Genomic DNA, 92,940 nt, shown 5'->3' with positions numbered 1-92,940 from the left:
CGATCTCATCCCAGAGATCATCGGGGAGAAGCGGTCTGGCCATGCCAAACCAACGCTCAACATCCGACTCGGTGCCGTTCTGTTAGGCGCTCTAAGTCCGCTCGGTATCGACCACGACGCGAGCCAGAAGATGATAGCAACACCGTGGTAGCTATGTGGTTGCTAGCCGTTCTTCGACAGCGAGCAACCAGCAGCTAAGTGTTTAAAAATGTTGGTGAGCGCGCTGGGACTCGAACCCAGGACCTACAGATTAAAAGTCCGTTGCTCTACCAGCTGAGCTACGCGCTCGCTTGCTCAGAAGGGCCGGGCTCGATGGGCGATCGGGCCGGCTGTCGTGAGAAGCGTGGCTCGCAATAGGGGGTTGGGTCGAAGGGGTCAACCGGCCAGATTCGTGCTGGCGCGCTCGGCCTCTGCGCGAGCCCAGGCCTCGCGAGTCTCGCCGGCGAAATCCGCAAGGCGGCCCGCCGCGATCGCCCCCCGCATTCCGGCCATCAGATCCTGGTAATAGGACAGATTGTTCCAAGTCAGCAGCATCATGCCCAGGATCTCGTCGGTGCGCACGAGATGGTGGAGGTAGGCGCGGGAATAGTCGCGCGCCGCCGGACAGGCGGAGGTCTCGTCGAGGGGGCGGGTATCCTCGGCGAACCGGGCATTGCGCAGGTTGATCCGTCCAAAGCGGGTATAGGCGAGGCCGTGGCGGCCGGCCCGGGTCGGCATCACGCAGTCGAACATGTCGATGCCGCGTGCCACCGATCGCATGAGATCGTCGGGCGTGCCGACGCCCATGAGGTAGCGCGGCTTGTCCCTGGGCAGATGCGGCTCCACCGTCTCGATCATCGCCAGCATCACCGCCTGTGGCTCGCCCACGGCGAGGCCACCGATGGCGTAGCCCTTGAGGTCGAGATCGACGAGGCCCCTGGCGCTCTCGACGCGCAGGTCCGCCAAATCGCCGCCCTGGACGATGCCGAACATCGCCTTGCCCGGCTGCTCGCCGAACTGAAGCCGGCAGCGCTCGGCCCAGCGCAGGGACAACCGCATCGCGCTCTCGATGGCCGGCCGCTCGGCGGGGAGCCGCACGCATTCATCGAGCTGCATCTGGATGTCGGAGCCGAGGAGCCCCTGGATCTCGATGCTGCGCTCCGGGCTCATGTGGTGGGCCGAGCCGTCCACATGCGAGCGGAAAGTGACGCCCTGCTCGTCGAGTTTCCTCAAGGCGGAAAGAGACATCACCTGGAAACCGCCGGAATCGGTGAGGATCGGGTGCGGCCAGTTCATGAAATGGTGGAGGCCGCCGAGTCGCTCCATGCGCTCGGGGCCGGGACGCAGCATCAGGTGGTAGGTGTTGCCGAGCACCACGTCGGCGCCGAGGTCGCGAACCTGGCCCGGATACATCGCCTTGACGGTGGCGGCCGTCCCCACCGGCATGAAGGCCGGTGTACGGATCGTCCCGCGCGGCATCGAGATCGCCCCGGTGCGGGCCTGCCCGTCGGTGGCGTCGACGCGGAATGTGAAATGCTCGGAAGCGTTGCTGCGAAGGGAGGGAGTCTCGGACATGGGCATGGTGTTTAGAGCATCGGCCGGAAAAGTGGATGCCGGTTCTCGGCAAAAGCCGATGCGGGAGGACGTGCGCTCGTGACCGGAAGTATCGGCGCCAGACGCGGCGACCCGTGCCGGGGCGGTGGTCGTCGATCCGGGCACTGGCCCACAGCGCATTCAAGGAGTATCGGAGATCCGCCAACCACCCGGACATTCCGACTAGGTTTCCTCAAAACGAGGACTCCTCCACACGAGGACTCTTCCAGAAGAGGGCTCTTCCGCGCGGCCGGCTCACCATATGATCGCGAGGTCTATCGATGCTCCTAGGACTCTGGCTCGATCAGCCGATCTGGCTGATGATCGTCATTCTCGCCTCACTATTTGCGACAGTCTCGATCGTCCTGGTCGTCCTGACGAACGTCCCCTACACCCGAACCCATCTGCTCAACAACGTCGGCGGCATCGTCGCGTCGTTCTTCAGCTCGATCGGAATTCTCCTCGCCCTGCTGACCGGTTTCGTGGCGAACGATGCCTGGGAGCGGCAGGGCAAGGCGTCGCGCATCGTTCAGACGGAGCGGGCCAACCTGATCGCCGCCTACGATCTCAGCGAGGCCACGGTCTCGGACATGTCCGACATTCAGAAGGCGCTGCTCGCCTATGCGGATGCGGTCATCGCCGACGAGTTCCCCAAGATGGGAACGAAGACGCCCTATTCCAGCGAGGCGGGGGCGGCGCTCAGCAGGCTCATGAAGATGGTGGCCGACCCGGTTCAGACCAGCGCATCCGGTGTCGTCGCTCATACCGCCCTGATGACCACGGTCATGAACCTGCGGGAGGCGCGCGGCGAGCGGCTGGCCCTGAGCGCGAGCGAGAGCGACGATTCGAAATGGATGACGTTGCTGTTTCTCTGCACCCTGACGCTGATCTCGATCGGTATCGTCCACGTCGACAAGCCGCGCGCTCAGGTCATCACGCTCGTCATCTTCTCCACGGCGATGGTCGGGACGCTGTCGGTCATCGCGCTCCACGAGCGCCCCTTCGACGGTCCCTTCGCCCTCGGTCCCGCGGCCTTCGAGCGCGCCAAGAGCATGATGACGACCCATCTGGAATGACCCTCCGATTGGAGAGGGCGGGTCGCGGTGGCGCCACCGGCGTTCAATTGGACGGCGCGGGAAACAGCAGGCTCGAATCCCCATATGAGTAGAACCGATAGCCGCCCTCGACGGCATACGCATAGGCCGCCCGCATCGTCTCCAAGCCCGAGAACGCCGAGACCAGCATGAACAGGGTCGAGCGCGGCAGGTGGAAGTTGGTCATCAGCGCGTCCACGGCGCGGATTCGGGTGCCCGGCGTGATGAAGATGTCGGTTGGGCCGGCGAAGGCGTGGAGCCGGCCGTCTCCATCCGCAGCACTCTCGAGCAGGCGCAGGGCCGTGGTCCCGACCGCGACGATGCGACCGCCCGCGGCTCGCACGGCATTGAGCGCTTCGGCCGTCGCCTGATCGAGGTAGCCGATCTCGGCATGCATGCGGTGGTCGTCGGTGTCGTCGGCCTTGACGGGGAGGAAGGTGCCCGCGCCCACATGCAGGGTCACGCTGTGACGCGCGATCCCGGCGGCGTCGATGCGGGCGAGGAGGTCGTCGGTAAAGTGCAGGCCCGCGGTGGGGGCGGCCACGGCCCCGGCCTCGCGGGCGTAGACCGTCTGGTAATCCACCGTGTCCCGCGCGTCGGTGCTACGCTTGCCCGCGATGTAGGGTGGCAGCGGCAGCTCGCCGGCGAGCGCGATCGCCTCGTCGAGGGCGGGACCGGAGAGGTCGAAGCGCAGCACGATCTCGCCCCCCGCCCCCTTCTCCACGATGGTGGCGTCGAGGAGCCCGAGGGCGCAGGCGTCGCCTTCGCCATTCCGTCCGAATCGAACCCTGTCGCCGACGGCGAGGCGCTTGCCCGGCCGGGCGAAGGCGCGCCAGCATTCGGGTGCTTCGCGCAGGTGGAGCATCGCCTCCATGCGCAGGCCCGGCGAGCCGGGGCGATGGCGGATACCGCGAAGCCGGGCCGGGATCACGCGGGTGTCGTTGAAGACGAGGGCATCGCCCGGTCTCAACAGATCGGCGAGGTCGCGCACGGCGCGGTCCTCCAGCGCCTCGCCGGGACGCACCACGAGCAGTCGCCCGGCATCGCGAGGCTGCGGCGGCCTGAGGGCGATGCTCGCTTCGGGCAGATCGAAATCGAAGAGGTCGACGCGCATCGCGCGCCAACAGCACGGTTCCTGCCCCGGGATCAATGGCCGATGACAGGCTTCCAGCCCGATGACGGTTCGAGGGAATGTTATTGCGCGGGCGGAAGCCGCACGACGGAGAGAGGCCGACAATGCGTGGCCTGCATGGCTCGCGCCTCTTCGCGTGCCGATAACCTTCACACGCGTCGCATTGTTACAGATCTACGTTGAAAACAACCTTGACCGCCCCGAAGCAAATCGGCGTGGTCTCCAAGCAATCTTGCTCCAAAGCGATTCGTCTGATGATTGAAAACTTCAAGAATGGCGCGACCAACATCAAGGTTCCGCATCGTCGGATCACGTTGGACTCGCAGTTGATGTCCTATTGGGAGCGCGAAGCCCGGCGTCTCGACGTGATGGCGGCCAATGCCCGCTGGGGGTGGATGGCCCGGACTTATGCGCGCAAGGCCGACCGGGCACGAGCCCAGGGGGCACGCAGCGCCGCGCGCGAAGCGGAGCGTCGGGCGGGCGCAGTGCCCGGTCCGCAGGAGGGTGAGCCCCAGACATAGCCGCGACTAAACCCTTCACCGGTGGGTTCAACCTTTGCCGTGGCCTTCCCGGCAGGGATGATCGTATGGGCGGGGCCGCCTAGCGCCACGCCCTGCTCCTTTACCCGGCGGGCCCGTCACGGATCGGCACCGGAAATGGACCGCACCCAGAAAGCCGCCCTCGCAAGCGCCGGAATCGGCGCTTTCGTGATGGCGCTCAAATTCGCCGCCTATTGGCTCACCGGCAGTCTCGCGCTCTATTCCGACGCGCTGGAGAGCATCATCAACGTGGCGGCAGCGGCCTTCGCCTTCGTCGCCCTCCGTGTGGCCGCCGCACCGGCCGACGACGACCACCCCTACGGCCATCACAAGGCCGAGTACTTTTCGGCCGTGATCGAGGGCGCCCTCATCATCGTGGCGGCGATTCTCATCCTGCGTGAATCCTATTACGGCCTCCTCGACCCGAAGCCCCTCGATGCGCCGATTCTGGGGCTCGCCGTGAACGGTCTCGCCACGGCCATCAACGGGGCCTGGGCCGTCGCGCTCCTAAGCCGCGGCAGGGCGTGGCGGTCGCCGGCCCTGGTGGCCGATGCGCGTCATGTGATGTCGGACGTGGTCACCTCGGGCGGGGTGCTGATCGGCGTCGCCCTGGTGACCGTCACCGGAACCCTGATCCTCGACCCGCTCATCGCCGGCCTCGTCGCCCTGAACATCCTGTGGTCGGGCTGGACCATGGTGCGCGATTCCGTGAGCGGCCTCCTCGACAAAGCGGCGCCCGCCGAGATGGTGACCCAGATCCGCACGTTGATCTCGGATCACGGGGAGGGCGCCCTGGAGGCACATGACGTGCGCACGCGCCATGCCGGGCAGGCGACCTTCATCGACTTCCACCTCGTGGTGCCAGGCGAGATGACCGTGAAGGACTCGCACGACATCTGCGACCGTCTGGAAAGCGCCATCGAGAGCGCCATCGAGGGGGCCGTCGTCGTCATCCACGTGGAGCCGGCCGAGCATGCCAAGGGACGCGGCGTGCCGGTGGTGTAGGGGCGAGCGCCCCCGAAATCCGGCAAAATCCACCGCCACGCGCACCGTCGTTCGAGCGTCATCCGACCCCCCTAATGTCCGCCACGCCCGGTGATTTGACGTCCGCCCGTCCGCGGACGCGTCCGGTCGAGGATGAGACCGCATGACCGCCTATTCTGTCGCGAACGGCACCACGCAGACCGCTCGCTTCACCCTGGCCGGCGCGGACACCCTGCAGGTGGACGGAACCCTTTCTGTCTCCGCAAACGCTCAGTCCGTGCGCTTCACCTCCGCCCCCGACGGCGCCGAGATCCACAATGACGGCCTGATCGAGAACACCACCGACGGCGGCCGGGCGATCCGCTTCGAGAGCGGAATCGGCGCGACCCTGACCGCGACGATCGACAATGGCGGCACCATCCGCTCCATCGACGACGCCGTGCAGATCCAAGCAGGCTCCGTCGCCGCCGGCACGCTCACCATCACCACGGAGATCGGCTCGACCATCGTCTCCGACGAAGGCCAGGCCCTCGACCTCGCCTCGACCTCGGGCGCGTTCCTCGCCGAGATCGACAATGCGGGATCGCTGCTGGCGCTGGCAGCCGACGGCGTAAAGATCGGCGCGACCCTCGATCTCGTCAACGGCGGCACCATCCAGGGCGGCTCCGCCACCGGCTACGTTCAGGGCGCCGACGGCATCCAGTTCGAGGACGGGGCGAGCGGGACGATCCGCAACGCGGCCGGCGGCGCCATCCTCGGCGACCGCCACGGCATCAATATGGGCGAGGACAGCCTCGTCACGGTGACCAACGAGGCCGGTGCCCGCATCCTCGGCGGCAACGGCTCCGGAATCGGATCCGACGGCACGGCCACCGTGATCAATCACGGGATCATCACGGGTTCCTTCGCCGATGCGACCGGCTCCGACGTCAACGGCGCGACGCCCGGTGCGGAGGACGGCGGCGGCCCGGACGGCATCAACGATGGCGACGGCGACGGGATCGACATTGATTTCCGTGCGACGATCGAGAACCACGGAACCATTCGCGGCCTCGGCGCCGGCGGCACGGGCTCCGACGGCCTGCCCAACACGGCGGAAGGCATCGCGGCGGGCGGCGGCGACATCGTCAACCTGGCCGGCGCGCGGATCTACGGCGCCGGCCTCGGCATCCTGATCGACGACTCGTCGCAGGGGGACGCGCCCTTCGTGACGAGCATCGACAATGCGGGGCTCATCCAGGGCGGCTCGGGCATCGCGATCAGAATCGTCAGCGCGCTCGACGACGTGGTCGTCAATGCGGGCCGCATCCTCGGCGGGGGCGGCACCGCGATCCAGTTCGGCTCCGGCGACAACACCCTGGCCATCGAGACGGGCTCGGCCATCCGCGGCCTGAGCCTGGGCGGCGACGGCACCGACACCCTCGACTATTCGGAGTTCGGCGCGTCGGCGCGCGCGCTGTTCGAGAGCGGCCGGGCCACGGGCACCGGCGGCGTCTCCGGCTTCGAGATCGTGAAAGGCTCGGCCTTCGCCGATTCCATGAGGGGCGATGCCGGGGCCAACCAATTCCTCGGCGGCGCGGGCGACGACCGCCTGTTCGGCGGCGACGGGGCCGACATCCTCACCGGCGGCGCGGGGACGGATGTCCTGCGCGGCGATGCCGGGGCCGACGCCTTCGTGTTCGATGTCGTGCCGCCGGCCGGCGAAAAGGACCGGATCGTCGATTTCAGCCATGGCGAGGACAGGCTCGTCCTCGATGCGGACGTCTTCACAGCCCTCACCGCCGGCCAGCTGCCGGACGAGGCCTTCGCCCTCGGCGCCGCGACCACGGAAGACCACCGCATCGTCTACGACGCGGCCAAGGGCCATCTCTACTATGACGCCGACGGCTCCGGCGGCGCCCAGGATGCCATCCTGCTGGCGACCCTCCTCGACAAGCCGGCGCTCACCGCCTCGGACGTGCTGGTGGTTTGACAGGGGCAGCGGGCGCGGGCTTTCAAGGGGCCTCCCCCCGGAGGGGACCGTGGTCACGGGCCCGTCGGCCTCTCCGCCCGGCGCGAGCCTGCCGCTCCACCGGGCGGGGGGATCGGCGATCGCGCCGAACGGCCTTCCCGAACGCGCAGCCGGGACGCGGCACCAGGTGAATGAGTGCAGCAATCGTTGCCATGAGATACGGAACGCCGCAGCTTTGACGGTGGCGATCCTCGCGCCGAGCCATTTCGCCAGAGCAGCCATCAAGGGACGTGCCGCTGATGCGAGGATTCACGCCGACAATTCCGGCGACAAAGCCATGGAACTCAGCCCCTCGATCGACACCAACCTCGTCAAGACCTCGGTGTCCTACTCCCTGGCAGGCACCTACGTGGAGAACCTGACGCTCACCGGCACCGGCAACCTCAATGCCACCGGGAACTCGCTCGCCAACGTCCTCAAAAGCAATACGAACGCCAACTTTCTCGACGGCGGTCTCGCCGCCGACACGCTGACGGGGCTCGCCGGCAAGGATACGTTCGTGTTCAGCACGAAGCTCGGCTTCTCCAACATCGACCACGTCACCGATTTCTCGGCCCTGGACGACACGATCCAGCTTTCCAAGAGTGTCTTCGCGGCCCTCTCGGCCGGTCCGCTCGCCGTTTCTGCATTCAAGGACCTGGGCGTGACTGGTGCAAAGCTCGATCCCAACGACCGCACTCGGTACGATGACGAGACAGGCACTCTGTCTTACGATGCCGATGGCAGCGGCACCGCCGCAAAGGCCGTCACGTTCGCCGTGATCGACAACCACGACAAGGTGACGCTGACGCACACCGATTTGCTGGTGGCGTAAGCGTCCCGACACGCCCTGGCCGAGTGAGGATCATTCGACCAGGGCTGCTCAGACGGTCATGGAGCCGCGTCTGCGCCACAGGCCGCAAAATTTTCCTTGGAGCATTCCCGGACAGCGTTGTTGCAGGTCACACCTTGGGGTGGGTCGGCTGCACCGCCTATGTCGGGGAAAGCGGAGGGTGTCTCATCGCCAGGACAGTCAAGACGACGAGCACGATGAACGGCAGCGCGATGCAGCCGAAAGCGAGATGGGCGATCCCGAAGGCGCCGCACAGGGCGCCCACGGCGAAGGCCACGATGGCCGGCAGCACGCGCAGCAGGCGCGCGCGCGTCTGAGCGGGGTTCCCGGCCGTTCCGAGAACGAGATCGGTCGCGTCGATGACGGCCTGGCTCACACTCACGGTCATCACCGTGGTCGGGGCGAGATGACCGAGCGAGAGACGGCCGATCGCGTTCTGCACGCCCATGGCCGCGACGGCGAGCATGCCGACCACCAAGGCCGGGGCACCGTCCGGCGCATCGAGGGGCGACGACACGGTCCCGCACAGGCCGAAGCCCGCGAGGAGGGCCGCCTCGACGGCGAGGAGCCAGGGCAATGGATCGGCATCCCGTCGCTCCAGGAGCAGCCCGAGGATGCGGGCGCCCGCCACCGCCCCCATGAAGACGGGCAGCGCCAGGAGTTTCGCCAGGACGCCGAACGAACTCGCGACCAGTTCGGCGCCGATCAGGACGAAGTTTCCGGTGACGTGAGCCGTGAACAGGCCGGTCAGCGCGATGAAGGCGGCCGCGTCGACGAAGCCGGCGACGAAGGCGAGGGCGGTTCCGGCGGACGTGCCGCCACCGGTGATCTGCGGCTTCACGAGACTGTCCCTGATTTAGAGGCAATGACGGCGCTGCGGCGCACTCATCGCCGAACGGCGCAGCGGGAGGTCCGTGAGAGACATTTAGAGCGCCGAACTCCAGGGCGGTCGGAATATCGGCTATCATGAACCGTGATGAGCAACCTCAACGTCGACCACATTCGCTCCTTCCTGGCCGTGATCGAGAACGGCAGCTTCACGGCGGCGGCGCAGGCGCTCGGCGTGCGGCAATCCACGGTCAGCGGGCATATCGCGCGGCTGGAAAAGGCGCTGGATCACTCTCTTCTCATCCGCGACACGCATCGGGTCGCCCCGACGCCGGACGGCCAGGCCCTGATCGGCTTCGCGCGCGAAGTGCTGGAGGCCCACGACCGGCTTCGCGCCTTCTTCTCACCGGGCGGCCTGCGCGGCCGTATCCGCCTCGGCGTCTCCGAAGACTACACCTTGTCGGCCCTGGCCCAGGTTCTGGCGCGCTTCGCCGACCGCCACCCCTCCGTCGATCTGCAGCTGACGGTCGGGCTGAGTCGAGCCCTCTATCAGGGCTACGATGCGGGCGAGCTGGATGTGATCTTCTGCAAGCGCCGACGCGGTGACCCGCGCGGCGAACTGGCCTGGGCAGAGGAACTGATCTGGGCGGGCAGACCGGGCTTCGTTCCCAATCCCGCGCTGCCGTTGCCCCTGGTCCTCTATCCGCCGCCTTCGATGACACGCACCCTGGCGCTCAATGCCCTCGACGCGGCGGGCCGTTCCTGGCGGATCGCCTGTACCAGCGGCAGCCTGATGGGGGTGCGCGCCGCCGTCGAAGCGGGCCTGGGCATCGCGCCGCACTCGGCCAGGGTCATGCCGCCGGGGCTTGCCCCGATCCCGACACTGGCCGGTTTGCCACCGATCGGCGACGTCGAGTTCGTGGTCCTCGGCCCGGGCCGCCAGCATGCCGTCGCGACGGCGTTGCAGGAGACGATCCTGGCAAGTTCGGCGGAGCTACAGGCCGTCCCTGAGGTCTGATGCCGGACCTCGGAGACCTCGACCCATGGGTCCGGGTCACCGAGACGCCGTCAGAGGGGACGCACTTATCCGAGCGCTTCCTCCACCGCCTTGCCGCAGGTTTCGGTATCGGCGTTGCCGCCGAGGTCGCGGGTGCGCAGGGTGCGCTCGGAGAGGACGCGCTCGATGCCGGTGACGATCTCCCGCGCCGCCTCGTGCTCGCCGAGGTGTTCCAGCATCATCGAGCCGGACCAGATCTGGCCGATGGGGTTGGCGATGCCCTGGCCGGCGATGTCGGGGGCCGACCCGTGCACCGGTTCGAACACCGAGGGGAAGAGCCGCTCCGGGTTGATGTTGCCGGAGGGCGCGATGCCGATCGTGCCGGTGCAGGCGGGGCCGAGATCGGAGAGGATGTCGCCGAACAGGTTCGAGGCCACGACGACGTCGAACCGGTCCGGGTTCAGCACGAAATGCGCCGTCAGGATGTCGATATGGTACTGGTCCCAGGCCACGTCCGGGTAGGCCTTGGCCATCTCCTTCACCCGCTCGTCCCAATAGGGCATCGTGATCGAGATGCCGTTGGACTTGGTGGCCGAGGTCAGGTGCTTCTTCGGGCGGCTCTGCGCCAGTTCGAAGGCGAATTTCAGGATACGGTCGACGCCGTGGCGCGTCATGATCGTCTCCTGCAGGGCGAATTCGCGGTCGGTGCCGGCGAACATGCGCCCGCCCGCATTCGAGTATTCCCCTTCCGTGTTCTCGCGGACCACCCAGAAGTCGATGTCGCCGGGCTTGCGGTCGGCGAGCGGGCTCTTCACCCCCGGCATCAGGCGCACGGGGCGCAGGTTGGCGTATTGGTCGAATTCCCGCCGGAACAGGATCAGCGAGCCCCAGAGCGAGACGTGATCGGGCACCCTGTCCGGCATGCCGACGGCGCCGAAGAAGATCGCGTCATGGCCCCCGATCTGCGCCTTCCAGTCTTCCGGCATCATCCGGTCGTGCCGCTCGTAATAGTCGCAGCTGGCGAAGTCGAACCAATCGAAGTCGAGGCTGAAGCCGTGGCGCTTGGCGGCCTTTTCGAGGACGCGCACCCCCTCCGGCACGACCTCCTTGCCGATCCCGTCGCCCGGAATGACGGCGATGCGATAGCTGCGTGATGTCATGGGATCGGCTCTCCGCGGATGGGACGGCTGGGTTCGGGAGTTCAGGCGGCGCTCGGCGGCCAGGGCGTCTCGGCGACGGGGGTCACCGGCCCCCGACCCTCGAACCAGGAAACGAGGTTGTCCACGAGGAGGTTGCCCATGGCGCGGCGGGTGTGATGGGTGGCCGAGCCCACATGCGGCAGCAGGACGACGTTGTCCAAGGCAATGAGGGCCTCGGGAACCCGAGGTTCGTCGGCGAACACGTCGAGGCCGGCCGAGTGGATCGCGCCCTGCTGCAGGGCCGCGATCAGGGCGTCCTCGTCGACGAGGCTGCCGCGGGCCACGTTGATGAGGATGCCCTCCGGGCCGAGGGCGCCCAGCACCTCCGCGGTGACGAGGGGCCCGGCTCCGCCGCCGGGCGCCACGACCACGAGGACGTCGCAGGCTTGGGCCAGCTCGACCGCGCTCGCGTGGTAGTCATAGGCCACCTCGGGTTGCCGGCGGCGGCCGTGATAGGCGATGGCGCAGCCGAATCCAACGAGCCGCGTGGCGATGGCGTGCCCGATCCGCCCGAGGCCGAGGATGCCGATGCGGCGTCCCCGCAGGGAGGGCGAGAGGGGAAACGGGGCTTTCGGCCAGGCGCCCGCGCGGAGATAGCGGTCGGCCTGGGGAATGCGGCGGACGGTGGCGAGGAGCAGGCCGAGGGCGAGGTCGGCGACCTCCTCGGTGAGCACGTCCGGGGTGTTGGTGACGACGGCGCCCCGCCCCTTGGCGGCCGCGACGTCGATCGTGTCGTAGCCGACGCCGAAATTGGCGACGATTTCCAGGGCGGGGAGGCGCGCGAAGAGATCGGCTCCCGCCGGCGCCTGTCCTCCCACCACCACGCCGCGGATGGCCGGGCCGACCTGCGCCAGGAACGCGTCCCGGTCCGTGGCCCGATCCAGGCGGTGGAGGACGAAGTGCTCGTCCAGGGCTTGGATCGTATCCGGAAGGATCGCCTTCAGCAGCAGGATCTCCGCCTTCGCATGCGCTGTCATGGGGCCTCTTCGCAATTGCGTGTTCCGTGGAGGTGGCGCTCCCGCTCCGGGGCGAAGCCACCTTGTGCTTTCCGCCAACGGAGGGTGGACCGCAACCCGGAGCCGGCCCGCTCGGCAAGACCCCGTTGCGCCAATCCCATACAGGCCGCGAGGACTGTCTCGTTCCTCTGGCCGCGCGGAAGGCCGGACCTGACCTTGACCACCGTGGCGCTGACGAAATCTTCGGTCAAAGCGGACAGAACGGCTCGCTCCTCATCACTGAGCGGTCGCATCGTACGGATTTCCTCGGCACGCCGGTTCCCGGAAGACGGCCGCCGCCCGGAGCCGGGCGCCGGCGGTGGAGGCCGTGCGGGGCCGGATTGCGCCCCGCACGGATCGGACGCGGCTTACTCGGCGAGTTCGCGCATGACCTTGATCAGGTCCGACTTGCCCTCGAAGCCGATGCCCGGCAGTTCGGGCATGACGATGTGGCCGTCCTCGACCTTCACCCCGTCCGGGAAGCCGCCATAGGGCTGGAACAGGTCCGGGTAGCTCTCGTTGCCGCCCAGCCCGAGGCCGGCCGCGATGTTGAGCGACATCTGGTGACCGCCATGCGGGATGCAGCGCTTGGGCGACCAGCCGAATTGCTCCAGCACGTCGAGGGTGCGGAGATACTCGACGAGGCCATAGGACAGGGCACAGTCGAACTGCAGGTAGTCGCGGTCGGGCCGCATGCCGCCGTAGCGCAGGAGGTTGCGGGCATCCTGGTGCGAGAACAGGTTCTCGCCGGTCGCCATCGGGCCGGGATAGAACTCGGAGATCGCGGCCTGCAGGGCGTAGTCGAGGGGATCGCCGATCTCCTCGTACCAGAACAGCGGGTACTGGCGCAGCATCTTGGCGTAGGCGATGCCCTGTTCGAGGTTGAAGCGGCCGTTCACGTCGACGGCGAGCTGCGCCTGGGAGCCGATCTCCTTCAGCACGGCCTCGATGCGGCGCTGGTCCTCCTCGATCGGCACGCCGCCGATCTTCATCTTCACGACGTTGTAGCCGCGGTCGAGGTAGCCGCGCATCTCGGCGCGCAGCTGGGTGTCGTCCTTGCCGGGATAGTAATAGCCGCCGGCCGCGTAGACGAAGACGCGCGGATTGGCCTCGACGCCCTTCTGCTCGGCCAGCATCCGGAACAGCGGCTTGCCGGCGATCTTGGCGGTGGCATCCCAGATCGCCATGTCGAGGGTGCCCACCGCCACCGAGCGTTCGCCGTGGCCGCCGGGCTTCTCGTTGGTCATCATCGCTGCCCACAGCTTGTGCGGGTCGAGGTTGTCGCCGGCCTCGTTGAGCACGCTCTTGGGGTCGGCTTCGAGGATGCGATTCTTGAAGCGCTCGCGGATCAGGCCGCCCTGGCCGTAGCGACCGTTGGAGTTGAAGCCGTAGCCCACCACCCGGCGGCCGTCGCGCTCCACGTCGGTGACGACGGCCACGAGGCTGGCGGTCATCTTCGAGAAGTCGATATAGGCGTTGCGGATGGGCGAGGAGATCGGCTTGGTGACCTCGCAGACGTCGACGATACGCATGTTGGCTCTCCTTGAGATGCGAAGGGATTTACGCAGGGGGGAAGGGATGGAAGCGGACGAAAGCGGTCGAGAGGTCTAGTGGGCGATCGCCACGGGGCGGGGCAGGGCGTGCCCGGCTTCCGTGTCGGGAACGACGGCCTCGGAGGCCACGGCGGCCCGGTTGCGGTAGGCCTCCTCCGCCTTGGCGAGGTCGAAGGCGCCTTCCCACTTGGCGACCGCGATGGTGGCGACCGCGTTGCCGATGAGGTTCGTGACCGCCCGCGCCTCGTTCATGAAGCGATCGACACCCAGCAGAAGGACGAGACCGGCGACCGGGACGGTGTGGATGCTCGACAGGGTGGCGGCGAGGGTGACGAACCCGGCCCCGGCGACACCCGCCGACCCTTTCGAGGTCAGGAGCAGCACGCCCAGGACGACGAGTTGGTCGCCGATGCCCAGCGGCGTGTTGGTGGCCTGGGCGACGAAGATCGCCGCCATGGTAAGGTAAATGCAGGTGCCGTCGGCGTTGAAGGTGTAGCCCGTGGGCAGCACGAGCCCGACCACCGACTTCTCGCAGCCCACCCGCTCCAGCTTGGCCATCATCCGGGGCATCACGGCCTCGGTGGAGCAGGTGCCGAAGGTGATGAGGATCTCGTCCTTGAAGAAGCCGAGAACCTTGACGAGCGAGAACCCGGTCCAGGCGCAGACGGAGCCGAGCACCAGCACGACGAACAGGATCGACGTGACGTAGACACCCAGCATGAGGTAGGCGAGGGACCAGACGGTGCCGAAGCCGTACTTGCCGATGGTGAAGGCGACACCGGCACCCGCACCGATGGGGGCCAGGCGCATCACCATGGCGACGATGCGGAACAGCGCGTCGAGGAGGCTGTCGATGACGACGACCACCGGCTTGCCGCGTTCGCCCGCCTGGACCAGGGCGAGGCCGAAGAGCAGCGAGATCAGGATGATCTGCAGCATGGCGCCCTTGGCGAAGGCATCCACCATCGTCGAGGGGATGATGTCCATCAGGAAGCCGACGATGCCGGGCTGCGCTTCCGCCCGCTTGGCGTAGGAGGCGATGGCGCTGCCATCGATATGCGTGGCGTCGATGTTCATGCCGACGCCCGGCTGCATCACGTTGACCACCACGAGGCCGATGACGAGGGCCAGCGTCGAGACGACCTCGAAGTAGATCAGCGCGCGTACACCGATGCGGCCGACCTCCTTCATGTTACCCATCTTGGCGATGCCGACCACGATGGTACCGAAGATGACCGGCGCAAGCAGCATCTTGATCAGCTTGATGAAGCCGTCCGCCAGGGGCTGCAGCGTGACGGCGACGTCGGGCAGGAAATACCCGACGAACCCGCCGATGACGATTGCTATGAAGACTTGAACATAGAGTCGGCTTAGCCATGACCTCATGATCTGTTTCCTCCTGATCTGCCACTTAGCGGGCAGCTTGATTAGTGATCCCTCTTGCGGGGCTTGATGTCGTCCTTACGCCTGGACACCGTCGCTCGGCCAATGCCATGTTCGGTGCGCGCTATGCGCGGTCGGCATCGGGCTGGACGGGCTGACGGACACTGGCTGATCGATGGATCTGGACTGGCTGAAGGACTTCCTCGCGCTGGCGGAGCAGAAGACGTTCTCACGCGCGGCCGAGGCGCGGAGCGTGACGCAGCCGGCCTTCAGCCGGCGCATCCGTGCCCTCGAGGATTGGGTCGGCACGCCCCTGTTCGCCCGTGGTCCGCAGGGGGCGGTGCTCACGCCGGCCGGGCTCGCTTTCCAGCCGGCGGCCCAGGACATGATGCGCAGCCTGGAGCGGGCACGACGCGACGCGCGGGAGGTGGGTGCCCGGGATACGGCGACGCTCTCCATCGCGGCGACCCACGCCCTGTCGTTCACGTTCTTTCCGAACTGGATCCGCGGCCTGATGCACCATCAGACGCTGGGCACCCTCAACCTGATCTCCGACAGCATGGAGGCCTGCGAAGCCATCATGCTCGCCGGCGAGGTCCACTTCCTGCTGTGCCACCATCACCCGGATGCGCGGACGCGCTTCGAATCGGAACGGTTTCCGAGCCTGTCCCTGGGCGACGACCTGCTGGTTCCCCTCTGCGCCCCCACCTCGGACGGAGGGCCGACATGGTCGCTGCCGGGAACGCCGGAGGCGCCTCTGCCCTATCTGAGATACAGCCAGGCCTCGGGGCTCGGGCGCATCATCGCGGCCTTCCCGGATCGCGAGCCGGCCCATTCGGCCACAGCGCTCACCTCACACCTCGCGGCGACGCTCATGACGATGGCGCGGAACGGACACGGCATCGCCTGGCTGCCGCAGACGCTGGCGGCCGAAGATCAGGCGCGCGGCAGGCTGGTGCGCGCCGGTCCGGACCGGTTCGACATCCCCATCGACATCAGGCTGTTCCGCTCCCTCGACTGCCGCAACGATGCGGCCGACCGGCTCTGGGACGACCTCACCGAAGCCCGTGCGTGACCGGCGCCGGGGCCGGTCTCCGTTCGCGGTAGGGTCTGCGCGACCGCGCGCCTTTGGAAGCGGGACCGCCAGTCGGACCCAGACGATCCGAGACCGTCGGGTCCGTCCGGTGTCGACCCTGGGAACGTCCGCTCTCGGGCTTTTGATGATACAGTGCCAGACGAAGGGCTTCGGTAGATTTTCGCCAAGCCGCATGACGACGGAGGCTTATCGAAAGCAGACGCGGCACAACCGGAGACGGGGAGGATGGCAGGACGTTTCCGCGTTTAATTATGTCTCCGCCCATGCTGCCCGGACTGGACCTGTTGCAGTGTCCGGCTTCGCATCCCCAATGAAAATGACGACGGGGCCGTGATCGGACCGGCGCGGATCGTAGAAATCGAGAAGATTCGGGTAACGGCACTGGAGGAAGTCGAGATGCAGGCCCTCCCGACGCACGAGGTGGTCGATGACGACCTGATCGCCATGCACGGCGTTCGGGACTGAACCGCAGGAGCCCGGCGTCATCCACCGCGCGGGCTCGGCCGCGAAGGTCGTGTAGAGAAAACCCAGCTCATCGCCGTCCCAGCGTAGCAGGGCACTGGAGAGCCGTCCCTTGTGGAAGTAATCCTCCATCGCGGCGAGGCCCGGCTCGGCCAAAGCCTCCGCCGGACCGGTGAAGACGGTATCGAGGTCGCAGAGCAGCGACGGCCCTCGGGTCAGGCCTGGGCGGAACGCTTCCATCTTCGCCCACCAGGCTGGCCAGTCGTGCCGCAGCGGCACCCGCTCTACACCGGCCACCTCAATGGGAAGGTCGGTGAGGCAGAGGATGCGGTCGAAAGACGGAGCGTGGCGGCGAACGCCTCGTGCCAAGCGCTCGACCCAAGCCGCGTCGTAGCGACCGCCACTTTTCAGCACAGTGAGGAGTGTCGTCATCGAACGCGCGTCATCCTGATCGGGCTGTTCAAAGGGGGCAGCGTCGGAGGCGGAACATCCGCTTCGGGCCGGAAGGCTAAGGTCCGCTTTCGACCCTACTCGGACCTCGAAAAGGATGAGCCCTGACATCCGCAGCTGCCGGAAAGCGGACCTACGAGGTGTGGCGTAGAATTTCGGCTCGCAGATCTTCGGGCTTTGGCATGCCTGAGAACAGCCGGTTACCGACCGCGACCGAGGGGACGGCGCGGATGCCGGCCTCCTGTGCCTGCCGCAGCGCCGCGTCGTGGCGCTCCCCGCAGAGCGGCGACGCGATCACCCAACCGAGGGCTTCAGGATCGAGGCCAAACCCGTGGAAGATCGCCTTGAGAACGTCGGTGTCGCCGATGTCGCGGTCATCCTGGAAGAAGGCGCGCAGGACTGCGTCGACGTAGGCATCGCCCTGTCCATGCTCGACGGCATACTGGAGGCCCAGGAACGCCTTGCGGGTGTACGGCTGCGGCGAGATGGTCGGAAGGCGCATCGGGACCCCCAACCGTTCAGCGGCGGGGTAGACGCCCTGTTTCCAAGCCGCGGGCAGGTAGTCGTCCTCGGGGCGCAGCGTCGGTGTCGGGTAGGGGCGCAACTCGAACGGCATCCAGACGACGTCAACATCTAGCCCATCGATGGCGGCCTGGATGAGTTGCTCCCCGAGGAGGCAGTACGGACAGACGAAGTCGATCCACACGCGGATCTTCGTGCGGGCCGGCTTCACGGTCGCCGTGCCAACGTCATCCCTCATGGTTCATGCTCCACGTTCATCTCGGTCGGCTCGGGGTGTTTTTCGACACGATGGCGCCCGGCGCCGAGTGCTTCTCAGGCGGCCAGCTCGCTCGGCTTGATGTTGGCGATCGGCCCAAGGATGGCGGGGTCGAACGCGGCGACCTCTTCCTCGGCCCGGACGCGGTTCGGGAAGTCCGGGTTGGCGAGCGCGGCCTTGCCGAGCGCCACGATATCTGCACCCGCAGCCATGACCTCCTGCGCCCGTGCCGCATCGGTGACGCCGCCGTTGGCGATCAACCGGACATGGGGGGCGTAGCGGCGGGCCAGGGCGACAAGGCTGTCGCGTCCGCCCTCGAAAGCGGGCTCCCACACCCGATGCTCGGTGACGTGGATGTAGCTGGCCCCGATCTCGGCGAGGGTGCCGAAGATGGCCTCGGCGTCCTGATTGCGGCCTGCCCACTTGTGTGTGAAGTCGTTGACCTTGCCCTGTGAGATCCGCACGCCGATCGGCACGTCGGCCCCGACCCGGGCCCGGACGGCCTCGAATACGGCGCGCACGAGCGTGGTGCGCCGACGCGTGTCGCCGCCCCACCGGTCGCTGCGCTGGTTGGCGTAGTCGGTCAGGAACTGGTCGATGAGGTAGCCGTTCGCGCCGTGGATCTCGACGCCGTCGAACCCGGCCGCGACCGCCCGTGCCGCGGAGGCGGCGAAGCCCTCGATGGCATCGGCGATCTGCTCTTCGGTGATGGCCGCAGGCATCGGATACGGGCCCACGCCGCGGTAGAACTCCATCTGATGGCCCTTGGGCTGCACGGCCGAGGGGCCGACGGCCGCCTCGCGAAAGCGGTTACCCTGGCTGATCGCACCCGCATGCATCAGCTGCGCGACGAAGCGTGCGCCGTGCCGGTGCACGGCGTCCACCACCGGTCGCCAAGCCTCGGCCTGGGCCGCATCGGTGAGCCCGGGCTGGTGGAGGTAGCCCTGGGCGAAAGCCCGATCCGTGTAGAGGCCCTCGGTGATCACGAGGCCGAAGCCGCCGCGGGCGAAGCGCTCGTAGTAGCGGGCCATCGTGTCGTTGGCGGTGCCGTCCTCGGACGCGCTCACGCGGGTCATCGGGGCGACCGCCCAGCGGTTTCTCAGCGAGACCCCGTTTATATCGGTAGCCGTGAAAAGACTGTTGGCATTCGCGCTCATGGTTCGCCTCCGGTTCAGCACCTTCTCTTGCGATCGAAGGTATCTGGCCGATGGAGGGGTCAGTAGCCGGGATGGACGATAAGCATCTTATCGTGCAGTGATATGCCGGTGGACCTCTCCGATGTGGCCCTGTTCCGCGCCATCGTCGCGACCGGCAGCCTTTCGGCCGCCGGGCGTCAGGAGGGCCTGTCGCCAATGGCAGTCAGTCGGCGCTTGGCGGCGCTGGAGCAGGAACTCGGTGTCCGCCTGATCCATCGCACCACGCGCTCCGTCGCTCTTACGGCGGACGGCGAGACGTTCCTGCCGCTCGCTCAGACGATGTTGGAGGCGCGCGAGGCTGCGACGGCCGCCTTCTCCGAACAGCACGAGGGCTTGAGCGGGGTCCTGCGCGTGACTGCGCCCCATCGCATCGGCCGGGCCCTCGTCGTGCCCCTGGTCGTGCGGCTAATGGCCGAGAACCCGCGCCTCCACGTGGACCTGACCTTCTCGGACGGGATCGTCGACATCGTGGCCGCCGGGCTCGACGTGGCGATCAGGGTGGCGACCATGCAATCCTCCGAGTTGGTCGCCGTGCACGTGGCGGACAACCCACGCATCCTGTGTGCCGCGCCGGCCTACATCGCGGCGCACGGGTGCCCCAAGCGTCTTGCGGACCTCGACGCGCACGCCTGCCTGACGCTGCATGCGATGGACGCCTGGACGTTCCGCCAGGATCGGCATCCAGTTGCTAGGCGGATCAAGGGCAGACTGGCCGCCAGCAGCGTCGATACGGTACACGCTGCCTGCGTCGCCGGCGCGGGGCTCGCGTTGCTGACCTACTGGGACGTGGCGCAGGACTTAGCTGACGGCATCCTCAGGACCGTCGCCCTGACGGACGCCGAGCCCGAACAGTTGGCGATATGGGCCGTGCTTCCAACGCGGCAGCACATGCCGGCGCGGGTGCGTCGGTTCATCGACGGGCTCAAGTCTGCCCTGACCGTGTCTCTCCCGGCTCAGGCGCGATAGATCATGGCGATCAAGTACGGTAACCCGGATAGTCCGCTTTCGCCCGCAATCCGGACGTTCGTCTCACGACAAGCGAACTACCGCTTCCCACCCTTCTCGGACGAAAGGGATGGGTACCAAGCGTCCGATTTTCAACATGAGCTCCGCTCGACGAGTTGCCCGACGATCGGGTGGATGCGCACCGGCTTGTCCTCCACCACCGGCTCGAAACGCCGCTTCATCGACCGCCGTGTTCGACGCCGATGGCGGCGAGGTCACCGGTGAGGGCTTCTCCGCCATCTGCATCGGCGTCCCCCGCGTCGCTGTTGCGCGATTTGCGATGGAGGATGTCGTCCCTCGGCATCCGGCTGGCGAGCGCGTCGATGGCGAGGCGCGACCGCAGCGGCAGATACCGTGCCGCGGGCCAGACGGCGTAGCAATCCATGGTGGCGTAGGGACGGTCCGCCCAGAGTTGGACGAGTTCGCCCGCCTGCAGGCTGTCGCGGATCAGCCAATGCGCGAGCCAGCAGAGGCCGAGCCCGGCCTTGGCGGCGGCCAGGATGACTTCGACGTCGTCGAACCGAAGCCTGGCATGGGGGGAAACGGGGACGAGAACGCCGCCGGCATCCGGCAGGCGCCAGACATAGCCGCGGTCGCCGCGCGCATAGGCGAGCGCGTCGTGCCCGGCCAGATCCGCGAGCTCCTCCGGGCGTCCGCGTGCGTCGAGGTAGGACGGGGCAGCGCACAGCACCATGCGTTCCGTCACCAGCCGCCGGGCACGCAGGGAGCTGTTGTTGCCGAGCGCGCCGAAGCGCAAGCCGAGATCGAAGCCGTCGGCGATCAGGTCGATGACCCGGTCGCTGAAGTTCAACTCGAGTTCCAGCTTCGGATGCGCCTTGGCGTAGTCGATCAGGATCGGCGCCGCACAGCGCCGGCCGAGGAGAACCGGCATCGAGATCCGCAATCGCCCCGCCACCTCCTGGCGGCCGGATTCGAGGAGCGCCTCGCCGGTCCGCAATTCCGCGACGGCGCGCAGGCAATGTTCGTAGAATTGCTGCCCGGCTTCCGTCAGGCTCTGCGTTCGCGTGGTCCGCTGGAACAGCCGCACGCCGAGCCGCTCTTCGAGGCGCGCCACGGCCTTGCCGACGGCGGAGCGTGACAGGGACAGTCGGTCGGCCGCCCGCGCGAACCCTCCGGCCTCCACCGCCTCCACGAAGATCTGCACGCCATCGAACTTGTCACGCATCGGTCGCCCGGTCCTACACGGCCTGCCACGGGATTGTAGCGCTACAGGCAACAAAGAAGCGAATAGCTGGGTCTAAAGCCGAATGGCAATCTACGCTAGAGGAGTGGCGGGCGTACAGCGCGGCCCGGACAGGAACGGCTCCGCCCCATGGGCAGCCGACGCGGTTCCTGACCGAAGGTACGGCTGGGACGACAATCGGAAGGGTTGAGTGATGAGCGGTAAAGTCGTTGTCGTGACCGGCGCGAGCAGTGGTTTTGGGAAGCTAACGGTCCTGGAACTCGCAAGGCGAGGTCATACCGTCATCGCGACCATGCGGGACGTCGAGGGCCGGAACAGCGCGGTCCGGAGCGAATTGATCGACGCCGCGAAGGCGGACGGGACTCCGCTGCAGGTTCTCGAAATGGATGTGGCCAGCGACGAGTCGGTCGAGGCCGCCATCGCTCACGTCATTGCCGAGCACGGCAGAATCGACGTTCTGGTCAACAACGCCGGCCTGATGCCGATCGGTGTGACGGAAGCCTATACGATCGCCGATGTCGAACGGCTGTTCGCGGTCAATGTCTTCGGGGCCTTTCGCACCAATCGGGCCGTCCTGCCGCACATGCGCGCCGCCGGCAGCGGACTTCTCGTGCAGATCACGTCGTTGATGGGGCGCTTCGTCATTCCCTTCTTCGGTGTCTATGCCGCGAGCAAGTTCGCGCTCGAGGCACTGGCGGAGACCTATCGCTACGAGCTCGGCGGCTTCGGGATCGATTCGGTCATCGTCGAGCCGGGCCAGTTCCCGAGCAACCTCATCTCGTCGAGCCCCGAACCGTCCGATGCGGGGGTCCTGACCTCTTATGGCGAGGTCGCGGCGATCCCGGGTCAGATCAAGGCCCATGCCGAGCAGCCCTACGATCCCGCCCATCCGCCGCGCCCGCAACGGGTCGCCGATGCGATCGCAGGGCTGGTCGAGGCAACGGAGCGGCGTCCCCTGCGCACGGTCGTGATGCCCGAGGGCATGGATTTCGGCGTCGCGCGCATCAACGAGGCGGTCGCTCCCATTCAGAACGACGTGCTCAGGGCCATGGGCATGGCGCACATGATCTAAAATCCTGTTTAAGGCGTCTTTCCAAGGACTTACCTCATCCTGAGGTGCCGCTTAGCGGCCTCGAAGGAGCCCCCTAGAGCGTTCTCCGCCGAAGTGGATGCCGATTCGGCGAAAAAGAGCGCGGCAGTCAAAGGCCTAGAGCTGTGTCCCGACCCAACGTGGTCGGGCACAGCTCTAGGGATCGCGCGATCACTGGAGGGCTCCTTCGAGACCCTTTGCTCGAGCAAAGGTACCTCAGGATGAGGGAGGTCTTATTCGAGGCGGGCCTGGTCCGGCTGGATGCCGAGGGACAGGGGCGCCCCGTCGTCCAGGGCGGCCAGGCGCGACACCGCCATGCCGTGGAACCGGGTCAGGCCCTTGTACTCGACGAGTTCGGGCGGGAGGCTCGCCAGGACGCGGTGGAGGCGCTTGCGCCACTTCTCCACCCGCTCGATGTCCTGCAGGCTGATCAGGTAGCAGCGGATCCCAAACAGGATCGCGTTGGAGCGCGGCAGGCGGAACAGGGTCTGCAACTCCACGCGCAGGTGGAGCTTGCCCGCGATGTTCTCCGGGGTCACGGTGGTGCGGTCCGGCCCCCAATCGGGATAGTTCTCGGGCGACGTGTCGAGGCGCGGGTTGATCGTCATCGTCCAGTTCAGCCGGCGGACGGGATGCCCGTACTGCAGGCGCAGGAGATATTGCAGCGCCCGGTCGAACACCCCGATCTCGTGCGCCAGCGGCACCGGCCCGTGCCACTCGTGGAAGCTCATCCCGATATCGAATTCCAGCGACCAATCCGCCTGCGTGGTGACCATGCCGCCATCGACGTAGAGGTTGTCGTCCCGATGGTCCTGCAGGGTGAAGTCCCCCTGGGCCTGCCGGGTGATGTACTCGAACGGCTCCCAGGGGAGGGTGGACGCGTCGCCGAAAACGAAGCGCTGGTCGAGGCCCAGGGGGCGGTTGATCCAGTGCCAGGCGGTGCCGTCCCGCGTCAGGCTGAAATGCTCGGGATAATCCGCCGACAGGCTCTCCATCAGGAGTTCGAGCGTGTCCCATTGCGCCGGCATCATGTGCGGCAGCACCTGGCATCGCTTCGGGTCGTGATCGAGGACGATCGCGCGCTCCCTACATTCGGCGACGTAATGTTCGTCCACGTCGAAGGCGTGTTCGAAGACCGGCGAGGTGCCCGCTTTCACATGCGGCTCGATGTTGACCGAATACATGTATCGGTCTTCGCCGAACGGAAACGGAAAGCGGAGCACCGCCGCGTCGCTGTTCCGGTAGGAGAAGTCGTCCCGGAACGTCTCGTCGGTCTTGAACTGAATACCCATCTCAGCTTCCCTTTACCAAGCGGCGCCGATCCCGGCACATGGCCGGCATCGGTGCGTTCGGCGGATGCCCGCCGCCGCGCGGTCGTCCGGTCCTAAAAATCGAGCACCAGGGTCTCGGATCTGGCCCGGGAGACGCAGGTCGCGATGAGTCGACCCTCCGCCTTCTCCGCATCGGACAGGACGTGATCCCGGTGATCGGGGATGCCGTCCACGAGGGGCAGGAGGCAGACGCCGCAGGCGCCCCCCCGGCAGAGGCAGGGAGCCTCGATGCCTTCGCCCTCCAGCGCTTCGAGCAGGGTCTGCGACGCCCCGACCGCGATCGACCGGCCGGACCGCGCCAGGGTGACGGTGAACGGCTCGCCGCCCTTGTCCCCGCCGAAACTCTCGCGGTGGATCGCGTGCGGCGTCCAGCCGAGGCCGCGCGCCGTCTCCTCCACCGCGTCCATCAGGCCCTGAGGCCCGCAGGTATAGACATGGGTTCCCAGCGGCTGATCGGCGAGGAGGGCGGCGAGATCCGGCCGCTCCCCCCGTCCGACGCCATGGACGTGGACGCCCGCCGCATCGTCACCGAGCAGGGTCCGGAAGGTCTCGACCTCGTCGGGCGCGCAGAACTGATGCAGTTCGTAGGCGGCGCCGCGCGACGCCAGGACCGGCCGGTAGGACAGGAACGGCGTCAGGCCGATGCCGCCGGCGATCAGGATGTGCTTGCGGGCGAGCGACGCGATCGGGAACAGGCTGGCCGGCGCGCTCAGCTCGACGGCGTCACCGATCTCGAGCCTGTCGTGCAGGAAGTGGGAGCCGCCGCGCGAGTCCGGAACCCGGCGGACGACGATCGCGTAGTGATCGCGCTGGTCGGGCGGCGTCACCAGCGAATAGGCGTTCTGCCAGACCCGGTCCGGCCCCCGCAGGGTGACGAGGACATGCGCCCCCGGCGGCGATGTGGGAAACACCCCGCCAGTCTCGGGAACGAAGCGGAACCGCTTCAGCGTCGGGTTCAGGAGTTCGATCTCGGCGACGCGCGCCGACAGCTTGCCGTCGAGGATCATGAATAGGCCTGCTCTGCCGGAGGGACTTCGCCGGCGACTTCGGCATCGATCTTGACCCCCATGAAGGCCGACAGGCGCCGCGAGAAATGATCCCGCACGAACAGGTTGGCGCCGCAGCCGTCGCATCGGACGATGGTGGTCGTCACGCCGTGATTGAAGGTCCGGCAATGGACGCAGGCCACGCGCCGCGCCCGCGTGCCGGAATGGCACTGGAAGATCTCCTGCTTGGTCATCCCCGCGCGCTGCGCCGTGTTGAAGACATCCCACAAGAAGTCCTCGGTCCCGCTCACGTAGAGCCGCAGACCCATGCGCTCCTGCGAGAGGCGATGGTCGAGGCGATCGATGAGGTGCCTCGGCGAACGGAACCCTCGTTCGTGAACGGTCCCGACGGGTGGGATCCGGCCCTCCTGGTCGGGGCCTGCGACGAACCAGACCTCCACCTCCCTGTCGGGCGGGGCCTCGAAGAGGTAGGCGGGCGAATCCGACACCAATAAGTGGCGCAACCCGGACAGATCCATCGCCAGCGATTGATAGACCGGTCGGCTCTTGATGGACTGATCTGACATCGACCTCGACTCGACAATGGGCGGGGCGGCGGCCGGAGCGGACTGCGCCGAACCAGGGGACGAATTCGGTCCCGTCGACAAAACCGGCCCCGTCTTGCTTGCACGGCGATCCGGTTCCTTAAGAGAATTTCATTTTCTCCAAGAGAACAACAATGTCAATCGCCGTTTTCGACCGAAGTCCCGGCCAAGGAGTCTCGGCCAATGGGTCGGATGCCGGTTCGATGGGCGGCGGACGATCGTTTCGGCACCCGCCGCCGTCATGGTCCGCACATCCCGTGCGAGATGCGCAGGGTCGCAGGGCGCGCGCACGAAAGCGAGAGGCCATGTCGATGATCCGCTCGAATCGAGAAGGCTCGTCGCGGACCGATCTCTCGTCATGCCCGCGATCGGCAAACATCCCTGCCTATTTGCTGGTCACATCTGCCCGAAAATCAAATCTCCTGAAAAATTTCGATGCAATTCCACTGTTCGCTCGAGGGGGAGCCGCAATAGCGCTTGACAGCGGCTCAACCGAAGAGAAATGATTATTCCTGTAGAGAATTTCAGGAGTTTGACCGGCAGTCTTCCACTGACGTGATGTGTCGGACTCCCGTGACAGGTGCGCACCGGCGGTCGCGGCGCCCCGGCTATCCCGAAAGACTTCGTGTGACCGTCTCCGCAAGGACGGGAGATATCCATGTCGTTGACGATACCTCGGCAAGCACATCCCTAGATTAGAGTTCCTTGAGAAACGTCCGGTCTCCACCGTTCCTCGCTCTGGGCACGCCGGTGCGGCGGGAGTTTCGTGAGGGACACTCGAAACATCCTTCGGAAAACCTTCTGCGGCGCCGGTCCACCTTGGGGGAGCGGCGCCTCGACACAGACGATGCTCCGGGTGCTCCTCGACCCCGTCGGGACCGCGCGGGACCGCATCGCCCCGGGATCACACCTTCGGCGAGGGCACGGGTCGATCCGGGCCGAACCCTCGATACCACCAATGGAGATCTGAATCATGAGCACCGGACTGGCATCCTCGGCAAAGCCCGTGGCGGGCTTCACGTCCCCCGCCACCGGGGCGGTCGAAGACGGCAAGCTGCATCGCAGCATCAACTGGACGGGCGCGTTCTGGGTCGCGAGCGGCGTTCCCGCCCTCGTCCTGTTCTCTGTGGGCGGCATTGCCGGCAATACGGGCAAGCTCGCCTTCCTGATCTGGACGCTCTCCATGATCATGGGCTTCATCCAGTCCTTCACCTATGCGGAGATCGCCGGCCTGTTCCCGAACAAGTCGGGGGGCGCGTCGGTCTACGGGGCCGCGGCCTGGGTCCGCTACACCAAGCTGGTGGCGCCCCTCTCGGTCTGGTGCAACTGGTTCGCCTGGTCGCCGGTCCTGTCCCTCGGCTGTTCCATCGCGGCCTCCTACATCATCAACGCGGTGGCGCCGCAGCCGACAGCCACGTCACCGGCGGTGGTGCAATGGCTCGCCACCAACGGTGCCGCCCTGCAGATGGCTGATGCCGACAAGGTGACGGCGGCCATCGCGGCCGTGGCGCCCGGCATCCGCACCTGGACCCTGTTCACCACCACCCTCGGCCCGGTCTCGCTCTCCCTCAACCTGGCCTTCTTCATCGGCGCCGCGCTGATGCTCGCGGTCTTCGCCGTGCAGCACCGTGGTATTCTCGGAACGGCGAACGTCCAGAAGTATATCGGTCTCCTCGTCATCATCCCGATGTTCATCGTCGGCGTGGTTCCGCTGCTGATCCACGGCGTGAACTGGGAGAACTTCTCCCCCCTCGTCCCCCTCGCGGCACCGGCCGCTCCCGCGCCGGGTGCCTGGAACATCACGGGCTGGACGCTGGTCCTCGGCAGCATGTTCATCGCGGCCTGGTCGACCTACGGGTTCGAGACGGCGATCTGCTACACCAGCGAGTTCCGTGATCCCTCCAAGGATACGTTCAAGGCGATCTTCTATTCGGGCCTGCTCTGCCTCCTGCTGTTCACCCTCGTGCCCTTCACCTTCCAGAGCATGCTGGGCGTCGAGGGGATGCTGGAGGCCTCCATTGTCGATGGGTCCGGCGTGGCGGCAGCACTGGCGCACATGGTCGGCGGCGGTCCCATCGTCGAGAACTTCCTCGTCATGCTGATGATCCTGGCCCTCGTGCTCTGCATCATGACGGCGATGGCGGGGTCCTCGCGCACCCTCTACCAGGGCTCGGCCGACGGCTGGCTGCCGCGCTACCTCAGCCATGTGAACGAGCATGGCGCCCCGACGCGGGCGATGTGGACCGATCTCGTCTTCAACCTCGCGATCCTGGCGATCGCCTGTGCCGATGCGACGAGTTTCTTCTTCATCCTGGCTGTGTCGAATTGCGGCTACATCATCTTCAACTTCCTCAACCTCAACTCGGCCTGGATCCACCGCATCGACTCGGCGCATATCCCGCGCCCCTACCGCGCACCGACCTTCGTCTTGGTGCTCGGCGGCGTCTTCGCCTTCGTGAACGTGATCTTCATGGGCGCGGGCGCGAAGGTCTGGAACCCGATCGCCCTCTGGGCCGGCCTGATCACCGCCGCCCTGATCATCCCGGTCTTCTGCTACCGCCACTATGTCCAGGACGGCGGCAAGTTCCCGGCCGAGATGTACGAGGACCTGCATGTCGGCCCCGACGGTGCGGTGAGCCGCCGCCGGGCGGGAATCCTGCCCTACCTGACGCTGGCCGCCGGCGTCGTCGTGCTCCTCCTCTCGAACTGGTTCTTCCAGCTCTGATCGAACCAGGCTGCCGGGCGGTTCGCCCCGGCAGCCCGCCCGCGGGACGAGACAGGATCCCGCCCAATCAAAAAACGGAACGCTAGAGCTGCGCCCGACCACGTTGGGTCGGGGCACATCTCTAGGCCTTTGTTTTGCCGCGCTCTTTTTCGCCGAACCGGCATCCACTTCGGCGGGGAGCGCTCTAAGGGACAGCCGCCATGACCTACAAAGACCTTCCCCGCCAGTCGGCCCTCAACGAACGCCACCTGGCCCTGGGCTCGACACTCGACGCCGAGTGGAACGGGATGCCCATCCCCCAATCCTACAGCACCGACCGCTACGAGGAGACCACCATCGTCCGCTCGCGGGCGGGCCTGTTCGACGTCTCCGGCCTTCGCATCGTCAACGTCTCCGGTCCGGACGCGGAAGCGATGCTGAACGCGATGCTCACCAGCGACGTCGGCAAGATCGCGCAGGGCAAGTCCGCCATCAGCAACATCGTCGACGAGAACGGCTCACTGATCGACGACGTGCTGGTCTACCGCGACGGGCCGCAGGCCTTCCGCGTCTCGCATGGCGGCGGCAGCCTCGAAGACGTTCTTCCCGAATTCACCGAAGGCCGCGCCGTGGAAGCGGCCCGCGACGACGACGTCCACATCCTGTCGCTGCAGGGACCGCTGGCGCTCGCCATCCTCGCGCCGCACACGCCCTTCGACCTGCCGACGCTGAAGTATTTCGAGCATGTCCGCACGACGCTGTTCGGCCGCGACGTGTCCCTGGCGCGGGGCGGCTACTCGGCCGAGCGCGGCTACGAGGTGTTCTGCGCCGCCAAGGACGCCGTCGCCCTCTGGGACGCGATCATGCAGGCGGGCGAACCCTTCGGCATCGTGGCGGCCTCCTGGGACTGCCTCGACATCGTGCGCGTGGAGGGCGGCCTGCTGTTCTTCCCCTTCGACATGCCGAAGCCCGACACCACCCCGTGGGAAATGGGCTTGGCCTGGACCGTCGACCTCGACAAGCCGGATTTTCGCGGCAAGGCCGCCCTGCTGGCGCGGAGGGGCACCGAGCGTTTCAGCCAAGTCGGCCTCGAGATCCTGCACCATGAGGCGGTGACGCCGGGTACCAAGATCTTCAAGGACGGAATCGAGGTCGGCACCGTTAACAGCACCACCTACAGCCGACACCTGATGAAGTCCCTCGGCCTCGCCCACCTGCCTCCGGAACTCTCCGCCCTCGGCACGGAGGTCGAGGTCCAAACCGAGACCGGCCCGCTGGTCGCCAACGTGGTGCGGACGCCCTTCTACGACCCGATGCGCCTGCGCACCCATCCGGCCGACGAACGGACAGCCTGATACCGGGCGGCGTCCGCGTGAAACGGGCGGCCCGGGCGAGGATCCCCACCCGAGCCGTTCCCGCATGATGCCGGCTTCGCCCAAGAGCTTTTTCGATCGGGTTTGTCAGCGGATGTTCATGCAAAGATACATCACCTGCAAAGCTCGATCATCCAATCCGACCACCTCATCCTGAGGTGCCCTTTGCATAAGCAAAGGGCCTCGAAGGAGCCCTCCAGTCATCGCGCAATTCCTGGAAGACTCCTTCGAGGCCGCTGCGCGGCACCTCAGGATGAGGTGAAGCCTTGGAGAACAAACTCGAACAGGCTCCGAGCAGGTTCGCAATTCTTCCTCAGGCCGAGGGGAAGAACGGGCTGAACTTCTTGATGAGATCGCGCTCGGAGGTGACCTCCGCCTTCCGGTAGATGCGGATCTTGCAGTTCTTGACGGTGCCCTTGCCGATCCCCAGACTCTGCGCGATCTGGCCCGTGGCCTGACCTTTCATCGTCAGGGTCAGGATGTCCCGCTCCCGCGGGGTCAACGCCACCAGCACCTCCGCCGCCGCCCGGTAGCCCACCGATTCGTCCTGCGGCGCGGGCTTCGGCCCGAGCATGAAGATCCGGCCACCCGGCGCCAGGGCGAAGTCCCGGTCGAAGACCTCCGATGTGATCACGTGATCGCGCGCATGGACCGTCCGGATGGCGTCCGACGGCGCCAGGGTCTCGAGCATCGGCAGGATCGAGGCATCCGACTGGACGGCCCGCTTCCAGGATTCGTTGGCGAACACCTCCACGTCGTGCCGGTCGCGGATCAGGGTCGGCCGGTTGAGCAGCCCTTCCGCCTGCGTCCCGTCGGTGTAGCGCAGGTTGCTGAACAGATGGCCGAGATGGCTCCTGTGGCATCCCTCCAGGGCGGGAAAGACCAGCTTGGCCCGCCGGATGTCCTCCTGCGAGAAGACTCCGCGCTCGCGTTCGAGGAATAACCCGAAGCAGCAATGCCCCACCGTCGAGAAGAACATGCCGAGTTCGTCGGAAATGTTCGCGGCCGGCCTGAATATCTTGCTGTAGAGAATCGATTCCGGGCTGCTGTTCCCGATCTCCGACAGGGTCAGGATGCCCGGCTCGCCGCCGTTCTTCCAGTAGAGGGAGAAGGGATCGATGCGAAGGCACTTCTTGTTGTAGAAATCCACGATCTCGCTCGGAACCCCCGTCGTGTAGAGCACGTCGGGCGGGGCCACGCGCGAGTACCGGATGATCCACCCCGAATCGCTTTCCACGCAGAGGGCGAACAGGGACAGCAGATTTCGGTGAAAGCGCTCGGTTCCGATGGATGCGGCGACGTCGCCCAACCGGCTGTACCATTCGGCGGTGGCCAGCGGATCGGGTCCGCTCCGGATCGGTTCGTCAGTCATCCTGAAACGGTGCCATTCCCCATGAAACAGGCGCGTCGTCGAGGCGCCCGGTTTCGGGCACGTTAAGCCGACCCGCGTCCCGTCCCAAGCTCACTCACGTTAGACAAGGACGATCCCTCGCTCCGCAAGCGACTGGGTCCACACATCTGCTCAACGGTTTTTCGCTCTATCGAAGCAGGTTCGAAATGAGGCGCACCGAAACTCCCTCTCCTGAAAGGAGAGGCGACCCAAGCGGCCCGCGAGATGTGTGAGCATCGTCGTCCCACCGGGAAAGAGATAGGCCCGCGCCGGACGTCTGGGACGTGCCGCCCGGTTCGACTGGAAGGCTACCTGGCACGGTTCTCGCTTAACAGTAACCCCCTTTTTGTTTGCAATGCACAACTGAGCGACGACAGTAGTGCCAACAGTCACTATTGCACTGCTATTTCTCGGAGGCGTATAAATTTTCTCAGCAGGAATGTTCCGACAAGGTTTCGCCCTCGCCGGATCTATCCTCGGGGGAGAATGGTCTTTGGCGGGCGTCCGGCACCGATCGGGAACCCGCCATCGGGAGACCCGGACCGCCCGGCTCACGAGACATAGAACGGGGATCTGATCATGAAGAAGCGGGTTGCGATTATCGGCGCGGGTCCGAGCGGCCTCGCCCAGCTACGCGCTTTCGAGGCGGCGCGGCGCGCGGGCGAGGAAATCCCCGAGCTCGTCTGTTTCGAGAAGCAATCCGATTGGGGCGGCCAGTGGAACTACTCGTGGCGCACCGGCCTCGACGAGAACGGCGAGCCGGTCCACAGCAGCATGTATCGCTACCTCTGGTCGAACGGCCCGAAGGAGTGCCTCGAATTCGCGGATTACTCCTTCGAGGAGCATTTCGGCCGGCCGATCCCGTCCTATCCGCCGCGCGCCGTGCTGCATGATTACATCGCCGGCCGCGTCGCGCGCAGCGACGTGCGCAAGTACATCCGTTTCTGCACCCCCGTCCGCTGGGTGAGCTATTCGGAGGAGACCGGCCGGTTCACCGTGACGGCGAAGGACCTGATCAAGGACCAGCACCAGGTCGAGGACTTCGACTACGTCGTGGTGGCCAACGGTCACTTCTCGGTGCCCAACGTTCCGAGCTTCGAGGGGCTCGAATTCTTCCCCGGCCGCGTGATGCACGCGCACGATTTCCGCGTCGCCGACGAGTTCGCCGGCAAGCGCCTGCTGATGATCGGTGCGAGCTACTCGGCGGAGGATATCGGCACGCAATGCATCAAGTACGGCGCCACGTCGATCACCTTCAGCTACCGCACCAAGCCGATGGGCTTCGACTGGCCGGCGGGGTTCGAGGAGAGGCCGCTTCTGGAGAAGCTCGTCGGCAACACGGCCTATTTCAAGGACGGCAGCGATACCGAGGTCGACGCGATCATCTTCTGTACGGGCTACAAGCACACCTATCCGTTCCTGCCGGACGACCTGCGGCTGAAATCCCATAACTGCCTCTACCCGGCGGGGATCTACAAGGGCATCTTCTGGCAGTCCAACCCGAACCTGATCTATCTCGGGATGCAGGACCAGTATTATACCTTCAACATGTTCGACGCCCAGGCCTGGTATGCCCGCGACTACATGATGGGCAAGCTCGCGCTGCCGGGTCCGGAGGAGCAGGAAGCCGACATCGCCAAATGGCTGGCCTATCAGGACACGCTCACCAACCCGTTCGAAGCGATCGACTTCCAGACGGAATACGTCCGCGAACTCCTGGCGGCGACCGACTATCCGCATCTCGACGTGGACAAGGTCGCCGAGCTGTTCAAGGAGTGGGAGCACCACAAGATGGAGGGCATCCTCACCTATCGCGACCGTTCCTACCGCTCGACCATCACCGGAACATTGTCGCCGGCCCATCACACCACATGGATGAAGGCGATGGACGATTCGCTCCAGGCCTTCATGGGTCTGCCCCAAGCCGCGGAATGAGCGCGGAGCTGTATTGGAGCCTGTTTGAGGTGTTTATCCAAGACTTGACCTCATCCTGAGGTGCCGCGTAGCGGCCTGGAAGGAGGGTTCCAGGGATCGCGCGACAACTGGAGGCCTCCTTCGAGGCCCGCTGACGCGGGCACCTCAGGATGAGGAGGTCGGCCTGGATGATCGACTTTGGCAGCCGATTTACTTTGGCATGAGCATCCGCTGTGAAATCCGATCAAGCAGGCTCTTCGCGCGTAACCGTGTTGGAATCACGCCGTTCCCCGGCCTCACCGGGCAGCGGCCTCCGATGGCGATGACGGCCTCGAGCGGGGCGCGTCGGCCCGGATCCGTTGCGACCCCTTCACCCTGGGTAGACACATGAACCAGATCTGGATGCAGCCCGAGGGCACGTGGGGGGCAACGTCGCCGCGCACGCTCTCGTTCTCGGCACGGGGAGGGGCTTCTGCCTTCTTCGAGGTCGAGGCCGGGGATCGCCTGCGCATCGTCGATCCGGAGGGGCGCCAGCCCGCCCGGCTCTATGCCAGCCCCGGCGCGTTCGGAGAGGCGACACCGGGCGCCCCGCCCCTCTTGGATACCCTGCGGACACGAGGAGACGGGGCAGGCGGTCGATCGGTGGAGGCCGCCCTCGCGGCGCGCGGCATCGCGCCGTCCGATCTCGAAGCCCATGCGCTCTTCCATGCGGAATCCCTGCCGGGATCGAGCTTCCACACCACGGCGGCGGCGAATTCCGTCTGCGTTCTCGTCATTCCCGGCGGCCCGATGGCACCGGACGCGCAGGATCCGCCGACCGATCTGCGGGTGGAGATCGAGCCCGCCACATCCCTCGAAGGGAGGGCACCGCCGCCGCTGGCTCCGCCCCTCCTCGACCTGCGCGTCAAGGCCGCCACCGCCGAGGCTTTCTCCGTCAAGGCCGGTCAGTACATCCAGATCATCGACGTGGACGGGCGCCAATGCGCGGATTTCCTCGCCTTCGATGCCGTCGCCCTCGAAGCGGGTGACGAATACGGCCTCGACGCCACCACCACGCATACCCTGATGGGATCGACGGCGCCGAAGCCCGGCCTGCTGTCGAAGTATTTCGACGCGCGCATGGTCCCCCTGGTGGAGATCGTCCAGGACACGGTCGGGCGCCACGACACGTTCATGCTCGCCTGCTCGGCCAAGTATTACGAGGATATGGGATATCCCGGCCACTCGAACTGCACCGACAACTTCAACGCGGTGCTGCGCCCGCATGGAGTCCGGCCCAAGAAAGGCTGGCCGGCGATCAACTTCTTCTACAACACCGCCGCCGGGCCGGACGATACGATCACCATGGACGAGCCCTGGTCACGCCCGGGCGATTACGTCCTCCTGCGGGCGCTGACCGACCTCGTCTGCGCCACCTCGTCCTGCGCCGACGACATCGATCCCGCCAATGGCTGGTTCCCCACCGACATTCACGTTCGGGTGTATGATTCCGAAAGCGCTTTCTCCAAGGGTATGAGCCACCGCATGACCCCCGATGCCGAACCGCGCCTCACCCGCGAATCCGGGTTTCACCCGCGCACCGCCGCCCTGACACGCAAGATGGAGGATTATCGCGGGTTCTGGGTGCCGACCTGCTTCAACGCAGCCGGCCCGCTGGAGGAATACTGGGCCTGCCGCGAGCGGGCCACGATCATGGACCTCTCGGTGCTGCGCAAGTTCGAGGTGATCGGGCCCGATGCCGAGGACCTGATGCAGCTGGCGGTGACGCGCAACGTGCGCAAGCTCGCCGTCAATCAGATCGTCTATACCGCCATGTGCAACCCACATGGCGGGATGATCGACGATGGCACGCTGTTCCGTCTCGGCCAGAACAACTTCCGCTGGATCTGCGGAGACGAGTATTCCGGTGTCTGGCTGCGCAAGCTCGCCGTAGACCACAAGCTCAAGGTCTGGGTGAAGAGCTCCACCGACCAGCTCCACAACGTCTCCGTCCAGGGGCCGAGATCGCGGGCGATCCTGTCCGGCCTCGTGGTCAGCCCGCCCCAGGAACCCACCGTCGACGAGTTGAAATGGTTCCGGTTCACCGTCGGGCGCATCGACGGCGTGCCGGTCCTAGTGTCGCGGACCGGCTATACCGGCGAACTCGGCTACGAGGTCTGGTGCCACCCGAGTCAGGCGACCGCGATCTGGGACTCGATCATGACGGCCGGCGAGCCGGAGGGTCTCACGCCGATGGGGCTCGCCGCCCTCGACATGTTGCGGATCGAGGCCGGCCTCGTCTTCGCCGGATACGATTTCTGCGACCAGACCGACCCGTTCGAGGCGGGCATCGGCTTCACGGTGCCAAAGGACAAGCCGGACGCGTATATCGGATCGGAGGCCGTGGCGCGGCGGCGGGACAACCCGCACAAGCGGATGGTCGGCCTCGACGTCGCGGGCAACGAACCCGTCGGGCACGGCGATCCGGTCTATGACGGCCGCACCCAGGTGGGCATCGTCACCAGCGCCACGAAATCACCGATCCTCGGCAAGACCATCGCCCTGGCGCGCCTCGACGTCTCCGCGGCGGAACTCGGCCGGCCGGTGGAGATCGGCAAGCTCGACGGCCATCAGAAGCGGCTTTCCGCGACGATCGTGGCGTTTCCCCATTTCGATCCCAAGAAGACCCGCGTCCGGGCGGAATCGCCCGCACGCGGCGATCAGGGACAGGCCGGCCTCGCCGAGTCCTCGCCGGAGAGCGTGGCAACGGCCTGCATCCCCGCTTGAGCGAAGAGCGCGGCGGGGCCTTCCGGAGATGCCGCCGAGCAGGCGGATCTCGGAAGGCCCCCAACGCGCCGCAGGGATTTCGGCCTTGGGGTGACGTGTCCTATTGATACCCTTTGGGGAAAGGGTCCGGCTTGATCAGCTCCGGGCTCGTATAGACGATCTCGAACTGGCCATCGGCCTTGGCCTTGCCGACGCGGGTCTTGGACCAGAGGTGGTGGTTCGGATCGACGCGCACGTAACCTTCCGGCGCGGCCTTGAATTCCAGGCCCGGCGAGGCCGCGACCACCTTGTCGACATCGAACGAGCCGGCCTTCTCGCAGGCCATCTTCCACAGGAACGGGCCGAGATAAGCGGCCTGGGTCACGTCGCCGATGACGGTCTTCTCGCCCCACATCTTGTGGAAGGCGGCGACGAAGGCCTTGTTGTTCTCGTTGTCGATGGACTGGAAGTACTTCATGCAGGAATAGGCGCCCGCGATGTTGTCGCCGCCGATGCCCTCGACCTCGTCCTCCGTGACGGAGAGGGTGAGCAGGGTCTGTTTCGAGAGATCGATGCCGGAGGCCTTGAGCTGCTTGTAGAACGCCACGTTCGAGCCGCCGACCACGGTGACGAAAATCACCTTCGGCTTGGTGAGCTTGATCTTGTTGATCACCGAGTTGAACTGGGTGTGGCCGAAGGGGAAATACTCCTCGCCGACGACCTTGCCCTTGAGCACGCTCTCGATATGCTTGCGGGCGATCTTGTTCGAGGTGCGCGGCCAGATGTAATCAGAGCCGATGAAGAAGAACGTGTCGCCGCCTTTCTCCTTGTTGACCCAGTCGAGGCTGGCCAGGATCTGCTGCGTCGCCTCCTGCCCGGTATAGATGACGTTCTTGGACTGCTCCAATCCCTCGTAGAAGGTCGGATAGTACAGGAGGCCGTTATACTGCTCGATTACCGGCAAAGCCGCCTTGCGCGAGGCGGAGGTGAAGCAGCCGAAGATCGCCGCGCAATGGTCGTTGACGAGGAGCTTCTTGGCCTTCTCGGCGAAGGTCGGCCAGTCGGAGGCGCCGTCCTCCTGGATCACCTTGATCTTGCGGCCGAGGATGCCGCCGGCGGCGTTGATCTCTTCGAAGGCGAGTTTCTCGGCCTGCGTGGCGCCGGTCTCGGAGATCGCCATGGTGCCGGTGACGGAATGGAGGATGCCGACGGTCACCTCGCTGTCGGTGACGGCGAGGCCGGTGGTGTTCACTGCCTCGGCCGCGAAGGCGGACGAGCTTTTCGTGGCGGCGATGAAGGGGGCGGCGGCCAGGCCGAGCAGCAACCGGCGACGGAGTTGACGATAAGCGGTGTCTTCGTCTTTCGACGCCATCTTTTCATTCCCCATTGATGATTGTGGAGGACATGCTTTCGTCCATCCACGGTTGCTCCCCGGAGCCGGATCACTCCAACTCGTCCGCGGAGCACTGTCGGGAAGAAAATTCGTTTCTTAAAGGGCAAATTGGCTGCACGCCGCATCATTGCTGAGCAAACAAGTCCCCCATTTCCCACAAGCCGTAGAAGTGGCCCGTACCCGCCGATCCGCGCCCGATCTCATTTGCGGCGGCGCGCAGGGGCGACACCGAACAGCGCCGCGAAGGCGACCGCGAAGACCGCATCCATCCCCATCGACAGGGCGCCCCCGTTGGGCGCGAGGACCCGCACGGCCAGTCCGGCGGCGTTGGGCAGGGGGCTCGCCCCGCACAGGCACCCCGCCGCATCGGCGGCTCCCTGCAGCGCGGCGATGTCGGGATGGCCCTCGACGCCCCCGAGGATCGCCATCGACCCATAGGCCGCGTAGGCGCCCATGGGGGAGGCAGGGCCCGCCAGGGTCGCGCCGTCGACCGAGGAGCGCTCGCTGACGAGGATGCGTCCATCCTCGGTCTCGATCCGCAGCGATAGCGTGATCCGGGAGAACGGCCGGCCCATGCCGGTCGGATCGTGGCTGGCGAAGCCTTCGCTGACGATGGCGCGAGCATCACGGCCGACGACGATGCGGGTGTCGAGATCCAGCGCCGCACCGGGAAACAGGATCATCGGATCGGGATGCAGCGCCAGGCTCGCGTCGCTGGCGATGGAAAGACGCGTGTCCTGGCGTGCGGCGTAAGCGCCGGTGTCATGGACGACGGTGGCCGATTGCGTGGTGACATGGGCACGGCTTCCGGGCCTCGCCGTGATGTCGAGGCTGAGGCGGTCGGCCCGGTAGAGGCCGCCGGAGGCGGATTGGAGATACAGCGTCGCGATGTCGGGATGGTCCGGATACATCCGGAACGGCCGGGTGATGTGAAACGGATAGGGCACAACCTGCCGCGATAGCACCGTGGTGCCACCGCCGCGCACGAAGACCAAGTGCGCCTGAGAATGGCGTGAGCGGCCCGCTCCCTCCGGCGAGACGCCCCGGACCTCCTCCTCCATGGTTCTCAAGGCGCGAAGAGCACGGCGCGGCAGATCGCATCCGCCACGGTGTCGATCCCGTCGCCCGAGCGGGCATTGGTGGCGATCATCGCCTTGCCGCCGCGGACGGCGGTGGCCTCGGCGAGCATGGCGGGGAGATCGATCCCCACATGGGGAGCGAGATCGGTCTTGTTCACCACGAGAAGATCGCAGCGCAGCACGCCGGGGCCGCGCTTCCTCGGGATGTCGTCGCCCCCCGCCACGTCGATGACGAAGATCCACCAATCCACCAGATCGAGGGAGAAGGTGGAGGCGAGGTTGTCGCCCCCGGATTCGAAGATGAGGAGGTCGAGGCCCGGAAAGGCCGCCTCCAGGGCGTCGCCGGCTGCGATGTTGAGGGTCGGGTCCTCGCGGATCACCGTGTGCGGGCAGGCGCCGGCCTCCACCGCCGAGACCCGGGCCGGGTCGATCAGCCCGGACCGGCGCAGGCGCTCCGCGTCCTCCTTGGTCACGAGGTCGTTGGTGACGATGGCGAGATCGACGCCGCGCCCCGCCAAGACCGGGATCAGACGCTCGATCAGCGCCGTCTTGCCCGACCCGACGGGTCCGCCGATGCCGATCCGCGCGGCACTGGCGCGGGTCGGGGAGGGGGTGGGGATCATCGCGGTGTCGGGCATTAGCGCAGCATGTAGCGTTGGGCGAGGGGAAGGACCTTGGCCGGTTCGCAGGTCGCGATGGCCCCGTCGACGAAGACGTCGAAGGTCTGGGGATCGACGCGGATATCGGGGCAGGCATCGTTCCAGAGCATGTCGGCCTTGCTGAGCGTCCGGGTGCCGTGGGCGGGCAGCAGCGCCTTGCGCAGGCCGAGTTCGTCGCGCAGGCCGCGCTCGATCGCCAGCGGATGGACGAAACAGGCCGAGAGCCCCTGCTTGGCCAAGCCGAACGCGCCCCATTGCGGGCGCAGCAGCATCGGTTCGCAGGTCATCAGCGAGGCGGCGGAATCGCCCATGGCGCCCCAGGCGATGAAGCCGCCCTTGATGACGAGTTCGGGCTTGATGCCGAAGAAGGCGGGGCGCCACAGCACGATATCGGCCATCTTGCCCTCTTCGAGGGAGCCGATGTGCTCGGCGATGCCGAAGGTGCGCGCCGCGTTGATGGTGTATTTGGCGATGTAGCGCTTGATCCGGGCATTGTCGCCGAAGCCGGCCCGGTCCTGGGGCAGGCTGCCGCGCTGGTCCTTCATCTTGGAGGCGAGCTGCCAGGTCCGGCAGATCACCTCGTGGATGCGGCCCATCCCCTGGCTGTCGGAGCCGAGCATCGAGATCGCGCCGATATCGTGCAGCACGTCCTCGGCGGCGATGGTCTGGGCGCGGATGCGGCTCTCGGCGAAGGCCACGTCCTCCGGCAAAGCCGGGTTGAGGTGGTGGCACACCATCGTCATGTCGAGGTGCTCGTCGAACGTGTTGACCGTGTAGGGGTTGGTCGGGTTCGTCGACGAGGGCAGACAATGGGGCAGGCCGGCGACGCGGATGATGTCCGGCGCATGCCCGCCGCCGGCCCCTTCCGTGTGATACATGTGGATCACCCGGCCGCCGATGGCGGCGAGCGTATCCTCCACGAAGCCGGATTCGTTGAGCGTGTCGGTGTGGAGCTGGACCTGGAAATCGTGCTCGTCGGCGAATCCCAGGCAGGCATCGATGGCCGAGGGCATCGCCCCCCAATCCTCGTGGATCTTCAGGCCCAGCACACCGGTCTCCAACTGCTCCTTGAGGGCTGCCGGCTTGTGGGTGTTGCCACGGCCGAGGAACCCGAAATTCACCGGCCAGTGCTCGGCCGCCTGGAGCATCTTGCCCGTGTTGAACGGGCCTCCGGAATCGATGCCCACGGTGATCGGCCCGAGCGAGCCGCCGAGCAGCGTGGTGATGCCCGACGCGATGGCGTGATCGGGCAGGGCGGCGGAATCGAAATGCACGTGGACGTCGAGGGCGCCAGGGGTCGCGATCAGCCCCTCGCAATCGCGCACCGTGGTGCCGGCGGAGACGATGAGGCGCGGATCGACCCCGTCCATGATCGCCGGGTTGCCGGCCTTGCCGATGCCGACGATCTTGCCGTGGCGGATGCCGAGATCGCCCTTCACGATGCCGAGCACGGGATCGATGACGAGGACGTTGCAGAGCAGGAAATCGAGGGCACCCTCGGCCGAGGTGATGCCGGGCGCCATGCCGATCCCGTCGCGCAGGGTCTTGCCGCCGCCATGCAGGCATTCGTCGCCGTAGACGGCGTAATCCTTCTCCACGACGGCGACGAGGGAAGTATCGGCGAGGCGCACGCCGTCCCCCGTGGTGGGGCCGTAGAGGGCGGCGTAGTCGCGGCGGGGGATCGTCACCATGATCGTCTCCTCATGCGCCCTTGAAGCCGCCGGCCTTGGCCCGTGCCAGGGCAGCGGCGCGCTCCGCTGGCGTGTCGATCGTCCCCTGGGTCAGGTCGTTCAGGCCGGTGAGCCGGCGCTCGCCGCCGAACCCCACCAGAGTGACGGTCTTGCGCTGGCCCGGCTCGAACCGCACCGCCGTGCCGGCCGGGATGTCGAGGCGCAGGCCCAAAGCCGCCTCGCGGTCGAAATCGAGGGCGCGGTTGACCTCGAAGAAGTGGTAATGCGACCCGATCTGCACCGGCCGGTCGCCGGTATTGACCACCTCGATGGTGGTGCGCGGACGCCCTGCCGCGAGCTCGATCTCCCCCTCGGCGGGCAGGATCGCGCCGGGCTCCAGCGTATCTTCCGGCGCCCCCTCGGCGGGCCGGATCGGCTCGTGCACAGTGACGAGCTTGGTCCCGTCGGGAAAAACGCCCTCGACCTGCAGGATCGGCAGCATCGCGGCGATGCCGGGCATGACGTCCCCGGTGGTGAGGATGGTCGAGCCCCACCCGATCAGGTCGGCGACGCTGCGCCCGTCGCGCGCGCCCTCCAGGATCTCGTCGGAGATGATGGCGACGGCCTCGGGATAATTCAGCTTGAGGCCGCGCGCGCGGCGCTTTCGCGCCAGTTCCGCCGCCGTGAAGATGGTCAGCCGTTCGAGTTCGGTCGGTGTCAGCAGCATTGGCGGTCCCTACGGCCTCGTCCGTTCCCGGAGCCGGGTTTCACCGCCCGGCGGCGGTTTCAATTCGCGAACAGGCGCAGATCGGCGCGGGCGTGACGCATGGTGGCGATCTCGATGAGCGGTGTGAAGGCGACGAGCATGATGTCGGCGTTGTCGGTTTCGTCCCCGCCCTCCTCGTCGGCTCCCTCCTCGGCCCCTTGCACAGGCCGGGCCGCGATCTCCGCCAGCACCGGCATCAGGGCGGAGAGGATGCGCTGCGCCTCGATGGCGCCGACGCGCCCGAGCCTCACGGCGGCGGTGACGAGGGCGGCGGCAGATTGGTAGCCGGCGATCTCGGTGACCGTGGTCTCGTCGAGGCCGAGGGAGCGCCACAGGGCGCCCTGCATCACCGCGAGGTGGCCGAGAAGGGGGCCGTCGCGCACCGCCATGCGCAAGCCTTCGGCCCCCGGCGTCCCGATGCGGCTATGGGCGGCGAGCAGCGCCCCGCCGTTGCGTCGGCTGCCCGTGCGCATGGGCTCAGGCAGGCAGGCCGCTTCCACGGCGGCGTCGATCCGGGCGAGGCGGGCGAGATCCCCTTGCGCGCGATGGGCCAGAACCAGGGCGACCCGGTCGCTGCCGGCCCAGCGGTGACGCAGGATGACCTCCACCGCATGGCCGAGTTCCGCCCCGCCGAGGCCGTCCGGGAGCGCCGCCAGCCCCTCGATCCCGTTCGAGAAGGCAAAGCTCCCGCTGGGGAAGGCCGAATCCGCCTGCTGGAGGGCGACGAGCCGCTGCAGCATCAGGCGGCTTCCGTCCGCCCGTCGACGCCATGGACCACGCGGCCGGACGCCGTCAGATCGCCGAGGCGCGCCAGATAATCCTCCGGCGGGCCTTCGAGGGCCACGAGCAGGTCTTCGCCGTCGAAGCGCACGCGCCAATGCAGGTTGCCGGCGTGGTAGCCGAGCTCGAGGGCGGCGGCCTTGTCCCTCGGCGTCAGCCGAAGCCAGCGTTCTGCACCGACCCGCACCACCAAGGCGCGGTCCGTGTCGAGGATCAGGACGGCACCGTCGAACAGGGTTTCCTCGCGGGGCAGGGCGATGGCGATGTCCTCGCCGCCCTGTGTGGTCGCCCGCAACCGCCGCCGGGCCGTGTCGGCGCTGTCGATGGCCAGGATGTCGACGGCATGGTGGTGATCGAGATGATGCAGGCGGTGTGCGATCTCGGGATCGAGCCTGCTGCCCACGATACGGTCGATGACGCGCATTCGGTCTCCACTCTCCCGGTGGGCTACTAAATTCACACATCTGCTCTTCCAGGCAGAGCGCGTTCCTCTCCCCTTGTGGGGAGAGGTCAGGAGTGGAGGTGGCGCCGCTTGCCTTCGCCAGCTGAGGGTCACCCAACCACCCCCACCTCCAACTCCTCCCAAGGGGGAGGAGAGCCGCCCGGCCCGCGAGATATGTGCCAATCGTAGCGGGGAGGTCCAGGAGAGGAAACTAACCGGGTTCGCATCTGAACGCCAATGCTTGCCGATGCTCGGGCGTTCGGAGCCCTGTGTCGACCAACACATGGGAGCGGGAGACGCTCGGGGCGCGCTACCCCGTCGCCGTCCTGGCGGTCAGCGGAGGGCGATAGAAGGCCCCGATCTCGCGGATCAGGTCGCGCCTCTGCTCCTCCACCAGATCGGAGAGAATGTCATCGCGATTCCGGTTGATGACCGACAGAAGGCGAATAGTGGGGTATCGGCCTTCGAAAACCACGAACACCTCCGATCCTTCATGGGGATCCAAAGGATCCAGGCAGTAATGGTTCGCCATGCCAGCCCTCCGAATCATCACGACGAGGGAAAACCTCTCATCGACATCCTTCCGATCACACGAATCATGGACCGTTTTCTCGATGCATCACGCATCTCCGACGGCGCGTCAGGCCGACACTACAGGATGATATCCGCCGTCTGGATAGGACATGACGGTGTATTTCCGCGTATCCTGCGCGTATTCGGCATTGCCATCGTAGGTGATAGGACCGCCGGCCCCGGCATCGTACTTGCCGGGATGCGAGAGGCCGAGGGTGTGGCCGATCTCGTGGACGTAGGTCTGCCCCCCGAAGGCGCCATAGAACGGGTCGGCATCGGTATCGTGGGTCGTCCAGCTCGAATTTATCCAGATCCGCTGCTTGGTGATCGTATCGATGCCATTATTCCCCTGGGTCACGGTGGGTGAGGCATAGGTGCCGCCTCCCTGGGTGACCGAACTGTAGGCGAAGCTGATGTCGTGATTGGTCGCGGACGTGGTCTCCACGAGCTCGATGGCGATCAGGTCGTCCCAGAGCTCGAAGGCTTCGCGGACCCGGTCGACCATCAGCGTGGTCATCGTCCTGTATCCAGTGGATTCCGTGAAGACGCTGCTCGGCGGCGAGGTCGAGGGGATCGCGTAGGTCAGCTGCGTCCCCGCCCAGGTTCGGGCGTCATCCTCAGGCGGTTGGCCGGGGCGGACGGTCCACGAGGTGATGAGCTGGTCGATGACCCGGGCGAGATCGCCGGGGGGAGGGGCGGAGGCCGCCACTGCCGCGAGCGAGGCGCTCTCCGCCGACGGTCCGGACATCCATTGCCGGGACACGAAGCCCGGCTCATCGCTGCACAGGATGCACATCGCCCGATTTCTCCCGTGAGTCTCCTGGCTCGCGCGCCGATCCAGCGGCTCGCGGGGGAAAGATCTTTGCGTGGAGGCCGTCGAGACATCGGCCTCGAATCGGTTCGTCCAACCGACTCAAGCGCTATCACGCAGCAGTAACGGAAGCTACCAAAACAGAACCAAAATAGTTGTGGCGACAGTATTCGGTGTTAACAATCAGAAATTGGTATCCTTCAATGGTACCAAAAAGGGGAAATGCCGGCGCGGCTCCCGCGATGCCGGGCCGTCGTCGAAACGCCGCCGCCACGACATCATCGTGGACGGCGCAGTCGCGGAGACGCGCCGAGATGTCGGCATCGGATCGTCTTCTCCGCGAGCGCGAACCGATCGCCCGGGATCAGGCCCTATGCCCGCAGGCGCAGACGGTAGGCGTAGGCGTCACCGCGAAAGAGCCCTTCGACATACTCGATCATGCGGCCATCGGCGCCGTAGGAACGGCGCTTGATGAGCAGGCAGGGAAGCGGTTCGGAAAAGCCGAAGATCGCGCATTCCTGCGGCTCGGGAGAGGCCGCCTCGATGGTTTGCTCGCAATCGACGAGAGGCGCGCCGCATTCCACGAGGCGGGCGTAGATGGAGCCCGACAGGTCCGCCTCGGCGAGGCCGGGCGCAATGCCGACATCGTACCACGCCTTCTCCACCGACAGGGGAATGCCGTCGCCGAGACGGACGCGTACGAGCCGGAGGAACCGGGCCGTGGAGGAGAGGCCGAAGATCGAGGCGATGGAGCGGTCCTCGCCCACCGCCCGTTCGAGGATGCGGGTGGAGGGGACGCGCCCCAGTTCCCGCATCTCCTCGGTGAAGCCCTTGAGGCGCTCCATGCCGGGCTTGATGCGGCGGAAGCCGTCCTCGACGATGTAGCCGTTGCGGCCATGCGCGCTCACCAGCCGCTGCTGACGCAGGGCATCGTAGCATTGCTGGACGGTCTTCCGGCTGATGCCGAGGTCGAGGGCCAGCTTTCGCTCGGCGGGCAGGGTGGCTCCGGCGGCAAGAAGACCATCCGTGATCATGGCCCGGAACTGATGCTCCAGTTGCCGATACATCGGGAGAGCCGTGTCGTTCTGGATACGGAGGCTCGCGAAAACGCTTTGTGTTCTGGTCAATGCGGCGGCATCGTAAGAAGGGCGGGCAGGGCGCGCGTCACACTCCCTCCCTTATATGACCTTGCGACGGACTGGCCACATGGGAAGCGCCTTCGTGCTCGGCAGTTTCGTCGCGGCGGGCACGTTCCGGGTCGACCGGCTTCCCCGTCCCGGCGAATCGCTGCTGGCCTCCGCCGTCGCCTGGGAAGCGGGCGGCAAGGGGTTCAACGTGGCCGCCGGCCTCCGCCGCCTCGGCGTGGAGGTGGACGGCCTGATCCCGGTCGGCACCGACCATCTCGCGGCGCTGGCCGAGCCGGCACTCGTGCGGATGGGCCTGCCGGCGTCGATGATCCGGGTCCATCCTGGCCCTACCGGCATCGGCGTCGGCTTCGTCGGAGCCGATGGCGAGAACTGCCTCGCGGTCCATCCCGGTGCCAACCTGCTCCTGTCGCGGGAGACCGTGCGCGCGTCGGCGGCAAGCATCGCCTCCGCCGCGATGGTGCTCGCGCAGTTCGAGATCGGCGACGACCCCATCGCCGAAGCCTTCGCGATCGCCCGCGGCGCCGGCGTGCCGACCCTGCTCAACCCGTCGCCGTTCCGGATGCCGGCGCGGGACCTTCTGGCCTCCACCACGATCCTCGTGGTGAACGAGACCGAGGCGGAGGCCCTTTTCGGGTCCCTGTGCCCCGGACGGGCCGGCACCGGTCCTCTGCGCGCGGCGGCGGAAGGGCTCGCGCGGGCGCTGCACGCGCGCGGCGTCGAGGCGCTGGCGATCACCTTCGGCGCGGCCGGGGCACGGATCGTTCTCGGCGGTTCGACGATCCTCGATCAGCCGGCCTACCCGGTGGCCGCCATCGACACGATGGGTGCCGGCGACGCCTTCACCGCGGGCCTCGCGGCCGGGCTCGCGGCGGGCCGGCCCTGGGATGCGAGCTGCCGGATGGCGGCGGCCTGCGGCGCCCTCATGGTGACCCGCGCCGGCATCCTCGACGGCTTGCCCGATCCGGGGGAGGTGACAGCCTTCCTCAGCGCACACGCGCCCGGGACGACGGCCCCATGACATGCGCAAAACCATGACCCGCGCCGCGTTCGCGCGCGCAAGACGAGGAGCCCGCTCATGGCCGTGACGATCCGTGCCCTGGACCCATCCTATGCGACGCTGGGGATCGCCCTTCACTTCCTCGCCCGCCGCGCGCCCTTCTCCGGTTTCCGCTTCGGCGACCTGACCCAGACCGCGGACGACCAGATCCGCCGCGGCCACGCGCTCTTCGCCTTCGACGACAGGCGGGTCGTCGGCTATCTCGGATGGCATCTCTACAGCCACGCGGAGGCCCGCGACTTCGCTCGGACGGGCAAGCCGCCGCCCCTCGACCGGCCCGACGGCGCCGATGTGGCCTGGGTGATGACGGCGGCCGCTTCCGTACCCCAGACGCTGATGGCGCTCGTGGAGGCCGGCAAGGCCCGGAACATCGGCCGCCGGGCGATGGGCGTGCGCTACAGGACAACGGGCAAGCGCGTGATCTCCGATCAGCTGATCGCGCCGCGCCGCCCGACGACGGGCGCCGTCCGGGATGAGGATGGCGGCGGGCCTCAGCGATAGGCGTCTCTTTCCGCGGAGGATTCTTTTAAGCAGGTTTCGCAGAAGTGGCCCGGGGTTCTGCGATCAAAACCCGCGATTCATCAGAGAACTGAGCAGCGTGAAGCGTTGGCTTGTTCGGTACACGACAGTGTGGCGACGGGCGGTGTGACGTGGTGGATTGACGGATTTCTGGCCAGAGGGATCCCGCCATGTCCTTGGTGTTTCCGCAACGCACTCATCGAAGACCTATCGGCGCATCTGGGTCTGAGCAAATCGCGTCTCGAAACGCTGAGCACATTGGTGATCGGGCTGATCCACGGCCGGGCAGTGAACCGACAGCATGGGAATGAAGACCCTCGCCCGAAAGAAGCATGGCCGACGCCAGAAATCCGGGTTCCGCATAGGCTTCGATGCCCTGCGAGACGGCCTCGTCAACACCCCGACACCGCCGCAGCCCTACGGGCTGAAAGCTGCCCAGACCGAATACGCCATCGGTGAATCGTGTACCGTGGTTGGCGTGCCATTGCGAACCTGATTAGCTCATAAGTAGTGTTCAGAAGAAAAACCGATCCCTCCGATCAGAACTATGCGCTTATCCGATCGCTCGCCCCACAGCATGCTGCCGGGGCTCGGGCGATCAAGGCGCGCTCCACGGACGCTCCGCTTCGGACCACGGGCAACTTCTCCGCGCGTGACACCGACGAGACCAGCCATGTCCGCCTCAACGATCGCCGCCACCCATGTTGTCCCCCGCATCCCGCCGGGCCTCGCTCCCGCGCGCCGCCACGCCGGTCTTGTCCAGTCGCGGCAGGGCGCGACTGCATGGCGCTCCTCCAACCTCCTTCTCGGCGGCGCGATCCTGCTCTGGGGCGCGAACTGGCCGGTGATGAAACTCGGCCTGGGCCACGTCTCCCCGCTCTGGTTCTCGGCCCTGCGGTTTGCCACCGGCGCGATCTGCCTGTTCGCCTGGCAGGCCGCCCGTGGCGAACTCCGCCTGCCCCGGCGCGGGGATCTGCCCGTCGTCGCCTCCATCGGCCTCCTGCAGATGATGCTGTTCACGGCGCTGGGTGTCCTGGCGATGACGCAGCTTCCCGCCGGCCGCTCGGCGATCCTGAGCTACACGACCCCGATCTGGGTCGTCCCGGCGGCGCTCCTCGTCTTCGGGGAGCGCATCGAGCGACGGCGCTGGATCGGACTCGGCCTCGCGAGTATCGGCGTCCTGGTCCTGGTCAATCCCTGCACCATCGACTGGCACGACCGGGACGTGGTCGGTGCCAACGCGATACTGCTCGCGGCGTCCGCCGCCTGGGCCGCGTGCCTCCTGCACCTACGCTACGGGCGCGGACCGTCCTCGGCCATCCAGCTCGCCCCCTGGCAGATGCTGCTCGCCGCCTCCGTTCTGGCTCCGATGGCGCTCGCGGTCGAGGGGCCCTTCAGCGGGGACGGAACGGGGGCGTTCTGGGCCTGCCTCGTCTTCGTCGGGCCGGTGGCCACCGCCTTCTGCTTCTGCGCCGTCAACGCCGCGAGCGCGAAGCTTTCGGCGAGCACGATGTCGACCACCATGCTGGCGGTGCCGGTGACCGGCCTCCTGACCTCCGTCGCAATCCTGCACGAGGCGCCCGGCCCCGACCTGATCCTCGGTTCCCTCGCGATCGTCCTCGGCGTCGCGGCGAGCGCCGTCCCGTCACGCAACTCCGGCTCCTGACCATACACACACGAGGACCACCCTGATGAAAGCCGTCGGTTTCTACACCTCTCTGCCCATCGAGGACGACAAGGCCCTCCTCGACCTCGATCTCCCCGCCCCGATACCGGGTCCGCGCGATCTCCTCGTCCGGGTGAGGGCGGTCTCGGTCAACCCGGTCGATACCAAGGTCCGCGCCCGGGCGGTGCCCGCCGACGGACAACCGCACGTTCTCGGCTACGACGCCGCCGGGATCGTCGAGGCAGTGGGCGCGGAGGCCAGCCTGTTCCAGCCGGGCGACGCCGTATTCTATGCCGGAGCCCTCGGGCGGCAGGGAACGAACGCCGAGTTCCATTGCGTCGACGAACGGATCGTCGGCGCCAAGCCGGCCACGCTCTCCTTCGCCGAAGCCGCAGCCCTGCCGCTCACCGCGATCACCGCCTGGGAAGCCCTGTTCGACCGGCTCGACGTGAGGACGCCCGTTCCGGGCGCCGGCAACGCCGTGCTGATCGTCGGCGGGGCGGGGGGCGTCGGATCCATCGCGACGCAATTCGCCCGGCGGCTCACCGACCTCACCGTGGTCACCACCGCCTCTCGTCCCGAGACCGCCGCCTGGAGCCGCGACCTCGGCGCTCACCACGTGATCGACCATACCAGGCCGCTCGGCGCCGAGTTCGCCGCGCTCGGGCTCGGTGCGCCGGCCTTCGTGTTCTCGACGACCAACACCGACCGGCACGTGGCGGAGATCGCCGAATTGATCGCCCCACAGGGCCGCTTCGCCCTCATCGACGACCCGGCGGTTCTCGACGTGGTGCCGTTCAAGCGCAAGAGCGTGTCGACGCATTGGGAGTTCATGTTCACGCGCTCGATGTTCGAGACCGCCGACATGGCCGCGCAGGGCCGTCTCCTCGGGGAGGTGGCGCGCCTCGTGGATGCGGGAACGCTGAAGACCACCGTCGCCGAAAGCTTCGGCCCGATCTCGGCCGCCAACCTGAAGCGCGCCCATGCCCTAATCGAGAGCGGTCGCGCCAAGGGCAAGCTCGTCCTGGAGGGCTGGGCATGAGAAGCCGCGAAGGCCGGGTCAGGCCGCGAGGGTGAGCGCGTCGTGGCTGGCCAGGCTCTGGGTCAGGAAGGTGATGAGCGGGGCGACGAGGTCCGGCGCGCGGTCCTCCCCCAGCACGGTAACGTCGGTCATCGGCAGGGCCGGCCACAGGTCCGGCGCGCGCAGGATCTGCATGCCCTCCTGCATGAAGGACCGCCCCAGCAGCGTCACCCCGAGGCCGCCCGCCACTGCGGCCTGCACCCCCATGAGACTGCTCGCCGTGCAGGCGGCGATCCAGTCCCGGCGCACGGAATCCAGGGCCGCGATCATCGACTCGCGGTAGGTGCAGGGCGGCGACAGCATCACTAGGCGAGCGGGCTTGTCGAAGTCGAGCCGGTAGTCGACGGAAGCCAGCCAGACCAGCGGCTCGCGCCAGATCACGCGCCCCCTGGCCTGCGCGCCGCTGCGCTTGGCGATGACCGCATCGAGCTGGTCCGCGCTGTAGGCTGCCAGCAGGTTGCAGCTGAGCCCCGTCATCAGGTCGATATGCACGTCCGGATAGAGGCGCCCGAACCGGGCGAGGAGCTTGGGCAACTGGCCGGGAATGAAATCCTCGGCGACCCCGAGGCGCAGCGTGCCGCTGGCGGGCGGATCGCGCCAGGTACGCATGAGCCGATCGTTGAGTTCGAGCATCTGGCGCGCCGCCACGAGCAACCGCTCGCCGTCGAGGGTGAGGCCGAGCGTGCGGCTCGTCCTGTCGAAGACGCGTCGTCCCAGAATCTCCTCCAGCCGAAAGACCTTCTGGCTCACGGCCGATTGCGAGCGGTGCACCACGTCGGCGGCGGCCGTGAAACTGCCGGTCTCGGCCACGGCGACGAAGGCCCTCAGCAGGTCGAGTTCGAGATCGGGAGAGCGCATCGGTCCGTCGACGTCCTGTCTGGTTCGCGCCGGGCCCCTCGCCATCCCGCGGACCTGCGCCCGAGGCGGCGGCAAGCGGCCTCGCGACGACAATGACCGCATTCCGGAGAAACGAACATCGTAGAGTTCCGATCGCATCCAGAAGTCGATCGAATGGAAGCGGCCTATCCCGCAAAGCCGCCCCCCGCCGGGACCGATCAGGGCGGCGTCGTTCCGATATCCGGCCTGCCCCGGGCCGGGACGTCCGACCGGCGACATCGGCAATGGCGCATTCGTCCAAGCGGTGACGCGAATCGTCAAGCCGACTCGGCGCCTTGCTTCCATAGCTCGGACCAGCCCCCTCCCGAATCGGACATCCTCCCATGCCCTTCGTCACCACCAAGGACGGCGTCGAGATCTTCTTCAAGGATTGGGGTTCCAAGAGCGCCCAGCCCATCGTGTTCCACCACGGCTGGCCGCTCTCGTCGGACGATTGGGACGCGCAGATGCTGTTCTTCCTGCATCACGGCTACCGGGTCGTGGCGCATGACCGGCGCGGCCATGGCCGCTCGGCCCAGGTCGATACCGGCCACGACATGGACCACTACGCCGCCGACGCCTTCGCGGTGAGCGAGGCGCTGGACCTGCGCGACGCCGTGCATATCGGTCATTCCACCGGCGGCGGCGAGGTCGCCCGCTACGTGGCGAAGCACGGAGAGCCGGCCGGCCGCGTGGCGAAAGCGGTGCTGGTCTCGGCGGTGCCGCCGCTGATGGTCAAAACGGAGGCCAATCCCGAGGGTCTGCCGATCGCGGTGTTCGACGGGTTCCGCGCGGCCACCGCCGCGAACCGCGCGCAGTTCTTCCTCGACGTGGCGAGCGGCCCCTTCTACGGCTTCAACCGCGACGGTGCGACCGTGCAGCAGGGCGTGATCCGGAATTGGTGGCGCCAGGGCATGATGGGCAGCGCGAAGGCCCATTACGACGGCATCGCGGCGTTCTCCGAGACCGATCAGACCGACGATCTCAAAGCCATCACGGTGCCGACGCTGGTCCTGCATGGCGAGGACGATCAGATCGTCCCGATCGCGGATGCCGCGCTGAAATCGGTCAAGCTTTTGGCCAGTGGCACGCTCAAGACCTATCCGGGCTTTCCGCACGGAATGCTCACCACCCATCACGACGTCATCAACCCCGACCTCCTCGCCTTCGTGAAGGGCTGATACCAAGTCTCACTGACCCTGACCCATAGGTCAGGGTCAGTGAGGTCCGGCGGACGACCGCCGCCGCGCCGTCGCGCGGGCAGACCTCAATGAGTCGGACTCATTGAGGTCTGGTATGAGCCGGGTTTTCGCGACGGCCGCCGCCCTCTGACTGCTTGCCGGCGGTCACGCCATCGCGTCCCTCGTCGACCCGCCCGTCAGGGCGTGCTCCAGGGAGCGGATGATCGTCGCGCCGTCGCAGGGCTTGCCCAGGAAGTCGCTGGCGCCCGCTGCCAGGACGGTGTCGCGCAGGGCCTCGGTGGGGAACGCCGTCACGAAGATCACCGGCACCCGCGATCCCAGGGCGAGCAGGCCCCGGTGCATCTCCACGCCGGTCATGCCAGGCATCTGCACGTCGGTGATGACGCAGTCGGGCGCGTCCACCGGACAGCTCTCGAGGAAGTCTCGCGCCGAGGCGTAGATGCGGGCGGTGTAGCCGAGGGAGCGCACGAGGCTTCCGGTCGCCACGCGCACGTCCTCGTCGTCGTCGACGATCGCGATCACAGGCAGAGCTGGCATTCCGTTGACCTACGGGGTTCGCCTTGCGGTCCGAGTGACCGAGGAGCGTTGGCCCAAGCCGAGATATGGTCCCTCGCACCGTGGGTTGGAATCATACGGAGGTTTGCCGGCCTCCACCTTTCGCTAAAGGCCGGCGGATCGGTCACCGCGTCGGCGCGCCGCCGGCATGCGAGACGCCGAGGGCCTCGGCGCTGCGAACCAGATCGGCCAGGGATCGCGCCTTCATCTTGCGCATGACGTGGCCCCGGTGGATCTTCACCGTGATCTCGCTGAGCCCGAGATTGCCGGCGACCTGCTTGTTCATCAGGCCGGCGGTGACCTGAGCCATCACCTCGCGCTCCCGCGCGGTGAGGGTCTCGTAATCGGCCCTGAGATCGTCGAGGGCCGCATGCGCGCTGCGCTGGACCGCGTCGCGCGCCAGGGCGGTGCCGATGGCGTCGAGGAGGTCCTGCTCGCGGAACGGCTTGGCGAGGAAGTCCACCGCCCCGGCCTTCATCGCCTTCACGGTCATCGGAATATCGCCGTGCCCCGTCATCAGGATCATCGGCAGGTCGATCCCCAGGGCGCTGAGCTGGCCCTGGAACTCGAGGCCGCTCACGCCCGGCAGGCGGACATCGACCACGAGGCAGCCGGCGCCCAGGGGGCGCGGCGCGGCCAGGAACTCCGCCACCGACGCGAAGGCGGCGCAGGCGAGATCGATGGAGCGGAGCAGGCTGGACAGAGCCTCCCGGATATCGGGGTCGTCATCCACGACGAAGACGGTCTGCCTCGCGGCCGACGCGCGTGCAGGCCCCGCCGCGTTGCCTCGGATCATGGTTCCCTCGCAGCCGTGGTCGGTATGGTGAAGTGGAAGGCGGCGCCCGGATCGTCATGACCGGTGATCCAGAGGCGCCCGCCATGCGCCTCGACGATGGAGCGGCAGATCGCCAGCCCCATGCCCATTCCATCCGCCTTGGTGGTGAAGAACGGCTGGAAGACCCGCTCGACGGCCTCCGCCGCGATCCCCCCGCCGCTATCGGCGACGGTGACGCGGACATGCTCCGACCCGTCCGGCGCGACGCGGATTGTGAGAAGGCGGGGCCGCTCGGTGACCGTCGCCATGGCCTGGATCGCATTCACCATCAGGTTGATGAGCACCTGCTGCAGTTGCACCCGGTCCCCGTGGACCAGGGTCACGTCGGAGGCGACGTCACGGATCAGGCGCACGCCGCCGCGGGCCATCTCGCGCTCCACCAGGAGCACCGATTCGCCGATCATCTCCCGCAGATCGAGCCAGTCGCGCGGAGGCGGCGTCTTGGCGAGGAAGGTCCGGATCCGGGACACGATCTCGCCGGCCCGGGTGCCGCTCGCCACCACCCGGGTCACCGCCGCCGAGACCTCGCCGAGGTCCGGCGGGGTCCGCCTCAGCCAGCGCAGGGCCGCCTCGCCATTGGTGACGATGGCCGCCAGGGGCTGGTTCACCTCATGGGCGATGGAGGCGGTGAGTTCGCCGAGCGTCGTCACCCGCGCGGTGTGGGCCAGCTCGGCCTGGACCGCCAGCAGCGCCTCCTGCGCCTGCTTGCGCTCGGTGATGTCGACGGCGAAGACCAGCACGCCCTCGAACCCGTCCGCATGGGACGGGAACGTGATGCCGAAGAGGATCGGGACCGCCGCGCCGGACAGCGAGCGGATCGTGGTCTCGCCCTCGAAGAAGGTCTCGCCCCGCGCCAGCGCCAGCAGCGACTCGATGAAGGTCGGCTCGTCCTCGAATAGGAACGCGTCGAGGGATCGCGGCGCCGCAGCGCCCGCATCGGCGCCGATCAACCGCCGCAATTCGGCATTGGCGTCGACGATGGTGACGCTGCGGCGGAGATCGCGGACGACCTCCGGATGGGCGTGGAGATGGGCGCGAAGGATCGTGGCCGCATCGGGCGGGACCGCGTCGAGGACAGCCTTCACCCCGCGCCAATCCTGCTGCAGGATCGCGACGCGGGCCGTGTCGAAGATGGTGCGGTAGCGCCGCTCGCTCTCCGCCAGGGCCGCATGGGCGCGCTTGCGCTCGGTGATGTCGGTGTTCGTCTCGAGGACCGCGAGGGGCTGGCCGCCAGCGTCGCGCTGGAGCGACCAACGGCTCTCGACGACGACCCTGGCGCCGGACCGCACCGTCTGGACGAGTTCGCCCTCCCACCGCCCGTTCCGCATCAGCGCGGCCCGGATCGCCGCCTCGCCATCGGGGAAGACCGTGCGCAGGAGGACGTGCACGTTGCGCCCCCGGACCTCGTCCCGGCGCCAGCCGTAGAGATCCTCCGCGGCACGGTTCCAGAACGTCACCGTGTCGGTGGGCGTGCGCACGAAGATCGGATCGTGGGTGAGTTCGAGCAATTCGGCCTGCTCCGTGAGGATGCGGGCCGCCGCCTGATTGCGGAGCACCAGGAGCGCGCTGATCGCGATGGCCGCGAGGCTGACCAGGGCGCGCAGCAGCGCCGAGTCGCTGTCGAAGAAGCGGTGCGACAGGACATAGGCCACGGCCGTGAGGAACAGGCAGCCGGACGCCGTCAGGATCACCCCGTTCCGCCGGAACGCCCGTGCGGCGACGAGCACGACGACCACGTAGAGCACGGCCACCGCGCCTTCGAGGGGCGTGAACGCATCGACGAGGAAGATCGCCAGGGCGAGGCCGAGGGCGAGGACTCCCAGGAGCCGGCCCGTCCGGCGGGTGTCCGGGACGATCCCGGAACGGGGAGGCGAGGGGGCCGCTACGACAGGCGCGTCCATCGCCCCTCCCTGGCCTCGACGCGGCACCGAGGCGCCCCGTCGTCCGGCCGGTCGGCACACGGCACCGTGACGGAGAATAACGAGCTGACGCCCTCCACCGACCGGGCCGTGATCCAGTGATCCAGGGCCCGTGCGGTCTGGCACACGGTCGCCGGACCCTGTGCATGAACGGCCTGACGCATCGCCATCTCCCCATGTCCGGCGGCCTGGGCGGCGGAGGAATGCCTCGGCCGTTCGCGCGGACCATGAAGCGTGGCCGCATGCCTTGTGAACTATACTGTCGTTTATCGGCGTGGGGGCGCGGCGTTCGCGTGGATGATGACGGGACCGGGCTGCACCGCCGATCCGGCCGTCATCGAGTCATCATGGGCCGGACCGCTCGTCTTGCACGGACGATCCATGATTTGAAGGATCCGCGTTAAGCAGGTTCTTATCGCAGAACCGGGGGCCACTTCTGCGAAACCCGCTTCGCCGGAGGGGCATCGCTCTTGAGCGCGTCACCCCGGTCGATCCAGCGGCAGCCGGGAATTGGCGCCGGACCGTGCAAAACATCGCGTGATCGGACAAGCCAGGGAGCGTGCCGTCCCTGCAGCTAGGGTGGTGCCGGCGGGACGGGACGCCATCCGGGGCAGGGGTGGCACCGTCGCGTTCGACCACAGGGAGTGATCCGAGATGACCGACACCCTCCTCCCGGCGGAAACCGACGGCGACGACCGCGCGGCGCAGACTTTCCCCCGCCTCGGTGCGGAAATGGAGAGCCGGGTGGCCGGCTACGGCAGGGAGGAGACCCTGCAGGCGGGTACCCTCATCTTGGCCAGAGGCCAGCGGCGGGTGGATTTCTTCCTCGTCCTCGCCGGGCGGATCGAGATGTTCGAGACCGACCACGAGGGGGCCGCCCGGGTCATCGTCGTGCACACGGAGGGGCAGTTCACGGGCGAGCTCGACCTGTTCAACGACCGGGAGATCCTGGTCTCCGGCCGCACCGTGGTGGAGACGCGGGTGGTGCGGATCGACCGCGTCGCCTTTCGCCGCCTGGTCACCGCCGAACCGGATATCGGCGAGATCATCATGCGGGCCTTCATCCTGCGCCGGGTCGGCCTGATCCGCCACGGGCGGGGCGGCGTCGTCCTGATCGGCCCCGGCCATCAGCGGGAGACCCTCCGCCTGGAGCGCTTCCTCGTCCGGAACGCCTACCCGCACCGCATCCTCGACACCGCGAGCGACCCGGCGTCCCGCAACGCCCTCGACGGGTTCGGCCTGGCCGAGGCCGACCTGCCGGTGGTGATCGCGCCGGGCGCGGCGGTGATGCGCAATCCCACCAACGCGGCGCTGGCGGACGCGCTGGGGCTGACGGAGGCGATCGACCCCGGCCGCGTCTACGACGTGGCGGTGATCGGTGCCGGACCGGCGGGCCTGGCGGCCGCAGTCTATGCCGCCTCGGAGGGGCTCGACACCATCGTCATCGAAGGGCTCGCGCCCGGCGGTCAGGCCGGCACCTCCTCGAAGATCGAGAACTATCTCGGCTTTCCGACAGGGATCTCCGGTCAGGCCCTCGCCGGCCGCGCGCAGGTCCAGGCCCAGAAGTTCGGGGCGCGGCTCGCGATCTCCCGCATGGCGACGGGGCTCGATTGCGGCGGGTCGCCCTTCCGGGTGATCCTCGAGGACGGCACCGCCGTCCCGGCACGCGCCGTCATCGCCGCCACCGGCGCCCGCTATCGCCGCCTGGATCTGCCGCGCTACGCGCATTTCGAGGGGCAGGGCATCCATTACGCCGCCACCGCCATGGAAGCGCAGCTCTGTGCCGGCGAGGCGGTGATCGTGGTCGGCGGCGGCAACTCGGCCGGCCAGGCCGCGATGTTCCTGTCCCGCACGGTGGCGCACGTGCACCTCCTCGTGCGGGCCGACGGCCTCGCCGCGACGATGTCCGACTACCTCGTGCAGCGGATCGCGTCGTCGCCGCGCGTCACCCTGCATACGCAGACCGAGATCACCGCGCTCGTCGGCGACGACACCCTGACATCGGTGACCTGGACCGATCGGGCGAGCGGGGTCAGCGAGACGACGGTCATCGGCAACGTTTTCGTCATGATCGGCGCCGTGCCGAATACCGGATGGCTCGCGGACTGCCTCACCCTCGATCCGAAGGGGTTCGTCCCGACCGGCCTGCTGAGAGACGGCACGCCCGCCCTGTCGCCCTACGCCACGGTGGTCCCCGGTCTCTACGCCGTGGGTGACGTGCGCGCGGGCTCGGTGAAGCGGGTCGCCTCCGGGGTGGGGGAGGGGTCGGTGGTGGTCCAGGCCGTCCACGGCTTCCTGCATCCGGAACCGTGAGCCCCGCGCCGCTGGCCGGAACGCGAGACGCTTACTGAGGACGCCGATCCATGCGTCGATGGGCGTGGCGCCGATCGGGCCTGGCGACAATGGGAGCCGACGCCATCCAAGAGGACACGATCGGCCCCGCCGGAGGCGTGGAGGATCGCGCGAAGGGCATCGTCGACACCAGCGCCAGAATGGCCGCGAGAGACGGTCTGATGAGAAGGTTCATGGCCGCTCTCCCGGGTTCGAGGACCGCGCTGGCGCGATGGGTCGGAGGATCAGTCGGCGGGTCCGCCCGAGGTGGTGCCGAAGTTCGGAACCGCGTGGTTGGTCTCGTCGGCATTGCCGCCCTTGGCCGAACTGTCGATGGTCCGGGACGCCTGCGGCTCTCCGAAGGATCGCGGGGCGCTCTCCAGGTCGACCCGCTCGACGATGGTGTGGGACGGACGATGCTCCGGCATCGCCAGGGCAGGGGCCATCAGGCCAAGCTGAAGAAGGGTGATGGCAGCGAGATGCTTGATCATGGTGCGTCTCCTGATGTCGGACTGGTTTCGAGGACAGAACGGAGCCGCTCGAAATCTCTGCTGCAGCCCTGAGTTCATGTCCGGATCTTAGCCCGTCGGAGGATCCTGAATATTATACGGCGGATCACCGGATCGATGCTTAGGTTATGCCTCCTCATACGAAGGTTTCGGCTGCCCCTCTTTCTCAGCGCTGGCGGGTGGCGGCGACGCCGAGTTGATCCGCCATGCGGACGAGGTCGGCGAGGGATCGCGCCTGCATCTTCTCCATGACGCGCCGCTTATGGACCTTGGCGGTGATCTCCGTGATGCCGAGTTCGGCGGCGATCTGCTTGTTCATCAACCCGCCGATGGCGCAGCGCATCACGTCGCGCTCGCGGGGCGTCAGGGTGGAGAGCCTGGCCGAGAGGTCGTCCCAGGCGCGACGGTCGGCGAGCGCGACGGCATCGGCCGCCAGCGCCTTGCGGATGGCGGCGAGCAGAACCTCGGCGATGAAAGGCTTGGTCAGGAACTCGACGGCCCCGCCCCGCATGGCGCGGACGGACATGGGAATCGTGCCGTAGCCGGTCAGGAAGATGATCGGGACCGTATTGCCGTCCGCGCGCAACGAGTCCTGGACGGCCAGCCCGCTCTGTTCGGCGAGGCGCACGTCGAGAAGGACGCATTCGGGGGATCGGCGCCGGAGAGACTGCGCCAGTCCGCCGGGATCTCCGTGCCCGACCGCCGCCAATCCGTCGGACAGGCAGAGGCTCACCAGCGCTTCGCGTAGCACCGGATCATCGTCGACGATATGAACGGTCGCTTCGGGCATGGTTCTCGATGCGCACCTCGCCGATGCGAATACGTTCACCTGATACACGATTTGGGTCGCATGGCGATTGCAAGCTTGACGATTGCCTTCGCCTCGACATGAGCTTCGGCGTATTCCGATGGCCCATACCCGGCGATCCGCATCGGGTGGGGACTCGGCCAGGCCACCGCGAAAGGACCGACGGCTTCCTCTCGCCCGCCCGGCTCGGCCGCGATGGCGGACAGAGCTCGTCTGGTATCCGATACATCTGTATAATAGCCGTCTTCGCGCACGGCTTGCACGGTGCCGGCATGGATCTTCACCGGCACGGCGCGCACAAGTTCCCGAAAGCCGGTCTCTTCGCCTCGTCGGCGGGGCGGCGTTGGGAGGGCGTCGCCGCGGAAGTCCGGTCCCACCCGGCGGGCGACCTGCCCGCCATCGTCCCGGCCCAGATGGAGATCACCCTGGCGATCCGGCGCAGCCCGGATGCGCATGTCAGCCGCAAGGGGGCCGGGATCCGGCAGCGGACGCCGGTGGAGGCGGGGACGATCTGGCTCTGTCCCGTGGGGGTCGGCGAGGACGACATCCATATCTCCGCGCCCCTCGACGAGATCCTCCACATCTATCTGCCGGCGGAGCGCTTCGAGACTCTCGCGGGGCTGTACGGCGATGCGCGCATCCGTGCCGATACGGTACGCTATCTCGCCGGCGTCGAGGATCCGTTGCTCGCCCAGATCGGGCTCTCGATCCACCAGGAGCTGATCCGGGAAAGCTCGGCGGGCCGCATGATGGTCGAGGCCGCCGCCCTCGCCCTGACGGCGCGGGTCGCGCAGGCCTACGGTCACGACCGGCCGGACACGCGCGTGCGCCCCGCCACGGAGACCGCTGGCCCGGATCGGATCGACCGCGCCGTGGCGTTCATCCGCGACAATCTCGAACGGGACCTCTCCGTGGCCGAGATCGCCGCCGTGGCGTGCCTCAGCCCCTTCCACTTCAGCCGCATGTTCAAACGCGTCACGGGTCGGACGCCCTATGCTTTCGTCAGCGAGGAAAGACTCGCTCGCGCACGGCGGTTGCTGAACGACACCAAGATCCCGCTGGTCGACATCGCCTTGTCGTCCGGTTTTTCGAGCCAGGGCGCGTTCAACACGGCCTTCAAGCGCGTCATCGGCAAGACGCCGGGCGAGTACAGGCAGCATGCCTCATGAATGCCGGTCCCGCGAACCGCAGGATTTGGACACGCCACCGCAGCCTCGCGAAAGACGGGTCCTAGCTTGGCCGTTTAGCATCTCGCCATCGTACGATGGGAGACAGACATGCTTCGAACGCTTGTCCACGAAGGGAATGCGCCGAGTGCCGTGCCGCCGGCGCCGGCCTCTCTCCGCCCCACCCCGACGCGCGACGTCCGGTTCGGCGGCATGTCCCATGACCCCGTCCGCCAGGCGCGAATCCGGCCCGACGATTGGTCGGACGGCGCCATCGTCCTCGGCTGGCGGGACGGCATGGCCGGCGGCCTCCGGGTCGACCGGCACGATGCGCTCATCCTCCAGGTCCGGCTCGGCGAGACGGAAGGGCGATCCCCGCACCGGGAGGTCGTCGAGGGGGGCCAGCCCCCGATGGTCCTGCGCGCGGGGGAGGCGATCCTCCATGATCTGCGCCAGACCTGCATCGTGCGAACACCGAAGCGAACCCTCCTGATCGGGCTCGACAGTCGACGTCTGAAGCGGGTGGCCGAGGATCTGGGCATCCTCGACGCCGATCCCCTCGATGAACTCGTGCCGGCCTACGGCGCGGTCCTGGCGGATTCCGCCCTGCACAACCTCGCCGTCAGTGTCGGGGAAACGCTGGCGCGGCAGGATCGCTGGGCCGACGTCATCCGCCGCCAGTTGACCCGCGCCGTCGCGGCTCATCTTCTCGGGACCTATACGTCGCTCCAGCCCGCGCCCGAGACGGTTCGCGGCGGCCTGGCTCCCTGGCAACTCCGTCGCGCCCAGGACCATATCCGCTCCGATCTCGCCCGGCCGATCCACCTCCAGACGGTCTCGGAATCCTGCGGGCTCTCCGTCAGCCACTTCGCGCGCGCCTTTCGCCAATCCACCGGCATCGCCCCCCATTCTTGGCTGACGCGGGAGCGCATCGCCCAGGCCAAGACCATGATGCGGAAGGGAGATCGGACGCTCGCCGACATCGCGCTCGCCTGCGGCTTCGCCGATCAAAGCCACTTCACCCGCGCCTTCGCCAAGGATCAGGGCACGACCCCGGGACGCTGGCGTCGCCGGGTGGAACCGGACTCGCGGCACGCGTCGCGCGATCTTGGCCCGGTGGAGTCGGTGGTCGGCGGCGGTGGCTGACGACCTGCGCCCGCCTGTCCTCGATCACCACATGGTGTGCTTGGCCTTTTCAGCCCACGTCGAATCGTAGACCTCGCCCCCGACTCGACCATGGCTCAGTTCGGCCAGAATCTGCCCGGGCGACGGCAGTGTCTTTGGGTCTACGTGGTTGGCCTGCTGCCACAGGCCGGATCGGATGAGGGCGCGAGCACACTGGAAGTAGACCTCCCCAACGGTGATGACCATCACGGTGCGGGGCGCTTTGCCATCGACGGCGAAGGACGCGCACAGGGTTCGATCGTCGTCGATGACCGCTCGGCCATTCACCCGCAGGGCGTTGCCGATGCCGGGGATCAGAAACATCAGCCCCACCCTCGGATCGCGCACGACGTTGCGGAGGCTGTCGATCCGGTTGTTCCCCCGGCGATCGGGCAAGAGAAGCGTGCGGGGATCAGCGACGCGGACGAACCCTGGACGATCACCACGGGGAGAGCAGTCCAGGCCTTCGGGACCAGCGGTGGCGAGGGTCGCGAAGGGCGCGACCTCGATGAAGCGCCGGTAATGCGGGGTGATGTGGTCCGCGACCTTGGCGGTGGACGCGTCAGCGACGGCGCCCCACTCCCCATAGATGCGCTCGAGTCCCTCCACCGTTTCGATCACTGCCATCGCTCGTACACCTCTTGGCCAATGGATGGGCTCTACCCCTCTCGCATGAAGCGGGGCGGCCGAAGCAGAGCGACGGCATTCCGTCGCCGGCTCGGCCCCGGGACCTACGGCCTCGATGGAGTGCGAGCCGGGAGCCGGAGTCGAACCTTCAGGCCGCCCGCTCACGCAGATGCGCGATGAGCTCGGCCGCCGCGCTGTCCGGGTCGGCATCGTTCCGGATCGTGCACTCGGCCTCGATCGGAACGACGCGGTCGAGGCGGGCGCGCAAATCCCCATCCTCCGGCCGGCCCCGCGCGGCGAGACGGCGGGCGAGGATGTCGGGCGAGGCCGTGACGGACACGACGCTGACGCTCGGCTGGGCGAGGCGGGCCGCCTGGACGATACGGCGTGAGACGTTGCAGACCACCACGCGTCCGGCTCGCGCGTGATCCAAAGTCTCGCCGGGGATGGCGTAGCCGAGGCCGTGCGCACGCCAATGCAGGGCGAAGGCGCCGGAGGCCGCTCCGTCCGTGAACGCCTCCTCCGAGATCGCGACATTGTCCTCGTGCGCCGAGGGCGCGCGGGTCACGAGGCGACGCGGGAACACGAAGCGGGACTCGTGGGCGAGGGCCTCGCGTGCCAGGCGCAGCAGGGTGTCCTTGCCGGCCCCGCTCGGGCCGACGACGAGAACGAAGCCGCCGGGCATCACACCACCCGCGTGCCGGCGCGCCAGACCTGGCGCACCACCGGCACGCCCCGGGCGAGACGGACGCGGACGAGGTCCGCGCGGAGAGCCGGCTCCAGACGGCCGCGATCGGTCAGCCCGGTGGCGCGCGCGGGGTTGGCCGTCACCGTGGCGATGGCGTCCGGCAGGGCAATGCCGGGCACGCGCTCGGGCAATCCGAACGCCGCCATCAGCAGGCTCGCCGGCACGTAGTCCGAGGACAGAATGCTGAGATAGCCGGCCTCCGCCAGGGTCTGGGCCGCGACGTTGCCCGAATGCGAGCCGCCCCGGATCAGGTTGGGCGCCCCCATCATCACGGTGATGCCGGCCGCATGCGAGGCTTCCGCCGCCTCGAGGGTAGTGGGAAACTCGGCGATCGCCACCGATTCATCGCGGGAGAGGGCGACGTCGGCCAGAGTGGTGTCGTCGTGGCTGGCGAGCGGAATGCCGAGCTCCCGCGCCAGGGCGACGAGGGCCGGGCGGTTGACGGCATTGAGGGCGTGGCCATCGCGCATCTTGCGCTCGGTGCTGAGCTTGATCTCCTCCAGGGAGCGGCCACCGCGCCCGGCATAGACGTAGTACTTGGCCACATCCCGGAACTGGCGCTGGCCCGGCGTATGGTCCATCAGCGACAGGAGGCCGATGGCATAGCGCCCGGCGAAGGCGCGCACGGTCTCGACCACGTCGGTCGAGGGGATCTCGCAGCGCAGGTGCGTGCGGTGCTCGGCCCGGAACAGGTCCGCCCCTCGCGCCTCCGCCAGGGCGGCGGCCAGGAGCTCGAGCTCGGTGCCGAGGCCGCTGCCATCCGGGTCGGTGCCGGCGCGCAGCGAATCGAACACCGTGGTGATGCCGGATGCAGCGATCTGCGCGTCGTAGGCGAGCACCGCCCCGAGGGGGTGCCAGCGCACGCCGGGGCGCGGGGCGTAGTGGCTCTCCAAATGGTCTGTGTGGAGCTCGATCAGGCCCGGGATGATCGTGTCGCCGGCGCAGTCGAGGCCGCGCTCGGGGGCACGTCCCGTGCCGATCTCGGCGATGCGCCCGTCGACAACCGCGAGCCAGCCCGTCTCGACCCGGTCGGGCAGAACGAGGCGCGCGTTCTCGAGGATCTCGACCCGGTCCGTCATGCCTGTCTGCTCCCGATCCTGTATCCGGTTCATGCGGCCATCGCCCCGCGGAAGGCGGCGACGTCGACGATGCGCGTCGCCACCGCCTCGCGGACATCCGCGTCGTGGAAGATGCCGAGGATGCCGGCGCCCGCCGCCCGCTTCTCGGCGATGAGCTCCACCACGACGGCCCGGTTCTCGGCATCGAGGGAGGCGGTGGGCTCGTCGAGGAGCAGGATGGACCGGTCGGCGATGAGACCGCGCGCGATGTTGACCCGCTGCTGCTCGCCTCCAGAGAAGGTCGCGGGCGGCAGCTCCCACAGGCGCTCGGGCAGGTTGAGGCGGGCGAGCAGGTCGGCTGCGCGGGACTGGGCCGATTCGGGGGCCAATCCCCCTTCGATTCCGGCGGCCTCCACTACGGCGCGGGCGCCGACGCGGGGGATCACCCGCAGGAACTGCGAGACGTAGGCCAGCGTCGTGCGGCGCAGGCACAGGATCTCGCGCGGCGCGGCAGTGGCGAGGTCGATGACGCGGGTTCCGTCGCGGACCCGGATCGCGCCCGCGTCGCAGCGGTAATTGCCGTAGGCCATCTTGAGGAGGGAGGACTTGCCCGCGCCCGAGGCGCCGCCGAGCACGACGCATTCGCCGGGATGGACCGCGAGGGTCGCGCCGGCGATCACCGGCAGCACGGCGCCACCGCGCAGGTGCAGGGTGAAGCTCTTGGCCACGTCGTCGAAGGCGAGGACGGGCGGAAGGGACGTCATGAAGGGGGACGTCATGCGGCGAGCACCGAGGAGACGAGGAGCTGGGTGTAGGCCGCCTGGGGGTCGTCGAGGACCTGGTCGGTCAGCCCGGTCTCGATCACCCGGCCAGCCCGCATGACGAGGACGCGGTGCGAGAGCAGGCGTGCCACGGCGAGGTCGTGGGTGACGATGATCACCGCGAGGCCGAGCTCGGCCACCAGCCCCCGGATCATGTCGAGGAGGCGGGCCTGGACCGAGACGTCGAGGCCCGAGGTCGGCTCGTCCATGAGGACGAGGCGGGGCGCGGTGACGAGGTTGCGGGCGATCTGCAGGCGCTGGCGCATGCCGCCGGAGAAGCGCGTCGGCGGGTCGTCGACTCGGTCGGGGGCGATCTCCACGCGGGCGAGCCAGTCGAGGGCGGTGGCGCGGATGCGTCCGTAATGGCGGTCCCCCACGCCCATCAGGCGCTCGCCGACATTGCCGCCGGCCGAGACCGCCATGCGCAGCCCCTGCGTGGCGTCCTGGCGCACGAATCCCCAGTCGGTGCGCATCAGAGCGCGGCGGTCGACGACGCTCAGCGCGGCGAGGTCGCGCGTCACGCCGTCCCGCATCCGGTAGGAGACCGTTCCGGCATCGGCCGCGACCTCGCCGGCGATGAGTGACAGCAGCGTCGACTTGCCGGAGCCCGATTCACCGACCACCGCCAGCACTTCGCCGGGATCGAGGGTGAAGCCGATGCCGTCGCAGGCGAGGCGCCGGCCGTAGCGCTTGGTCAGGCCGTCGACGTTAAGCAAAGGTTCGGGGAGCAGGGGTTCGATCACGCGGCCTCTCCCGTGTGGCCGTCGGCGCGGCGGGTCTCGCAATGGTCGGTGTCCGAGCAGACGAACATCCGCCCGCCGGCATCGTCGAGGACGACCTCGTCGAGGTAGACGTCCCCCGCCCCGCAGAGCGCGCACGGGCGGTCGAAGCTCTGGACCCGGAACGGATGGTCCTCGAAATCGAGGCTGCGCACCCGCGTGTAGGGCGGGATCGCGTAGATGCGCTTCTCGCGGCCCGCGCCGAAGAGCTGGAGCGCGGGGCAATCGTCCATCTTGGGGTTGTCGAATTTCGGAGTCGGGGAGGGGTCCATCACGTAGCGGCCGGCCACCTCCACCGGGTAGGCGTAGGTGGTGGCGATGTGGCCGTGGCGGGCGATGTCCTCGTAGAGTTTCACATGCATGAGGCCGTATTCGGCCAGCGCGTGGAGCTGGCGCGTCTCGGTCTCGCGCGGTTCTAGGAAGCGCAGCGGCTCGGGGATCGGCACTTGGTAGACGAGCACCTGCCCCTCGGCCAGCGGCGCTTCCGGGATGCGGTGGCGGGTCTGGATCACCGTGGCCTCGGCCGTGCGCGTCGTGGTGGCGACCCCGGCGGTGGCGGTGAAGAAGCGGCGGATCGAGACCGCGTTGGTGGTGTCGTCGGCGCCCTGGTCGATCACCTTGAGCACATCGGACGCGCCCAGGATCGCGGCCGTCACCTGCACTCCGCCCGTGCCCCAGCCATAGGGCATCGGCATCTCGCGGGCGGCGAAGGGCACCTGGTAGCCGGGGATCGCGATGGCCTTGAGGATGGCCCGGCGGATCATCCGCTTCGTGCCCTCGTCGAGATAGGCGAAGTTGTAGCCGGTGCCCGGCGACGGCGTGACCTGGATTTGGACCTGCGAATTCATTCGGCGGCCTCCCGCAGGGTGGGTTCGTCCGGCTCGGCCGTCCGGGCGGCGTGCTCGGCGCGCAGGCGCCGGACGAGTTCCAGTTCGGCCTGAAAGTCGACGTAGTGCGGCAGCTTCATGTGCTCGACGAAGCCCGTCGCCTGCAGGCTGTCACAATGGGCCAGCACGAACTCCTGGTCCTGGGCCGGCACCACCACGGCCTCGCCGAGTTCGGCTGCCCGCAGGGAGCGGTCCACCAGCGCCATGGCCATGGCCTTGCGCTCGCCCTGGCCGAAGACGAGGCCGTAGCCGCGGGTGAATTGCGGCGGCACCGCCCCGTGGCCGTGGAACTGGTTGATCATCTGGCACTCGGTCATGTCGACCGTGCCGAGGCTGACGGGGAAGCCGAGTTCCTCCGGCGTGAATTCGAGCTCCACGGTCCCGACCCGGATCTCGCCGACGAAGGGGTGGGTGCGGCCGTAGCCGCGCTGCGTCGAGTAGCCCAGCGCCAGGATGAAGCCCTCGTCGCCCCGCGCCAGTCCCTGCAGCCGCACTGCGCGGTCGGTGGGGTAGTCCACGGGCTCGCGGGTGAGGTCGCCCACGGGCGCGCCGTCGTCCGGAGGCGAGGGTTCGAGCAGGCCGGCCTGCCCGAGGAGATCGGTGACGCGCGGGCAAGCGGCGGCATCGGCCTCCGGCTCGGCCTCGGCGGCGGGTTCGGGGACGGCGCCGTCGGCCAGGGCGAAATCGACGAGGCGGTGGGTGTAGTCGAAGGTCGGGCCGAGCACCTGGCCGCCGGGCAAGTCCTTGAAGGTGGCGGAGATGCGCCGTGCCAGGGTCATCGCGCCGGTGTCGAGGGCCTCCGTGGCGCCGAAGCGCGGCAGCGTGGTGCGGTAGGCCCGCACCAGGAACACCGCCTCGACCACGTCGCCGCGGGCCTGTTTCAGGGCGAGGGCGGCAAGGTCGGGATCGTAGAGCGACCCCTCGGTCATCACCCGGTCGACGAGGAGGCGCATCTGCTCGCGGATCTGCGCCACGGTGAGGTCGGGCACCGCCGGGTCGCCGCGCCGGATTTCGGCCAGCAGCCGGTGGGCATTGTCGATGGCGGCCTCGCCGCCCTTCACCGCTACGTACATGGGATTGCCTCCGGGGTAACGGGGCGGGCCGAGCGCGGGAGACCGGCGAGGCGCCCGGGCGCGACGAGGAGACAGTCGACGCCCAGTGGGAAGCCGGCATGGTTCGCGGCCCAGCGCGACGCCCAGTCAGCGGGCAGGGGGCCGGCATCAAGGCGCACGGTGCCGCGGATGCCCGGCCCCGCAAACGCGAGCCCCATCGCGTCGGACAGGGTCTCGACGGCGAGGATCAGGGTGACGGAGGCATCCGGGTAGGCGGGGGTCCCCTGCGCGAAATCCGTAAAGGCCGGGCAACGGGCGGGATCGGCGATCAGCGCGAAGGCGGCCTGCCCAGGGGAGGCGACGATCGGCGCTCCGGTGTGGAAGCGCAGGAAGCCGGCCACCGCCGGTTCAGCCCGGAGCGGAGCGTCGAGCCAGACCGGCGCGTCGGCGTCGATGAGCGCCAGCGCCACGGCCGCGAGTTCCGGCGTGAGCGGGGCAGGTGGCGTAAGGGCGATGTCCAGGGGGCGGATGCGGCCGGGCCGGCTCAGAGCCTCCATCGCGGCGCGGAACACCGCCTGCCCCTCATGGACGGGATCGGCGAAGCCATGGGCAAGCTGTGGAGCGAGGGTATGCGCCATCAATCCTCTCCCCGCGCCAGGGTGAAGAAGTTCACCCGGGTCGCCGCCACCTTGCGGGCGGCCTGCCGCGCCGCCTCCGCCCGGCGCGCGGCGATGGCGGTCAATGCCGCATCGAGGGCGGGGCGCGCCTCCGGGCGCTGCCAATGCGCGTCGAGGATGGCCGCGAGGCGGGCGCGATCCCGGTCGCGTCCGAGATGATAGGCGAAGCCGGTCTCGCCGCCGGGCAGGCGCACCGCCGCTCTCGTCACCGTGGCCTCGCCGGCGTTGAAGGGCCGGCCGTCGCCGCCGATCCGCCCCCGGACCATCACGAGGCCGGTCTCCGCCGGGCGCAGATCCTCCGCCTCGGGCGTGATTCCGGCCTGCACCAGGGCGGCCAGCAACTCGGCCGGGCTGGCCTGGCCGGCCCGCTCCATCGCATGCCGGCGGGCTGCGGGGTCTGGCATCCCGGGCTCACGTGGTGTTTGGCTGGCACTCGGCATCGATCGGTCTCCAAACATGTCTATATGTATAGACAAGAGGATGATCTGGCGCAAGGAGTCTCGGGCAGGTTATGCGAGCGATCCATGAATGAGGTGGGCGACAGGCCCGTGACAGCGCTCCGGCGCGGGGGCGGTCTCGCCGCGTGGCGGCAGATCGCGGACGCGCTGGCGGGCGAGATCCGCAGCGGGGCACTCGCCGCCGGGGCGCAACTGCCGGCCGAATCGGCGCTCGCCGCGCGCTTCGGCGTGAACCGGCACACGGTGCGCCGGGCGCTCGGCGTACTCGCCGAGGACGGTCTGGTGCGCACCACGCAGGGTAAGGGCAGCTTCGTGGAGCAGGGCCCGATCCCGTATCCGATCGGTCCCCGGACCCGATTCTCCGAAATCGTCACGCGCACGGGCCGCGAGGCCTGGGGCGACCTGATCGCGGCCGCGACGGTGCCCGCCGATGCGGGCTGGGCCGAGGCCCTGGGGATCGCCCCCGGCGCACCGATCCTCGAACTCCACACCGTGCACCGGGCCGACGGCGCCCCGATCTCGACGGCCCGGACCTGCCTGCCCCTGCCGCGCTTCTCCGGCTTCGACGCGGCCTACGCCGCCAGCGGCTCGATCACCCGCGCCTATGCTGGCTACGGGGTCGCCGACTACACCCGGCTCTCGACCCGGATCGGCGCCCGCCCCGCCGAGGCCGAGGAGGCGGCCCGCCTCGACATCGCCCCCGGCCGCAGCCTGATCGTCCTGTCGAGCGTGAACGTGGACGGCGACGGCCAGCGCATCCAGGCCACCCGCAGCCTCTTCGCGGCCGACCGGGTGGAGTTGGTGGTGGAGTGATCGGCGTCTGCGCGACAACGATATCGTCGACCCAGGCGACCGGGCGCGTGGCCCCCGCAAATACGTCGCTGGCGGAACGGCTCGACTGCGGTTCAGGCGGACGGCTCGGCTGCGGCCTTGCCCCAGTTCGGCAGGGGAAAAGCTTGGTCGTAGGTCAGGTTGAAGACGAAGGCGTAGGCCACGTAGAAGGCCGCGATCGCCAGATCCATGAAGAAGGCTTGCGCGAGGCCGATGCCGAGATACCAGGCGATCGGCGGCAGCAGGATCATGAGCAGGCCCGCCTCGAACAGCACGGCGTGCCCCACCCGCAGGAGGAGGCCCTTGCGCGTGTGCCCAACGAGCCGCTGCATCGCCCGATCGAAGCCGAGATTGTAGACGTAGTTCCAGGCCGTCGCGATCAGGGCGCTGCCGATGCCGATCACCCCCATGTCGGAGGCGTGCAGCCCAAACAGCACGGTGCCGAACGGGACGATGAGGGCCAGCCCGAACATCTCGAACAGGAGGGCGTGGCGGATACGGTCACGGGTGCTGCGCATGGTCTCGTCTCGAAAAGCCTCGTTGGTTCGTGGCTTTCTATCTGCCATACCGCGTCCGGCAAGTTAGGACGCATCTGAGGATCAGATAGATGGCCGTCTCGCTCGACCAGCTCCAGGCTTTCGTGGCGGCCGCCGAAGCCGGCTCCTTCTCCGGCGCCGCCCGCGTGCTGCGCAAGGCGCAGTCGGCCGTCAGCACCCAGGTGGCGAACCTGGAGACGGATCTCGGGGTGGCCTTGTTCAGCAGGGCGGGCCGGAACCCGGTGCTCACCCCGGCGGGGGAGCGGCTGCTGCTGGAGGCGCGCGTGGTGCTGGACCGGCGCGAGCACTTGATCGGCCTGGCGAGCAGCCTGGAGCAACGGGTGGAGAACCGGCTGGTCGTCGCCATCGACGAGCTCTATCCCGAGCATGCGCTGGGCGCCCTCTTCGCCGACTTCGCCCGGCACTTCCCCTTCGTCGAGCTGGAACTGCTCTTCCCGCTGATGGAGGATGTCAGCCGCATGGTGCAGTCCGGCGCCGCCGATCTCGGCGTGATGTGGCGCCAGGAGGTGCTGCCCACGGAGCTCGGCTTCCAGACCATCGGCTGGGTGCCGCTCAAGCTCGTCTGCGGGCGCGACCACCCGCTCGCCAAAGCGCGGGTGGAGTGGGAGGAGCTGAAGCGCCACCGCCAGATCCTGGTCGCCGCGCGCAGCGACGGGCCGGAGAAGCGCCGCCTGCGGGTGGCCGCCGAGGTATGGTGGGTGGAGAGCCACTGGGTGATCCTCGAGATGGTCAAGCACGGGATCGGCTGGGCCTTCGTCACCGACCACGTCATTGCCGCATCCCTCACCGCGCCGCACCTGGTCACGCCGGACCTGCAGTTCGACGCGGGCGACTGGCCCATCGCCCTGGAACTGGTCTGGCACAAGCAACGACCCTGCGGCCCCGCCGCGACCTGGCTGCGCGAACGCTTCGCGGCGGAACGGATCGGCCCCGTCTCGCGGGACGGGCTGACGGGGAGGGCCGGGCAGACCTCCCGCTCAGGTCGTCGCGCCGCCGATCAGGGCCCGGCGCAGGCGGCCGGAGACGGCGTCGATGATCGCCACGGTGATGAGGATCATCATGATCAGGAAGGCGACCTGACGCAGTTCGAGGACACGGATCAGCTCGGTCAGGTACTGGCCGATGCCGCCCGCGCCGACGATACCGATGATGGTGGCCGAGCGGGTGTTCGACTCGAAGAAGTACAGCACCTGACTGCCGAGCACCGGCAGCACCGCCGGGATGAGGCCGAAGCGGATGCGGTGCAATTCGGCGCCGCCGGAAGCGGAGACACCCTCGCCGGCCTTGCCGTCGACGGTCTCGACCGCTTCGGAGAACAACTTACCTAGCGCCCCAAAATCCGCACAGGCGATGGCGAGCGCCCCGGCGAAGGGACCGAGCCCGACCACGTTGATCCAGATCAGCGCCCAGATCAGCACGTCGACGGAGCGCACCACGTCGAGGCCGCGCCGGACGGTGAAATGCACGAAGGGATTGGGCACGACGTTGCGGGCGGCCAGGAACGCCACGGGAAACGCCAGGATCGCCGCCGTCAGCGTCCCGATGAAGGCGATACCGAGGGTCTCGGCGAGCGCCTGCAGGAAGGCCCAGGCTCGCCCGCCGGTCTCCGGCGGCAGCATCATGAGGCTGAACTCGCCGAGGCGGCCGAGGCCATTGAGAAGGCGGGCGGCGGAGAAATCGAGGCGCACCAGCGCGTAGCCGGCCACAGCGACGAGGGCGGCGAGGGCGAGACCCGCGAGGAGGCGGGTACGCCAGGCCGGGCGGAAGCTGTCGGGAAAGCGTCGGCGCAGGGCGGCGATCTCGGCCGGATCGATCTCGGGTCCAATCATCGCAGGCTCCCGAGGAGGTGGTGGCGCAGGCGCTCGGTGCCGAGGTCGATCGCCATCACGGTGAGGATGATCAGGACCAGGATCGCGCTGACGTCGGCGTAGTAGAAGTTGCGGATCGCCACGAGGAGCTCCTGCCCGATACCGCCGGCGCCGACGAAGCCCATGACGCCCGCGCCCCGCACGTTGATCTCGAATCGCAGCAGCCCGTAGGAGACGAAGTTCGACAGCACCTGCGGCAGCACCGCGAACCGCAGGATCTCGATCCGGCCCGCCCCGGCGGCGGTGAGGCTCTCCACCGGCTTCATGTCGATGTTCTCGACGACCTCGGAGAACAGTTTTCCCAGCGCCCCCGTAGTGTGGATCGCCAGCGCCAGAACGCCCACCATCGGCCCGAGGCCGAAGGCGATGACGAAGAGCAGCGCGAACACGATCTCGGGCACCGTGCGGCAGAATTCGAGCCCGCGCCGCACCAGGAAGCAGGCCGTCCGGCTCCCGGTCACGTTGGCGGCGGCGGAGAAGCACAGGAGGACGCCGCCGATGGCCCCCAGCAGAGTGCCGAGATAGGCCATCAGCAGGGTCTCGCCCAGGAGAGCCAGCCATTTCGGCCAGCCCCAGTACCATTCGGCGAGGTCCCCCGGCAGGTTCGCCAGGGTCAGATGGGGCAGGATCTGGGCGATGTAGTCGGTGAACCGGCCGATATTGGCCGCGAGCACCAGGGGACGCACCTCGGCGGCGTAAGCGGCGAGCCCGGCGAGGACGACGATCACGGCGAGGCCGGCCCAGGTCCGGCGCCGAGTGGCGGCGACGGCAGCCTCGTAGGCCCCCGCCAGGGCGGAGGCCCGATGCGGGGGCAGGGGCGTGATCCGCTCAGGCATCGGTCGTTACCGGCGGTGCCGCGTGGATCGGGACAGGTCCGGTCAAGATTTACGGCGCTGGTCGTCGTTGAACTTCAGCATCTCGATGATCGGCTGGTAGTCCTTCAGGGTCACGGCGGTGAAACCCTGGTCCTTGCCGTCCGAGAGCCGGTCGAACGCCGCCTTGTCGGCCGTCGGCATCGCCACGAGGGCGTCGCGGATCTTCGCCTTCAGGTCGTCGGGCAGGCTCGCCAGCATGGCGAAGGGCCCCTCGGGCAGGAAGTCGGACTTGAACACGACACGGAAATCGGCCTGCGTCAGGGGTGTCCCGTCGGGCTTCTTGAGCATGCCCTTGGCGGCCATGCGGGTCACCATGGTGTCCGTGTCGGTGTTGTAGAGGTTGGCGGCCGCCTCCACCGTGCCCTGGACGAGGGCGAGGACGGCGTTCTCGTGGCTGCCGGCATAGACGGTCTTGCCGAAATGCGCGTCGACCGGGTGGCCGGCCTTGTGCAGGAAGAAGCGTGGCGCCTGGTTGCCGGAGGTGGAGTTGGGGTCGACCAGGGCGAGGTTCTTGCGCTTCAGGTCCTCGATCGTCTTGTAGGGGCTGTCGGCCCGCACGTAGATCACCGAGTAGTAGCCCGAGGCGCCGGTGTCGTGCTTCTGGTTGACGATGGGCTCGATCTTGACGCCGGTCATCACCGCACGGGCGAAGGAGGCGGGGCCGTAGAAGGCGAGCTGGGCGTTGCCGGCGCGCTGGCTTTCGATCACGGCGGCGTAGTCGTTGGCGATGCGAAGCTTCACCGGCACGCCGAGGGCCTTCGACAGGTAGGCGGTCATCGGCGCGTAGCGATCGGTGGTGCCCGACGCGTTCTCGGCCGGGATCACCGCCAGGGTCAGCTCGGGATAGGCCGCCTTCCAATCCTGCGCGGCGGCCGGGACGGCGAGGAGGGCGAGCGCGAGGGCTCCGGCGAGGGATCGACGGGTCAGCATGGGAATCTTCCGGATGGGGTGGTGAGGAATCAGGCGACGAGGGCGGCGGGCCAGGTCCGGGGCCGCGCCGGCGCGGCGGGCGCGTCGAGGACCTCGCCGGCCTCGAGCCCGTAGAGCTGGCGGGCGACATCCTCGGTGAGGTCGGCGGGCGCGCCATCGAACACGAGGCGTCCGTCGGCGAGGCCGACGAGGCGGTCGCAATAGCCGCGGGCGAGATCGAGGGAATGCAGGTTGCACAGCACGGTGATGCGGTGGCGTCTGTTAGCCTCGGCGAGCGCGTCCATGACGATGCGGGTGTTGCGCGGGTCGAGGGAGGCCACGGGCTCGTCGGCCAGGATGAGGTCCGGGGCCTGCATCATCGCCCGCGCAATGGCGACGCGCTGCTGCTGGCCGCCCGAGAGCTGGTCGGCCCGGTGGCAGGCGAAGTCGCCCATCCCGAACTCGTCGAGGGCGGCCAGCGCGAGGGCGCGCTCGCGTTCGGACCAGAGCTTGAACAGGGAGCGATGCCGGGGAACCTCCGAGAGCCGGCCCATCAGCACGTTGCTCAACACGTCGAGGCGACCGACGAGGTGGAACTGCTGGAAGATCATCGCACAGCGCGCCCGCCAGCGCCGCAGGTCGCGGCCATGCAGGGCCGTGACGTCGAGACCGTCGAACAGGATGCGGCCGCCCGTCGGCTCGGCGAGGCGGTTGATCATCCGCAGCAGGCTCGACTTGCCGGCGCCCGAGCGCCCGATGACGCCGACGAACTGGCCGCGGGGAATGGCGAGAGAAACGCCGTCCACCGCGCGACGGTCGCCGTAATGGCGGGCAAGACCTTCGAGGATCAGCATGCGGGGGCCCAGTGTTTCATGTCGAACGCTGGTAGACATGCTCTGCACGACAGTAGAATGACTATTCTCCGGCTAAGCAATTGCCGGGATTATTGCACCTCGCTCTCGTGACGCTCCAGGAATGCTTCGATCGACGGAGCGCGGAAGTCCGGCAGGGCCCGGCGGAGGCGCGCATGGTCCCAATCCCACCAGGCCAGCGCCTGCAGGCGCTCGGCGACCGCCTCGGTGAACCGGCGACGCACGACGCGGCCGGGGTTACCGACCACGATGGTGTAGGGCGCGACATCCCGGGTCAGGATCGTGCCCGCGCCGACCACCGACCCGGTGCCGATGCTGCGCCCTGGCAGGATGACGGCCCCGTGCCCGATCCAGACATCGTGGCCGATGGTGACGGGCAGGGCCCGGCGCCGGGCGAAGAAGGCGGGCTCGTCCTCCTCGCCCGGCCAGTAGGCGCTGGCCCGGTAGGTGAAATGGGATTGGGAGGCCCGCTCCATCGGGTGGTTGCCGGGGTTGATCCGCACATGCGACGCGATGGAGCAGAATTTGCCGATGGTCGCGTAGTTCGCCTGTCCGTCCTCGACGATGTAGGAATAGTCGTCGAGGCTCGTTTCGCTGAGGCGCGTGCGGGCGCCGACCTCGGTGTAGCGGCCGAGGCGGCACCGGGAGAGTTCGGCGGTCGGGTGGACGGCCGGTTCGAGGCCGAGGCGATCGGAGACCATCGGCGTGTCCTTCAGGGCGAGAAGGGCAGGCGGCGCAGGAGGCGGAACGGCGCCGCGCCGTCCTGGACGACGACGCTCACCGCATCGATCACCAGGTCGGGTAGGTCCGCGGCGGCCTCGGCCAGCAAGGGCAGAGCGGTCGCGCGCTCCTCCGGGCCAAGGCGGCCGGTCAGGGTCATGTGGAAACGGAACTCTTCGAAGATGTGCGGGTAGCCCCAGCGCTCCAGCAGCGCCCGGCCACGGGGATCGAGGCGCTCGGGTCGGCGGCGGGCGCGCTCAGGGGGGGTGAGGGGCGCGCGCAACGGATCGAGGGCGCAAACGCACTCGGCGGCGAAGAGACCGAGAGAGGGCGGGGGGGCCTCCGGCACCAGGGCCATGAAATCCCCGAGGGCGGTGACCCGCAGGGGGCCGACGGGCTGGGGGCTCCGGTGGGCCGCCAGAGCCTCGGCCGCATGGAGGAGATCGGCTTCGGTCGCGTCCGGGGCGAGGCGCATCGGCGCCTTGAGGGTGGCGTGGAACCCGTAGACGCGCGGCTCGGCGGTGTTGGCCGCGAGGATGGCCCGGAGCGCGTCCGGACCGGGCGCCGGGCCGGCTCCCAGGATCGCGTCGCCGAACGCGGCGAGCGCCGAGCCCGGGGCGGGAGTGAAATACAGGGCGTATCGGGCAAGTTCGTCCAAAGGAACGTTTCCTCGGCTGTGCGCGACGGGCCGAAGCGCTCATAGTCCGTCGCCCGGACGCTGATATGACAGGCCGGGTGCCGAAGAAGAGAGGTCCGCCGTGGCCTGCCAGGCCTGATACTTCGTCACATGGGCGGTCGGGTAGCCAAGAAGGACAACCTGTGCTGGTCTGCCTCCCTGATCGACCACAGGAGATCGAGGACGCCCCGACGCGCGATGCACAGTCTCAGCGTAAGTCTTTCATCGTGAAACCGGCTGCCGCTTTCGGCGACACGGCGAGGCCGCGCCTGGAGTGGACCGAACTCGCCGAACGAGTCTTCCGGCTGGCGCCGGGCCGTCGGCTCGTCGTCGTCGACATCGGTTGCGACGGCATCGCCCAAGCCATCACCACCGATGACGATCACGCCCGCGGCGCGTTCCTGCTCGTCACCGACGGTCTGCGAACCGGTGCGGCGGTGCTCGACCGCCTCCTCGATGATCTCGCCCATCTCGCGCTCAGCCGCTGGCCGCATTGGCATGGGCGGGATGACGGCGGCCTCGCGGACACGGATCACTCTGTCGATCCGATCGTGTCCGGTCCCTGGCTCAGGGCGGCACGGCGGCGGGCCGGCGCCGGCCACCCGCCTCGGTTCCGCGAAGCCGCGCGGGAAATCCAGTTCGTTCAGCTGCTGCACGCGATCGACCCGTCCGGCGTCGTCCTGATCGGCGAGATCAATCCCGCATCGCCGGGCCGTGCCGCACCGGTGATCGAGGCGCTGGAATGGTGCATGGGCCATGGTGCGGCCATCGTCATGGCGCTGCCGGCGTGGCCGCCCGATTCCACCCCCTACGATCGCATCCTCTACGGTGCCTGCGAGATCGTGCGCGAGCCCCCTCCGGTCGCCGAGCGCTTCCTCCCGCCGCGTTCGAAGGCTCATCCCGCCAGCGCGATCGAGCAGCGGGTGGAGACGGCCCTGCAGCAGGACGCCGAACTGCGCGGTCTGTTCTGCTGCAACGAACCCGTGCCCGTCGGCGACTGGGGGCAGCCGCCGCGGGTCGACCTGCTCTGTCGCTCGCACCGCATCGTGGTGGAACTCGACGGCCCCGAGCACCGCAGCGCTGCGAGATACGCCGACGACCGCCACCGGGACTATACCCTGCTGACGGCGGGCTACCTCGTGCTGCGGATCACCAACGAGCAGGTCGAGGCCGATCTTCGACGGGCCATCGAGAAAATCCGCTCCGTCGTCCGGCTCCGCAGCCTACCGATAGACGCGACATGAGGGGTTCGATCCGATGAGCCAGACGCCGACGCCGAAGCAGGCGCTGATCCTTTGGTGCCTGCTGGGCAAGCACGGCAGTGCCCTGCAGAGCGAGGTCGTGCCCAAGGTCGACGCCGCCGATCGCAGGGCATTGGTCTCCGGGCGGTACCTCTCCGAGGAGAAGCAAGGTCGCTCCATCCGGCTGACCGTCACGGACGGGGGCTGGAACTGGGCCGGCCAGCACCTGCGCGACCCGCTCCCTGCGAATTTCCGCGTCCTGCAGGACTGGCTGGAGCGGATCGACCGGCATCTCGCCACGACTGGCGAGACGCTGGCCGGCCTCATCGGCACGCCGGCGACGCCCGGGCCACGTCCTGCCGAGTCCCCCTCTGCCGAGTCCCTCCCTGCAAAGCCCACACGCAGCCGCACCGCGAAGGCGGCACCACCGGGTTCGGCAAAGCCAAGGAAGCTCACGAAGAAGCAGGTGCGCGCCCGCATCGAGGCCGCCTATCTCGCGCTCACGGAGGGGCAGAAGGCACAGGCCGTGCGCCTCAGCGCGCTGCGCGCGCATCTGAGCGAACTCGACCGCGCCACCGTCGATGCCGGGCTCGCGGCCATCCTGGCCGGCGATCCGACGGCGCGGCTGAGCCAGCTCAGCGATCCGAAGTCGCTCTCCGCCGATGAGCGCGAAGCGGCGTTCAGCCCGGCGGGCGAACCGTTCCACTTCATCTGGATCCAGTCATGAGCGACGCCCTCGACGCCCTGCGCCGGGTCGATTTCGATTGGGTGCGCACCCTCGACAGCGTGTGGCTCGACGTGGAGCCGACCGGCGGCCCGAACGATGCGCTCCCACCCGGGATCATCGCGGATCTGCACAGGGAGGCGCCCGGTCCTGCCTCCCGCGCGATGGGGCGCGTGCTCATCGGCCCGTCGGGCGTCGGGAAGACGCATCTCGTCGGGCAACTGAGACGGGAGGCCTGGCGCTCGGGCAGCTGGTTCGTGATGCTCGACGTCCTCGGCCTGTCGGAGTTCTGGCGCAGCGCCGCGCTGAGCTTCCTCACCGCCATGCTGCATCAGATGCCGGACGGCCGGCGCCAATCCGACGCCGTGCTGGCCGGGGTGGCGCGCCAGTTCAAGGTCGAAAGGCATGTGGAGGAGGCATTCAACACCCCCGACGTCGACACGCGCAAGATCGTCGTCCTCCTCGTCAAGGCGTTGATGAGCGTCGACATGGGGAGCGCGCTCAAGCACCAGGACGTGTTCCGCGCCCTGTGTCTGCTGCGCTCGAACGATTTCGGCGCCGTGGGCCTCGCCCATGCATGGCTGCAGGGCTACGACGCCGACCCGGTCGCCCGCGCCGAACTCGGGTTTCTCCGCCCGCCGCCCACGCCGAAGGAACTCGTCGAGGGCATGTCGTGGATCATGAGCCTGAGCGGTCCGATCCTGGTCGCCGTCGACCAGATCGACGGCGTGATCGACGCCGGCCATTTCGTCGGACAGGACGAGTTCGAGGGAAGGCAGGGGCTGGCGGAGGTGCTCGCCTCCGGCCTGCTCGAACTCCACGATGTCCGTCACCGCGGCATGACGGTCATCACCTGCCTCCGGAACTCGTGGGAGCGGCTGGAGGAGCGGGCCCTGACGCCGCTGCTGCAACGATACGTGACGCCCGTCGTGCTGCAGGGCATGAACGACCGGGCCGCAGCGGCGGCGTTGATCCGCGCCCGGCTTGCCCCGGCCTATGCGGAGGCGGGCTTCGAGCCCCCTTACCCGACCTGGCCTTACAGCGACGCCGCGATCGCGGACTCGGCCCGCTCCGGCATGATGCCGCGCACGCTCCTGATGCGCTGCGACGCCTTCCGGCGCGATTGCCTCGCGCAAGGGGCCGTCACCGTGTGTGACAACCTCGTCCAAGCCCCTGACGGGCAGGCGCGTGACGCGACCGCCGACGCCGTGTTCGACCTCGACCGGGCCAAGCGCAACGCCGACATCGCCGGTTTGCTGGACGAGGAGGCGGCCCTCGGGGAGATCCTGCGCACGGCCTTCGACCTCTACGCGCTCGAGGACGATCCGGACGATGCGCTCGACGTGGCGAGCAAGGGCGAACCCGACCAGAAGATCCCGCCTCTGCACGGCCGGCTGATCCTGATCGACCGAGACCGGAACGACCACGAACGGCATGTGTGCTACCGCGCGCTGCTGCAGCAGAACGCCATCGCCTTCCAGGCGCGCCTGCGTGCCGCGCTGACCGCCTCCGGCATCTCGGCACGCATGCCCGACCGAAGCCTGGTGATCGTGCGCCGCGCTCCGGTGCCCGGCGGCGCCAAGACGAAGCAGCTGTTCGACGCCTTCCTCGAGGCGAAGGGTGTGCTGATCGACCCGGTGGAGGACGACCTGCGCACCTTTGTCGCCTTGCGCGACCTGCACGCGAGCTCCGCCGAGGAGGGGCGGCAGGACCGGTTCGAGGCTTGGCTGCGGGCGCACAGGTTCGTGCGCGCCACCGCCTTCTTTCGCCAGGCCGGCCTGGCGGAGTCGGGAGGAGCCGACATCCCCGTCCTCGGGGACGGGACGGACTCCACCGGGATCGTCGACACGAGTGCGACTTCCGTGGTGCGGATGCCGAGGGAGAACCCGGACGCGGCAAAGCCGCCGACGGCTCCTTCCAAGCCCGCTCCGACCGTATTGCCCGACGCCATCCCGGTCGGTCATCGCCTCACGCCGGACGCGCCGCCGGTGTCACTTCCGCTGCGGTTGCTGCCGCGGCACACGTCCATCATCGCCGGCTCCGGCTCGGGCAAGACGGTGTTGGTGCGCCGACTGGTCGAGGAGGCTGCGCTCGCCGGCATCCCCGCCATCGTGGTCGATCCGAACAACGACCTGTCGCGGCTCGGCGATTCCTGGCCCGAGCGGCCGACGGCCTTCACCCCGGAGGACGCCGACAAGGCCGCCCGCTACGCCGAGCGCGTCGAGGTGGTGGTCTGGACGCCCGGAGTCTCCGCCGGCAATCCGTTGTTTCTGTCCGTCCTGCCGGACTTCTCGGGACTCGGCGAGGACGCCGACGAGCGGGGACAAGCCGTCGAGATGGCGGCCGAGACCGTGGGACCCCTCGCCGGTGCGAGGAAGACGATCCAGCGCGGCGTGCTGGCCGACGCGTTGCGCCGCTTCGCCGAGCGTGGCGGCGGCAGCCTCGCGGACTTCACCGCCTTGCTCGCCGACCTGCCGGACGGCGTCAGCGAGATCGGCGGCGCGACCAGGATCGCCGCCGGGATGGCCGACGAGCTGCACGCGGCCGTGGCCACGAACCCGCTCCTGAAAGCCAGGGGCAGCGTGCTCGACCCGCAGGTCCTGTTCTTCGGCTCCGACCCGGCGCGCACCCGCATCTCGGTGATCAACCTCGCCGGTCTCGCCTCGGAGGCGGCGCGGGAGGACTTCGTAAATCGCCTGCAGATGACGTTGTTCGGCTGGATCAAGACGCATCCGAGCCCGCGCGGCATGCTCTACGTCGTGGACGAGGCGCAGACCTTCCTGCCGTCGCAAAGAGCCTGTCCGAGTCTCGGCAGCGGCATCAAGCTCGTGGCGCAAGGACGCAAGTACGGGCTGGGCATGGTCGTTGCGACCCAGGTGCCCAAGGGCCTGCACAACCAAATCGTCTCGAACTGCACGACGCAGTTCTTCGGCCGCCAGAGCGCACCCGCGACCATCGCCGCAGCCCAGGAGATCATGGCGGCGAGCGGCGGCGCGGCCAGCGACATCGGCAAACTCGGCGCGGGCGAATTCTACTTCGCCACCGAGGGATCGGGGAAGCCGGCAAAGCTGCGCACACCTTTGTGCCTGAGCCACCATCCGGCCAACCCGCCGACCCCCGATCAGGTCGTCATGATAGCAAGGCGATCGATCGCCTCCGCATGACCCCGCGGCTGCCATGCGCCGGCCGGGCATGGAAGCGGGGGGCACGGTGCCACTCGCATGGTGCGCCTCGGGCGCGTCAGGATTTGAGAAGGCCGATCGGCTGGGAGCCATCGTCCTTTTGCGGAAGCTGGGCAGGTTTGCGCAGTTCGGCGAACAGTGCCTTCGCGCCTCCGGTGTTCACCCCGGCAGGAGGGGCAATCAGCCGATCGTGCATTCGGCTGCGGCCTCGAGCAGCGCGTGGAGCCTCACGTCGATCATGAGGATGGGCACTGCCATGGTCGGGCAGCGGGTCTGCTGCCGCCGGCGCAATCCCGCAATTTCCGAGGCAGTTGGCAGGAGGTCAAAAGTGCACCGCCACGGCGGCCTTGCGACCCTGGCCGCTCCGCTGGGTTCGCAGCGCCAGTCCAGTCCGAATGACGGGAATAGCTCGCACGTCAGCGAACCGATCTTCCGCGACGCGCCGGAAAAGGTTGCGGAAGCCGCACAGGCGAAAAAATGGCCCTAATCGCCCCGATTTGGAATCTCAGCGCGCCTCGGAGAAGCGTCCCCAAACGGCAACCGTTCGGTAAATCCTTGAGACTGCGAATGTCTCCCGCGAAACGGAATTTCCGTCGTTCGCGGGGAGTGAGTGGTGGGCCCGGCAGAAGTGAAATAACCTATTGAAATCAAGGGCTATATCCCCTGGTGCGGGAATTTCAGCCCATATGATTTCAAACGGTTATTTGTCGCGCATCCCGCACCAACCCAGAGCAGACAAGGACCAAAAAAGCCCAGCGCGGAGTGATCCGGCCGGGCCTTCGAGAAGGGCTAGACGCTCCCGGGCCTACGAGAGAAGCAGACCGCTCCCCACCTCTGGTTCAAGTAATCCGAAATGGGTGGCCTTCAATGATTCGGCATCGACACCGTATAGAATTATTTTGTTTCCCAATCCGGCGCCGTCGAATGTGATAAGTGTGTTGGCGCCACCATTCAGCTCGCTGATATTGATGCCCTGCATACTATCAACGAGGGCAGAAACGTCGAAGTGATCTTTTTCAATCTGAAATTTATAAACACTGTCTCTGCCAAAGCCGGCCTGAAAGCGGAAGGTATCCTCGCCCGAGCCGCCAAAAAGCTTGTCAGAACCAATGCCACCGTCGATTACCAAGCCGGTCGCGCCAGCCTTGATTGTGTCGTTGCCTGCGTCGCCCGACAACGCGCCTCCACCAACGCCACCAATTAAGGTATCGTTACCAGCACCACCATGAGCCTCAAGCTTGCTCTTAGCCGCTTTAATAACGTCGGCTCCATCATCTCCGAAAAGCGTGCTCAGTCCTGTTGCGCTAATGCTACTACCGCCAGTGAGTCGGTCTTCACCATTCCCGCCATGGATCGTATCGGCGCCCTTGCCCGCTGTAATCGTATCGGCACCACCACTGCCTGTAATGGCTGAAGAGCTTCCCGACGAAGTTTGTGAGACAATGTTTGCGCCGGAGGTGACGCCGCCAAGGTCTAGGGACACACCCCTGCCGACATATATTGTCTCAATGCTCACAAGGCTAATGTCGGTGAAAAAGAATTTGCCGCCCCCTTGCAGCGAAAGATTATCTTTGTCAGCACCTCCATCAATGAGCATTGGCATGCGACTGATCGTAATGACGTCGTTGCCAGCATCGCCGTGAATGATATCGGTACCTTTACCCCCGGCGATGATGTCGTCAGCATGCGTTCCGGTGATGTCGACGTATGAGTTGGCCGAACTTTGAGATACAATGGTCGCCCCGATGCCACTACCATTAATATTTACGCCACTCATATTGAGAGCAGCTTCATTCCGAACGTAAATTTTCTCAATATTGGCAAAGTTTTCGTCAGTAAGGTAGATATCATTCCCAAATATGTTATTTTCTACAAATAAAACGTCCGTCCCCATTCCGCCATCAATTGCGGAAGGCGTCCAGTTAATCAATAATCGGTCATCACCTTCATCACCTTCGAGTGTGTCAGCGCCACCCATACCCACCAAGGTATCATTGCCGCCTCCACCAGTTAGGGTGTTGTCCCCGCCATTTCCTGTTAGTCTATCGCCAAAAGCGCTACCAGAAATATTTTCGATATTGATGAGCGTGTCGTCCAGGGCATCCCCACCCGAATTTCGAGTGCTTCCTGTTAGGTCTACTGAAACTGCAGATAACGATCGACTGTAGACAGCGGAATCAACGCCGTCGCTTCCATCAATATAATCAAAGCCGCCGCCACCTTCTATCACATTATTTCTGTAGTCACCATAAATGCTATCCGAGCCTAAACCGCCCCTGACATTCTGAATATTGAGATAGGTATCACCTTGAGCATCACCGACAAAACCACGACCTGAACTAAGGCTGAGGAGTGTACTTCCCGTGGAGTGTTCAAAGCTAAGCCAATTGTTGCCACCTCCGCCGTTGATGGCATCTCCGCCAGCGCCGCCTTCGAGGATGTCGTCACCATCTCCGCCATTTAGCGTGTCGTTGCCAGCCATGCCCCAGAGCACATCGTTGCCGTTGTCCCCGTTCAGAATGTCATGCTCGACACCGCCATAAAGGATATCGCCAAAGACTCCCCCTGAGACGTTGACGCCCCACGTCCGATCGGAAAAATCAACAAACAGGCTAGAATTGTAGTTACCTACGTTCACGTCATCTACGCCAGAAAAGTATAGCTTAGTACGACCATCGCTCAACCAAAAACTATTTTGGCCTGTAGCGACAATATAATACGACCTAGTTGATATTTCTTCGGATATATTGACGCCGTAATTTCCAATTGGCGCAGAATTATTTTCATCATAATCTGCGAGGTAGGTGTATCGAATCGAAGACATTTACATATTCCGCTCTAATAGAAAGTATTTATACGCACAGTTTGTCGTTTATGCATTCGGCAACGAGGCGCTTTAGCCTTAGAAGCCCAAGCCTTACGATTTCGCCTCAAACTATAAATATTCTCTGCTTACACGTGAAGTGCCAAATAAATCACACGTTGTATCTTTCAGACCTTGAGCGAGCAGACTCGATCGGCCCGGAAGAGATGCAAGGAAATAGGAAGGGCGGCGCAGCATCCACGGTCAGTTCGATGCACTGGTCTACGCCGCCGCTAGATGGGCGCGCAGTTGGGCATTCCCGGTTGCCAAAACAATCAGGCCAAGGGGATCAAAAACGGCGCTCCCCATGGAAGGTTTGACCGCAACGGAGGATCCAATCTTCTCTTCGAACGCGGTGCGCGCTAGCCAAGAAGCGAGGGCAGGAAAGCTCAGGGGAGGCTCGTATCCACCGACCCGTCGCCGCATGTGGCTCCACAGCCACAGCGACTCGCGGCACGCTGCCCTATCCCGTCCGGCCCATTACAGCCGCCGGACCTCATGTCAGCTTCACCAGCCTTCAAGATCGAGCCGGGCAGCCCACAGGCGTGGCGCGAGGCGTTCCTCGACATGAAGCCAAGCATGGTGCCGTGCGCTGGACTGACGCCCGCCGGCTGGCAGGCCGTGCACGCCGCTTCCCTGGATTTTCTCGACAAGCACGCCGACGAGGCCGGACGGCTCGGCTGGACGACGTTGCAGCTATTCGGCGTCCACCCTGATCTTGGCGTGATCCGCTCCGACTTCTGCGGGGCCATGGTTCTCAGCGGCGAGATTGTGTCTGAGGTCGACGCGGACTTCATCCGGTTCGAGCGGACGCGGTACTTTCGAGAGGTGCCGGGCCGGCCGAAGGGGGCTGTGCCGATCTGGGCGGTGAAGAGGTAGGCGCGATATGGCCGATGACGAAGGCCCGCCCTGGCGCGATCTCACGTCCGACGAGTATGGCCCGCGCAACTTCCCGGACAGCAAGGGCGGCGCGGCTTGGGTCGCATCATCGGAGTGCCTGCGCGCGCTACTCCAGCGCCAGCACGACGGCGAGTTCCGGCTGAGGCTGATCCTGCGCGAGTCGGTGGACTTCCGGAACTTCCCCGGACGCGATCCAAACTGGAAGGGCGACTACGATTGGGGTCCGGACCTCGCCTTATGCTGCGCCGAGATCTGGATCGAGCGGAAGAACGGCCGGCGGAAGCGGGTCGACACGATGAGCACGCGGCCGAGGCCGTGGTGATTCCCTCAAGCGCAAAACGTGGTACCGTCTGACGGTCAGTGCGGCGGCGTGGATGGACACGCTGAAGTCGGATACAGCGGGGTCGATTGGCTTAGGCCGTCTTGACTGAAACGAGTTGAGGCCCCGCAGCCAGCATCAATCCTGGCCCGCACTGACCTCTACTTCCTGACCGGCACTTCGATGGTCACCAGCTTGCCCGAGATCGGATCGAGGATGGTGAGCGTCATGGTGGCCTCCGGGCGAGACCAGTTCTGAATACAGAATGGTTAACGAACCCCTAACGGGGCGTTCCCTTGCTTCCCCGAACCATGCGTGAACCCGCATCTCTTGGCGTCGCGCTAGTTGCAGATCAATCACGGACGATTTCAAAAATACCACGATCGTGATCGGCTCTCGCGAAATCGTGAGACTCTCGCTACAAACTTTCTCCTCTCAGGTTTTCGGCCTGTTGATGAGGGAGCTTGCGCCATGGCCATCACCCGTGTTGATCAAGACGGCGCCAAGAAGGGAATGAGCACGTCTTATTCAAGCAGGCCTTCCTTATTCCCTGATAATACATCTTTGACAAAAGATTACGTAGTTGATCGTTACTTTATGAAGGGCTTCGGCCCGCCTGAAGCCTTCATAAAAAAGGGCACGCCAATCGTTGCATTCGGGTCGTGCTTCGCGGCGAATATTAGCAAATATTTGCATGGCCGCGGCTATAAAGTCTTAACCCGGCAGGACAACAAGGCTTACGTCACTCAGATGGGTGACGGCATGGTTCATACGTCTGCTATCAGGCAGCAATTTGAGTGGGCATGGGAGAATAAATTTCCCTCTGTTGCTCTTTGGCAAGGTTATGAACAAGAAGAGTTTGGGTATACTGACGAGGCCCGCCTAGCAACAAAAGAGCTGTTTGATGAGGCAGAAGTATTCATCATCACGCTTGGGCTGTCTGAGATTTGGTACGACGAGCCAACGGGTGAGGTGTTTTGGCGAGCACCTCCGAAAAATAAAATTGACCCATCTCGTCATAAATTTCGAGTAGCAACCTTTGCGGAAACAAAGAGCAATATCGCGTCAATACGTTCTTTAATCAAACAATATCGCCCAAGCGCAACGGTCATTTTTACTGTATCGCCAATTCCGCTTGCCGCATCATTTAGGCCCATAGCTGCGCTGTCTGCAAATGCGGCCTCGAAAGCAATCATAAGAGCAGCAGTTGATGAGTTTTATCGTGAAACCAAAGATAATGATGACAATTTGTTCTACTTTCCGAGCTACGATGTAGTTCAGCACGGTTTTGACAATCAATATGGAATGGATAGACGCCACGTAAGCTTACTCGTGCTTGATTTTAACATGAAAATGTTCGAAAGGTACTTCTGCTCTCCGGGCCTGGATGATGAGACATTGCTTAAGGCGTATAAAATCGCTCAGAGGCGGGATCAGCGCCTAGCGAAGATCGGCCTGCAGACCCCTGAGGAGGTCGCAGCGCTTGCGAGAGCCAAGACCATGAACCACCACGGCGCCGACGAAGCCCTATCGCCGGCCACCAAACGCTCTGCGGAAACGCAGTCAAGGGTGGACGCGAAGAAGGCCGAGAAGCGTGCCGCAAGAATTGCGGGCCGTAGAGCCGCAGGCGAATAGGGCGAGAAGCGCACAAGCGCGTATCTGGCATGCCGCAAAAGAAAACCCCGCACCAGCTTTCGCCGGGCGGGGTCTATCGTGCTCTCAGGACGACCGACAGGCGCGGCAGCGCGTCGGGTGGGGTGGCTACCTGAACCACCCCCGCATTCCGGCTGACGTTCGATCAATCAGCCCAAGGAACCACGAGGCGGTATCCTCAAGGACGAAGCGGCTGGCCTCGACGTAGTCGGAGATATCCGGCCGGGTCCAGAGCACGACGCATATGCCCATTACGGCCACCCCCATGCCCAAGCCGAGCACGATGCGATTGCGCCGAGGCACCACGCCATCGACAGCGCCAGGCGCGACGATGTGCAAGACGCCGGAGATCGCGCTCATCAGGATCCAGAGCGAGTTCGCATCGATGTTCGTGAACCACATCGGCATGCCGGCGAGCCGGAAGATCACCGAAAACATCGCCTGGCAGAAGGTGGCGCACCAACCGATCGTCACGCCGACAATGAGATAGTCCCCGCGCTCCGGCGACTGGGTGAGCCACGCGGCCCTGGCGTCCGGCCAGTAGACCACTACCACCGTCGCCGCGACCGACGCCTGGAAGATGCGCTCGGCCAGGATGAGATCGGCGTTCGGAACGAAGAAGTTGAGCATGAACACCGTGCCGACGAGCACGATGGTGGCGAACACGATTTGCTTCTTGATGGTCTCAGGCGAGGTGTCGTCATACCGCGGCATCATTGTTCGACTTCCTCACCATCGATCCGATCATGCCGGAGGCGGTCGACGGCGGAGTTCGCCACCTTCCTCATGTCTCCGACCCGCAAACCGGTCTTTCTGCTCTCGTTCGCTGCGTCTTGCGCCGACAGGATGTGAAGCTTCTCGGCCCGTTCGAGCCGGTCTTCCCCCGGTGTGTTGTGATGCCCCCCAAGGTGGGGGCACAGGGCGCGGCAGAACCCTTCCCGGATGCGATCAAGGATCATGATGCGCGTGCTCCCGTGTTCCGGTCGATCGCCTTACGGGATTCCTCGATCTCTTTCAGAATGGCCTTGTCGTTCGCCGCGCTAGTGAGGGCAGCTTCAGTCGCGGTCTTGAGGATGGCGGCCTGGCCCTCGCGCAGCTCTTTGATCGCCTCGGTATGGTCGACGCTCGTGGCCGATTGTCGTTCAATCGCGGTGGCGACGCGCTCCACCATCGTCTGCTTGTCATCCAGGCGTGCCTGCCACGACTCCTTCAGCCACTTGATCAGAAGCCCCATGGCGGCCAGTGCCAACGCCAGAGCGCCGACCAGCCCGTAGTCCTTGAGGAGGCCGGCGATCACGGCGGCGGTCATCTGCTCGGCCTCTCCCGGCATCCGCCCGCCTACTTCACGAACGACAGCGTCGACAGCGCCTGGACCAGCGGCGTCAGGGTGTTCTTGTCCGATACGGTCTCATCGAACTTGAAGACCCGGAACAGCCGCTCGGAGATGCCCTTGGCGCCACCCATCTCGTTGATGAGCCATTCGGGGGTCGAGCCGAGGATGCGCTCGAGCGCCACCTTCAGGACGGTGTAGCCGACGTCGACCGAGATGGCCTTGCCGGCGGTCGCGCCCTCGACAGCGTTTAGAGCGTAGTCGGCGCCAGTCTGAAGCGCGCGGTCGATCCGCTGCGTCGTGAGCCACATGGAGACCCACCACGGCAGCTTGCCGGCGGCGTAGGCCACCGCGGCAAGCACGACTGGATACAGAGCCTCCACGGCGACCTTGAACAGGCCGTTGGCCATGTCGCCCCACTGGATCGGGAGGACAGTCGGTGAGGGCGTAGCGCCCTGCGCGAACGCGACAGAGACGGCACAAGCGAACGCCAGCGCCGCGAGGAAGAAGCGGGTCATGATGGTCTCACGATGTGGGAGGGGTGCGAGGCGACCGGCCGGGCTCGGAGCCTACAGAAGGTAGTCTGTGCTAAGCCTGCTCAGCGATGGATGGAGCAGGAAATGCCGACTGAATGGGCGAAGGCGACGGGTAGCAGAGGGTCGTGGTTTGCCATGGTGGAGGGCGAGCGCCTCGCTTGCGTCCACACTCATTGGTGCAACTGGACGGCGCAAACGTATCACGACCCATGGGTTCTCCCAGGTCGCGCACATTCAGATGAATTCGTAGATGTCATTCGGGACAAAATGAACGTCATTTTGTGTGAGGACGAGATCACCGAGAACCCCGGTAAAGAGCCGGGTTTCACTCGCAAAAAGTACATCGCTCTTTGGGAAGTTTCAGACATCGCTTGGGATGAAGATGGCCTGCGCTTCAGATTTGCGAAGCGAGGGAAGTCACTCCAGTAGCGCCCCTCACCCGAACCAAGGCCGCATCAGCCAGGACGCGAGCCGCGAGCCCCACGAGGCCTTCACATCGTAGATCGGCTCCGGCAGCGGTTTCGGAGCCGGCAGCACGCCACTCTTCCGCGGTGCGGGCTGGACGAGAGGACCGGGGGGAGGATTATAGGGAACGGGTGGTTTGCTATGATCTGCCGCCACAGGCTTATCGACAGGCGCGATCGGAGCCACGGTGACGGGCGGGACAGGCACAGTCGCCACCACGCCGCCAGGAAGGTGCCCAGCGGCCAGCAGAGCCGTCTGGAAGCCCCGGAAGTAGCCGGCGATGATCGACGCCTTGTCCGTGCCGTTGATGATGGCGCGGGCGCCGACCGGAATGCTCTTCGTCGGGCCAAAATAGTCGGACAGCTTGCGGCCGGTGAACCATCCCTCGGACATGCCGATGAACATGATCGCCGCGGCGATGTCGGGCACCATGGCGCTGTCAGGGGTCTGCGTCAGATCCTGCGAACGGGTGAGGTAGCCACGGTTCTGAAGCTCGCCAGTCGCACGCCGATAGTTAGCGCGTCCCGTGAGCTGGACGTAACCGCGGCCCGCGAACTTGGCGCCGTCGCCAGGGATCGTGTTGCCCAGAGCCTTGGCGACCGCCGGCCGGCTCCCGGCGGGATCGTACATCTTCGTGTAGTAGGCCGTGCCGCCGTACTCCTTGATCGGAAGCATGGTGCGGGCGGTCTCATGAAAGGCGGTCGCTAGGCAGTACGCCAGCGCGTCACTGTCGAGATCGGGCGGGCACGCGTCGAGAATGGCTTCCATGCCGGAAACCTGCCCCTGAGAAAGGGAGCCTCCGAATACGAGTTTGCGCGCGCTCGCGAAAAACGCGGCGCGGTCCAGGCTGGCTGCCATGGTCAGTTCTCACGATGTCAGGGGTTGCGCGGCGACCGGCCGGCTCGGGAGGGGATAAAAAGAGGTGGACAGCGCGCGCGTGAGTCGTGTCTACGCGGCAACAGGGGTTGACAATCGTCCCTTGACCCCCGGCGATCGGGTGCCATATCACCCAATCTGTTACGTAGAGTGAACCCGCGTTAACGCTTCAAAGTGCGTGCTGAGTCGTCACCAACGACCAGGATGCCCAGCATGGTCTCTAAGCTCATGGACTACCTCGCCGTCGTCCCAGCTGCCCTGTTTGCAGGACTCGTTTCGATCAACGTCGCCATCATTCTCGCACGTGCGTCGCGTCATGAGGCTTGGGCTAAGCGTCTCCAGGCTCATCTCGACCGCGTCGCTTGGGTTTTCCGGATGGGTGGCGGTAGCCGCCATCAACATTGATCGGTTCGATCTTAGCGGAATTTGCCCCGTTCAAATTCTACTTCGTCGGCGTCCTCGGCAGCTTGGGGGCGGAACTGGCCGCCGCGCTGAGAGAAGCCCAGTCCTTAGGGGGACGGTGCCCGCCCCTCTACAAGCAGCCTTTCTACCTAGTCGCGAAACTGATTTTCGCGCTCGTGATAGCGGGCCCCCTACCATTTCTGGTGGACGCCTCTAACAGCCTTACGGCCTTCTATATGGGGCTATCTGCGCCTCTGATTATTGAGCGATTGGCCAAAGGGCAGTTGTCGGACAAGTCGGCGGCTCTCACCGCTACCGAGCCTGTCGCTGCGCCTGCCATGGTGCCTGAAGCCGAGAAGACCTGAGCCCTCACGCCGGCCTTAGGGTCCGACTGGGGTGCGTGTCAGCCAGCCCGGAACCCGTCGCGCTTCGTCCACTTCCAGCCCTCGGTGACGGGCTCGCCGGCCGGCACTTCCACCGCGCTCACATCCTCAATGTGATCCGGATGATGGAAGGTCTCGTCTTCCAGCACCTCGACGAGGCCGGTGACGACGTTCTGAACGCCCGACGTGTCGAGGATGGCGTATCGGGTGGCGCTCATATCGGTGTGCCTCGCTTATCGTCGGCAATGAGGACGTCCCCGTAGGCCCAGAACGAGAGCTTGAGCGGGTCCGCGTTGACGGTGTTGACATAGATGTGGAGCCAGTCCGCGCTGCGGTGAACGTTGGGCAGAGCAAACTCCACGATCGCGTAGGGATCGGCCGCCAGCGGCGCGAGGCCGGTCGGGGTGATGTCGAGAAGCTTGTCGCCGCTTTTGTCCCGCCCGGTGTAGATCGACAGGTTGATGGCGCCGATGGTCCCGATCGGCAACCCGACGCTGAGCTTGGACATGCGGTAGAGGTACGGGCGCATCCGTAGGGCGTAGCTCTCGCGGTTGGCATCCGTCAGAGCCGATCCGGCCACCGTCATGTCGACATCGCGAAGGACGCCGAGATGCTGGACGGGCGCGAAGAACGCGTGCGTGTTTCCGTCACCGCCTTCGACGTCCATCATGTTGCTGAAGTAGATCGGGCGGCCAACGAGTTGCCCGCGCGTGTTGGTCACCCAACCGTTGCCCGCTACATCAACCGCCGCGCTGGCCCCGCCGCTCGCGGCTCCCCGCCTTTGATAGGTTCCCATCGAACTCCCCTCAGACGGTGATGGTGGCGCCAAGCGCCTTGATCGCGGCCTGGACCTCGGACGCCGGCACCTGATGAATGTCGCGGTTGGTGCTCCATGCGATGCCGTGGAGCACGCCGAGGGCGTCGGCGACGCAGGCGACCGTCTCCTCCATCCGATAGGAAGACCGGAAGCCCGACGAGCCGAAGAGCCCCCACGACACGCTCATGTTCGGGCAGACCGACTTCTTCGGCAGGCAGGCGCGGAGCGGGATGCCGTAATCGCTCTCCGTGTAGTCAGTGCCGCCCTCTTTCTGAACGAGGCCATCCGGCCGCGTGAACAGGTAGGGGGTGTGGATGTCGAGGGAGTAGCCCCCAATCCCGATCGAGTCGGACGGGTTGAACTTTCCGGCTCCGTTCCTGGCGATCTCCTTCAGATCCATCCTGTACTGAGCGATGATCGAGCGGCCATCGCGCACGTAGTACGCGCCGGGGAAGCCGGGAAACTCGATGTAGTCGTCCGTGAACTCGTCGTCCGGCAGACCGAAGGCGCCGAGGGTGTTCTTGCGGCTCGTGCTGATGAGTGGGCTGTCCATCCACGTCCAGCACGCCCCCATGAACTCGATGGCGGCCTTCGATTGCTTGATCTCACGCTGGCGGTAGCCCATCTCGCACCAGCCATCGGTGTAGATGCCGGGGAAATCGGTTCCGTTGGTGGAGTAGCGGCCCGCCTCGCCGGCAACCGTCCCCGAGATGGGCCGTGCCGAAACCGAATAGGGGAACGACCCGCCGGCTGCCGATCCATCCGGCGGCGAGGCGAAATTGGAGCTTTTATTCGTCATGTCGACGATGCGATTGACGTCGGCCGGACCCCACCCCGAGGGCTTTACCCAGGGGCGATTGCCGACAAACTTCTTGAGGCTGAAGCGCCAGCCGTAGCTCTGAGAAATCGCAGCCCCCTCGCCGATCCTCATCCCAGGCCGTGCGGGCTGGCTCTGGTTTCGGAAGCGATCGCCGCGCGTGTCGTAGCCGCGGAAGTTCTCAGGGAGGTGGAAGCCCGGATTGTATCCGAGATTGCTCATCGTCCCGTTGGCGTTCGGATTGACGACCTGCTCATCGTAGAGCGGTTGGCCGTCACGCCCGCCGCGCATGGGCAGGCCAGCGAAAGCCGCGAGATCGACCTCGTAGGAGCCGTCGCTGGTCGAATGCAGGGCGACGTAGATGTCCCCGTTTTCGAGGATGATCTTCTGGACTGCGTTGTTTGCAGGATTGTTGACGACGGTCCTGATCTTGGCATTCACGACCGTCGTGACGTTGGGGCTGTCGAGCAGGATGGCGGTCATCGCCTCCTTGGCCTCGATCGACGAGCGGTCTTTCTGCTCGGAGCCGTCCGTCATGTTGTAGGGCGGACGCGAGGCGATGCGCTGGAGCATCAGCTTCATGTAGCCCCATCGGGTCAGCCCCGGCGTAAAGTCGCCGACGCCAAGACCGCCCGTGAACAGCCCGCCGAGGCGCTTCGTCCATTCGAGGACGCAGACCTTCATGCCGTAGGAGGCGGCGCGGCGCGCGGTGATGAGACCGTGGATGGTCCCGCCATAGACGATGAGGTCGAAGTTGTAGGTCGCCATGGATCAGGCTCCCACTGCGGTCATGTACTCGGCCATGGCCGAGTCCACGATGAAAAGCTCCGCGTCGGTCATGTATTCGGAGACGAACATGAAGCGCGGAATGGTCTGGGTGAACGCTGTGGGGCCGGTGCTACCGTTGTTGCAGAGGCCCAGCATTGAGAAGTTGGCGCTGTTGAACGCGGTGGTCGTGCGGCTCACGTCCTGCGCCGTCTGACCGTAGATGTAGCGGTACTTGTCGGCGGCGTTGCGTGACAGCGCGAACAGCCCCCCGCGGCCGCCTGTCGTCACGACGTCCGTTGACACCGAACCGGATCGTCCGGTCCCCGCCGGGCCGGAGCGGTTGACGCCGATCGCCATGTTCTGCGCGCCCATGGCGAAGGCGCCGGTCGCCTCAACGGTGGTGTCCGAATAGACCCCCATTGCGTGATTGTTGATGCCGATCCCCGAGTCCGTCGCGGGGACATAGTTCAGATCGAAATACGCCGACGCGCCGGGATTGCCCTGGAAACCGCGATTGCTGATGTGGAGAGGGTCGTTGACGAGCGTAAGGAGCTTACCCTCCCGGACCATGTCGACACGGGACGATGCGGGATCCCTCCCGGCGAGCAGGTAGGCCGTGCGGAACCTGCGGTAGGGGCCGACGCCATCCGCGTAGAGGCGCTTGATCAGGGCGCGGGTGGCCGCGCGCTCTGCCGTGTTCTGCGTCTGCGACAGTCGGGCCAGGAACGCGTCGGCAATGGCATCCCCGATCGGGTTGACGCCGCTGGTGTTCGTGAAGAACGAGTAGACGGG

Annotated in this window: 89 protein-coding genes, 1 tRNA gene and 1 pseudogene (1 of these 91 running past the window's edge); 32 read left to right on the top strand and 59 right to left on the bottom strand. The window is 66.9% G+C overall.

Features of this window, described 5'->3' with window-relative positions:
- Positions 1-212: 212 nt before the first annotated feature.
- Positions 213-288 (bottom strand) — tRNA-Lys (locus ASF26_RS20895).
- Between the two features lie 87 nt (positions 289-375).
- A complete protein-coding gene (gene tgt, locus ASF26_RS20890) occupies positions 376-1,554 on the bottom strand; it encodes a tRNA guanosine(34) transglycosylase Tgt (RefSeq protein WP_056258844.1) in 1,179 nt (392 codons plus the stop codon).
- 299 nt (positions 1,555-1,853) lie between these two features.
- Between tgt and ASF26_RS20885 the strand changes: the two genes are divergently transcribed.
- On the top strand, positions 1,854-2,648 hold the full coding sequence (locus tag ASF26_RS20885; RefSeq protein WP_056258841.1) for a DUF4239 domain-containing protein: 795 nt from the start codon (positions 1,854-1,856) through the stop codon (positions 2,646-2,648).
- 43 nt (positions 2,649-2,691) lie between these two features.
- Here ASF26_RS20885 and queA read toward each other — a convergent pair whose 3' ends face one another.
- The gene (gene queA / locus ASF26_RS20880) at positions 2,692-3,780 is read right to left on the bottom strand and encodes a tRNA preQ1(34) S-adenosylmethionine ribosyltransferase-isomerase QueA (RefSeq protein WP_056258839.1); all 1,089 of its coding nucleotides are present in this window, start codon (positions 3,778-3,780) and stop codon (positions 2,692-2,694) included.
- Positions 3,781-3,989: 209 nt separating this feature from the next.
- Between queA and ASF26_RS20875 the strand changes: the two genes are divergently transcribed.
- The 4 genes from ASF26_RS20875 to ASF26_RS20860 all read left to right on the top strand — a co-directional run bounded on the left by ASF26_RS20875 (position 3,990) and on the right by ASF26_RS20860 (position 8,146).
- The gene (locus ASF26_RS20875) at positions 3,990-4,319 is read left to right on the top strand and encodes a hypothetical protein (protein WP_082477730.1); all 330 of its coding nucleotides are present in this window, start codon (positions 3,990-3,992) and stop codon (positions 4,317-4,319) included.
- A 135-nt stretch (positions 4,320-4,454) separates the two neighbouring features.
- On the top strand, positions 4,455-5,342 hold the full coding sequence (locus ASF26_RS20870) for a cation diffusion facilitator family transporter (RefSeq protein ID WP_056258836.1): 888 nt from the start codon (positions 4,455-4,457) through the stop codon (positions 5,340-5,342).
- A gap of 142 nt (positions 5,343-5,484) precedes the next feature.
- Positions 5,485-7,293 (top strand): calcium-binding protein, encoded by a 1,809-nt coding sequence (locus ASF26_RS20865; protein ID WP_056258832.1) that lies wholly within the window; start codon positions 5,485-5,487, stop codon positions 7,291-7,293.
- Between the two features lie 214 nt (positions 7,294-7,507).
- A complete protein-coding gene (locus ASF26_RS20860) occupies positions 7,508-8,146 on the top strand; it encodes a hypothetical protein (protein ID WP_056258829.1) in 639 nt (212 codons plus the stop codon).
- A gap of 157 nt (positions 8,147-8,303) precedes the next feature.
- Here the strand turns inward: ASF26_RS20860 and ASF26_RS20855 are convergent, their stop codons facing one another.
- Positions 8,304-9,005, bottom strand: coding sequence for a YoaK family protein (locus ASF26_RS20855; RefSeq protein WP_056258824.1), 702 nt, complete (start codon positions 9,003-9,005; stop codon positions 8,304-8,306).
- 135 nt (positions 9,006-9,140) lie between these two features.
- On the opposite strand from ASF26_RS20855, the gene ASF26_RS20850 reads away from it, so the two are divergent.
- Complete coding sequence (locus ASF26_RS20850; RefSeq protein ID WP_056258821.1) at positions 9,141-10,010, top strand: LysR family transcriptional regulator; 870 nt, start codon at positions 9,141-9,143, stop codon at positions 10,008-10,010.
- Positions 10,011-10,075: 65 nt separating this feature from the next.
- On the opposite strand, the gene ASF26_RS20845 is transcribed toward ASF26_RS20850, so the two are convergent.
- From ASF26_RS20845 to dctA, 4 genes are all read right to left on the bottom strand, one after another.
- Positions 10,076-11,149, bottom strand: coding sequence for a tartrate dehydrogenase (locus tag ASF26_RS20845; RefSeq protein ID WP_056258818.1), 1,074 nt, complete (start codon positions 11,147-11,149; stop codon positions 10,076-10,078).
- A 41-nt stretch (positions 11,150-11,190) separates the two neighbouring features.
- Positions 11,191-12,165 carry a 2-hydroxyacid dehydrogenase gene (locus tag ASF26_RS20840; protein WP_056258815.1) on the bottom strand — a complete coding sequence of 325 codons (975 nt, stop codon included), beginning with the start codon at positions 12,163-12,165 and terminating at the stop codon, positions 11,191-11,193.
- A gap of 386 nt (positions 12,166-12,551) precedes the next feature.
- Positions 12,552-13,715, bottom strand: a complete 1,164-nt coding sequence (locus tag ASF26_RS20835) for a mandelate racemase/muconate lactonizing enzyme family protein (RefSeq protein WP_018043975.1) — start codon at positions 13,713-13,715, stop codon at positions 12,552-12,554.
- Positions 13,716-13,790: 75 nt separating this feature from the next.
- The gene (gene dctA / locus ASF26_RS20830; protein ID WP_056258812.1) at positions 13,791-15,122 is read right to left on the bottom strand and encodes a C4-dicarboxylate transporter DctA; all 1,332 of its coding nucleotides are present in this window, start codon (positions 15,120-15,122) and stop codon (positions 13,791-13,793) included.
- Between the two features lie 172 nt (positions 15,123-15,294).
- On the opposite strand from dctA, the gene ASF26_RS20825 reads away from it, so the two are divergent.
- The gene (locus ASF26_RS20825) at positions 15,295-16,194 is read left to right on the top strand and encodes a LysR family transcriptional regulator (RefSeq protein WP_056258809.1); all 900 of its coding nucleotides are present in this window, start codon (positions 15,295-15,297) and stop codon (positions 16,192-16,194) included.
- A gap of 270 nt (positions 16,195-16,464) precedes the next feature.
- Here ASF26_RS20825 and ASF26_RS20820 read toward each other — a convergent pair whose 3' ends face one another.
- From ASF26_RS20820 to ASF26_RS20810, 3 genes are all read right to left on the bottom strand, one after another.
- Positions 16,465-17,109: a hypothetical protein gene (locus ASF26_RS20820; protein ID WP_056258806.1), complete on the bottom strand. Its 645-nt coding sequence runs from the start codon at positions 17,107-17,109 to the stop codon at positions 16,465-16,467.
- Positions 17,110-17,260: 151 nt separating this feature from the next.
- Entirely contained in the window at positions 17,261-17,887 is a 627-nt protein-coding gene (locus ASF26_RS20815; RefSeq protein WP_056258804.1) for a DsbA family protein, read from the bottom strand.
- Between the two features lie 74 nt (positions 17,888-17,961).
- Entirely contained in the window at positions 17,962-19,062 is a 1,101-nt protein-coding gene (locus ASF26_RS20810) for an NADH:flavin oxidoreductase (RefSeq protein ID WP_056258800.1), read from the bottom strand.
- A 102-nt stretch (positions 19,063-19,164) separates the two neighbouring features.
- On the opposite strand from ASF26_RS20810, the gene ASF26_RS20805 reads away from it, so the two are divergent.
- Positions 19,165-20,067 (top strand): LysR family transcriptional regulator, encoded by a 903-nt coding sequence (locus ASF26_RS20805; RefSeq protein WP_056258795.1) that lies wholly within the window; start codon positions 19,165-19,167, stop codon positions 20,065-20,067.
- A 217-nt stretch (positions 20,068-20,284) separates the two neighbouring features.
- Here the strand turns inward: ASF26_RS20805 and ASF26_RS20800 are convergent, their stop codons facing one another.
- Complete coding sequence (locus ASF26_RS20800) at positions 20,285-21,292, bottom strand: LysR family transcriptional regulator (RefSeq protein ID WP_056258792.1); 1,008 nt, start codon at positions 21,290-21,292, stop codon at positions 20,285-20,287.
- 211 nt (positions 21,293-21,503) lie between these two features.
- Here ASF26_RS20800 and ASF26_RS20795 point away from each other — a divergent pair, with 211 nt between their 5' ends.
- Positions 21,504-22,382, top strand: coding sequence for an SDR family oxidoreductase (locus ASF26_RS20795; RefSeq protein ID WP_056258789.1), 879 nt, complete (start codon positions 21,504-21,506; stop codon positions 22,380-22,382).
- A 251-nt stretch (positions 22,383-22,633) separates the two neighbouring features.
- On the opposite strand, the gene ASF26_RS20790 is transcribed toward ASF26_RS20795, so the two are convergent.
- The 3 genes from ASF26_RS20790 to ASF26_RS20780 form a co-directional block, all read right to left on the bottom strand.
- Positions 22,634-23,692 carry a DUF3445 domain-containing protein gene (locus ASF26_RS20790; protein ID WP_056258786.1) on the bottom strand — a complete coding sequence of 353 codons (1,059 nt, stop codon included), beginning with the start codon at positions 23,690-23,692 and terminating at the stop codon, positions 22,634-22,636.
- A 92-nt stretch (positions 23,693-23,784) separates the two neighbouring features.
- Positions 23,785-24,738 carry a PDR/VanB family oxidoreductase gene (locus ASF26_RS20785; RefSeq protein WP_056258783.1) on the bottom strand — a complete coding sequence of 318 codons (954 nt, stop codon included), beginning with the start codon at positions 24,736-24,738 and terminating at the stop codon, positions 23,785-23,787.
- Entirely contained in the window at positions 24,735-25,304 is a 570-nt protein-coding gene (locus ASF26_RS20780) for a dimethylamine monooxygenase subunit DmmA family protein (protein WP_056258779.1), read from the bottom strand. The genes ASF26_RS20785 and ASF26_RS20780 overlap by 4 nt, the downstream gene beginning before the upstream one ends.
- Before the next feature lie 991 nt (positions 25,305-26,295).
- Between ASF26_RS20780 and ASF26_RS20775 the strand changes: the two genes are divergently transcribed.
- Together ASF26_RS20775 and ASF26_RS20770 are read left to right on the top strand one after the other, a co-directional pair.
- On the top strand, positions 26,296-28,047 hold the full coding sequence (locus tag ASF26_RS20775; RefSeq protein WP_056258776.1) for an APC family permease: 1,752 nt from the start codon (positions 26,296-26,298) through the stop codon (positions 28,045-28,047).
- A gap of 200 nt (positions 28,048-28,247) precedes the next feature.
- Positions 28,248-29,381 carry an aminomethyltransferase family protein gene (locus tag ASF26_RS20770; RefSeq protein ID WP_056258773.1) on the top strand — a complete coding sequence of 378 codons (1,134 nt, stop codon included), beginning with the start codon at positions 28,248-28,250 and terminating at the stop codon, positions 29,379-29,381.
- Positions 29,382-29,712: 331 nt separating this feature from the next.
- Here the strand turns inward: ASF26_RS20770 and ASF26_RS20765 are convergent, their stop codons facing one another.
- The gene (locus ASF26_RS20765) at positions 29,713-30,771 is read right to left on the bottom strand and encodes a LuxR C-terminal-related transcriptional regulator (protein WP_056258769.1); all 1,059 of its coding nucleotides are present in this window, start codon (positions 30,769-30,771) and stop codon (positions 29,713-29,715) included.
- Positions 30,772-31,368: 597 nt separating this feature from the next.
- Between ASF26_RS20765 and ASF26_RS20760 the strand changes: the two genes are divergently transcribed.
- Positions 31,369-32,724 carry an NAD(P)/FAD-dependent oxidoreductase gene (locus ASF26_RS20760; protein ID WP_056258766.1) on the top strand — a complete coding sequence of 452 codons (1,356 nt, stop codon included), beginning with the start codon at positions 31,369-31,371 and terminating at the stop codon, positions 32,722-32,724.
- 366 nt (positions 32,725-33,090) lie between these two features.
- On the top strand, positions 33,091-35,469 hold the full coding sequence (locus tag ASF26_RS20755) for an aminomethyltransferase family protein (RefSeq protein ID WP_056258762.1): 2,379 nt from the start codon (positions 33,091-33,093) through the stop codon (positions 35,467-35,469).
- A 100-nt stretch (positions 35,470-35,569) separates the two neighbouring features.
- On the opposite strand, the gene urtA is transcribed toward ASF26_RS20755, so the two are convergent.
- From urtA to ASF26_RS20705, 10 genes are all read right to left on the bottom strand, one after another.
- Positions 35,570-36,820, bottom strand: coding sequence for an urea ABC transporter substrate-binding protein (gene urtA / locus ASF26_RS20750; protein ID WP_056258868.1), 1,251 nt, complete (start codon positions 36,818-36,820; stop codon positions 35,570-35,572).
- A 221-nt stretch (positions 36,821-37,041) separates the two neighbouring features.
- The gene (locus tag ASF26_RS20745) at positions 37,042-37,902 is read right to left on the bottom strand and encodes an urease accessory protein UreD (protein ID WP_056258757.1); all 861 of its coding nucleotides are present in this window, start codon (positions 37,900-37,902) and stop codon (positions 37,042-37,044) included.
- A gap of 5 nt (positions 37,903-37,907) precedes the next feature.
- Positions 37,908-38,543, bottom strand: a complete 636-nt coding sequence (ureG, locus tag ASF26_RS20740; RefSeq protein ID WP_056258864.1) for an urease accessory protein UreG — start codon at positions 38,541-38,543, stop codon at positions 37,908-37,910.
- A gap of 14 nt (positions 38,544-38,557) precedes the next feature.
- Positions 38,558-40,270, bottom strand: coding sequence for an urease subunit alpha (gene ureC / locus ASF26_RS20735; RefSeq protein WP_056258754.1), 1,713 nt, complete (start codon positions 40,268-40,270; stop codon positions 38,558-38,560).
- 10 nt (positions 40,271-40,280) lie between these two features.
- Entirely contained in the window at positions 40,281-40,976 is a 696-nt protein-coding gene (locus ASF26_RS20730; RefSeq protein ID WP_056258750.1) for an urease subunit beta, read from the bottom strand.
- 59 nt (positions 40,977-41,035) lie between these two features.
- Positions 41,036-41,755: an urease accessory UreF family protein gene (locus ASF26_RS20725; RefSeq protein WP_056258748.1), complete on the bottom strand. Its 720-nt coding sequence runs from the start codon at positions 41,753-41,755 to the stop codon at positions 41,036-41,038.
- Positions 41,755-42,219 carry an urease accessory protein UreE gene (gene ureE, locus ASF26_RS20720; RefSeq protein ID WP_056258744.1) on the bottom strand — a complete coding sequence of 155 codons (465 nt, stop codon included), beginning with the start codon at positions 42,217-42,219 and terminating at the stop codon, positions 41,755-41,757. The genes ASF26_RS20725 and ureE overlap by 1 nt, the downstream gene beginning before the upstream one ends.
- Positions 42,220-42,547: 328 nt before the next feature.
- Positions 42,548-42,769, bottom strand: coding sequence for a hypothetical protein (locus tag ASF26_RS20715; RefSeq protein ID WP_056258740.1), 222 nt, complete (start codon positions 42,767-42,769; stop codon positions 42,548-42,550).
- A 108-nt stretch (positions 42,770-42,877) separates the two neighbouring features.
- On the bottom strand, positions 42,878-43,606 hold the full coding sequence (locus ASF26_RS23720; RefSeq protein ID WP_056258735.1) for a matrixin family metalloprotease: 729 nt from the start codon (positions 43,604-43,606) through the stop codon (positions 42,878-42,880).
- A 386-nt stretch (positions 43,607-43,992) separates the two neighbouring features.
- On the bottom strand, positions 43,993-44,688 hold the full coding sequence (locus tag ASF26_RS20705) for a GntR family transcriptional regulator (protein WP_200925972.1): 696 nt from the start codon (positions 44,686-44,688) through the stop codon (positions 43,993-43,995).
- Between the two features lie 139 nt (positions 44,689-44,827).
- Between ASF26_RS20705 and ASF26_RS20700 the strand changes: the two genes are divergently transcribed.
- The 5 genes from ASF26_RS20700 (at position 44,828) to ASF26_RS20680 (ending at position 49,053) form a co-directional block, all read left to right on the top strand.
- Entirely contained in the window at positions 44,828-45,787 is a 960-nt protein-coding gene (locus tag ASF26_RS20700) for a PfkB family carbohydrate kinase (RefSeq protein WP_082477729.1), read from the top strand.
- Between the two features lie 57 nt (positions 45,788-45,844).
- The gene (locus ASF26_RS20695) at positions 45,845-46,327 is read left to right on the top strand and encodes a hypothetical protein (protein WP_056258724.1); all 483 of its coding nucleotides are present in this window, start codon (positions 45,845-45,847) and stop codon (positions 46,325-46,327) included.
- A gap of 325 nt (positions 46,328-46,652) precedes the next feature.
- Positions 46,653-46,841 (top strand): hypothetical protein, encoded by a 189-nt coding sequence (locus tag ASF26_RS20690; protein WP_056258721.1) that lies wholly within the window; start codon positions 46,653-46,655, stop codon positions 46,839-46,841.
- A gap of 177 nt (positions 46,842-47,018) precedes the next feature.
- A complete protein-coding gene (locus ASF26_RS20685; RefSeq protein WP_056258717.1) occupies positions 47,019-48,011 on the top strand; it encodes a DMT family transporter in 993 nt (330 codons plus the stop codon).
- Positions 48,012-48,036: 25 nt separating this feature from the next.
- A complete protein-coding gene (locus tag ASF26_RS20680) occupies positions 48,037-49,053 on the top strand; it encodes a zinc-binding alcohol dehydrogenase family protein (protein WP_056258713.1) in 1,017 nt (338 codons plus the stop codon).
- 18 nt (positions 49,054-49,071) lie between these two features.
- On the opposite strand, the gene ASF26_RS20675 is transcribed toward ASF26_RS20680, so the two are convergent.
- Positions 49,072-49,950 carry a LysR substrate-binding domain-containing protein gene (locus tag ASF26_RS20675; protein ID WP_056258709.1) on the bottom strand — a complete coding sequence of 293 codons (879 nt, stop codon included), beginning with the start codon at positions 49,948-49,950 and terminating at the stop codon, positions 49,072-49,074.
- Between the two features lie 362 nt (positions 49,951-50,312).
- On the opposite strand from ASF26_RS20675, the gene ASF26_RS20670 reads away from it, so the two are divergent.
- On the top strand, positions 50,313-51,149 hold the full coding sequence (locus ASF26_RS20670; protein WP_056258705.1) for an alpha/beta hydrolase: 837 nt from the start codon (positions 50,313-50,315) through the stop codon (positions 51,147-51,149).
- A gap of 165 nt (positions 51,150-51,314) precedes the next feature.
- On the opposite strand, the gene ASF26_RS20665 is transcribed toward ASF26_RS20670, so the two are convergent.
- The 3 genes from ASF26_RS20665 to ASF26_RS20655 form a co-directional block, all read right to left on the bottom strand.
- Complete coding sequence (locus ASF26_RS20665; protein WP_056258701.1) at positions 51,315-51,707, bottom strand: response regulator; 393 nt, start codon at positions 51,705-51,707, stop codon at positions 51,315-51,317.
- Between the two features lie 142 nt (positions 51,708-51,849).
- Positions 51,850-52,521, bottom strand: a complete 672-nt coding sequence (locus tag ASF26_RS20660) for a response regulator transcription factor (RefSeq protein ID WP_056258697.1) — start codon at positions 52,519-52,521, stop codon at positions 51,850-51,852.
- Positions 52,518-54,461 carry an ATP-binding protein gene (locus ASF26_RS20655; RefSeq protein ID WP_056258693.1) on the bottom strand — a complete coding sequence of 648 codons (1,944 nt, stop codon included), beginning with the start codon at positions 54,459-54,461 and terminating at the stop codon, positions 52,518-52,520. The genes ASF26_RS20660 and ASF26_RS20655 overlap by 4 nt, the downstream gene beginning before the upstream one ends.
- A 672-nt stretch (positions 54,462-55,133) precedes the next feature.
- On the opposite strand from ASF26_RS20655, the gene ASF26_RS20645 reads away from it, so the two are divergent.
- Entirely contained in the window at positions 55,134-56,792 is a 1,659-nt protein-coding gene (locus ASF26_RS20645) for an FAD-dependent oxidoreductase (protein ID WP_056258686.1), read from the top strand.
- Positions 56,793-57,055: 263 nt separating this feature from the next.
- On the opposite strand, the gene ASF26_RS20640 is transcribed toward ASF26_RS20645, so the two are convergent.
- The 3 genes from ASF26_RS20640 to ASF26_RS22970 all read right to left on the bottom strand — a co-directional run bounded on the left by ASF26_RS20640 (position 57,056) and on the right by ASF26_RS22970 (position 58,417).
- Complete coding sequence (locus ASF26_RS20640; RefSeq protein ID WP_056258682.1) at positions 57,056-57,301, bottom strand: hypothetical protein; 246 nt, start codon at positions 57,299-57,301, stop codon at positions 57,056-57,058.
- 184 nt (positions 57,302-57,485) lie between these two features.
- Positions 57,486-58,109 carry a response regulator gene (locus tag ASF26_RS20635; protein WP_056258679.1) on the bottom strand — a complete coding sequence of 208 codons (624 nt, stop codon included), beginning with the start codon at positions 58,107-58,109 and terminating at the stop codon, positions 57,486-57,488.
- A gap of 35 nt (positions 58,110-58,144) precedes the next feature.
- Complete coding sequence (locus ASF26_RS22970) at positions 58,145-58,417, bottom strand: hypothetical protein (protein ID WP_162240235.1); 273 nt, start codon at positions 58,415-58,417, stop codon at positions 58,145-58,147.
- Between ASF26_RS22970 and ASF26_RS20630 the strand changes: the two genes are divergently transcribed.
- The gene (locus tag ASF26_RS20630) at positions 58,400-59,296 is read left to right on the top strand and encodes an AraC family transcriptional regulator (protein WP_162240234.1); all 897 of its coding nucleotides are present in this window, start codon (positions 58,400-58,402) and stop codon (positions 59,294-59,296) included. The two genes, ASF26_RS22970 and ASF26_RS20630, sit on opposite strands and share 18 nt — an antisense overlap.
- Before the next feature lie 108 nt (positions 59,297-59,404).
- Positions 59,405-60,439, top strand: coding sequence for an AraC family transcriptional regulator (locus ASF26_RS20625; RefSeq protein WP_056258671.1), 1,035 nt, complete (start codon positions 59,405-59,407; stop codon positions 60,437-60,439).
- Positions 60,440-60,463: 24 nt separating this feature from the next.
- Here ASF26_RS20625 and ASF26_RS20620 read toward each other — a convergent pair whose 3' ends face one another.
- From ASF26_RS20620 to phnG, 9 genes are all read right to left on the bottom strand, one after another.
- On the bottom strand, positions 60,464-61,084 hold the full coding sequence (locus ASF26_RS20620; RefSeq protein WP_018043928.1) for a pyridoxamine 5'-phosphate oxidase family protein: 621 nt from the start codon (positions 61,082-61,084) through the stop codon (positions 60,464-60,466).
- A gap of 148 nt (positions 61,085-61,232) precedes the next feature.
- Positions 61,233-61,769 carry a phosphonate metabolism protein/1,5-bisphosphokinase (PRPP-forming) PhnN gene (phnN, locus tag ASF26_RS20615; RefSeq protein ID WP_200925971.1) on the bottom strand — a complete coding sequence of 179 codons (537 nt, stop codon included), beginning with the start codon at positions 61,767-61,769 and terminating at the stop codon, positions 61,233-61,235.
- Positions 61,769-62,911: an alpha-D-ribose 1-methylphosphonate 5-triphosphate diphosphatase gene (locus ASF26_RS20610; protein WP_056142148.1), complete on the bottom strand. Its 1,143-nt coding sequence runs from the start codon at positions 62,909-62,911 to the stop codon at positions 61,769-61,771. The genes phnN and ASF26_RS20610 overlap by 1 nt, the downstream gene beginning before the upstream one ends.
- Positions 62,912-62,940: 29 nt before the next feature.
- On the bottom strand, positions 62,941-63,654 hold the full coding sequence (phnL, locus tag ASF26_RS20605) for a phosphonate C-P lyase system protein PhnL (protein WP_056258664.1): 714 nt from the start codon (positions 63,652-63,654) through the stop codon (positions 62,941-62,943).
- An 11-nt stretch (positions 63,655-63,665) separates the two neighbouring features.
- A complete protein-coding gene (gene phnK / locus ASF26_RS20600) occupies positions 63,666-64,454 on the bottom strand; it encodes a phosphonate C-P lyase system protein PhnK (RefSeq protein WP_244476020.1) in 789 nt (262 codons plus the stop codon).
- Entirely contained in the window at positions 64,451-65,338 is an 888-nt protein-coding gene (locus tag ASF26_RS20595; RefSeq protein WP_056258661.1) for an alpha-D-ribose 1-methylphosphonate 5-phosphate C-P-lyase PhnJ, read from the bottom strand. Before ASF26_RS20595 ends, phnK begins: the two co-directional genes overlap by 4 nt.
- Positions 65,335-66,450 (bottom strand): carbon-phosphorus lyase complex subunit PhnI, encoded by a 1,116-nt coding sequence (locus ASF26_RS20590; protein WP_056258657.1) that lies wholly within the window; start codon positions 66,448-66,450, stop codon positions 65,335-65,337. Before ASF26_RS20590 ends, ASF26_RS20595 begins: the two co-directional genes overlap by 4 nt.
- Positions 66,441-67,067 (bottom strand): phosphonate C-P lyase system protein PhnH, encoded by a 627-nt coding sequence (phnH, locus tag ASF26_RS20585; RefSeq protein ID WP_056258654.1) that lies wholly within the window; start codon positions 67,065-67,067, stop codon positions 66,441-66,443. The genes ASF26_RS20590 and phnH overlap by 10 nt, the downstream gene beginning before the upstream one ends.
- On the bottom strand, positions 67,067-67,510 hold the full coding sequence (phnG, locus tag ASF26_RS20580; protein WP_082477727.1) for a phosphonate C-P lyase system protein PhnG: 444 nt from the start codon (positions 67,508-67,510) through the stop codon (positions 67,067-67,069). The genes phnH and phnG overlap by 1 nt, the downstream gene beginning before the upstream one ends.
- 120 nt (positions 67,511-67,630) lie before the next feature.
- Here phnG and phnF point away from each other — a divergent pair, with 120 nt between their 5' ends.
- Positions 67,631-68,377, top strand: a complete 747-nt coding sequence (gene phnF / locus ASF26_RS20575) for a phosphonate metabolism transcriptional regulator PhnF (RefSeq protein WP_056258648.1) — start codon at positions 67,631-67,633, stop codon at positions 68,375-68,377.
- 92 nt (positions 68,378-68,469) lie between these two features.
- Here phnF and ASF26_RS20570 read toward each other — a convergent pair whose 3' ends face one another.
- Positions 68,470-68,913: a PACE efflux transporter gene (locus tag ASF26_RS20570; RefSeq protein WP_056258643.1), complete on the bottom strand. Its 444-nt coding sequence runs from the start codon at positions 68,911-68,913 to the stop codon at positions 68,470-68,472.
- 89 nt (positions 68,914-69,002) lie between these two features.
- On the opposite strand from ASF26_RS20570, the pseudogene ASF26_RS22325 reads away from it, so the two are divergent.
- Positions 69,003-69,890, top strand: a pseudogene (locus ASF26_RS22325) (LysR family transcriptional regulator); the annotation flags it as partial.
- Positions 69,891-69,929: 39 nt separating this feature from the next.
- On the opposite strand, the gene phnE (ASF26_RS20555) reads toward ASF26_RS22325, so the two are convergent.
- From phnE (ASF26_RS20555) to ASF26_RS20530, 6 genes are all read right to left on the bottom strand, one after another.
- Positions 69,930-70,781 (bottom strand): phosphonate ABC transporter, permease protein PhnE, encoded by an 852-nt coding sequence (phnE, locus tag ASF26_RS20555; RefSeq protein ID WP_056258633.1) that lies wholly within the window; start codon positions 70,779-70,781, stop codon positions 69,930-69,932.
- A complete protein-coding gene (gene phnE / locus ASF26_RS20550) occupies positions 70,778-71,656 on the bottom strand; it encodes a phosphonate ABC transporter, permease protein PhnE (RefSeq protein ID WP_056258630.1) in 879 nt (292 codons plus the stop codon). Before phnE (ASF26_RS20550) ends, phnE (ASF26_RS20555) begins: the two co-directional genes overlap by 4 nt.
- A gap of 42 nt (positions 71,657-71,698) precedes the next feature.
- The gene (gene phnD / locus ASF26_RS20545) at positions 71,699-72,625 is read right to left on the bottom strand and encodes a phosphonate ABC transporter substrate-binding protein (RefSeq protein ID WP_056258625.1); all 927 of its coding nucleotides are present in this window, start codon (positions 72,623-72,625) and stop codon (positions 71,699-71,701) included.
- Between the two features lie 29 nt (positions 72,626-72,654).
- On the bottom strand, positions 72,655-73,458 hold the full coding sequence (gene phnC / locus ASF26_RS20540; RefSeq protein WP_056258621.1) for a phosphonate ABC transporter ATP-binding protein: 804 nt from the start codon (positions 73,456-73,458) through the stop codon (positions 72,655-72,657).
- Positions 73,459-73,547: 89 nt separating this feature from the next.
- The gene (locus tag ASF26_RS20535; RefSeq protein WP_056258618.1) at positions 73,548-74,177 is read right to left on the bottom strand and encodes a DapH/DapD/GlmU-related protein; all 630 of its coding nucleotides are present in this window, start codon (positions 74,175-74,177) and stop codon (positions 73,548-73,550) included.
- A gap of 11 nt (positions 74,178-74,188) precedes the next feature.
- Positions 74,189-74,854: a DUF1045 domain-containing protein gene (locus ASF26_RS20530; protein WP_056258614.1), complete on the bottom strand. Its 666-nt coding sequence runs from the start codon at positions 74,852-74,854 to the stop codon at positions 74,189-74,191.
- Between the two features lie 245 nt (positions 74,855-75,099).
- On the opposite strand from ASF26_RS20530, the gene ASF26_RS20525 reads away from it, so the two are divergent.
- From ASF26_RS20525 to ASF26_RS22890, 4 genes are read left to right on the top strand one after another with little or no spacing between them, the layout of a single operon-like run.
- Complete coding sequence (locus ASF26_RS20525) at positions 75,100-76,116, top strand: DUF559 domain-containing protein (RefSeq protein WP_056258610.1); 1,017 nt, start codon at positions 75,100-75,102, stop codon at positions 76,114-76,116.
- 13 nt (positions 76,117-76,129) lie between these two features.
- On the top strand, positions 76,130-76,840 hold the full coding sequence (locus ASF26_RS20520; RefSeq protein ID WP_056159682.1) for a hypothetical protein: 711 nt from the start codon (positions 76,130-76,132) through the stop codon (positions 76,838-76,840).
- A complete protein-coding gene (locus ASF26_RS20515) occupies positions 76,837-80,001 on the top strand; it encodes an ATP-binding protein (RefSeq protein WP_056258608.1) in 3,165 nt (1,054 codons plus the stop codon). Before ASF26_RS20520 ends, ASF26_RS20515 begins: the two co-directional genes overlap by 4 nt.
- A gap of 13 nt (positions 80,002-80,014) precedes the next feature.
- Entirely contained in the window at positions 80,015-80,506 is a 492-nt protein-coding gene (locus ASF26_RS22890; RefSeq protein ID WP_156463077.1) for a hypothetical protein, read from the top strand.
- 318 nt (positions 80,507-80,824) lie between these two features.
- Here the strand turns inward: ASF26_RS22890 and ASF26_RS22320 are convergent, their stop codons facing one another.
- Entirely contained in the window at positions 80,825-82,843 is a 2,019-nt protein-coding gene (locus ASF26_RS22320) for a calcium-binding protein (RefSeq protein WP_082477726.1), read from the bottom strand.
- Between the two features lie 537 nt (positions 82,844-83,380).
- On the opposite strand from ASF26_RS22320, the gene ASF26_RS20505 reads away from it, so the two are divergent.
- The 3 genes from ASF26_RS20505 (at position 83,381) to ASF26_RS20495 (ending at position 85,736) form a co-directional block, all read left to right on the top strand.
- Positions 83,381-83,761, top strand: coding sequence for a hypothetical protein (locus tag ASF26_RS20505; protein ID WP_056258602.1), 381 nt, complete (start codon positions 83,381-83,383; stop codon positions 83,759-83,761).
- 7 nt (positions 83,762-83,768) lie between these two features.
- The gene (locus ASF26_RS20500) at positions 83,769-84,104 is read left to right on the top strand and encodes a hypothetical protein (protein ID WP_056258599.1); all 336 of its coding nucleotides are present in this window, start codon (positions 83,769-83,771) and stop codon (positions 84,102-84,104) included.
- A 468-nt stretch (positions 84,105-84,572) separates the two neighbouring features.
- Positions 84,573-85,736: a GSCFA domain-containing protein gene (locus ASF26_RS20495; RefSeq protein ID WP_056258596.1), complete on the top strand. Its 1,164-nt coding sequence runs from the start codon at positions 84,573-84,575 to the stop codon at positions 85,734-85,736.
- Positions 85,737-85,862: 126 nt separating this feature from the next.
- Here ASF26_RS20495 and ASF26_RS20490 read toward each other — a convergent pair whose 3' ends face one another.
- From ASF26_RS20490 to ASF26_RS20465, 5 genes are all read right to left on the bottom strand, one after another.
- Positions 85,863-86,471 (bottom strand): hypothetical protein, encoded by a 609-nt coding sequence (locus tag ASF26_RS20490; RefSeq protein WP_056258592.1) that lies wholly within the window; start codon positions 86,469-86,471, stop codon positions 85,863-85,865.
- Positions 86,468-86,713, bottom strand: coding sequence for a hypothetical protein (locus ASF26_RS20485; protein WP_056258588.1), 246 nt, complete (start codon positions 86,711-86,713; stop codon positions 86,468-86,470). Before ASF26_RS20485 ends, ASF26_RS20490 begins: the two co-directional genes overlap by 4 nt.
- A complete protein-coding gene (locus ASF26_RS20480; protein ID WP_156463076.1) occupies positions 86,710-87,063 on the bottom strand; it encodes a hypothetical protein in 354 nt (117 codons plus the stop codon). Before ASF26_RS20480 ends, ASF26_RS20485 begins: the two co-directional genes overlap by 4 nt.
- Before the next feature lie 29 nt (positions 87,064-87,092).
- Positions 87,093-87,602 carry a hypothetical protein gene (locus ASF26_RS20475; RefSeq protein WP_056258576.1) on the bottom strand — a complete coding sequence of 170 codons (510 nt, stop codon included), beginning with the start codon at positions 87,600-87,602 and terminating at the stop codon, positions 87,093-87,095.
- A 453-nt stretch (positions 87,603-88,055) separates the two neighbouring features.
- Entirely contained in the window at positions 88,056-88,943 is an 888-nt protein-coding gene (locus ASF26_RS20465) for a hypothetical protein (protein WP_082477725.1), read from the bottom strand.
- Between the two features lie 419 nt (positions 88,944-89,362).
- On the opposite strand from ASF26_RS20465, the gene ASF26_RS20455 reads away from it, so the two are divergent.
- Positions 89,363-89,728 carry a hypothetical protein gene (locus ASF26_RS20455; RefSeq protein ID WP_056258562.1) on the top strand — a complete coding sequence of 122 codons (366 nt, stop codon included), beginning with the start codon at positions 89,363-89,365 and terminating at the stop codon, positions 89,726-89,728.
- Positions 89,729-89,766: 38 nt separating this feature from the next.
- On the opposite strand, the gene ASF26_RS20450 is transcribed toward ASF26_RS20455, so the two are convergent.
- From ASF26_RS20450 to ASF26_RS20435, 4 genes are all read right to left on the bottom strand, one after another.
- A complete protein-coding gene (locus ASF26_RS20450; RefSeq protein ID WP_056258559.1) occupies positions 89,767-89,964 on the bottom strand; it encodes a hypothetical protein in 198 nt (65 codons plus the stop codon).
- Positions 89,961-90,467 carry a hypothetical protein gene (locus ASF26_RS20445; protein ID WP_056258555.1) on the bottom strand — a complete coding sequence of 169 codons (507 nt, stop codon included), beginning with the start codon at positions 90,465-90,467 and terminating at the stop codon, positions 89,961-89,963. The genes ASF26_RS20450 and ASF26_RS20445 overlap by 4 nt, the downstream gene beginning before the upstream one ends.
- Positions 90,468-90,552: 85 nt before the next feature.
- The gene (locus tag ASF26_RS20440; RefSeq protein ID WP_056258552.1) at positions 90,553-92,148 is read right to left on the bottom strand and encodes an FAD-dependent oxidoreductase; all 1,596 of its coding nucleotides are present in this window, start codon (positions 92,146-92,148) and stop codon (positions 90,553-90,555) included.
- A 3-nt stretch (positions 92,149-92,151) separates the two neighbouring features.
- Positions 92,152-92,940, bottom strand: partial view of a hypothetical protein gene (locus ASF26_RS20435; RefSeq protein WP_056258547.1) — the 3' portion only. Its footprint extends 1,191 nt past the window's final position; 789 of the gene's 1,980 nt are visible here — the last part of the coding sequence; its start codon lies off the right edge, out of view — the gene reads right to left on this strand; the stop codon is at positions 92,152-92,154.

This window comes from Methylobacterium sp. Leaf93 (assembly GCF_001422345.1).
GTDB classification, from domain to species: Bacteria; Pseudomonadota; Alphaproteobacteria; order Rhizobiales; family Beijerinckiaceae; genus Methylobacterium; species Methylobacterium bullatum.
Note: the sequence above shows the minus strand (reverse complement) of the source record. Positions and strands in the feature narration are given on the sequence as shown.

What these genes read in the sequence shown, in the direction of transcription:
- dctA (WP_056258812.1), bottom strand. Translation starts at nt 15,122, where the DNA reads ATGAGGTCATGGCTAAGCCGACTCTATGTTCAAGTCTTCATAGCAATC.
- ASF26_RS20760 (WP_056258766.1), top strand. Translation starts at nt 31,369, where the DNA reads ATGAAGAAGCGGGTTGCGATTATCGGCGCGGGTCCGAGCGGCCTCGCC.
- phnC (WP_056258621.1), bottom strand. Translation starts at nt 73,458, where the DNA reads ATGCTGATCCTCGAAGGTCTTGCCCGCCATTACGGCGACCGTCGCGCG.
- ASF26_RS20480 (WP_156463076.1), bottom strand. Translation starts at nt 87,063, where the DNA reads ATGACCGCCGCCGTGATCGCCGGCCTCCTCAAGGACTACGGGCTGGTC.
- ASF26_RS20440 (WP_056258552.1), bottom strand. Translation starts at nt 92,148, where the DNA reads ATGGCGACCTACAACTTCGACCTCATCGTCTATGGCGGGACCATCCAC.
- ASF26_RS20590 (WP_056258657.1), bottom strand. Translation starts at nt 66,450, where the DNA reads ATGTACGTAGCGGTGAAGGGCGGCGAGGCCGCCATCGACAATGCCCAC.
- phnG (WP_082477727.1), bottom strand. Translation starts at nt 67,510, where the DNA reads ATGCCAGACCCCGCAGCCCGCCGGCATGCGATGGAGCGGGCCGGCCAG.
- tgt (WP_056258844.1), bottom strand. Translation starts at nt 1,554, where the DNA reads ATGTCCGAGACTCCCTCCCTTCGCAGCAACGCTTCCGAGCATTTCACA.
- ASF26_RS20645 (WP_056258686.1), top strand. Translation starts at nt 55,134, where the DNA reads ATGACCGACACCCTCCTCCCGGCGGAAACCGACGGCGACGACCGCGCG.
- ASF26_RS20850 (WP_056258821.1), top strand. Translation starts at nt 9,141, where the DNA reads ATGAGCAACCTCAACGTCGACCACATTCGCTCCTTCCTGGCCGTGATC.
- ASF26_RS20800 (WP_056258792.1), bottom strand. Translation starts at nt 21,292, where the DNA reads ATGCGTGACAAGTTCGATGGCGTGCAGATCTTCGTGGAGGCGGTGGAG.
- phnH (WP_056258654.1), bottom strand. Translation starts at nt 67,067, where the DNA reads ATGGCGCATACCCTCGCTCCACAGCTTGCCCATGGCTTCGCCGATCCC.
- ASF26_RS20520 (WP_056159682.1), top strand. Translation starts at nt 76,130, where the DNA reads ATGAGCCAGACGCCGACGCCGAAGCAGGCGCTGATCCTTTGGTGCCTG.
- ASF26_RS20810 (WP_056258800.1), bottom strand. Translation starts at nt 19,062, where the DNA reads ATGAGCGCGAATGCCAACAGTCTTTTCACGGCTACCGATATAAACGGG.
- queA (WP_056258839.1), bottom strand. Translation starts at nt 3,780, where the DNA reads ATGCGCGTCGACCTCTTCGATTTCGATCTGCCCGAAGCGAGCATCGCC.
- ASF26_RS20640 (WP_056258682.1), bottom strand. Translation starts at nt 57,301, where the DNA reads ATGATCAAGCATCTCGCTGCCATCACCCTTCTTCAGCTTGGCCTGATG.
- ASF26_RS20670 (WP_056258705.1), top strand. Translation starts at nt 50,313, where the DNA reads ATGCCCTTCGTCACCACCAAGGACGGCGTCGAGATCTTCTTCAAGGAT.
- ASF26_RS20730 (WP_056258750.1), bottom strand. Translation starts at nt 40,976, where the DNA reads ATGCTGCTGACACCGACCGAACTCGAACGGCTGACCATCTTCACGGCG.
- phnD (WP_056258625.1), bottom strand. Translation starts at nt 72,625, where the DNA reads ATGCTGACCCGTCGATCCCTCGCCGGAGCCCTCGCGCTCGCCCTCCTC.
- ASF26_RS20450 (WP_056258559.1), bottom strand. Translation starts at nt 89,964, where the DNA reads ATGAGCGCCACCCGATACGCCATCCTCGACACGTCGGGCGTTCAGAAC.
- phnL (WP_056258664.1), bottom strand. Translation starts at nt 63,654, where the DNA reads ATGACGTCCCTTCCGCCCGTCCTCGCCTTCGACGACGTGGCCAAGAGC.
- ASF26_RS20705 (WP_200925972.1), bottom strand. Translation starts at nt 44,688, where the DNA reads ATGTATCGGCAACTGGAGCATCAGTTCCGGGCCATGATCACGGATGGT.
- ASF26_RS20745 (WP_056258757.1), bottom strand. Translation starts at nt 37,902, where the DNA reads ATGGAGGAGGAGGTCCGGGGCGTCTCGCCGGAGGGAGCGGGCCGCTCA.
- ASF26_RS20795 (WP_056258789.1), top strand. Translation starts at nt 21,504, where the DNA reads ATGAGCGGTAAAGTCGTTGTCGTGACCGGCGCGAGCAGTGGTTTTGGG.
- ASF26_RS20665 (WP_056258701.1), bottom strand. Translation starts at nt 51,707, where the DNA reads ATGCCAGCTCTGCCTGTGATCGCGATCGTCGACGACGACGAGGACGTG.
- ASF26_RS20840 (WP_056258815.1), bottom strand. Translation starts at nt 12,165, where the DNA reads ATGACAGCGCATGCGAAGGCGGAGATCCTGCTGCTGAAGGCGATCCTT.
- ASF26_RS20845 (WP_056258818.1), bottom strand. Translation starts at nt 11,149, where the DNA reads ATGACATCACGCAGCTATCGCATCGCCGTCATTCCGGGCGACGGGATC.
- phnE (WP_056258633.1), bottom strand. Translation starts at nt 70,781, where the DNA reads ATGATTGGACCCGAGATCGATCCGGCCGAGATCGCCGCCCTGCGCCGA.
- ASF26_RS20620 (WP_018043928.1), bottom strand. Translation starts at nt 61,084, where the DNA reads ATGGCAGTGATCGAAACGGTGGAGGGACTCGAGCGCATCTATGGGGAG.
- ASF26_RS20885 (WP_056258841.1), top strand. Translation starts at nt 1,854, where the DNA reads ATGCTCCTAGGACTCTGGCTCGATCAGCCGATCTGGCTGATGATCGTC.
- ASF26_RS20765 (WP_056258769.1), bottom strand. Translation starts at nt 30,771, where the DNA reads ATGACTGACGAACCGATCCGGAGCGGACCCGATCCGCTGGCCACCGCC.
- ASF26_RS20695 (WP_056258724.1), top strand. Translation starts at nt 45,845, where the DNA reads ATGGCCGTGACGATCCGTGCCCTGGACCCATCCTATGCGACGCTGGGG.
- ASF26_RS20660 (WP_056258697.1), bottom strand. Translation starts at nt 52,521, where the DNA reads ATGATCCGAGGCAACGCGGCGGGGCCTGCACGCGCGTCGGCCGCGAGG.
- ASF26_RS20465 (WP_082477725.1), bottom strand. Translation starts at nt 88,943, where the DNA reads ATGGCAGCCAGCCTGGACCGCGCCGCGTTTTTCGCGAGCGCGCGCAAA.
- ASF26_RS20500 (WP_056258599.1), top strand. Translation starts at nt 83,769, where the DNA reads ATGGCCGATGACGAAGGCCCGCCCTGGCGCGATCTCACGTCCGACGAG.
- ASF26_RS20570 (WP_056258643.1), bottom strand. Translation starts at nt 68,913, where the DNA reads ATGCGCAGCACCCGTGACCGTATCCGCCACGCCCTCCTGTTCGAGATG.
- ASF26_RS20610 (WP_056142148.1), bottom strand. Translation starts at nt 62,911, where the DNA reads ATGACGGACCGGGTCGAGATCCTCGAGAACGCGCGCCTCGTTCTGCCC.
- ASF26_RS20505 (WP_056258602.1), top strand. Translation starts at nt 83,381, where the DNA reads ATGTCAGCTTCACCAGCCTTCAAGATCGAGCCGGGCAGCCCACAGGCG.
- ASF26_RS20690 (WP_056258721.1), top strand. Translation starts at nt 46,653, where the DNA reads ATGAAGACCCTCGCCCGAAAGAAGCATGGCCGACGCCAGAAATCCGGG.
- ASF26_RS23720 (WP_056258735.1), bottom strand. Translation starts at nt 43,606, where the DNA reads ATGTGCATCCTGTGCAGCGATGAGCCGGGCTTCGTGTCCCGGCAATGG.
- ASF26_RS20775 (WP_056258776.1), top strand. Translation starts at nt 26,296, where the DNA reads ATGAGCACCGGACTGGCATCCTCGGCAAAGCCCGTGGCGGGCTTCACG.
- ASF26_RS20485 (WP_056258588.1), bottom strand. Translation starts at nt 86,713, where the DNA reads ATGATCCTTGATCGCATCCGGGAAGGGTTCTGCCGCGCCCTGTGCCCC.
- ASF26_RS20515 (WP_056258608.1), top strand. Translation starts at nt 76,837, where the DNA reads ATGAGCGACGCCCTCGACGCCCTGCGCCGGGTCGATTTCGATTGGGTG.
- ASF26_RS20685 (WP_056258717.1), top strand. Translation starts at nt 47,019, where the DNA reads ATGTCCGCCTCAACGATCGCCGCCACCCATGTTGTCCCCCGCATCCCG.
- urtA (WP_056258868.1), bottom strand. Translation starts at nt 36,820, where the DNA reads ATGGCGTCGAAAGACGAAGACACCGCTTATCGTCAACTCCGTCGCCGG.
- ASF26_RS20675 (WP_056258709.1), bottom strand. Translation starts at nt 49,950, where the DNA reads ATGCGCTCTCCCGATCTCGAACTCGACCTGCTGAGGGCCTTCGTCGCC.
- ASF26_RS20755 (WP_056258762.1), top strand. Translation starts at nt 33,091, where the DNA reads ATGAACCAGATCTGGATGCAGCCCGAGGGCACGTGGGGGGCAACGTCG.
- ASF26_RS20865 (WP_056258832.1), top strand. Translation starts at nt 5,485, where the DNA reads ATGACCGCCTATTCTGTCGCGAACGGCACCACGCAGACCGCTCGCTTC.
- ASF26_RS20785 (WP_056258783.1), bottom strand. Translation starts at nt 24,738, where the DNA reads ATGATCCTCGACGGCAAGCTGTCGGCGCGCGTCGCCGAGATCGAACTC.
- ureE (WP_056258744.1), bottom strand. Translation starts at nt 42,219, where the DNA reads ATGCGCGTCATCGACCGTATCGTGGGCAGCAGGCTCGATCCCGAGATC.
- ASF26_RS20820 (WP_056258806.1), bottom strand. Translation starts at nt 17,109, where the DNA reads ATGACGACACTCCTCACTGTGCTGAAAAGTGGCGGTCGCTACGACGCG.
- ASF26_RS22320 (WP_082477726.1), bottom strand. Translation starts at nt 82,843, where the DNA reads ATGTCTTCGATTCGATACACCTACCTCGCAGATTATGATGAAAATAAT.
- ASF26_RS20495 (WP_056258596.1), top strand. Translation starts at nt 84,573, where the DNA reads ATGGCCATCACCCGTGTTGATCAAGACGGCGCCAAGAAGGGAATGAGC.
- ASF26_RS20825 (WP_056258809.1), top strand. Translation starts at nt 15,295, where the DNA reads ATGGATCTGGACTGGCTGAAGGACTTCCTCGCGCTGGCGGAGCAGAAG.
- ASF26_RS20770 (WP_056258773.1), top strand. Translation starts at nt 28,248, where the DNA reads ATGACCTACAAAGACCTTCCCCGCCAGTCGGCCCTCAACGAACGCCAC.
- ureG (WP_056258864.1), bottom strand. Translation starts at nt 38,543, where the DNA reads ATGATCCCCACCCCCTCCCCGACCCGCGCCAGTGCCGCGCGGATCGGC.
- ASF26_RS20870 (WP_056258836.1), top strand. Translation starts at nt 4,455, where the DNA reads ATGGACCGCACCCAGAAAGCCGCCCTCGCAAGCGCCGGAATCGGCGCT.
- ASF26_RS20700 (WP_082477729.1), top strand. Translation starts at nt 44,828, where the DNA reads ATGGGAAGCGCCTTCGTGCTCGGCAGTTTCGTCGCGGCGGGCACGTTC.
- ASF26_RS20535 (WP_056258618.1), bottom strand. Translation starts at nt 74,177, where the DNA reads ATGGTCTCCGATCGCCTCGGCCTCGAACCGGCCGTCCACCCGACCGCC.
- ASF26_RS20595 (WP_056258661.1), bottom strand. Translation starts at nt 65,338, where the DNA reads ATGAATTCGCAGGTCCAAATCCAGGTCACGCCGTCGCCGGGCACCGGC.
- ASF26_RS22890 (WP_156463077.1), top strand. Translation starts at nt 80,015, where the DNA reads ATGCGCCGGCCGGGCATGGAAGCGGGGGGCACGGTGCCACTCGCATGG.
- ASF26_RS20725 (WP_056258748.1), bottom strand. Translation starts at nt 41,755, where the DNA reads ATGCTGCAGCGGCTCGTCGCCCTCCAGCAGGCGGATTCGGCCTTCCCC.
- ASF26_RS20815 (WP_056258804.1), bottom strand. Translation starts at nt 17,887, where the DNA reads ATGAGGGATGACGTTGGCACGGCGACCGTGAAGCCGGCCCGCACGAAG.
- ASF26_RS20805 (WP_056258795.1), top strand. Translation starts at nt 19,165, where the DNA reads ATGCCGGTGGACCTCTCCGATGTGGCCCTGTTCCGCGCCATCGTCGCG.
- phnE (WP_056258630.1), bottom strand. Translation starts at nt 71,656, where the DNA reads ATGCCTGAGCGGATCACGCCCCTGCCCCCGCATCGGGCCTCCGCCCTG.
- ASF26_RS20625 (WP_056258671.1), top strand. Translation starts at nt 59,405, where the DNA reads ATGCTTCGAACGCTTGTCCACGAAGGGAATGCGCCGAGTGCCGTGCCG.
- ureC (WP_056258754.1), bottom strand. Translation starts at nt 40,270, where the DNA reads ATGGTGACGATCCCCCGCCGCGACTACGCCGCCCTCTACGGCCCCACC.
- phnF (WP_056258648.1), top strand. Translation starts at nt 67,631, where the DNA reads ATGAATGAGGTGGGCGACAGGCCCGTGACAGCGCTCCGGCGCGGGGGC.
- ASF26_RS20630 (WP_162240234.1), top strand. Translation starts at nt 58,400, where the DNA reads ATGGATCTTCACCGGCACGGCGCGCACAAGTTCCCGAAAGCCGGTCTC.
- ASF26_RS20490 (WP_056258592.1), bottom strand. Translation starts at nt 86,471, where the DNA reads ATGATGCCGCGGTATGACGACACCTCGCCTGAGACCATCAAGAAGCAA.
- ASF26_RS20715 (WP_056258740.1), bottom strand. Translation starts at nt 42,769, where the DNA reads ATGGCGAACCATTACTGCCTGGATCCTTTGGATCCCCATGAAGGATCG.
- ASF26_RS20790 (WP_056258786.1), bottom strand. Translation starts at nt 23,692, where the DNA reads ATGGGTATTCAGTTCAAGACCGACGAGACGTTCCGGGACGACTTCTCC.
- ASF26_RS20780 (WP_056258779.1), bottom strand. Translation starts at nt 25,304, where the DNA reads ATGTCAGATCAGTCCATCAAGAGCCGACCGGTCTATCAATCGCTGGCG.
- ASF26_RS20475 (WP_056258576.1), bottom strand. Translation starts at nt 87,602, where the DNA reads ATGACCCGCTTCTTCCTCGCGGCGCTGGCGTTCGCTTGTGCCGTCTCT.
- ASF26_RS20680 (WP_056258713.1), top strand. Translation starts at nt 48,037, where the DNA reads ATGAAAGCCGTCGGTTTCTACACCTCTCTGCCCATCGAGGACGACAAG.
- ASF26_RS20635 (WP_056258679.1), bottom strand. Translation starts at nt 58,109, where the DNA reads ATGCCCGAAGCGACCGTTCATATCGTCGACGATGATCCGGTGCTACGC.
- ASF26_RS20835 (WP_018043975.1), bottom strand. Translation starts at nt 13,715, where the DNA reads ATGCGTATCGTCGACGTCTGCGAGGTCACCAAGCCGATCTCCTCGCCC.
- phnN (WP_200925971.1), bottom strand. Translation starts at nt 61,769, where the DNA reads ATGCCCGGCGGCTTCGTTCTCGTCGTCGGCCCGAGCGGGGCCGGCAAG.
- ASF26_RS20655 (WP_056258693.1), bottom strand. Translation starts at nt 54,461, where the DNA reads ATGGACGCGCCTGTCGTAGCGGCCCCCTCGCCTCCCCGTTCCGGGATC.